This is a genomic window from Colwellia sp. 75C3 (assembly GCF_002836255.1).
GTDB lineage: Bacteria > Pseudomonadota > Gammaproteobacteria > Enterobacterales > Alteromonadaceae > Colwellia.
On the sequence record NZ_PJAU01000059.1, the window covers coordinates 403,701 to 489,883 of the forward strand.

An 86,183-nucleotide genomic window follows, 5' to 3' on the forward strand; every position below is an offset into this window, starting at 1 on the left:
AAACATACATGGAGTATTTTTTTAGGTAAAAGCTAAACATGAGTATTATTGTGAAGCGATAATTAAGCTTCAATCCCCCAACCATCGGTGTAACCAGAGAGTTGGGTCACGATTTTTTCAAACACTTCTTCTTGTGCAAGAATTGCTTCATGTGTTGGTGTCATGACAACAGTACAATCAACATCCCAAACATTAGGTGTTTGATCTGGGTGTAAGTTGCATGTTATTTCTGGCAAGTGTTCTTTTATATGTTCAACCATTGCCTGTGCTTGGTTTTCTTTCTCAAACAAATGAAAAAATACCACGTCATGTGATTGACTCAAGTCTATACCTGCTTGGTGCATTTCGGCTAATACTTGGCCTGTTTCGTCATCTGGATAGTTCATATGTGAGTAAAATTCTTATGTTATATTAATTACGTATTATAAATCGCGAAAAGCAACTTGAATAGAGCTCAGGATAAATAAATATGATTGTGAGTGTGTTTTATTTCCCAGGATACTGCATCAGCATTATATCAACAGCTTCTATTATTATTTCATTTTGTATTTTACTATTATCTTTTTGATCATATTTGAGAGGATATATACTGCGCCACACAGAGCGGTTTCTTTTAGGGTCAACTAAATCAATAATCAAACCACCCGGATAAACAACCCAATCATTATTGTCTTGTTGCCACGTATTAGCTTTTAGGCAGTGGGAGCAAAATAATACCGCTTTGTTGTAGGCTTGGTAATCTTTATGATTTCTTTTAACTATGTGATAAGTAACAATAACATCTGCATTTTCAATGTCAGTATAGACAAAGCCCTGTTCATTAAGGCTATTTTCTATCGCTATTTCAATACGATTTCGTTGTGAATGACTCAGACTTTGACTGTCAAAAAAGGTCGAGTCGCTTTGGTAAAAACTGTATGTTTTTACTTGGGGGAAATTAAAACTACTATGATAAATCACTGGATTTTTCTTTGAACTACAACCCGTTAAATTCAAGAGAAACAGACACAATAACAATAATTTTATCGGCAATGTTATAGCCGTAAGTAAGTTAGTCAACAAAGGATTATTAACACGATAGAAGTAAAACGTTAGCCTAACAACTGACTTAAGCTTTGAACAGAGAAACCTACAAAAAATCAGTAGATATATGATGACATGACTTTTAAATGTTTTTTTGAGATATAAAAAGGCAGTTTACAGGATCATTGGCAATGCGTTATAAAAGAGCCCTAATGTTATCGAACTATTCTCACAGAAAATAATAAGGATATTAAATGATTAAAAGTACCAGCAAGCAGTTATTCATTGCTACAGCACTCATTGCCATTAATTTCATCTCTTTCACCGCTCAAGCACAATCATCCGTTTGGAAAGTGAGTAAAGGCAATGATCATATTTTTATTGGTGGTACCGTACATATTTTACCGCCATCAGAATTCCCCCTACCAACAGAGTTTGATGAAGCCTATAGCAAAAGCGATAGTATCGTTTTAGAAGCTAAATTACCGGACGCGAGTGATACTAATTTTCAAATGAAAATGATGCAACAAATGGCTTATGGTAATGGCCAAACCATTAGTGATTTTATCTCAGCGAAAACGCAAAAAAATCTTAGCCACTATATTGCTTCTTTAGGCGTTAACTTAACCATGCTTGAGCACTTTAAACCGGGATTTTTGATGACTATGTTAGCGCAATTTGAAGCGCAAAAGGCGCAATTATCAGGAGAAGGCGTTGATATTTTTTACAGCAAAAAAGCGCAGCAAGATAATAAATCGATAGCCTATTTGGAAAGTGTGACATTTCAACTGAATATGATTGCTAGCATGGGCATTGGTGATGAAGAGCGTTTTATCAAGTCAAACCTTGAGCAGATGAAAGATTTTAAAACGATGTTTTTAGCGGTACTTAAAGCCTGGCGATCAGGTGATGAGCAACAACTCAATACGTTAGCCATTATGCCGATGAAAGAAGATCCTAAAACACTTAAACAATTACTTAACGATAGAAATAAAAATTGGATCCCCCATATCGAACGCATGTTTGCTAACAATGGTAAAAGTAGCGATAAAGAGTTTGTTTTAGTAGGCGTCGCGCATTTAGCGGGTGATGAAAGTGTTTTAGCGTTATTAAAAGCGAAAGGTTACCGCGTAGAAAAATTTTAACGTCAGGTGAACCTTCAGGATCCTCTGTAGTGGATTAAGATAACTAGTTGGGCAAAGTTAACCTGCTCAACTAGTGTAATCATACATTCATAGGTACGTATTAACAATTTACCAAAGACTATCTTGATTGACGTCTTTAAAGTTAAGCACTTTACCGCCAAACTCATCGGCAAAAGCTTTGGCATCAGTGGCTAAACTGAAACTGGCCAAGGTTTTTCCCATAGCGCCCGTTTTTTCAGAGCCAACAACATACCAAGCCACTTTAGCATCAATAAAGTATTTATCATCAATACTGTCACTACCCCAGGGCATTTTACTCATATCATGCACTAGAATTTGACTGACGTTACGGGTATTTTCAGGATCGAGATAGTAGCTAAACATGTCGCGAGTAGAACAAAACTTAAAGACTTTATCCCCTTGTTCCTTTCTAAATACTTCGCCTTTAGGGCCATCAAAATTGGTGATGAGCATGCCACATAAATGACATTCATCGCTGCTTTCCATAGCCACTGCTTTATGAATGACGGCCTGTTGTGCTGAATTATCTGAACATGCGGAGATAAAAATTAATGATAAAACAACAGCTAAGCTTTTAAAAATACCAGACATTACAGTGTTTTCCTTTTAAAGATAAAGATGGCAATAGTTAAGGGTAAAGCAACCCACGCAAATAAAGCGGTGAATAATTGTGCTTGTGAAAGGCTGGCGTTAATGGCAACAGCAAGTGCGCCGTTAACATCACTACTATCTAGCCCAGAAAGGTTTACCAAACGGAAAATATCCGCAGGGTTAAGCATCATTAACTGGGTTAAACCGGCTTGGCTAATACCATTTTCAACACCAACCAGTAAGGCTAATAACGCCAAATCAAAAGCTAGCGCAAATAAAAACCATGTGATTAAGGCAAAGCCTGCTGCTTTCGATTTTTCACTGACTGACAAGCTGATTAAATACGAAATAGCGGTAAAGCTTAAGCCCAGTAAAATTGCACTGAAAATGAATACCGAGAAGCTAGTTAATATTTGTATATCGCCAAGTTGAAAATACAGTAATATCGCCGAAGAGCCAAACCCAAGCAGTGTTGCTAGCGCAATAATACTGCCTTGTCCGATAAACTTACCCAGTAATAATTGGCTTTTACTTAACGGGTAGGTCAATAACAATAACAAGGTGCCACTTTCTTGTTCGCCAACAAAGCTATCGTAGCTAAGTAGCAAGGCAATGAGAGGAATAAGAAAAACAGCTAAACTGGCTAAACTGGCAACCGTTGTTGAAAGTGAAGCTACGCCAACAGCACCAGACGCTGCGGCGCCAAAGTAAGTTAGACCCAGCGATAGTAGGGCAAAGATTAGGGTAATTGAAATCAACCAACGATTTCTTAAACCATCATGAAACTCTTTATTGGCAACGGTTAATATTTGTCTCATTAGCCCTGCGCTCCCTTTTTTTGCACTGAAGGTTCATGTTTATTTTCATGTAAAGAGAGAAAGTGCTGATAAACTTGCTCTAAATTAGCGGTTTCTACCTGTAAATCATCTAAACCTTCGTGGCTTAGTAATTGTTTTAATACCTGGATTTTTTCTTGTTCAGGTACCAAAAGAGTATTGGGGCAGGTGGCCGTTAAAAAACCATTAAGTTTACTGTCATTAGCCACTGAGCCATTAAGCCCAAAAGGTTTGATAGCAACAGGTAACGCTGCCTGTTGGCGCAACTCAGCTAAAGTACCCATAGCTAATAACTCTCCTGTTGATAAAATCATCGCGCGGTCAATATGCTGCTCAACACCGGGTAAAACGTGTGAACACAAGATCACGCTAGAGCCGTTGGATTTTAGTTGATCTACGGTTTTATAAAAATCTCGGGTTGCCATAGGATCTAAACCCACCGTTGGCTCATCAAGTAATAATAATTTAGGCTCACCGATAAAGGCTTGGGCTAAACCTAAACGTTGACGCATACCTTTTGAATACGTTTTTACTTGTCGCTTCATTGCGTGGGTAATGCCCACTTGCTCAAGTAAGGCGATGGCATGTTTTTTAGCGTTTCCTCTAGCAAAACCTTTTAGTTTAGCAAAATAGGTCAATACTTCTAAACCGGTAAGTTGCTCATAAAAGCTGACATTCTCAGGTAAGTAACCGACTTTACTACGGCAGTGCCAAGCTTCTTTTGAGTCAGGCGCCATACCCATTACTTCAACCTTGCCACGACTAGGTGAAATAACCCCTAAGATAAGTTTCATCATGGTGGTTTTACCTGCGCCATTATGGCCAAATAAACCCATGACCTCACCTTGGTTCAGGTGCATAGTCACTGACTTTAACGCATCCAGTTCCGGATAGCTTTTACCGGCATTGGTTAGTGATACTAGTGGGGTAGTCATAAATTATTCCTTCAAGCTTGCGCTAGTTGATGACTGCGCAGACGGGCTTGTTGTCGAGTTACTTTTCACGTGATTTGTTGTCGCTGTAGAAGCGGCAACTGATGTCACTGCTTGCTCATTATTTGGTAAATTAGGCGCGGTCATTAACGGAAAACTGTCCTTAACACCCGGTGGTTTAAGTACCGGGAATTGCCTTTGTACCCAGCGTAAAATTAGAATGGCAGGGCTGTCCATAATCATTTTCATTTCTGGATATTGCCAAACGAGTTTGTCTATACCATCGTTTGGCTCAAAAATGGTATCACCAACGCCATCATTATCCATATCCCAGCCTAAATAATTGCTCCAGTAATTACCCTTGCCATCTTGGCTCCACTGTTGTTTTTTGTTGGAGACATACTTAACTTGGGTGGGGTTATTGATAAAGCTATTACCGAATATTTTTATGTTTTCAGAGCCCGCTGTAAGGTGAATACCTATTTCAGCGGTATCAATAATATTATGTTTTATCGTGTTGTAGCCTGAGTTATAAACAAATAAGCCTTTACCATCACGGCCAAGCACTTTGTTTTCTGGCTTAGTCCACACGTTTTTAATGTGGTTATGGCTAAAGGTTGATTCGGTAATAAAGTTCAGCAAAAAACCGTAATCTTCACTATCAGTCGTTTTATTACCGGTAATGGTTAGCCGACGAGAGCTCATCAGCGCATAACCAGCGCGAGTATTATAAGCAGTATTGTTTTTTACGGTATTATCGTAAGAATACATATAATGCACGCCATAGCGTAAATGATGCATGGTGTTTTGTTCAATGACATTATCTTGGCTGGAAATAACATAAATACCGTCACGTGTTTCATAGGTCTCATTATTAAACACATGACTATGCGTTACATTGGCTACTTGTATGCCATTGCCTCTGTCAGAGGAACGAAGTTTAATATTTCCTCTAACTTTATTATTGATAATTTTAGCTTGAGTGACATGATTCAACCAAATACCAAAACCATCACCGGACAAGGTGTTATTTTTAATGATTAAACCTATGGCTTTTTTGTTATTCACTTTGTCATGTGAATAAATACCTGAATTTTGCTCGGTTAAGTCATCACCCCAATTAATAATATTAAGATTAGCTATGGTGATATGAGAATTTTTTAATCTCAGCGCATGGCCTTTACCTTGAGCATCAATTGTTACTAACTCTGCGCCTTGCTCACCAATAAGAGAGACTCGGGTGTTAATAACAAAGTTACCTAAATACTTGCCAGCAGTTAAGGTAATAACATCGCCATCTTGGCTGTTATCTAAAGTCTGTTGTAAGTTATCACTAGTCGATAGTCGGTATTCTTGTGCTGCTAATGGTTGAGCGCAAACAATAATTATTACTAGTAATAGTACAAAGTGTTTTTTTAAGAAAAGCAAAGCGATAATTCTTTAAAAGGGTGACTTAAAGTAGCATAACATTATTAGTTGAAAAGCAATTGATCTCGAATAAACAACTTGTCGTTAACTGTGTAACATTTTCATAAATAATTAACTGATTCCAACGGTAGTGCGATCAGCTACGGAGTAAAATCATCGGAAGAAACGCTATCAAGAGTTGAGTGGCTAATTACTTGCCTCTTGAAGTAGAGCGGGTATAAATAAAAGGCATGTATAGACAAAGGTTGTACATCCATCATAAGATGTTTGAAAGGCTTCTCCGCTTTCCCCCTAGTTTTAGTTGATGATAAGGTAATAAAATTTTAATAATGAATGTATCGATAAACAGACTTTTTTGCCTTTTTATACTTTGTTGCTCGTTTCAGACTGCCGCCAAAGAAAAAATAATTTGGCTTGTGGAAGACAAAACCGAAAACCTTAATCTATTAGATCGACAATCACCAAGTAAGTCAGCCGCGACTTCTGTTGAACAACAGATTATTTTTTCCTTAGACCAGTATGAGATTGAAGTGAAGCGGGGTTCAATCAAGCGGATGAATCATGTGCTGAAAACAACCTCTAATGCATGTATTGCAAATCGCGCAAAACTTAAAGAAAGAGAAACGTATTCCTATTTTTCTTTTCCTCAAAGCTTCTATCTCACCCCCAAACTATATCGCTTTAATCAAAACACTCCCTTGTTGCCATCGCTGTTCAATCAACAAGGTGAGCTCAATTCAATTAAAGCATTATTTGATAGCCAGCCCAATGACCATATAGGTTTAGCCGATGGTGTTTCATTTGGCAGTTATTTAGATAGAGAAATTGCTCAACTCAAGAAAAGTAATATTTATTATCGAGGGGGTACTCATCGTGTTTTTGCGCTGGAATCTATGCTGTATGCAGGTCGAGTAGATTATCTATTATCGTTACCTGTTGATATGACCCCATCGTTAATTCAAGAGAAAAAGTTGGAGCAATTTAATATTGCGGGTGCACCACCTTTTGTCATTGCACATTTTAGCTGCTCAAAAACAGAGTTTGGTAAACAAGTTATCAAAGACATTAACCAGCATTTACTTACTACTTATAGCAAAGATAAGTTCGATGAAATTAATGGTCCATGGTATTCAAAGAAAGATCGAGCAGAGATACAAAGTTATCTCCAGAAACATTATTTAGACAATCAAATTGCGTTCAACAAATAAAAGATTGAACAATAAGGTGCAGAATGAAACTTATAAGCTGGATTCCGGCTTAAGTAACAACCGGAATGACGTGATATATCAGGAGTCATCATTTGCCTCTATCACTCACTATTTTTAATAACAGCCCAATATATCGTCATTCCCGAGGTCTATTAGTCGGGAATCTATTGTTTTACTCAATTAATTATACGTTCATGATTATTATTAACACTGGGTTCCGGCTTAAGTAATAATCGGAATGACGAAATGGACATTGGGAGTGACGTAACTCTATATTCCCAGCACCATTGTAGGGTGCCGCTCAAGCATAAAAAAGCCCGTGCATTCTTTATTAAAGAAAGCACAGGCTTTTGGCATATAGCTTAAGTAAAAATATAAATAACGGGAATCTAGTTCATCCCTTTATTTATTTCTTACGCTTCAACAAGCATTCTTCCGCGCATTTCCATATGTAGTGCATGGCAGAACCAGTTACAGTAATACCACTGTACGCCAGGTTTGTTGGCTATGAAGGTGATAGAAGAAGTCGCTTGAGGGCCCACTTCCATTTGTACGCCGTGGTTAGTCATACAAAATCCATGAGTTACATCTTCCACTTGGTCAAGGTTAGTAACGATTACCGTTACTTCATCACCTAACTTCACTTTAAATTCATTCATACCGTATGTCGGTGCAATAGACGTCATATAAACGCGTACTTTTTTACCATCACGAATAACTTTGTTCTGTGTGTAAACATCAACGCCGTCTTTCTTTGCTTGCGCGTGAGTTGGCGCAAAGAATGGGTCGTTACGTGGCCATATCTTAAGTGGCTTCATTTTACTGCGGTGAACCATCATACAGTCGTGCGGTTCAGCGAATGCCGGACCATCATGGACTAGTTTCATCTCATCACCAGAAATATCAATTAGCTGATCATTTTCTGGCTTAAGTGGGCCAACAGGTAAGAATCTATCTTTAGAGAACTTACAAAGCGCAATTAACCATTTACCATCTGCATCACGTGTTTCGCCTTGTGACGTATGGTTATGACCCGGTTGGTAATGAACGTCTAATTTTTGACGAATATAGTTAACCTTTTTACCGTTGTGCGCATCAATTGCGTCTTGAACATTCCATTTAGCAATTTGGCTATCAAGGAATAAGGTAGTGTACGCATTACCTTTGTTATCAAATGCAGTATGTAATGGACCTAAACCTAACTCAGGTTCAGCAACAATGGTGTCACGTGGTTTAATTTTATTAGCAAATAAATCATCTAATTTTTTAATTGAGATGATTGAAACAGTTGGGGATAACTTACCGTTAGCCACAAAGTATTCACCGTTTGGTGAAGTATTCAAACCATGTGGAGATTTTGGTACAGGAATATAACGCGTTAATTCAGAACCTTTACGGCCATCTAATACAGGTACATCATTACCGTTATAGGTTTTGAATTTACCGGCTTTTAATGCTGCTTCACAAGCAGCTAAACTAAAGATAACAACATGGTCACGTTCTGAGGTGATCATTTCACCTAAGTTCATGCCCATTTCCGAGTTGTAACAGGTAGATGCGAAATATTTACCATCGTAATCTGCATCGGTATTATCTAAGTTACCGTCTACCATTACTTGGAAAGCCATTTCCATTGTTTCAGCATTAATTACGTTGTATAGCGAACGGTAAGTACTGACATCTTCCATGCCATCTTTACCATCGTTGTTCATTGGAATTTCAAATTCACCATTACAAACAACATATTTAGTATAAGGTGCTTTTTGTACACGTAAACCATGTACTGCTTGTACGTTTGGCACGGTAAGCATCTTGTCACACTTCATAATATCGCAACGAATACGCGCTACACGAGAGTTAGCTTTATCATTGATAAATACATATTTACCATTGTAGCTACCGTCGGTCATACTCATGTGCGGGTGATGTGAATCACCAGCAAGTATATGGGCACTTTCACCCTTAATGTGTTTACTTTCGTTGGTTAAGCCCCAACCTGTCGCAGAATCAATGTTAAATACCGGTATGCGCATTAATTCACGCATTGATGGAATACCCATAATGCGAACTTCGCCTGAATGACCGCCTGACCAGAAACCGTAATATTCATCTAGTTCACCAGGATGAACAACCGGGCTGTTAGCCGCAGATTTTACTTGGGCTTGAGCTGTTGATGCAAACATTGCCGCTGTCATTGGTGCTGCGACAACACCTGCGCCAATTAGGGCACTTTTGCTAAAAAACTTACGGCGTTCTTCGCTTTCCAATGCAACATCATTAGCGTTCTTATCTAGTCCTAACTCTTCTTTACTCATTGGTATTCTCCACGTTGCTTTTAATTTAGTTAAATTTGTTAACATTATTTTTGCAGCATTCTGGCTTAGCCAACATTGACTGCTTCTATTTCAGTTTCTTTATATTTTGCTTTTTTTCTTGCTAATTTTTTTAATGGCGGACATTTTTCTTCATTAAAGTAAGTCACTTGGCAATCAAGGCAATAATGACACTCACGCATATTGATAACACCATCAGGATCAATAGCTTGAATTTCACATTCTTTAGCACAGGTTTTACAAGGTTGACCACATTCAGGGCGACGACGTAACCAGCTAAATAAACGAATGCTGTTACTGGTTGATAACGCTGCGCCTAACGGGCACAAGTAACGACAGAAGAACTTACGATTGAAAATATTAATAATGAGCAGCGCAGAGGCATACAATACAAACGGCCATTCACGATCAAATTTTAATAAGAATGTTGTTTTAAAGGGCTCTACTTCGGCAAATTGTTCGGCAAGTGACAATGACTCCATTGATAAGCCAAAAAGTGCTAATAAAATAAGATATTTAATGGCCCATAAACGCTCATGCACAGCCCAAGGCAATTCGAATTGCGGTATTTTGATGTAACGAGCAAAGATATTCATCAGCTCTTGTAATGCGCCGAATGGACATAACCAACCACAGTAAACGGCACGGCCCCATAAAATCATGGTGACCGCTGCTGCGCCCCATAAAATAAATATCACCGGATCAAGTAAGAATAAGTCCCACGAAAAGTCAGACATAAAGGCTTGTAAGAAGGTAAATACGTTAACAACAGAAAGTTGTCCACCCCAAGACCAACCAATAAACACGACTGTTATAATTAAGAATAAGTGACGGAAGTTATGCATAAACGTTGGGTGGCGAACGAGAATATCTTGGAAAAATAAGCTCATAACAACGATGATTAGTAAAATAATCAAAATAATAACTTCAGCTTCTTTCTCTTGCCATACTTGCTGCACCAGTGTTAATTCAGGCTCAGGAATAATGACTGGCGGGCGGTCTAGGTATTTATCTAACGTGTGGTAATCAGCTTTAAAACTGGTAAATATACTTTCTAACGGACCCGTTTGACGACGCACTAATAACTCTAACTGCCAATCAGAAGCGGGATTGAATTGGTGGTGTTCACGGATAATAAATATTGAGCGTTCAGTGAATGTCGGTGCTCCTGCAATATAAATATCGGGTACGCGGTTATGATCTAAATCTCTAAAAGCAAATGCATCACCATTTTGTAATATTTGAATACGATCAAAAATAGCACCACGAACATAACCTGAACCTTTAAATGAATAACCAGTACCCATTAGCATAACCGCGTGTTCCCCTTGCTTTAGTGAAGACATAATATAGTCATATTCACTATCGCCCAGTAAATTACGACCTACTGTAGGGATGTTTAATTGCGCAAAATAAATCTCGGCAAACAACTCTTGTTTTTGTTCGCTACTTGCTTCCTCAACGTGTTCTGCGTCAGTACCAACAAAGGCTTCATCAACAGTTTTTCTGTTGAGATATAATTTACGGATAGAGCCATCACCGGTAAGGGTGGTCCAATCAGATTGGATAAAAACGTCAGGATAAATGGTACCCATAGGTTGAATAACTTCTTGGCTAGCACTAATAATACCTAGCGCACGAGCAACCTTTGTTGCTGATTTTACAATGCCAACATTCATCACCATCACGGTAACGGTTGCGCCAGAAAGCCCGTCGATATGAATAACGTTGTCGGTTTTGTTACCACCCACTTTTAGGCGATCACTGACATGTAAACCATCATATTGATCGGTAAATGCATGTAGCTTACTTTCGGGAATGCCCGCTAAGATGATCGGTTCATGATGTTCTAATACTTTTGCGCCTAAATAAACGCCTTTAACATCAATCGCCACTAACATATTTACTGGTTCGCCTGAATAGGCAGGGATTCTAGCTATATCATTGGTTTCAAAAGCGTAACCTAAAACTTCTTCGCCTTCAGCACCTTGTTTGTAAACGGTCCAAACTAAGGGACCACCTTCTTTAGTTGTTTGTTTGTCACTGATTTTAGTTTGCTCGGCAAATATCTCCTTAATTAACGGCATAGGATCTTTCGGAGGGCTAACAAAAAGTGCTTGTGCTGGCATGATGACACATAAAAATAGTACCAACATCTGGATGAACGCAATTCTCAGTGTAGAGACTGTTGATTGGGGGAAACGCATTAAGCTGTTATAAAATTTACTTACTAACATGAAATCGCCAAAGTTCTGTGTTCATGCAGAGTGGCAAAAAAATAGCCAACTGCGACAATATGTCACAGTGTACGCTTGTGCTTTAAAGGCGTTATGATGTAGATCAAGCTATGTAAATAAATGTAAAGTGGCATTAATCCCTTAAATCCTTATATAAAATAGGGCTATAAGTATTGCTACGTGGCGAGTGGCTGCAAATAAAATCATTACTTTACTTCAATTGAAAAACACCATTTAATGGTGATTGAAGTACAAAAACAGCGCGTTCTATAGGTAAATTTATATGTTTTCAGTACATGGTGATTGGCGTATTTTAGTAAAAGATAATTATGTATTGCAGTGGTTTAGTGGTTGCTGGAATGAAGAAGCCGCTATTAAATATAGCCAAGAATTCCGAGAGAAAACAAAGCATTTAAATGGCACGCAGTGGGCCATTTTTTCATTTTTTGATGAATTTGAATTAGGAGTTCCTGAAATGGAATCGCACTTAATTGAACATTGTCAGAGATTTCAAGACAATGGTTGTATCAAAGACTGCCATATTTATACGCCATCGGCATGGAAAAACATGCAACTTGAGAATATTGTTCCGCAAAGCGAAGGAGCTTATGAACGACGAGTATTTGTTGAAAGAGTAGAGGCAATTGAGTGGATGAAAACGTGCGGGTTTTCTATTGAAACGAACGAGTTTTTAAATAGTTTACCTATAGTGACTGAAAGTTAGCTGCTATGTAGTAGCGCTTCACATAAAAAACCAGTCACTAGGACTGGTTTTTTATTTAGCTAATGAGTTTTATAGTATGCTACCCGTGTTATTAACTTACGGTAATACGGGCAAACTTACGTTTACCTACTTGATAAACCGCCGTGGTGCCAGCGCTAATAACTAAGCTACGTTCAGTCACTTTTTCGCCGTCAATTTTTGCAGCGCCTTGTTTTATCATTCTAAAGGCATCAGAAGTACTCGCCACTAAGCCCGCTTCTTTTAACAAGTTAGCAATAGCTATTTCGCCACCTTCAGCCGTAATTTCTAATTCAGGCATATCATCAGGTAAGGCACCTTTTTGAAAACGATTAATAAACTCTTCGTGCGCTGCTTGTGCTGCTGCTTCATCATGGAAACGTGTAATTAATTCTTTCGCTAAATCAATTTTTACATCACGTGGATTTTTACCGTTTTCAATGTCGGTTTTATAGCTTTCAATTTCTGCAAGAGGTTTGAAGCTCAATAATTCGTAATAACGCCACATCAATACATCTGAAATTGACATTATTTTACCAAACATTTCTGTAGGGCTGTCAGTGATACCGATGTAGTTACCTAATGATTTAGACATCTTTTGCACGCCGTCTAAACCTTCAAGTAATGGCATCATTAATACGGTTTGTGGACGCTGGCCTTCAGACTTTTGTAATTCACGACCCATTAATAAATTGAATTTTTGATCGGTACCACCTAGTTCAACATCAGCTTCAAGCGCGACGGAATCCCAACCTTGGACTAGTGGGTACATAAATTCATGAATAGCAATTGCTTGGCCATTAGCGTAACGTTTTTTAAAGTCATCACGTTCCATCATACGCGCAACTGTTTGGCGAGAAGCAAGTTGTAACATGCCAGCTGCGCCTAATTTATCCATCCAAGTAGAGTTAAACGCTACGGTAGTTTTAGCAGGGTCAAGAATCTTAAATACTTGCTCTTTATAAGTTTCCGCATTAGCTAAAACATCTTCTTTGGTTAATGCTTTGCGGGTAACATTTTTACCCGTAGGGTCACCAATCATACCGGTGAAATCACCAATTAAGAAAATAACTTCGTGACCAAGCTCTTGGAAAGTTCTCAGTTTATTAATGAGAACAGTATGACCAAGATGTAAATCCGGTGCTGTGGGATCAAAACCAGCTTTAATTTTAAGTGGTTTGCCCGTTTTTAATTTTGTGAGTAACTCTTCTTCTACTAATATTTCTTCAGCTCCGCGCTTTAATTCTGCGAATGCTTGGTTAAAATCGGTCATTAGGACTCCACTGAGGGGTTATATGTACTTAGTCTGTTAATAAATGATAACTACTGAGCGGTTGCACTGAAAAAGGCAAACACGGTATCGATAAGTGAGCAGCTATATTGACTAGGTAAGTGTATTTAATGGTCGAATTCTACTGCACTTTGCAGGTGGGATAAAACCTTATAATGGCTTTTTTAGTAAAGAAGTGATGATCTTGATGATAAACAGACTTATTAAAGGAGTAACTTAGAGCAATCTGACTCATTTATTGACCACTTCCATTTGGTATTAGGTAAGTTAATCGCGACTTTCTGTTTAATAATAAAAAAGGCCTAGGGAATATACCTAGGCCTTTCATGATACTTCGCTTGGATTATGAACGTAATTTAAAGCGCTCAACCAGACTTTTCATTTCATCAGACAGTTCATTCATACGAGACGCTTTTTCGGAGGTTTGGTTGGTAACGTCTAAAATTTCAGACGATGAAGTACTTATCGCCACAACATCTCGAGAAATTTCTAATGTGGTTGCAGATTGTTGTTCACAGGCTGCGGCGATTGAGGTAATCATTGCTTCAATATTTTCTGTACCCGCCATAATAGTTTCAAGTGATTCACCCGCTTTATTCGCTAACTCCACACTTTTTTCTGCTTGCTCAATACCTTGGTTGATACTGTTAATGACTGCCGAGGTATCGGTTTGAATAGCACCAATCGATTTTGCGACTTCTTGAGTTGCCTCTGTTGTTCTTGCTGCTAGTGTTCTAACTTCATCAGCAACAACGGCAAAGCCTCGGCCTTGCTCACCCGCACGAGCTGCTTCAATAGCAGCATTAAGGGCAAGTAAGTTTGTTTGCTCTGCGATGCCGTTGATTACTTGAATGACATTGCCTATTTCAGTACTCCGCTCCCCCAGTTGATTGATCATGCTTGCCGTTTCATTGACTGCCTCAGACAGCAAGTTGATACCTTGTACTGTTTGTGTCACTACTTGACCGCCGGTTGTAGCTTGCATGCCCGACTCATTTGCACTCGTCGCGGCGGTTGAACTCTGATGGGCAACTTCATTGACCGTTGCGGTCATCTCTTCAGTTGCCACGGATATAACACTGGCTTTATGGGCTTGTTCATTACAACTATTTGTCATTTCTAATGTGGCATTGAGTATTTCATTAGCAGACGTACCGACTGAATTAGAAACATTATTAATATCGTGAATTAACTCATTTAAGGAATTTGACATGTTATTCATTGCAATAGCCAAATCGCCTATTTCATCGCCACTGTTATCAACTAAAGGTGGTGAAGTAAGATCACCTTCACTTATGCTTTTGGCCACATTAAGCACGTTGTGTAAGCGACTGTTAATGCTATTGGTTAAATAGAACGAAATAAAACCAGCGGCAATAACGGCAATAATTGAAATAATAATCAGGGTAGATAGTTGATCGTTTAGTGAGGCTAATGTTTTATCGATGGCGGAAAAGGCATCAGCTTTCTCTTCTTCCGAAGATGCATCTAAAATCTCCTCTACAAGGTCAAATAATTCATGCTCCATATCATCTGCCGCTTTTAATGCCGCTGCTTTACCGGTAGGATCAAACTTTTGGAAAATTAGCTCCGCGGTTTCTTTTATATCGTTATATAAGCGGTCAATTTTTTGTAAGTTGGCTACCTCTTGAGGTTTTTGTTCGAGGGGTTTTAATTGTTCAAAATAATCACTAAAAGATTGACTATCTTTTTCAAAAGCAGTTTTCTTGCTTAAATCACCTGCGGTAAAGCTAGTGACTGAGGCTAACATGTCACCCGCTTCATCAATTAACTCTAAATAAAGTCGCACGCCGGGTAAATCATCACGTAAAGACTCGGCTAAATCCGTTGACTTTAAGGCATCGTCAAACTCCTCTTGTTTTAATTTATCAAGTAAATTTTCAAGTTCGATACCTTTATTACTTTCAAGATCTTTGATTAAGGCGAAGGCCCACTTTTCGGTTTCAGGGTTGTAGCGAGAGAATATATCTCTGTGTGCACGCGTTGCGTAACTATCAACCATGGTTTTAATTTTTGCCATTTTGTCTCGGTCTTTTTGACTGGCTGACTCTAGCGGTTTTAATTTTTGATAAAACTGTTGGAACTCTTGATAGTTACTATCAAAATTTTCTACTTCATCAATCTCACCTGTTAAATATTCTAATAAGTTAGATTGCATATCACCGACTTCATCAAGTACTTGTAAGTAAAGAATAACACCGGGAATATCATCCGTTTGTACCTCGGCTACAATCTTTTGAATGGCATTACTCTTTAGCCAAATAGTTGTAGAAATTGTGAGCATTAATAAGATAACAACACTGAAACCTGCATAGATCCGCTGTGAAATCGTAATTTTCATAAGTTAAAACCTTTTGTAGATATTCTTCTATCTCATTTCAGCTTAGTTTAATTTTTTATTTTTTCCTAAATAGGTAACTACATATTTCATCAAATATTACGATGAGTTATAGCGGTATTTATGTTGTAGTTTTGATATAGTCGGGTAATTATCTGAATTAAATATTATTTACTATTTCCCGCTATGAAATTTTCGAGTCGTACTTTGTTTAAAAAATCATTAGAAATATTCCAAAATTTACCCAAGCAACATCGCGGGATCATTATTGCCAGTAGTTGTTTTTTATTGCTCTTATTAATCATTCCTTCGAGTGAAGAAAACCTCGATGTTGAAGATATCCAAGTCGGAAAACGCATTCAAGTGGCCTTGCCAGAAGACATAATGCCAGCAGGGACGATACCGAGACAAAGTGCGTTACCGCAACGCAGTACACCTAAAGTTACTAACAATACCACAACCGAGCAACTGCCTTCGTTAGCTAAAAATCAAAGTACTCAGCAAGATGGCAGTTTAACTAGCGGTAAATTACAACGTAAAGTTAAAATCCAAGACACGAAAGAAGAACTGGCGAACTTAAGTTGGCAAACGGTTAAAGTACGTAATGGTGACTCGTTAGCCTTAATTTTAAAACGCTTAGGTTTTACCGCCCAAACTACTTATGCGGTGAGTACCGCCAAAGGTAAAGACAGTCAATTATTAAAAAGACTAAATGTTGGTGACCAATTACGTATTGCCAGCAATGATACGCAACAATTAGCTGCGCTTGAATATCCTCTTTCTAAAACTGATACCTTATTTATTAATTTAGTGGGCGATAGTTATCAATCACACCGCGAAAGTAAAGAGGTTGAAATACGTGAAAGCTTTAGCTATGGCACTATAACGTCTAGCTTTTGGAATGCTGGCGCAAGTGCGGGGTTAAATGATAGCCAGATAATTAACTTCGCTAATATGTTTGGTTGGGATATTGATTTTGCCTTGGATATTCGCGAGGGAGATAGTTTTCATGTTACTTTCGAGAAAAAATATGTCGAAGGAGAATATATTGGTACAGGTGATATTTTAGCGGCAGAAATTACCAACCAAGGTGAAGTGTTCCAAGCCATTCGTTTCACGGATGGTGAGTATTACAGCCCAGATGGCAGAAGTATGCGTAAAGCCTTTTTACGTGCTCCGGTTAATTTTAAATACATCAGTTCTAGCTTTAAGCGTAATCGTCGACACCCAGTGACAAAACGGGTGCAATCACATAATGGTATAGATTACGCGGCGAAACAAGGTACGCCAGTGGTTGCTGCAGGTAATGGTAAGGTAACCCATGCTGCTTATAGTAAATATAATGGTTATTATGTGTTTATTCAGCATGGTAATGGCATAGTGACTAAATACCTGCATTTTTATAAGCGAGCAGCCGTTAAAAAAGGTCAACGAGTAAAACAAGGACAAGTGATTGGTTACGTAGGTGCAACGGGATTAGCGGCAGGGCCACATTTACATTATGAATTTTTACTTCATGGCGTACATCGCAACCCTCGTACAGTGAAGTTACCGGTCGCAAAGCCTATTGCAAAAAAATACAAAGCGAAGTTTACTTTGTTGGCAGCCAAGCGATTAGAAGCGTTATCAGGTGCTAAAAATGCATTACTGTCGACACAAGCAAATGATATCGCCCCTAATGACTAACAAAGACAATATGATGCAAGGAAAATATTATATTGGCCTAATGTCTGGCACCAGTGCTGATGGTATTGATTTAGCGCTAGTAGACTTTACCAGTAAGAATGAAAAACCTCGTTTGGTAGCCAGTTTTTATCAAAGTTATAGTAGCGTGCTTGCCGAGAAAATCACCTCCCTTTATCAACCAGGTAATAATGAAATTGATCGTGCTTTTCATCTAGATGTTGAATTAGCGCATTTGTTTGCTCAAGCAATTAACGCCTTACTTAGCCAAGAAAACCTTAACTCTGCAGATATTATTGCCATTGGTAGCCATGGGCAAACCATCCGTCACCGTCCAAGTGCTGATAACCCATTTACCTTACAAATAGGTTGCTGCCAAACGTTAGCTACGGTGACTGGAATTCGCGTAGTTGGGCAGTTTCGCCGTAAAGATATGGCGTTAGGAGGGCAAGGCGCGCCTTTAGTCCCTATTTTCCATCAACAGCTTTTTGCTCATTCAGTCGATGCGAATTTTGTAGTTAATATCGGTGGTATTGCTAATATTACTTTTTTGCCAGAACAAGGCTCTAGCAAATCAGTATTAGGTTTTGATACTGGCCCCGGCAATGCTTTACTCGATGATTGGTTTACTAAAAATCATTCAAGCAGTAACGAAAAATTCGATAAAAGTGGTGCGTGGGCAGCAACGGGAAAAGTTAATCAAGCGCTACTGATACAATTGATGCAAGATGATTATATCAAAGCCGCCGCACCTAAAAGTACCGGAAGAGAGTACTTCCATCTTGATTGGCTTGAACAGCAATTAACTTTTTTTACAGAAAATAGTTACTCACAGCACGGTGCAATCACTGATGAAGAGCTTAACGCAGTAGACGTCCAAGCAACACTATTGGTTTTTACCGCACAAAGCATCTGTGATGCAATTAAGTCATTAACTACACAAGGTAAAGTCTACTTGTGTGGTGGTGGTGTACATAATAGCGCCCTTGTTGAAGCACTTAAAACTAGCTTGAATACATCTAACTCTGCGTTTGAAATCAATAGTATGCAAGCCTTGAATATTGATGGCGATATTCTTGAAGCGATGGCCTTTGCTTGGCTTGCTTACGCTTTTGATCATAGTTTAGTGAGTAATATGCCGGCGGTAACTGGCGCAAGTGCAAGCTGCACCTTGGGTAGTACCTACCTTCCATAAATTTTATAACATTATTGTCATAAATTAGAGTCAGTTGGCTAATTTCAGCGACTTCTTGCTTAAAACACGATAGTAATCTACTGGCAATCCATCACTTCAACACTATACTTAAACACTGAACGTTCAATAAATGAACTGATAGGTTGTACAGAACGCTAATACCGATTAGACCACTTAGTGAATTTGATTGGTATAACTCAGTACACCATTGAAGTTAGTGTCGAGGAGGGCTTATGGAATTTAAAGATATTCATATCGGTATGAAATGTGGCAGTAAAAAAGGGAGTGGTACTGTTACTTGGGTTGATGGCTCAACACATACTATTTATATGGTTGATTGTAATAATAATAATAATTTTGAAGTTAACATCAGCGATATAATTGAAGATCCACAAGCGCACAATAAAGAAGATGATTACTATTAAATAGCGCCTAAATTTATCGTTGATAAATAAATACAAACCCGTCAAATTTATATTTTGTCGGGTTTTTCATTTTCACTCCGTAAATATATTGAATCTGCCCTAGGTATTTGCCACACTGCTCCCTCTACGACAAACTTGCTTAATTACATTAGTATAATCAAGTCACTCTGTCTCAAATCAAACTCATGCTTTAAGGTCTTTTATGGATTGGTTGTCAGTGTTGCCTCCTTTGGTGGCAATTATTATTGTTATTTGGAAAAAAGAAGTCATTCTGGCCTTACTTTCCGCTGTATTTACCTCCGAGTTGTTATTGGCATCTCAACACCATAGTAATGCTATATTTCATGCTTTTATTGGCTTTATTGAACGTATTATCACTGTCGTCAGTTCTGGCGGTAATGCCCGTATTTTGATTTTCAGTTTGCTGATTGGGGCTTTGTTGGCCTATGTCAGAGACTCTGGTGGTGTTACTGCCACCGTGGAAAAGTTAGTAAATAAAGGCATTGCTAAAAATAAACGACAAGTCGGTGCGTTAACCATGTTTACTGGCATGGTTATCTTTATTGAATCAAACTTGAGTGTACTTACTGCGGGCATTTTATCTCGTGATTTATTCGATAAATTCAAAATGAGTCGTGCGCGTTTAGCGTACATTATTGACAGTACCAGTGCGCCAGTATGTATATTAGTGCTACTAAATGGTTGGGGTGCGTATGTATTAGCATTGCTTAATAACTATGAGTTAGGACAGTCTTCGGTGTCTATTTTGTGGGGTTCTGTTGCGTTTAACTTCTACGCTATTATCGCTTTGCTTATGGTGGTTTATACGGTAGTAACCGATAGAGTACACGGGCCGATGAAAGCGACCGAGTTAGCGTTGAATACGGATGGTGCAACACAAACAACTTCAACTGAACAGCATTCAACAGTTTCACCGCAAGCCGTACCACAAGAAACATTGTCACAAGCCATACTGCACGAAACCATGGTACCCGCCACTAAAGCCCGCTTTATGTTGGTGCCCTTATTAAGCATGATTTTTGGTATGTTTTTCTTTATGTACTGGAGTGGTAATGGAAACATCACCCAAGGTAGCGGTAGCAAGTCGGTGCTGTATGCGACCTGTTTAGCCTTAGCCGTGAGTTACTTTTTACTGCGTTTTTCTAAGCGTTTTGAGCATAAAGAGTTAGTTGAAATAGGTTTTAAAGGCATTGGTGAATTACTGCCTTTGGTTACGATAGTCTTATTATCACTGACCCTTGGCGCAAGTTTAAAAGAGCTAGGCACAGGTTACTTTATTGCAGGTATTGTTGGTGATTATCTCCCGCTAATCCTTGTGGTACCTATGTTGTTTTTAGCTGGTGCAGTTATTTCATTTAGTACCGGAACCTCATGGGGAACGTTCGCCATTTTAATTCCAATTGGTGTGCCATTAATTCAAGCATTAGGTTTACCGCCTTCATTGGTGATTGCTGCCATTCTTGGAGGTGGTATCTTTGGTGATCATTGTTCACCTATTTCTGATACTACCGCTGTTTCGGCCATCGCATCGGGTTGCGATTTACTTGAACATGTAAAAACCCAAATGCCTTACGCATTGTTTGGTGGCGCGGTAACACTGGTGGCTTATGTTATTGCAAGTATTGTCATGATTTAGTTCGTTCTTTTTCTTTGTCTTAGTATATAACAATGTTCTCTTTGTTGTTAAGCATGAAAATTAGTGCAGTTATCGATAGTGAGTTGTAAAGCAACTCACTATCGTGCAGATTAACTGTCTGAGATTTCTAGTTTAAGATTAACGAGAACAATAATGAAAAAATCGCTACCCCTCTTAACTTGTTTACTTTTATCCGCCTTTGCTAACACGGCATATTCTAATTCTGTCCAAGCAAAAGACCTGCCTTTTGCTATCGCCATTCATGGTGGTGCAGGTACAATTGAAAAATCTCGTTTTACGCCTGAAAAAGAAGCAGCATATCGCGCTAAGTTAACCGAGTCTGTTGAAGCCGGTTACGCTATTCTAGAAAAAGGCGGCACTAGTCTTGATGCGTTAACTGCCGCAATAAATATCCTCGAAAACTCGCCATTTTTCAATGCAGGTAAAGGCGCGGTTTATACCCATGATGAAACTCATGAGATGGATGCTTCTATTATGGAAGGAAAAAATCGTCAAGCAGGTGCCGTTGCAGGTGTTAAGCATATTGAGAACCCGATAAATTTAGCACGCTTAGTGATGGATGAATCTGTGCACGTTATGTTAAGTGGTGCCGGCGCAGAAACCTTTGCCAAAAGCCAAGGGGTTGAGTTAGTTGATAACAAACTTTTTGATACTGACCATAGATATAAATCGCTTCAGCGCGCTAAAGCCAAAATGAAAAAGGCGAAGCAAGAAAATAAAGACTACCAAGCGGCACATTCTGCACTCGATACTGAGTATAAAGTGGGAACTGTTGGCGCTGTAGCCCTTGATAAATTCGGCAATATCGCTGCAGGTACTTCTACTGGCGGCATGACAAATAAACGTTTTGGTCGTATTGGTGACTCTCCGGTTATTGGTGCAGGGACTTTTGCTGATAATAACTCGTGTGCTGTTTCGGCGACGGGTCATGGTGAATACTTCATCCGTTATAACGTAGCCGCTGATATTTGTGCCAGAGTGCAGTATCAAGGAAAGACTATTGAGCAAGCGGGTAAAGAAGTTATTCATGATGTACTTATGCCTATTGGCGGCACAGGTGGCGTGATTATTATTGATACTAAAGGCAATATTAGCTTACCTTTCAATACTAAAGGTATGTACCGAGCGAGTAAGTCTAATGGCCAAATGACCTATGTCGGCATTTTTAAAGATGATTAGCTGATCCACAAACGATCAACAGTAGATCATCAAAATGAAGTATGATCAATTTCTGCTGAACATTTACGGTAAGGCATTGGTAAGGCGATAAGATTTGTTATTATCGCCTTAATCACTCGCTAGAATCCTACCCACTTCTTTGATCTAGATCAAGTTTAACTGTCCATAGTCATTAATATCGGCTAAAATGTGCGCCATATTTTAGTTGTTTATTTGTTGTACAGGAAACTAGACCATGTCAAACCATGAAGAAGATTTTAAAGATACTAGCTCATTCATTAATTTAGCAATGATTCTTGTCGCAATTGTTGCCATGCCTTTACTACCTATGGTTATGGGTTGGTTTACGATGTTACGTTAAACGACCATTAATTATTACTGTCGAGGGGCGATCGCACCTCACAGTAATGATTTTTAACTGTACTAATCTCTGTAAAACTTACTACTTTCTATCCTTATATAATCCCTATTCATCGCTATTATCTAATGCATGACATCATTTTTTGCTACAGTGTCAGCGAATTTTCATATTTTAAACTTAGCGGTAAATTAAATGCCTGATTTAGCTATTCTTGCGGTTTTTATTCCCACATTCTTTTTTGTCTCAATAACGCCTGGCATGTGCATGACACTGGCTATGACCTTAGGTATGAGTATTGGTGTGCGTCGTACACTATGGATGATGATTGGTGAGCTCATTGGTGTCGCCATTGTTGCCATTGCTGCTGTACTTGGTGTTGCCAGTATTATGCTGAATTACCCTGATATATTTGAAGTATTGAAATGGGTCGGTGGCGCTTACTTAGCTTACATTGGTGTAAACATGTGGCGCTCAAAAGGTAAAATGGCGATAGGTGAAAATAAGCTAAGTGATGTTAGCCGTAGTTCGTTATTTACTCAGGGTTTTGTCACTGCCATTGCCAATCCAAAGGGCTGGGCTTTTATGATTTCTCTACTTCCCCCTTTTATTAGTGTTGATCGTGACGTTGCTCCTCAGTTACTAATATTACTCAGTGTTATTATGGTAACCGAATTTACTAGCATGATGGCGTACGCAGCTGGTGGTAAGAGCTTACGGATATTTTTAAGTCGTGGCGATAATGTTAAATGGATGAATCGTATTGCTGGTAGTTTGATGGTAGCTGTTGCTATTTGGCTGGCGTTTGGCTAGTTTTTTGATTTGAAGTTAGGAATTATTCTCTTAATTTCACAATAAAGTATTAATTAATAGGTTTTAAGGATGATTAAGTTGCGTAATTTTGAGTCTTTAACGGAAACCGAAAAAGAGAACGATTTTGCTATAACAGCGCATTATCCCTTTGTTAGTCTGCTTCGATTTTTTCGGCAGACTTTTATCTTATTGATAGCGGGTATTTTTTTATCAGGTTGCGACTTACTGAGTGAAGATTCTGATGATGTCACCAGTGAGAATATCTATATCTTGGCTGAATTAACAGCTAAAGGAAATTCGTCTACTTACATCAAAGTAAATCTTCATAAAAACGAAAGCTTTGGCCAACCATTAGAATTAGTTAATGGCGATAAACTGACGGTGAGCTATTTAGGTAATTCAGTTGAACTGACCAAAGACAATAATATTGTTGAAATAGACTATACCGCCAGTATTGCCAATCAAGGGCAGGGTGGAACGTATACGTTAACCTTTGATCGTCATGATGGCAGCCAAATCACTTCAACGGTGATTATGCCTGAGCCATATACGATAAATTCGCCGAGTGAACATACTGTATTTAGAGAAAATGATAATGTTGCTGTGACGTGGTCACCAGCAGTGACAGGCAATGAGCTTAGCTTCCATGGTCATCTTCGTTGTAAAACCTATGAAGATGATTTAAGTACAGAGTGGGATAATGAAAATGAGACGTGGCTAACCTCTGATGATGGTGAGTATCTGCTACCTCTTAATAAGTTAATTTCTAATTTAACGTTTGAGATTACCCTTGAAGATGAGCACTTTGATTATGCCGCACCTTGTTCATTAGACTTTGATATATCACGCACTAATCATGGTGATCTCGCAGGTAAATATGAGAGTGGTAGTCGTTTGACAGCTGTACAATACCGTCAAATTGAAAATCTTTCAGTGTGGTTGATAGCTGACTAGGAATACAGTTCGTCGCCATTATCTAAGTTAACATAACCCGCATGTATTGGTATTTACAGTAACGTAACTCGCTTTCATAACGTGATCATAATATCATAGCTGAATGCTCTCTTTTCTTATTAATTGATAGGCTAAAATACCAAATCAAGTAAGTTTGTTCCCACTCAGAGCTTGTCAGCGGTTTGAGAACAAATAGAATTTTTTATATATAGTCATTCTATATTAAGGAAATTATGTGCGGTTATCGAATTGCTGACAAACTCCCAAAGGGCGAGTATCTAATAAAAGGTAAAGACTTATATGCTGCGTTATTGATTTTGACAATAGAATAATTATTCTCTTCAATCAATACCTTGCCTCGAAGCCTTTTAATTCTCGCTGAGTGAAAAAAAACTTATTTGAATTGGTATTACTATGATTAAGTTACGTGATTTAGAATATTTAACCGCCATCGATAAACACAAACACTTTGGTAAAGCAGCTCAATCTTGCTTTGTTAGTCAGCCGACGTTAAGTGGTCAGTTGATGAAACTGGAAGAACAATTATGTTTACAGCTAGTAGAACGTCATCGCCGCAATGTTATGCTAACACCTGCTGGTGATCAGTTAGTCAAAGAAGCGCGTAAAGTATTACAAGCGGCAGGGCAGTTTGAATCTTGTGCTAAAGCCTTACTTGACCCTTTCGCCGGCGACTTACATCTAGGTTTAATTCCGACATTAGCACCGTATTTGTTGCCCCACATTATGGCAGATTTAAATACCACACTACCTAATATCAATTTCTTTCTGCATGAGAATCAAACTAAAGTATTGTTGCAGCAATTGGATGAAGGAAAATTAGACGTATTAATTTTACCTTACCTTGAAGACATGGATAAGTTTGAATCCTACCAATTGTTTGATGAGCCACTTATGCTGGCAACACCAAAAAGTCACCGACTTGCCGATAAAAAAGATTTATCACTCTCCGACTTACACGGTGAAAAAATTCTGACATTAGCTGACGGCCATTGTCTTAAAGATCAAACCATGGGTTATTGTTTCTCTGCTGGCGCTAAAGAAGACAATAGTTTTCAAGCGACAAGCTTAGAAACACTACGTCATATGGTGGCTAGTGGCATGGGCATTACCTTATTACCCGCGCTTGCTGCGCAAGGAAATTTAGCCAGTAACACGATTCATTACGGGAAATTTCAAGCGCCTGTGCCAGTGCGTGGTATTTCTTTGGTAATTAGACCTAATTACTCACGCATGCAATGTGTTAGATCCATCGTTGCAAGCGTAAGAAAGTCTCTGGCTGATATCATTAGTTAGACTTACTTTTAGTAGCTTAGGTAGTCATTAACTAAGCTAGCGTTCAATATACCCGCTCCATTTGAAAATGCTCGTTTCAGGAAGTCTGAGCGATTCATAATCAAGGCACATTTTTTTATTAAGGGTTATTTCCTTAAAAAGAAATGTAACGCTGAATATGATTTGCTCAGCCTTCCCCCAAAGGGTTGGTTTAGAAACGCTTTATGCTGCGTTATTGATTTTGAGAAGGGAGTTACCATTTTCTTCAATCAATGCCTTGCCTAAAAGTTTTTCTAATTCCAGCTGAATCATGTATTTTCAAGTGGAACGGGTATATAACGTCTCTTATAAAATGAAGGAGAGCTCTCGGGTTTTATTACTTGAGGCGTTAGCGGTTAATTGTGGTATCGAAGTTAGTGAGTGTTATAACATCACCGGCAATCATGCTATCGATATGAATGTCGCCAATTCGAACCCTTACCAGCCTTAATGTAGCGAAGCCCACAGCTGCAGTCATTTTTCTTATCTGTCGATTTTTTCCTTCACAGAGCGTGATAGAAACCCAGCTAGTTGGACCATGTCTCGCATCTCTAATTTTACGGCCACGCGTGGGAAGTTGAGGTTCACTTTCTAGTTTGACAGCTTTGCAAGGCAGGGTGAGATAAGTCGAACCATTAACTGTAATTTCAACACCATTTTGTAGTAATAACATAGCTTCAGCAGTGATGGCACCATCAACTTGCACGTAGTACTCTTTTTCTATCGTTTTACTTCTTACTTTGTAGCTAATCATACCGTCGGTCGTGAGTAATAATAAACCTTCGGAGTCGTGGTCTAATCGTCCTATTGCCATGGTTTTATCGGGAAAGTTAAAGAGCTCACCTATCAGATGTTTCTTCTTCCGTTTTTCAGGTAAAAACTGACTTAAAAAGCCATATGGCTTAAATATTTTAAAGTGCTGGTGAGTTTTCCTTGGCTCTGCGAGTTCTGTTAAACAGGTTTGGTTAGTAACCGACATGAATCATGGCCTTAAGTAAAATCTGAGTGCGAGCTAATTATACTGTTAGTCAGCGCTAGTTGCACTGAATCTACTCTATCCCCGGTGTAACGCATTTATCGTGAATGTTTATTGTTAGTACAAAGCGATTATCATTGGTCGTTTTTTATCGGATCGCTAGCTAAAATTATAGTGTGGGAATAGGTCTCATGCTTTACAGGCACTTATTTTTGCAAGGTTATAAAGGTTGTACTATAAAGGCTCTACGGCTATTGCTGACGGTGTTGTTTTTACAATATCTGCTCTCTAAGAGCACAAAGTACTAAAATTTAAGGAAAATGAATGGCATACATAAAGAGTATTGTTATTACTTTAGCTTTTTTCAGTCATATACTCAGTGCTCAGCACATAACTATTGTTACTGAGAATTTACCTCCTTTTCAAATCGTGCAAAAAAACAAAGAAATAACGGGTCTGGCAACTGAGATAGTAAAGGAGATCTTTACTAGAGCCAGTTTTAGTCACAACATTGCAGTCATTGATTGGTCAATCGCCTACAAGCAGGCGTTAGAAACAAAGGATGTTTGCATTTATTCTATGGTACGCCTGCCCTTTCGCGAGTCTCAGTTTCAATGGGTGGGTCAAATTACCAGTGCTAGTACTTCTTTTTATTCATTGCGTGAAAAAAACATTGTTTTAAGTCATTTCGATGATGCGTTCAAGTATAGAGTCGCAGTAAATGAAAACTACGCATCACATCACTTTTTGCTAAAGAAAGGTTTTAAAAAGGATAAAAATTTATATGTACTGAAAAACTACAATGCGTTGTTAAAAATGCTCGAAGTAAGGAAAGACAGCATTGACTTAGTTTTACTGAATGACGAGATCCTGATCAATAAAATTGACTCACCTAGTAAGATGAACAAATACCGTAAGCATCCAGTGATCCATGACTTTAGATTCGATTTTTACTTGGCGTGCAGTTTAAAAACTTCGACGGCTGTTGTACAGAGGTTGTCAACATCATTGCAGAGTATGAAAGCGGACAATACTCTGAAAAAATTAACACTGAAATGGCAGGCACGTTTAGTCAGTGGTCAATAGAATTAACTAATAACCCTAGCAGGTTATAGGTTTTCTCTAAGGTTTGAACTACAGCGCTATCAAAGGCAATAGCGATACACAATATCATGCAATCTGCCCAATTAGCTGCAATAGCTAATATCTTTTTTGTGGCTTGAGTTCATAAAATATCAATCTATCTTTATACCATTTCACCTACCGAATCATCTAGTGATAGCTTTTACCTATCAAGGTTATAATTACTATCGATTATACTAATTTAAGCTCTGGCTCTATTATTATCCCGTCTTCAACGAAACAGCTTTAACGTTTCAAACACAGTTACCAATAACATTTAACGGGAGTTCATCATGAACCAATCAATTATCAATACTAAATTATTACCTTTTAACGCCACTGCTTTTCACAACGGCGAATTTGTTGAATTAAGCGAAAAAGATCTTGCTGATAAATGGTCAGTAGTTTTCTTCTACCCAGCTGATTTCACTTTTGTTTGTCCTACCGAATTAGGTGACATGGCAGATCATTATGACGAATTACAAAAAATGGGTGTTGAAGTGTACTCAGTATCAACAGATACCCACTTTACTCATAAAGCATGGCACGACAATTCAGATACCATTAACAAAATCAAATACCCGATGATTGGTGACCCAACTGGCGCAATTACCCGTAACTTCGGTGTCATGATCGAAGAAGCTGGTTTAGCACTTCGTGGCACATTTGTTATTAACCCAGAGGGTGAAGTAAAGATTGCTGAAGTACATGACTTAGGTATAGGCCGAAGCGCAGCTGAGTTACTACGTAAAGTTAAAGCAGCGCAATATGTAGCAGAGCACGACGGTGAAGTTTGTCCAGCAGCATGGCAGCCAGGTGCAGAGACCCTAGCTCCATCACTAGATCTAGTAGGAAAAATCTAAGTTAAGATTAGTTAAGTTTTCCTTAGGTTTATTTAACTACCACCTACTTTTTGTTGCTCGGAAATCACATAGATAAGCCTATGCTCATTCCTCGCGCCTCAAGTAGGAGGCATTTAATTTAAGCCTAAAGTCAAACTTAGGATTACAGCAGTGAATTAACAATGTTGTTGTGATCCTTATTTAAAGCAGTTCCTTTCCCTTTTTACTTTCCGAATGAAAGCTTTTCCAGTTCTCATCAATTTTCAGCAGAGGTCATTATGTTAGACACAAATTTACAAGCACAATTAAAAGGTTATTTAGATAACTTAAAAACACCAGTCGAGCTAATCACTTTTACTGATGAAAGTCCTAAGGCAAAAGAACTTAACCAATTAGTCACTCAAATTGCTGCGTTATCACCGCTAGTCACTGCCATCGATGGCAATAACACCGAGCAAGCATCGGCCGAGCGAGTACCATCCATGTTGGTGCGTAGTGTGGCGAGTAATAGTGAAATGCGCTTTGCTGGCTTACCAATGGGGCATGAATTTACCTCGTTAGTGATGGCGTTATTACACAGTGGCTCACATCCATTAAAAATTGATGCTGAGCAAATAGAACAAGTACGTAACCTTCAAGGTGACTTTGTCTTTGAAACCTATATATCGCTAAGCTGCCAGAATTGTCCTGATGTGGTGCAAGCGTTAAATATGATGGCAGCCATTAACCCAAATATAAAACACACAATGATTGATGGTTCGTTATTTCAAACGGAAGTCTTTGATCGTGATGTCATGGCTGTACCGAGTGTTTATTTAAATGGAGAGTCATTTAGCCAAGGCCGTGTTTCATTAACGGATATTTTAAATAAAGTCGACAAAAATGCCGGCGCTCGTCAAAGTAAAGCATTAGAGAATAAAGAAACTTATGACTTTTTAGTGGTGGGTGGTGGGCCAGCTGGCGCAGCAGCAGCAATTTATGCGGCACGAAAAGGTATTAGTACTGGCTTGGTCGCAGACCGATTTGGCGGACAAGTTAGCGATACCATGGCTATTGAGAATTTTATTTCGGTCAAAGCCACTCAAGGACCCAAACTGGTTGCTAGTTTAGAAGAGCATGTTCGTGAATATGATGTTGATATCATGAACAGCAATAAAGCCAGCAAAGTGCAGCGTAATGATAAAACCGGTTTAATTGAAGTTAGTCTCGAAAATGGAGCAATGCTGAAAAGTAAATCGGTAGTGTTAGCAACAGGGGCGCGCTGGCGTGAAATGAATGTACCAGGTGAGCAAGAGTATCGCGGTAAAGGTGTTGCCTATTGTCCTCATTGTGATGGACCGTTATTTAAAGGCAAGCCGGTAGCTGTTATTGGCGGTGGTAATTCAGGTATCGAAGCGGCCATTGATTTAGCGGGTATTGTTGAGCACGTAACCGTTTTAGAATTTGCTGATACGCTGCGCGCTGATGACGTTTTAGTGAGAAAAGCTAATTCATTACCTAATGTCACTATTATTACTAATGCCCAAACAACTGAAGTACTAGGTGATGGTAAACGCGTGACTAGTTTGAGCTACATTGACCGAGCCAGTGGTGAGAATCATGCATTAGCATTAGCCGGTATTTTTGTACAAATAGGTTTGATGCCGAACAGTGAGTTTTTACAAGGTGATATCGAGTTAACTAATCGTGGTGAAATTATTGTAGGCAGTAAAGGTGAAACATCCGTTGCTGGTGTGTATGCGGCAGGTGATGTCACTGATAGCCCGTTTAAGCAAATAATCATTGCTATGGGCAGTGGCGCCAATGCCGCCTTAGGTGCTTTTGATTATCTTATTCGCCAAGATGCCTAGCAGAGGCTTGGTGGTAAGTTGATAGTAATAATGAAAAAAGTAAGCCGCTTAAAACTTAGTATTTAAGCGGCTAATCATTACTTAGTGAGTATTTATTTGGTTACTTCAAGTAAGCAGTTCGTTAATTGTTCAATATTAATGGGTTTGGCAAGGTGCTTAGTAAAACCTACCGACAGTGCTTTGTCTTTACTGCGCGTATCAACATCAGCCGTTAAGGCAAAAATAGGTAAATCAGCATATTTAGACATTGCCCTTATTTGTTGTGTCGCTTGATAACCATCTAACACTGGCATCTGACAGTCCATCAAAATGACGTCTACCGGTTCTTTTTGTAAATGATCTATAGCCAATTGACCATTCTCAACAATAACAGCATCAATGCCTAACTTAGTTAATACAATACGAATAAGCTTTTGATTAATACGGTTGTCTTCAGCCACTAAGACCTTTAAGTCTGAAAGATCCTGGCTAACAAGGTTTGACTTGTCTGCGGAAGAAGTCTTAATTGGTGCCTCTTTTTCATTGTTGTTTACTATCTGTCGAAATGAATCACTTTGGCTAGCCGAAGTTTTAGGCTTAGTCCTGGTGAGTGGTAACCAACAAGTAAATATAAAGCTAGTGCCAGCGCCTTCTTTACTTTCTATAGTGATGTCTCCAGCCATTAATAGACTAAGTCTTTTTGCAATGGTTAACCCTAAACCGGTACCACCAAAATCACGAGAAGTTGAGGTGTCGGCTTGTGTGAAAGGGTTAAAGAGCTTATCTATTTTGTCCTTTGAAATTCCAATACCGGTATCTTTTACCTTAATAGCGATATGCGCTTTATTATCTGTAACTTTAACCAAGTCTGCTGTTATTGAAACACCACCACTTTGGGTGAACTTCATCGCATTACCACATAAATTCATTAATATTTGTTCAATACGTGTTTGGTCGCCAAGAAAATTAACGGCAGTAGGGAGATTGTCCTTCAAGCGCCAAGAGAGTTCTTTATTGCTAGCCTCTGCTTCAAATAAACTATAAATACGCTGTAACACCAAGTGCATATCAAATGCTTCATTGGTGAGAAGTAACTTTTCGGATTCAATTTTTGATATATCAAGAATGTTATTTACTATATGCAGTAATAAGTCTGATGAAACATCAATATGTTGCAGATAGGATTTAATTTCATCCATATTGCTGGACACTTTAGCCAATTGAGCAAAACCAATCACTGAATTCATCGGGGTTCTTATTTCATGGCTCATATTCGCTAAAAATTGGCTTTTCGCTTTGTTGGCATAATTAGCTTCTTCCATTGCCTCATTAAGAGACTTAGTGCGTCGGCTAACTAGGCTGTTTAACTGTAACTGCCTATTATTCATCAATAAAAGCGACGTGATTATCGTAATGGCAATGACGACCAGTAATAAGAAAAATCGTAAAAAATTCTGATGTTGTTGGCGAGTCAAATAACTTTCGTTAGCAAATAAATGAATGGTCCATTTCTGTCCAGCGACATTAAAATCATGACTAAAATGCCTATTTGAATCTTTTAAAGTTGACTCATGAGTGTCGTTATGAGAAATGGCATTAGATAAGAACCACTGCTTTTTATTGTGTTCAAACACCTCATAATAAAATAAGTTTTCTTGAGAATCACTGATGGCATTACGGATCATTTTTTCCGCTAGATATACACCCGTGGCAAAACCAATTAATTTTTTATCCGTCGTTTTTTTAGCGTCAATGGTTTGTTCAAATACCGGAAAAAACAATAAAAAGGCTGGCTCTTTTTCAAATGATTGCACCAATTGAATAATAGGGGTGGCTTGTGGTTGATAATTAGCCATGATGCTATCTAAGGTCTTCTTCCGTGAAGGGTTAGAGTACACGTTAAAACCTATTGCTTTACCATTACTTTCTTCTGGGCTAATCAATTTTACATAAACCAAATCGTCGTTAATTGATAACGGCTTACCTCTGATCGCGACCTTCTTCTGATAATGTTGCGCTAATTGTGTTTCATGGCTTTGCTTTTGTGTTTGATTAATTAGAGGATTCCATGACATAGCTTTGAGTGTGTTAGAGCTTTGTGTAAGCTTATTAACAAAGTCATGAAATTGCTCACGTGAGGCATCGGGATTATTCTGAACAAAAGTTGCTAATAAGCTTAGTTGTTCAATACTAGTACTTATTTGACGGTAAATACCATTTTCTATTACGTTTGATTCTTTTGTTATCAACTCAACATCATTGCTGTTTGAGCTAGCAGTAAAAAAATTTGTCAGTAAAATGATAATAATTAACAAAGCACTCACAGCATATAAAATAATCAGCCTAGCATTACGTTGCTCCGCTTTTAATTGCTGAAAGCTAAGTAAACTAAACAGAAAAGGCACCGAAAGCAGTACCCCTAATGAGTCGCTTAACCACCAATACACTAAATTTAATTGAAAATCTTCAGCACTATAATAAGGGTTCAATAGTGTAAAAGTGCTAACACCTACCGTTGAAGAGATTAAATTAACTAAAATTCCAACAAATAAAATAAAATAGAGTGTTTTTTTGTTCTGCGATTGACTGATAGGATTACCTAACCAGTACCTGAGCAATGCACTTCCTGCCATGGCTTGCAGTCCTGCTCCGGTGGCAATAATGGCATTTTGTAGCGCGGTAACCGAGAATAATAAGTTGATGTTAAAGTTTGGAATGATTGAAAAGTTAAAAATAAATGCTGCCAGAAATACCGCAGGGAAAAAACGCCACCACCACAAATAACAACCCACTAATGCTATACCAGCAGGTAACCAGATTGGAACTATTTGGCTATGAAATGAAATCGACGATAAAAGGTGGCCAAAAATTATATAACTAGCGAAAAGGGTAAGGTACAAAGGCCAAGCTTTATTGAGTGGATATGGATTTTTCATTAAGTTAGTATCTTCCACAACAGTCCTTTGAGATTCATATTTACAATTGTAATCAACTATAAACTAAAAGTAAGTATTTACAATATGTTGAAAGATTTTGTTATGTTGCATCGATATGATTTTTAAACAGTTTTTGTCGTTGGTTAGTTTAGTGGTTTAGAGGACTTTTTTTTCGTGATTTTTGGATGTTTTTAATTACAGCAATTGATGTATTCAAGTATCAACGGCCAACATCGATTAAAGCTAGCTTAGTGTCATTAAAATAGTCAATATATTGGTATGTAAGTTGCTTGTAAAAAAGATGTCAATATATTGTGGTGTTTATTAAATGATCAATAACCTAGGCCTATATAGCGCCAATTTTAATAATTCAACGGTAAGTCAGCAAAATACTGCTGAAATACAAGCGATAGCTGAAAAGCATGCTGAAAGTAATGTTAAAAATGAAGAGCCCGCTAGTGTCGATAATAATATATATTTATCAAGCAGAGCTCAAAAAATCAATGCCATTAGCAGTGAGTTTTTTAGTGGTGCTCAGCTGACATTTGATGATGTTAGCGCGTTGAAGGAAAAACTTTACCAATTTGGGCTGATTTCAAAGGGCGATTATGCAACGTTAACTGATGTTAAAGCTGATGCTACAAGTAGCGAATCGGATGCTAAAACATCGACCACTACGTTAACTAGCTTCCTTGATGATTTCATTGGACGTTTAAATGCAGATGATAAAGATGAAAATACCGAAAATGATGATGTTGCCGCTGAAAGTGAGACAATAATAGCGTTAACGGCAGCATTAACTACCGCAAAAAAAATATTGAATAACGTTGAAGAGCAGAAACTCGACACTGATTTTAACTCAAATCTTAAAAATTCATTAGCTTTACTTAAGCAAACAATCAATGATGAATCATTTGAACAGTTAGCTTTAGATGACAAAATAGGACTAAGTAAAGTACATCAGGCACTCGAAATAGTTGATCGCCTATCGCCACAGCGGTTGAATAACGATAAGGTGAATCAGTATATTAACTTATCTTTTAGGTAGTCATTTAATAGGGCTTATGGATGGCTTAAGAAAAATAACAAAGTATTCTTAGTACACTATCACCTCCCATTAATTCCCACTGAAATTTGCATGGTAATTGGTATAATATGCATATCACTCCTCTTTTGAAGTTAGGCATTATATTGCGGTTGTTCAAATTCACCTTAGCTATATGCTTAGTCATTGCTATCACACTTAGTTCGGTATTCTATGCTCGAAACTCGGTGGTTACATCGTTAGTAAATAACTATCTGACGCAGCATAATGCCGTTTTAACATGCATTGACTTTACTCTAAATTCTGACTTGGATTTGGTCATTTCGCATTTATGCATCGACTCGCCTTATGCTGATATAGAACTGATAGATAGCCTGATAGTGTGGCGATTTGAAGCAAACAATATTGCAGTTAATAAGTTATCTGAAGCGATTTCAGCGATAAGCATTGCAGCGGTTAATGTACGAGCAAAAGCTGACTTGTCATTTCCGGAAAGTGCAATATCAGCAAAAAGCACAGTAAAACTTAGCGAGTTACCAGTCTTTATTAGAAAGCAATTTGATGATCTTGCATTACTGTCACCTCCCGTTGATATAGATATCAAAACGTTTAATTACCAGCCTTTTTCAGAGAGTCAAAATCAGTCCTACCAAGGGCGATTTTCAATGAATGCCCAACAATTAAACTTCTTCCTAGCCAACCAAAAGCAAGAGCCTATATTTTCCTTTGAACTCGTTAAAAAAGGCCAGAATATAAGCGCCAATGTGGAGACTGATTTAACTAGATTAAGATCACTGCTTATTAATCATAAAACAGCTTTTCCACCTAGTTTATCTTCGCTATTAATAGATGAAACGTGGTTTGCTACGGGTAACGTTACCAGCCAATTTAACTGGCAGAATAAAATTCTCAGTATGAAAAATCAAGTCACAGGCTTTTCTTTTGATGCATCGAAAAATTTTGCATCACTAGAGTCAGTTAAGTCAGACACAATATTCACTTGGCAAACAAACTTAACAGCCGAACACCTGCACTTTGATTTTACTAATGAGCACCATCAGGGAAGTAATCAAGAAAATAACCAAAGTAATAACATAGAGCTAGCTTTTAATTCAGTAAAATTGATTGAGTTATTAACAGCACAAGGCATTGACCAGCAGCTAATAAATCTCATCGTAGATAACGCCATCGACACTTTGACTATCAAGCCTATAGGTTCGCTAAACGTCGATTTTTCCAATGAAACCATAACCAGTGATGGCATTGATATTTTTGGTAGTAATCTGAATGAACCAATACAATTGTCGTTCAACGATTTAGCATTCAATTATTCTGATGATGTAGCTATAACCGTTAATATGCAGAAAGCTAAATTTTCGCTAGCAGGATATGCAAATATTTCCCAATTAAAGCCTTATAGCAGTCAGCAAGTAAAACTAAATGTTGTTGGTGAAATTGAGCAGCAGAGTGAAATTTGGCAGTTAACACTTGGCCAAGGAACGGTAATTGAATTGGCGCAGCTGAGCTTACCGTCAGCTAAGTCTACAGATATAACGATAAGCAAAGCACGGCCCCGGATAAAATCGTTAATCAGTCACTGGCAGGGTAATGTTGTACTTAATAAAAACGATGATGTGACTTTTGAGTTGGAGATTAGTAATCAGCTAAGCAAGCTAAGTTACCCTAATATCATACAAGTAAATGATCTTGAGTTAACAGCAGAGGTCAGTGGTGGCATTAATGATATAACCATAGCTGCCAAAGTTGTGGCTGATAACGTACCAATAGGGATCGCTCAAATAACGGGAGAGTTACGTAATCCGAGCGTGGTTATATCGGCACAAGATGTTTTACTTACCGATTTATTAGCCTTACAAGTAAAACTCCCCGTAGAGTTGAAGCTCATTGACGGCACTATAGACTATCGCTTATCTGGGCAAGTAAACAACCGTGAAGACTTAATGGCTAACTCAATGTCATTAGCAATAAAGGTGCAAGATCTTACTGGGGAGGTCGATGGTACTTGGTTACAAGAGCTTAATTGGCAACAGAATTTCACTGTAAAAGGTGGTCAGATAAAGACGCTACGTGATGGCACGTTAACATCAAATAATCTGACTATTGCCAAGATTGAAACGGCTACACCCATTCATAACTTATCAACAACAACCGCTATCGATTTTTCACAAAATACCCTAAAGCTATTGGTACATAATACGTGGGGTAACTTATTAGGCGGGCGTTTTGACATAGTAAAAGCTCAGTGGCCTTTTAATAAAGCATTACCGATAAATGTTAAGTTAACTAAAATAGATTTAGAGAAACTGCTCGAATTAGATAAAAAGCAGGGTATTGTCGTTACCGGAAAGGTCTCTGGTGAATTACCTATCTTTTATGACGGAGAGCACTTTCTTATCAAAGAAGGGGGCTTAAAAAATGTTGGTGATGGCATTATCCAAGTTTATAATAATCCCGCGGTAGAAGAATTAAAAGGCACCAGTACTGAATTAAAATTAGCATTTGATGCTTTAGAAAACTTACATTATCATCACCTCTCTTCAAAAGTATCAATGGGTGATGATGGTTACATGTTATTAGTCACAGCGATTAAAGGCAGAAACCCTGATTTAGATAATGAGGTAAATTTGAATTTAAATCTTAGCTATGATTTATTAGGTTTACTCGAATCACTCAATATCACCGAACACTTTGAGAGCAAAGTTCTTAAAGGCTTACAACACTAAGGAACATCTATGGGTAAAATACTGGCACCTTTGCTAGCTGTATTTTTATTTACGGCATGTACTCACAAAATTGAAGTGAGTGCTAAAGAGCCGATTACGATTAATTTGAATCTAAAAATTGATCATGAAATCCGAGTTAAAGTAGATAAAGAACTCGATGATATTTTCAGTGACGATAGTGATATATTTTAGGAGTAATGATGAATAAATTAATAAAAAACTCAATCAAGCACTCAATAAAAAAAGTTAGCCTAGTGCTAGTTGCCTCTACTCTGGCATTTTCGGCTTGGGCAATATCTCTTGATCAAGCTAAACAGCAAGGCCTTGTTGGTGAAATGGCTAATGGCTACTTAGGTGTCGTTGTTGCCAGTAGTGAAACCACTAGCTTAGTTGATATGGTTAACAAAAAGCGTAAAGATATTTACTTGAACTTAGCGAGAAAAAATAAAATTACTATGCAACAAGTCACCAAGTTAGCAGGTAAAAAGTCTATCGCTAAAACTCAGTCAGGACATTTAATCCAAAACACTGCGGGGCAGTGGGTTAAAAAATAAAGTTATTCTCTGCTAACGATAGTAAAGCCGCAAAGCTGGGTTAGTATTGGGGCTTTTTTGTATTTAAAATTTATCGATTAATCATTACAAGTGACTATATTTAATGGTTTATATCGGAATATTTGATGGGGAAAAATACCGTTTGAATAATAGATAGTTAATGCATGACCTCGAGGCCATATTGTTCCAACAACTGTTCTAATGTGCCCTTTTTTTGCATCTGTTCAAGTAGTTTGTTGATATAGCTGATCGAGGGGCTGCTATTTTGACGAACTAAAATGGTATGTTGATAGATTTGATCAAATTTTTTGGAGATCAGTAGTTTGTTTTTATCTTCGGGTGACTGGGAAAGATGATAATTCAAATACTCTTTTGACAATACTGCAATATCGCCACGATTATTAAGGATTAACTCAAGACTCTTTTTTTGGCTGTTAGTCTGTAAAATATTAAAATTATTTTCCAGATGTTTCTGGTCGGCATTAAAACCGGCGAATTTATAGTGATAGCCTAAAACCCCGACCATGGCTTTGTTTTTAAAATCGGAAAAAAATTCCTGCCCTCTGCCTGGTTTAGCTTGAGTTACATAAACTTCAGCACCTGTTACAAAAGTTTTCGAGACAGCGACTGGGTATTTTTCCCAACCCCAGTGTTTGCTTTCAAAGATCATCATGTCGAATTTTTCTTTTTCAAAATCACTGTAACGACGTCTAGCTGTTGTGGGTACTGCTATAAATTCATACTTCTGTTGAAGTGCATTCATCGCAGCTATCATTTGAACGGAAATGCCGGTCGTTTTATCAGTGATGAAAGCATAAGGAGGAAAATCGTATACGCCTACTTTGACAATTTCAGCAGCGAAAGCACTGGCAGAGAGTAAAGAGCTAACAAGTATGGCGTACAGTCTCATTCGCCTATATCCTCATTCCATAGCTCGGGTTTTTCCGCCATAAAGTGATTCATCATTTGTTTACATTCTGTGGAGTCGATCATTTCAATCTCAACACCTTTGGACTCAAGTAGCGCCTCTTCACCCATAAAACTTTGGTTTTCACCAATCACCACCTTGGGAATACCATAAAGTAAAATAGCGCCGGTGCACATAGAGCAAGGCGACAACGTAGTATAGATAATACTTTGGCGGTAAACACTGGCAGGTTGACGACCAGCATTTTCCAATGCGTCCATTTCACCATGTAAAGTGGGGCTTCCTGTTTGTACCCTTCGATTGTGACCACGACCAATGATTTTTCCATTATGGACCAACACGGATCCTATGGGTATACCACCTTGAGCTAAGCCTTTTTTAGCTTCATCAATCGCGGCTTGCATAAACTCATCCATCAGAACGGCCTAAAAAACATTCAAGTTAGTTCAATAGTAACAGTTTACAAAAAAAGTACAAATGGCTAAAAAGAGAGTGAAATAGTGCATTGAAGATGTTTTAGTCTAATGATTTAAATAGTAAATAGGGATAAAGTTTAGGGGGCTAATACAGCCGATGGATACTAATCCTATATCGTTGATAATATTATCTTATATGTTTAAATTTATCGAAGGTAAGGAGAATATTCGTAAAAATTGGCAGCGATTGAATCGAATCGTCAGGTCATTAATCTCAAAAAAACCGCAATACTTGCTAAGTACTGCGGTTTTTATGTTTACTATTTATCTATGGATTAAACCGCAGGTTTTAACGGGCAATATTTAATCCAGCTACACTTTAAATCGACTTATAATTTCGGTTAGCTGTTGGTTAATATCATCAACACTATTGATTTCTGCAAACACTTGTTTGCCATTTTTATCCAGCTCACCGACAATTTCACTAATGGTTGCCATGTTTTTACTGACCTCATGTGTGACATTGCTTTGTTCTTCGGCCGCCGCGGCAACTTGTGTACTTAAATTATTAATTTCCGAGACAATGCCCGTCATTTCATCCAAGCTTATTGATACTTCACCTGCCCCCGTGGCCGCTTTTTGGCAACGCTCTTTCGTTACACTCATTGAGTCAACAACCGTTTGATTACCTTTTAGTAAGCTAGCTAGTGCACTTTCAATCTCGTCAGTACTTGACTTGGTACGGCTGGCAAGATTACGTACTTCATCGGCAACTACCGCAAAACCACGGCCTTGTTCACCAGCTCGGGCTGCTTCAATAGCCGCATTAAGTGCCAATAAGTTTGTTTGATCTGCAATGCCACCAATAACACTCAAGATTGAGTTAATACCATCGGTCTTGTTACTCATTTCACTAACACTTTCTACCGAGTTATCAACGTCTGAGACCAATTCAGAGATAGTTTCTTGAGCTTGAGTTACAGTGTGCATAGAATCACGACCGGCATTATTTGCGTTGTCTGTGAGTAGTGCTACGTTTGCTATATCGCTTGCCATAGAGCCAGCCGTGGAGTTCATTTCTTCAATAGCCGTTACCACTTGTTCTGTTTCTTGAACATGTCCATCTAATATAGCTGTATTATGCTCTGATTGATCTTTTAGCGTATGGACATTGCCGTTTAGCGCAGTGGTAGCCTCTTTTATTTCTAACATCATCGATTGCAAGCTTTCTATAAAGCGGTTAACGCCATCTGCAATTTGGCCTAAATCATCATTTGAATCTACGTTTAGTCGCTGTGTTAAATCACCATTACCTTGAGAAAGCGCTGTGATTGTTTCTTTTAATACGAGGATAGGGCGATACAATATTTGTAATAAAATAAAGACCAATACCACGCTTATCAGGGTTGCTGCAAAAGTACTAACAATGGCGCTTGTTTTTGCTGTAGAAAGACTCGCATAAGCAATTTCTGTATCTAGAGCCAGCGTATAGTACCAGTATTTATCAGCGACTTTAATTTGGTGTGAGAAAAGTAAGTTATCCATGCCATCAAATTGATAATGAGTTATACCGCTTTTTTGGCTAACAGCAGCTAACGCAGCCTTTTTAAACCAAGGATAACTAGTTGCTAACTTTTTAGTTTCAACTGTTTTACTGGTCGAGGCTAATACCGTCGTGTCCTTATTAAATATTAATGCGACGGCTCCCGGAATTTCTGCTGAATCTTTAACTAATTGATTCAAGAAAGCCAATTTCATATCAACAGTAATGATACCGTTTTGTATTTGATGAACTATGCTGATCCAATAATCTATTGAATCGAAATAAGGCTCACTTATTGCTGTACCTGAGCTCCTACGAGCTAACTTGTAATAAGATTCATCTCTAACATCACCTTCAAATATGTGATTAGGCCACACCTCACTCGTTTGGTTCCAATAACCAACACCGCTTTCAAAACCAATAGCAGAGCTATTAAGGTTCATAGCAAAAGCAATGGTTTCTGTGAGTTTAACAAAATCTTCTGTAGTGCCTTCTTCTCGTTGGTTATCATAAAGTTTTGCTATTCTGGCTAAGCCTAATGCTTTTTCATTTAATTGCTTTTCAATAAGTTTGGCTTGTTGTTGAACGAACTGACTATTTTCTTTAATAATGAAAGCTGTTAATGCCTTTTCCTCTTTAACATAGGAAAAATAGCTTGTTAAAGAGACAGACAATCCAACCAATATTGTTATGGTAATAAGTAACAGATTTTTGAATCCAAATTGCATCATGATATATCTCTCTTGTTGATCACGGTAGATGATTTTACTTTACAGGTTGATATTACTTGTAATAATTTCAGTCTATTACATTTATATATTAAGTAACAACAATACACTTTTTAAGGGTATTAGGTAGTAAAAAATTAATGCATAAGCTTATTGAAAAGTATGTATGTAATTTAACCATAGGCTGTATTAATTGTTCAGGTACATTTACAAACTTTAATTGATCGACAATGCTTATTAATGATAGCTGACTTAAATGTAGTGGGGGTAGCATGAGAATATTAATAACAGGGGGTACCGGTTTAATCGGTAGACATTTTATCAATGCTTTTCAGCAACCGTATCAATTCACTGTATTAACGCGTAATGGACAAAAGGCAGAAAAGCTTTTACCAGCAGGCGTTGAATTTATCGAGCAACTGCCAGAGCAAAACTGCTTTGAGGTGATCATCAATCTTGCCGGTGAGCCTATTGTTGATAAACGTTGGACAGTTCAGCAAAAAGAAAAAATTTGTCAAAGTCGATGGCAAATAACTAAGCAAGTTGTTGCTATGATTGAGCGTGCTAAATTTAAACCTAGCTGTTTAATTAGTGGTTCAGCTATCGGTTATTATGGTGAGACAGGAAAAAATTTAACTGATGAAGATGCGCAAGTAACACATACGGGTTTTGCTCATGAATTATGTAAAAAGTGGGAAGATATTGCCTTAAAGGCTAAGGATCATTGTCGGGTTGTGTTATTACGCACTGGTGTTGTCTTGGCAAATGATGGTGGCGCACTAGCAAAAATGCGCTGGCCATTTTATTTAGGATTAGGTGGTAAGCTTGGTCATGGCCAGCAGTATATGTCTTGGATACATATCGAGGACATGATTCATGCTATTCAATTTTGCATGCTAACAGCTACCATTGAGGGGGCTATTAATTGCACTTCGCCACAGGCATCTACCAATGTCGCGTTCACCAAAGCTTTAGGGCAACAACTTAATCGCCCTACTTTATTTAGTGTACCAGAATTTATGCTTAAACTATTGATGGGGCAAGGCGCTGAGTTATTATTGATCAGTCAAAATATTTATCCGCAAAAGTTACTCATACAAGGGTTTGATTTCAATCACAGTAACCTTAAATATGCTCTTGCGGATTTACTCTAGTTTATATGACTCTCAAGCTATTTAGTCTTGTTAAAGCTACGCTCATGCACAAGTCGATAAAGTATTGGTAATACTAAAAGCGTCAGTAGCGTTGATGAGATAATACCGCCAATTACAACCGTTGCTAACGGGCGCTGCACTTCGGCGCCTGTGCCTATGTTGAGTGCCATAGGCACAAAACCTAAACCAGCGACTAATGCTGTCATCAACACCGGTCTTAGCCTAATCATGGCTCCGTCGATAATGGCAGTAAGCAACTCAGTACGTTCTTTACATAACTGCCTAATAAAGGCCAACATCACTAAGCCATTTAATACAGCCACCCCAGACAGAGCAATAAAACCGACTCCGGCAGAGATAGAAAGCGGCATATCGCGTAACCACAATGAAATCACACCACCAGTGAGTGCTAACGGAATACCAGTAAAAATGATAAGTGCATCTTTTACTGAACTAAAAGCCATGATGAGTAGTGCAAAAATTAAGGCTAGTGTCAGTGGTAATACAATCGCTAAACGTTGACTGGCAGACTCCAGTTGCTCAAAGGTACCGCCATATTCTAACCAATATCCTGCAGGTATCTCAACTTCGCTATTTATTTTGGCTTTGACTTCGTTAACAAAACTACCCAGATCTTTACCACGAACATTAGCAGTTACTACTATGCGCCTTTTGCCATTCTCTCTGCTTATTTGGTTGGGTGCTGGCGCAATATCAAGCGTGGCAACTTCAGATAAAGGGATATAACCACCTGAAGTTAAGGCGATAGGCAGCTCAGCTAATTTATTAACATCACGCCTGATCGTTTCGGGTAATCGAACCACTATATTAAAGCGACGGTCACCTTCAAAAATGAGTCCTGCATTTTCTCCACCGATAGCGGTAGCAACAGTATCTTGTAACTCAGCGACGGTTAAACCATAACGAGCCAGTGCGACTCTTTTAGGTTTAATTGACAGCATGGGTAAACCAGTGACTTGCTCAACTTGAATATCATTGGCACCTTCAACTTGCTCAAGCACTTCTCGAATCGCATTGGCCGATGTTAATAGTTGTTGCAGGTCATCACCGATGACTTTAATACCTAAATCGGCTCTTACGCCAGAAATTAACTCATTAAAGCGCATTTCAATGGGTTGAGTTAATTCAAAATTATTACCGGGTAGCTTTGCTACTTTTGCCATAATGTCAGCGGCTAATTCACTATGGCTCAAGCTAGCGTCTGGCCATTCATTACGTGGTTTTAACATAATAAAAGTATCGGCCACGTTCGGTGGCATAGGATCATTGGCAATCTCCGGTGTACCTATTTTTGAGAATACATTGAGTACTTGTGGAAATTGGTTAACGCTTTGTTCAAGTAATTTCTGCATTTCAACTGCTTGCTCTATCCCTGTGCCTGGAATACGAATTGCTTGTAATAAAATATCTTCTTCGTTAAGTTGAGGGATAAACTCTGAGCCTAAGGTTGTTGCTAACCAAGCGCACAATATGACTAATAATGTAGCCAATGAAAGCACTAACCAACGTAGCTTCATGGCGAGAAGTAACATCGGCTTATAAATTGATTTACTGACTTTTATCACGGCACTTTCTTTGTCACTAATATCGCCGGTCATAAACAAGGCAATAGCCGCAGGTACTAAAGTCACCGAAAAGACTAAAGCGGATAACAAAGCAATAACGACAGTCGCTGCCATTGGCTGGAACATTTTGCCTTCAACACCGGTTAATGAAAACAGTGGGATATACACCACGGTAATAATGATCACACCAAATAAACTGGGTCTTATCACTTCATTAGTAGCTTGAAAAACCACATGCAGTCGATCTTTTAATGCCAATCTAGCACCTTTTTGACGTTGTGACTCTGCCAGGCGGCGGGTGGCATTTTCCACAATAATTACTGCGCCATCGACAATTAAACCAAAATCTAATGCACCTAAGCTCATTAAGTTTGCTGATACGCCTGCTTGTACCATGCCTGTTATTGTCGCGAGCATAGTTAACGGAATTACTGCCGCGGTAATTAACGCCGCTCTAACATTACCTAACAATAGTAATAGCACCACTATCACCAATAAAGCACCTTCAACGAGGTTCTTTTGCACGGTAGCAATGGCTTTATCAACTAAGGTGGTTCTATCATAAACAGCGGTGACATTAATGCCTTGAGGTAAAGAACTTTGTACTTGTGCAAGCTTTTCAGCCACAGCGAGTGATACTTCTCGGGCATTTTCACCCACTAGCATCATGGCAGCACCTAGCACTGTTTCTTTACCTGAATGGGTCGCTGCGCCGGTACGTAAGGCCTTACCAATGGCGACTTCAGCAATATCGCTGACTTTAATGGGTGAATGGTTGATGTTTTTAATAACCACCTGCTCAATATCGGCAATGGTCTTAAGTTGTCCTGGCGATCTAACCGTCAGTTGTTGACCATTACTTTCAATATAACCAGCACCACGGTTACTGTTATTAGCGGCTAATGCCGTGTGAATATCGGTGAAAGAAATGCCATATTCAAGCATTTTTCTAGGTGATGGAGTGATGTGATATTGCTTATCAAAACCGCCTATAGTGTTTATTTCGGTAACACCTTTTACTAAGGCGAGTTGCGGCTTTATGATCCAATCCTGTATTTCCCTAAGGGCTGTTGCATCATATTGACTACCATTCTCTTGTCTTGCATCAGCATTGGCATCAAGGGTATACATGAATATTTCGCCCAGACCCGTTGAAACGGGACCCATTTCTGGTGATAAACCGGCAGGAAGTTTGCCCTTTATGGCATTAAGTCGCTCATTGATTAAGCTGCGGGCGAAATATAAATCAGTACCTTCATTAAAAACAACGGTGACTTGTGACAAACCATAACGTGACAATGAACGGGTGTACGATAAGTTTGGCAAACCCGTTAAGGCTGTTTCAACCGTGTAGGTAATGCGTTGTTCGGTTTCTAAAGGAGAATACCCATCCGCACGGGTATTGATCTGAACCTGTACATTAGTGATATCAGGTACGGCATCAATAGGTAATTTCTGATAACTCCAATAACCTAGCCCCATTACCACTAGGGTTAAGGTGATTATTAGCCAGCGTTTGGCAATTGAGAAACGTAAAAGTGATTCAATCATAATTATTTCCTAGTGGTGATGTTCAGCACTAGATTTCTCCAGTTCGGCTTTGAGTAAATAACTGTTTTTCACAGCATAGATCTCGTTTTTCTTTAACCCGGACAATACTTGTGAAAATTGACCATCGCTAAGGCCTAAACTAATAACGCGTACTTCAAAGCCTTGTTCATTTTTAACGAATATTACTTGTTTACCTTCCATTACTTGAATGGCGCTGTTATCAATAATAAGAGGCACTGCTAACTTGTTAATAACAACCGACCCGACCAGTAAACTACCGATAGACCACTTACTCTGACTATTATCAAGGGCTACTCTGGCGATACTAAAAGGACTATCATTTCGGCTAGGTAAAATCTGGCTGATCACTGAATCAGTCACTTGATTTTCCATACTGATGCGTACTGATTGGCCTATCGCTATTTTTGATTGTTGTGTCGCAAATACTTGTAATTCAAGCCATAACTTTTGGTGGTCTTCAATAGTAAGTAATACCTGTTCATTGGCTAACTCGCCTGGGTTAGCATTACGTTGAGTAATTACCCCTGAAATAGCAGAGTGGATGCTATAGCGCATTAAACTATTATTTGATTCGATTTCAGCAATAAGCTGACCTTTTTCTACCTTATCGCCGACATTTGCACTAAGTAGCGTAATAATACCGGGAAAACGTGCACGGACTTGACTCACTGCACTTGGCTCAGTTGTTGATGTTCCATATAAGGTAAGACGCTGTTTTATTTCACCAGATGTTGCTGTTAACGAAGTAATATCAACGGTTTTTATCATCTCGGCTGAAATAGCTATATGGCCTTCTTCGCTATGTTCATCGCCGTGTTCCTCACCATGATCGTTAGTGTGCTCATCTTTATGTTCAGTTTCATCACCATGTTCGATGGCCTTGTTGGTAGCTATAGAGCTATTTTCTTTTACTGCGACACGGCTGTCTGAATGTTTATCTACTTGGGAAGTCGCATTACTCGTTAAGGAGAAAGGCAGGATAAATATCAAGGTACTTATTAATATACCGTGCTTTATATTTTGAGCTAAAAAGGGACTGTTCATTAAATTATCCTTGGGTAAAACGATTATTTTCATATGAGGCATGTTGTGAAGCAGGTAAGGGCTCGGCAATAAGTTGTTCTATGTCAGCACCAAAACGCAAAGCGGCTGATGCCGATTTAATTAACGCTCGCTTTGCAATCAGTAACTCTTGTCTCGCGCTTAAATAATCAAGATAACTATATAAACCACGCTGATAGGCAATTTGCGTTTCTGCTAGTGCTTCTTCAAGTAGAGGAATAATGGTATTTCTTAAACTATTAGCGGTATAAATTGCCTGTTTTCTACTGGAGTAGGCTTGTTGTAATTGGCTATGTAAATTAAGTAATGCGGTGATTTTTCTTGCTTGTACTTCATCTCGCTCAGCTTGTGCGGTAATAATAGCGCCGCTATTATTCGTTGAGCTAAACAGCGGTATACTAAAACCTGCAACCAATGCGGTATCACCTATATCTTGTAATTGTTTTACCCCAAGAGTCCATTGTATATCGGCACTTGACTGACTTTTTGCTAAACGTAATTGCGCGTTTTTGAGTCGCTCTTCACTGGCAAAGGCGAGTAGTGCAGGATTTTGTTTTACTTTGGCATAGAGTTGGTCAAAAGCGACATCGGCTGAGAAGTAATATAAATCACCAGCAACCTTGTTAAAATCGACCAAACTTTCATTCCATAATAAGGCTAAAGAAAGCTTAGAATAAGAAAATTTCTGCTGCTTTGCTGATAAGCCTAAGCGGGCATTACCAACGGCGGCCAAGGCACGTTTTATTTCGGCTTTTGGCGTTGAGCCTGCTTTAGCACGTTTTTCAACTGCAACTAAAGTCTCTTCCGCCAATTGTGTTGCTTCATTTGCTAAGCTCAAATTGGCTTGGGCGGTAAGTACATCAATATAGCGACGTGTTACTTCAGCTAATAGACTTAAGGCGGTAATTTTACGTTCAGCGGATAACTGCGCACTTCTATGACTACCCATATCACGACGTGCGGCACGCTTGTCGCCCATTTCAATGACTGACGATAAAGACACAGTGAACTCTGCACCATCAAAACCTTTTAACTGACCACTACCGGCAAAATTTTCTGCTTCAAAAGCTAACTGATAAGCTGGCGCTAAAGCCTGAGTTTGTTGCTGGCCATCAAGTGAAACTTGACGTAGTGAGAACACTTTTAAAGCGGGATTTTTAGCTAGCGTTCGTTTAATAGCAGTGGCTAAAGTCAGCGTGTTTAGCTGTTTAACCTCTTTCGCTAGGGTATTTGGACTTAGTAGTAATACGGTTAAACAGATAACTAGTTGGTTTGTTAAACGAGGTACTCTCCAGGCTGGAGAGCGACGTAATAACATACGATAATTAAACAAAGGCATGATCTTTCCTAATATTCACTAAAATTATTTACATTACTAACTTGCTAGAGAGTAACAAATTACTGATATTTCCAGCTACCGGTAGCAGATGGTTATCGTTATAATGGCAGCATGATAAACCTTCCAGTTACGGTAAGGTCAAGTGTTTTGAACAAATGTATAAAAATGATATAAAGGCTCACATGAAAGTTAATATGAAAATAAGCCAATTAGCTAAAGAAAGTGGAATTGCCAGTAAGACCATACGTTATTATGAAGATATTGGCTTATTGCCCACGGCTCATCGAAAGGATAATGGTTATCGAGAATATCGCACGAGTGATATTGAGCGCTTGGTGTTTATTAGGCGTTGTCGAGAGTTAAAAATACCATTAGATCAAATTAAGACACTGATAGCCGTGCAAGTAGATCAAAAGTCATCTTGTCAGGAAGTTGATGCCTTGATTGAACAACAGTTGGATAAAGTAAGAAAAACGATTGCTGAATTGACCTTGTTAGAGCAGACACTGCATGCCTTAGCTACGTCGTGTCCAAATGATAAGGTAGGTGATTGTCAGATATTAAAGAATTTACAGCAAGAGCAAGTAAATTAATTAGTGCGAGTACCCAAGACGAATACCCAAGATAAGTATCCAAACTATACAGCAAATGTTGACGCTGCATTGCCAATATATTAAAAACTGAGATAGATAGTAACTAAAAGCATTTACCAAAGGGTAAATGCTTTTAGTTTAAAAATGACATTATTTTTTAGCTTCTTTAGCTTTAGCTAGTTGGGCACGTAAACCTGCCATGCCTTGTAAGTTCGATTGCTCTACATGTTCAACAGTTTTTTTCTTTGCTGCACCCAATTCCCAATTTAAATCATCTTGCGGTAATTCATGTAAGAATCGACTCGCTTCAGTACGAGACAATTCACCAAACTGTCTGCGCTCTCTCGCGTAAGTGAATATTAACTCACGCTGAGCACGAGTAATACCAACATAAGCAAGGCGACGCTCTTCTTCAACACTGCCTTCATCAATACTGGTTTGGTGAGGTAATAAACCTTCTTCCATACCAATTAAGAATACATAAGGAAATTCTAGCCCTTTAGAAGCGTGCAGTGTCATCAACTGAACTTGATCGTTACTGTCTTCCTCTTCATTGCGCTCCATCATATCGCGCAAAGTTAAGCGTGTAACAATTTGCGGCAAGGTCATCGGCTCTTCGTCATCACCACCTTCAAGCATTTGGGTAACCCAGCTGAAGAGCTCGGTAACATTTTTCATACGCATCTCGGCCGCTTTAGCGCTCATCGAGGTATCGTATAGGTAGTCTTCGTAATTAATTTGTCGGATCATAGAACGTAATACTGCAGCGGTATCACCGCGTTCAGCCTGATCACCAATATCAACGACCCATTGGGTGAATGCTTGCATCTTCATTAGGCTGCGACCTGTTAAGGTTTGTTCTAAGCCAAGTTCAAAACTAGCAGCAAACATACTAATTTGGCGCATGTTAGCGTAAGTGCCTAATTTTTCTAAGGTAGCAGGGCCTAATTCACGCTTAGGTACATTAACAATACGCAAGAAAGCATTATCATCATCAGGGTTAACGAGTACACGTAAATAGGCCATCACATCTTTTATTTCAGGACGTGAGAAAAATGAAGTACCACCACTGATTTTATAAGGTATACGGTTTTGCATCAGGGCTTTTTCAAGCAAACGAGATTGATGATTACCACGATATAGAACAGCGTAATCTTTATATTGGCTGCGGTTCATAAAGCGATGACCAATCAACTCGCCAATAACACGCTCAATTTCATTCTCTTCATTTTTTGCTTGTATCACTCTTAACTCTACGCCGTAGGCAAGTTCACTAAATAACGCTTTGTCATAAACATGGGGGTTATTGGCGATCAGTACATTGGCACATTTTAATATACGACCACTAGAGCGATAATTCTGCTCAAGTTTAATCAATTTGAGATCGGGAAAGTCTTTACCAAGCAGTATTAAATTCTCTGGTTTAGCGCCACGCCATGAATAAATAGACTGATCATCATCGCCTACGACGGTTAAGCGACCGCGATCGCCGGCAATATTTTTTACTAATTCGTACTGGCTAGCATTAGTATCTTGGTACTCATCCACTAATAAATAACGAATTTTGTTCTGCCAACGTTCACGTACTTCAGGATAGTTTTTCATTAACAGCGTAGGGATAAGAATAAGATCATCAAAGTCTAAGGCGTTATAGGCTTTCATATGTTTATGATAGCGCTGATAAAATTCTGCATACTCACTGCTATCAGCATCATTGGCTGCTTTGATGGCATCATCAGGCAAGAATAAGTCATTTTTCCAATTGGATATTTTACTTTGTAGTCTACTTAGTAAATCTTTATCACCATCAAGTTCATCAATGGTTAATTCTTTCAGTAATGCGAGGGAGTCTTGGTCATCAAATAAGGTAAAGCCAGGTTTATAACCTAAGGTTTTAATTTCACGACGGACAATATCAAGACCTAACGAGTGAAAGGTTGAAACCGTTAAACCACGGGTAAGTTCACGGCCAAGCATTTTTTGAATACGCTCTTTCATTTCACGTGCCGCTTTATTGGTAAAGGTTACCGCGGCAATATTACGTGCTTTGTAATCACATTTTTGAATGAGGTAAGCTATTTTTTGACAAATAACACCTGTTTTACCTGAGCCGGCGCCTGCCAATACTAGGCATGGACCAGTCACAAATTTTACCGCTTCATTTTGTCCAGGATTTAGTTTCATTACTTTTTCGCTGTTATATTCGAATAAACTTTCGTGTGGTAGATTTTACCTGTTTTTAGTCATGTGCAAAACAGTTACAATGATATCAAATGCAAATCGATGAGAAATTATGATGATTAATGCCAAAAAAATTGAAGAAATTGCCAAGCAAGTAACAGATTCTATTCCACCTAGCCTGAAAAATATGGCCAGTGATTTTGAAGATAAAGCTAAATCTGTTTTGCAAAGTAAATTATCGCAGCTAGATGTGGTGACACGCGAAGAATTTGATGTGCAAACACAAGTATTGATCAAAACACGTTCTAAAATAACTGAACTTGAAGCTAAACTAGCTGAGCTAGAAGAAAAAATAGCATCAAGTTAATATAAGTTAACAACCCATTATTCATACAATACCAAGGACGAGAATATTCCATGTCAGCTGCTAAAGTCGCCTTAACGTCAGGCCCCTCGAAAATCACCTGTTTCAAAGCTTATGATATCCGCGGAAAATTAGGCGAACAATTAAATACTGATGTCGCTTATCGCGTCGGTCGCGCCTTTGCTCAACATACCCAAGCAAAAACCGTGGTAGTGGGGGGGGATATTCGTTTAACCAGTGCAGAGTTAAAAAAAGCGTTAGCTGAAGGTTTAATGGCTGGTGGCACTAACGTTATTGATTTAGGTTTAGCAGGCACAGAACACATTTACTTTGCGACCAGTCACTTACAATGTGATGGTGGCATTGTTGTTACTGCAAGCCATAATCCTATTGATTACAATGGTATGAAGTTGGTACGTGAAAATTCAAAACCTATTAGTGGTGATACAGGTCTTTTTGATATTCAAGCACTTGCTGAGAAAAATGATTTTGTCGATGTTGAAACGGTAGGTACGTTAACAACAGTTGATATTACTAAGCCTTATACTGAGCACTTATTAACGTATATAGATGATAAAAACATCACTCCGTTAAAGTTAGTGGTGAATGCTGGCAATGGTACCGCAGGTCCAGCGCTTGATGCTATCGAAAGTGCCTTTAATGCTTTAAATGTTCCGGTTGAATTTATTAAAGTACATCATGAGCCCGATGGTAGTTTTCCTAACGGTATTCCAAACCCATTACTTATCGAAAATCGTGCCGCAACCCGTGATGCAGTCATTAAACACGGTGCTGATATGGGCATTGCCTGGGATGGCGACTTTGATCGTTGTTTCTTATTCGATGAGAACGGAGAGTTTATTGAAGGCTATTATATTGTTGGCTTATTAGCTGAAAACTTTTTAAATAAAATTGAAGGCAGTAAAGCTGAAGCAAAAATTATTCATGATCCACGGCTAACTTGGAATACTATTGATATTGCCGAGAAAGCAGGTGGTCAAGCCATTCAAAGTAAAACTGGTCACGCGTTTATTAAAGAACGTATGCGTAGTGAAGATGCTATTTATGGCGGTGAAATGAGTGCTCATCATTATTTCCGTGATTTCTTTTATTGCGATAGCGGCATGATCCCTTGGTTGTTAATAGCAGAGCTTGTTTGTTTACGTAAACAGCCACTCTCTAGTTTAGTGAAAGAGCGTATAGCGGCTTACCCATCTTCAGGTGAAATTAATAATACTATTGCCGACCCTAAAGCAGCCATTGCCCGGGTTTTCTCTTTTTATCAAGAACAAGCACAAGTGATTGATAAAACAGACGGTATTAGCATGGAATTTGGTAATTGGCGCTTTAACTTACGTAGCAGTAATACAGAACCTGTAGTTCGCTTAAATGTTGAATCTAAAGCTGATGTGACATTAATGCAGGAAAAAACAGCGCAAGTATTAGCTTTGTTACTTACAGAGTAACTGGCTGAGTTGTCTTCTTTTATGGTTGATAGAGAAAAACTTTCGTACTTCAAACTCTGTTAGAACGACTAAATAATTTTTCATTATTTATAGCAAACCAATGAAAGGCAAGAACCAATATTCAGTATTGCTATGTGATATTGAAGCTATTTTGGTCGATAAAGAAAGTGGGAATATCAGGTAAACATAGCTGGTTGTCATTAATAACCAGCCGATGCAATCCTCATTCACATTAAGAACAGTGGCGTTGAAGTAATTACCATGCCCCATTTGTACCTAGCTGGCATTGTGATTGCAAATAGACTATTAACGATATCGATAATTAGGCTGACGTTCTCATTTTAGTAACAAACTATGAATGTTATGGTCATTTAAACGTAGCGAGTCTCTTACTTAATAGACAGGTATAAATAAGCCGATTAGCTTTACTGTTAATAGGCTTGGTTTTTTGTTAGTTTTAAGCCAATAGGTATAACTAGTTTACAAATGCAATACCTTTAGGTATTCACTTAATAATAACAGCAAAGGAAATTCTGCATGAAATTCGTAAAAGCTTCTCTCTATTTAAGTATCGCTCTGGCATTGACTGCCTGTAGTGAGCAAGTCTCTGTTGAATCTCATCTGACAAATGCAAAAAGCTATCTGAGCCAAAATAAAGTCAATGAAAGTATTATAGAATTAAAAAATGCTATTAGAGCCGATAGCAAAAATGGAGAGGTTCGTTTTCTGTTAGGTCAGATCTATTTAAATTTAGGAGATGGTGCCGCGGCAGTAAAAGAACTTGAGCGAGCTCATCAGTATAATTATGCGGTAAACAAAGTACTGCCTTTACTTGCTCGAGCATACATATTAACGGATAGTGATGTTGATTTGTTGGCATTAAGTACAGCAGCCAAGAAACTTGCTGCTGAAGAGCATAGCCAATATTTAGCCTATCAAACACTCGCAGCGTTACGTAGTGAACAACCTGAATTGGCACTACAAAGTGTTGAGTTGGCACAGTCGATTGCTCAGCAAAGTCTTTATAGCATGCTTGCTTCGGCGTACTTTCAGTTATCAGAAAATAAATATGATGAAGTTAAAACATTAATTTCACGGATTTTAACCATCGATGCCAAGCAAGTAGATGCGCTAATGCTACAAGGGCAAGTATCGATGGTAACTAAAGATTATCAGCAAGCAGCACTTAGTTTCCAAGAATATTTAAACCTACAACCTCGCTCCGGCATTGTGCAATTACTGTTAGCTGATGCATTACTTAAGTCAGGGCAAGATGAAGAAGCTGAAAAGTATGCTGATGCTATATTAGCCCAAATAGATAGCCAACCTTTTGCACATTACATTAAAGCCATGGTTGCTTTTAATGCCAAAGATTTTGATAAAGCCAGTGAGCATGCTGAAATGGCCTTATCAGCGAATTTTAATCAGTTTAATTTAAAACTAGTCGCTGGTGCGAGTGCCTTTTATTTGAAAAATTGGCAGCAGAGCCATCGTCATTTAACTTCAGTCGTTAAATACTTGCCTAAAGACCATCAAGCTAGACGTATGTTGGCTGTCACTCAACTTGAGTTGGGGTTAATTGATGAGATAAGTGCGACTATTGGTGATTTTGAAGGGAGCCAAGCTGATGATGGCCAATTTTTATCTTCATTAAGTTATAAGTTATTAGAGCTTGGGGCAACAGCTGAAGCAAAGAAATTACTTGAGATGAATGAAGACGCTAGCTCAAATAATGCAGGGGATAATGCTAGAAAAGGTATTTTAAAGTTAATGATGAATGATCCTTCTGGCATTCAGGACTTACAAGATGCAGTTAAACTCGATCCTAAATTTATCGAAGCCGAATTGGCGTTAGCTTATGCTGCGATCCAAAACAACGATATTGAAAAAGCACGAGAAATAGCGAATAAATGGCAACAAAAGTACCCCGAAAAGTCTGGCGGTTATAGCTTGATGGCAAGTATTGCTATTAAAGAGAAAAAATATACCGCAGCTGAAGATTCATTAAAACAGAGCTTAGCATTAGAGCCAGACAATCTTTTTGCATTAATGGAGCAACTAAGGTTAGCTCGCCAGCAAAAAAACACAGCATTAAGTCAGCAACGTATCGATTACTTAATTACACGGGCACCCAATAATAATAAAGTACTAAGACATTACTTTGGTGTTTACCGTAATGAAATGGCGTTAGGAAAGCTGCAGGCGGCCTATAAAACAGATAAAACTGATATCAAAAAAGCGATATTGGTTGCTGAAGCTATGGTGAGTTTAGAGCAATATAAAGAAGCAGAAAGTTTACTTGTTAACTTCACGCAAACCCCAAAATTGCCAAAACGTTACTGGCAATTAATGGTGTATAACTATAAAAAACAAAATGACGGTAAAAAAATTCAATCGACGTTAGAGCAGTGGTTAAAAGCAAGTCCATACCATATAGAACCAGTGGTGCTGTTAGCAGACCTACATGCTAATACAGGTAATAATGAACGTGCGTTGAATGTAGTAAAACGAGGTTTAGATTATCATCAAGATAATTTGGTATTACAGTTGGTGAAAATGCAGTTATTACTTAACAGTAAACAAATTACTCCCGCTAAAAATCTGTATAAAACATTAGCCGTTACCAATATTAATACAGCCTTAAAAGAAGGGCTACTTGGAAGAATTTTATTATTAGAAGAAAAATTTACTCAAGCCATACCTAAATTAACTAAGTTATATCAAGTTTATCCGAGTAGTCAAAATGCAGTGTATTTGGCGGGTGCTTATATAGGTAATGAAGAAGCGACTAAAGCCGCTAAAGTACTAGAGCATCATTTAACTATTGATCCAAATGAAAACCGGATTAAAACGATGCTAGCGGGAATTTATTTAGAAAATGACAACAATAAAGCGATAACGGTTTATGATGATGTTGTTAAAAAACAACCAAAAAATGTTATTGCTCATAATAATTTGGCTTGGTTGTATTTAGAGCAAGAAAAAATAGATAAAGCCTTGATACACGCAAAAGAAGCTTATTCCTTAGCACCTAAAATCCCTAATGTTGCTGATACTTACGGTAAAGTATTACTTAAATCAGGTGATAATCGAGGGGCGTTAAAGTATGCCGCTAAAGCGTTTGATTTATCGAAAGGGAAAGATGTTGATATTGAACTTAATTATATTGAAGCACTCATTGTTAACAGCCGAGTAAATGAAGCAAAGGAACTATTAAAGCAAACGTCCCCAAAAACAGATGAACAATCTAAGAAAAAGGCCGAGTTACAAGCACAATTATAAAGACATTTAGATATACCAAAAGCGACTGTGAGAGCAGTCGCTTTGTTTATTTTGCTAAAAACATTCGTCAACCTAGCGACAACAATTTACCTTAGTTTCAGGTGAATAGCTCAAAATTTCATTAAAGGACTTCTCATGAATAAAATAATTATAACATCTGCAATAACGCTAGCACTGAGCTTAAGTGCTTGTAGCGAACAAAAAACAGCAGAGCAATTAATTGCCAGCGCTAATCTATATAGCCAGCAAGGAAAATTTTCTAACGCCATTATAGATTATAAAAATGCCGTGCGTTTAGCACCACAAAGTGCTGAAGCGCGTCTAGGGTTAGGTCAGACATACCTTAATCAAGGTAACTATATTAGTGCTGAAAAAGAATTAGATAGAGCGGTAGAGCTTGGAATCAGCTATGCACAAGCAGCAACACTGTTAGCACAGGTAAAAACTCGGCTAGATAAGTTCGAAGAAGTTGAGCAATTAGTTAAGTTAAGTGAGGAGCTAAACGATAATGACTATCTTACCGTTTTAAGTTATGCCGGCATGGCTATGCTTGCTAATGGTCAAGTAGCTAAAGCCCAAGATTATTTTTCCCAAGCTGCCGCCATTTTACCTGAGAGTGCTTACAGTAAACTTTCGCAGGTTTATCTTATTTATATTGAGAGAGATTTTGCACAAGGATTGCCGATCATAAATAACTTGTTAACAGAGCAGGGTACATTTTCCGAAGCATCTTTGTTACAAGGTTACTTACATTTTGCGCTAACTGATTATGAACAAGCTATTGGTTCATTTACACAGTATTTAGCTAGTTATCCGCTTGATCATAACATTCGCTTCTTCTTAGCCGATAGCCAGATCAAAGCAGGTAAATACGAACAAGCGACTGTAATCACAGATTCTTTACTGAAACTGTTCAAAGACTCCCCCTTAGCTTTACAATTTAAAGCACAGCTTGAATATCAGAATAAAAATTATAGTGAAGCAAGAAATTATGCCAATAAGGCGATACATCAGGATGAAGACGCGGTTATTGTGAGACTTATTTCAGGTGTTAGTTCATATCATTTAAATGATATTGAACAAGCCTATACCCACCTGAGAGCAATCGATAAATATTTGCCAAATACTCATCCGGTAAAAAAAATATTAAACGTTGCTAAACTTAAGCTTGGTTATTATGCTGAGACGGCAGAAAGCCTATCTGAGCTACAAGAGTTAACGCCTGATGATGTGAACTTGCTCGCAGCGACCACCGCCAATTTAATAAGTATTGGCGAGCTAGATAGTGCTTTAGCATTAATAGATAAATCTAAACAATTACCGAGAAATAGTAAAATTCCATCAACAGAAGCAGAGGTAATTCAACAAAACGAACAACGAGTAGACAATGAGTTAGCATTAGCTATCGAGTATTTGAAACAGGACGAAAATACTAAAGCCCAGCAAATAGCAGACGAACTTAAATCAGCGCTTGAAAGCAAATACTTAGGTTTATTATTGCAAGGTATTATTTACGTTAAACATAATGACCAAGCGAAAGCTGCGCAAAATTTTGAGCAAGTTTTGTTATTAAAACCAGAGAATATTGCTAGTTTGTTCAATTTGGGCTTATTGAAACAAAAGAATAATCAGCACCAAGCAGCGTTAGCATTTTATAAGCGAGTACTTGCTATTTCTAATGTTCACTTAGGTACGTTAAAAAATCTTATATCGCTTGCTAATAATGAAAAAATGGTAAAAGACGTGATTGAGCTTTTATCGGCTCATGAATACCAAGATAGCTTAAAATTGACTATTGCACTTGCGCAAAGTTTGCGGATAAATAATAAAATCGCTGAATCTATAATTGTGTTAGAACAAATATCAACAGAGGTAAAGTTAACCTCATCTTATTATATGGTACTAGGAGATAGTTATTTACAAAAACAAGACGTTATGAAATCGAACATAGCTTATTCTCAGGGACTGATAATCGAACCTCAGAGTTTACTGCTCAATGTACGCTATATAGGTACATTAAGTAGTCTAAAAAAATACCCTCAGGCATTAGTGCAAGCACGTAAGGCATATAGTTACTATAAAGAGAGCGACAGAATTTCTGTTCTACTTACTTATCTTGAAGCCAAAAATAATAATGTTATTCAGGCCAAAGAGATGTTAGCCAAATTAAAAAACAAACAAGTTTCGCATCATCTATTAGACATGGTAACAGGTGAAATAGCGCTGTATGAAAAAAAATATCAAGAAGCTGTTGATGCCTTTTCTTCAGCTTATGAGCTAAAGGCTGATCAGATTAACCTGATAAGTCTTGCTCGTGCACTTAAACTGTCAGGGCAAGCTAATGAAGCTGAAAAACTACTAGAGAAGTTCATTGAAAAGCACCCCGAAAATGAGCAAGTACGTTTACTTTTGGTTAGTTTGTATAGTGAGAAAGATCACACTAAAAAAATAATTCAGTATCTATCGTTATCTAAATCTTCTCCAGGTAAAGCGTTAATATTTAATAATCTTGCCTGGTTTCAATACAAAGCAGGGCAAGTCAAGGCAGCACTAAAAAATATTGAGAAAGCGAAAAAATTGCAAGGTGATAGTTTAGCGATACAAGAATCATACGGTGTGATATTAATTGCTAATGATGAGTTTACTAAAGGCATATTAGCGCTTGAAAATGCGTTGAACAGGGGGTCTGTTAGTACAGAGGTAAAGGAAAAAATAGCTGAAGCTATGGCGCTTGTTAAGCGAAGAGAAAATGAAAAAAAGCAGTAACTATATATTTGTAATCTTGTGTCAGTAAATTTTACAGATTAAAAATACGAAATACCGAGCCCTAGTTAAGTTTCTGTATTGTAACGATTTATTGATGTTGGCACACTTAATGCTTTACAAGGGTTAAGATAGCTTGTTGGCCAAGATGATTAAATGTTAATAAGCATGAAATCAGGAATGATATAACTACACATAAGGGTAAAGGATATAATGAATAACTTTAAAACAATAATAGCGGCTTCTGTCATTGCTTTAGCAAGTACAACTGTTTCTGCTGATGAAATCACTGCTGGTGGCATTTCATGGGATGAAACTGAACGTAATAATGGCGTTGCGGCAGGATTTACTTTTCAAGAGTGGTTTACAAATACTACAACAGGTAACACTGTTCTAGCTGCAGTTGGTACTGAATTAGTAGGTGTTGGTGAGTTTAATGGTTTCTTTGAATCTCGTGGAGTAGGTTATACTTTTAACCCTACTGTCTGTAACTTTTGTGAATTAACATTCTCATTTGGTGGACTTGTTGTGGAATCTGTATCTTCTGCTGGCGTAGTTTACGATACAACTAATGCTTTTTTAAACGTATATATGGATAAGGATCATAACACTCCTTATGTTGACATCCTTGGTAACAATGCCCTAGAAATTGGTAACTTTAGTAACGGAACTGCTGCTTCAAATACTGCGTATACTCAGGTTATTGAAGCAACTGATGGCGATCTTTGGGCATCATTTGATATTGATAGCTATGGTAAGTTAGGTGGTGATGTTTTTACTACAATGGAGTTAAGTGTTACTGGTGGTTCAGCCGCTGCTGAATTAGATTACAACAACGACCCGTTATTTGACGTATCTGATATTGTTATGACTAAATCAGCGATTAGAGGAGCTTTGGATTTGTATACTACGCAATCTAATGGTCAATTCTTTAATAAAGTACCAGAGCCTACTTCAATCGCTCTTTTCGGTTTAGCTCTTATGGGTTTAGCTGGCGCAGCACGTCGTAAAGCTTAATATTGCTTATGACTTAAAACTTCAATGATTTAACTATCAATTAAGTTTTAAAATAAAAACCTCCAAATGGAGGTTTTTTTATGCCTGAAATATATGAAGTTAAATCTGAGTAGATATTGTGGAGTATGTTATTAATCGACTTAGTAATAATGAATGGCTGAGGCAATGATTAAAATTAACATGGCGATGTAGGGAACTCAGCGATTTACAACTTATCGTCATCTTCGAGGTATCTGATCGAAGATCCAGCTGTTTGATTCCCATAAGACATTTCGGGAATGACATTAATACCAATTCCGATAAGTTTCTGATCTTGTTGTACGAAGTAAAAATATTTCAGGGCAAGGCGCTTGATTGACCAATAGCTGGCTATTGGGATTGAAAGCAACGCCGTCATGGAGAATTTTAGCCAGTACAAGTGGTCAATAATTTAACGGAATTGGTATAACTATTTGTTATCATCATCACCTACAAAAAAGCCCCTATTTAACTTAGTTAAACAGGGGCTATTTACAGGACTCAAAAATCGAAAGCTTACTTAATCTTAGCGTAATAAGTCGCTAAATTAGCCACGTCAGCTTCAGAAAGACCTGCAGCCATCGCTGACATTACAGGATCTTTACGGTTGCCAGATATAAAATCTTTAAGTTGCTTAGCAAGGTAAGCTTCTTTTTGACCTGCTAAGTTAGGGTACATAGGTATAGCAGAAATACCAGCGGCACCATGACAAGCTGCACACATTGCTGACTTTGTTTTACCTGCGGCTGCATCGCCAGCAAACACAGGAGATGCCATCATAACCGTTGCTGTTGCAACAGCAAGTATAAGTTTATTCATAGTTTCACTCTCTTTGATTTAAAGGTTTTGTAACCAGATAAAATGCAAGCATGATAGTTGAGTTACAAAGATAAATTATCTGTTTCGAGTATATGAAAATTATTGTAACTTGTCGTTGATTTTTTTATCAAAACTTCTGATTAACATCAAGCTTTAGTCGTATAATTAACTATATTCTACCAGAAAATAAAACTGAACATTATGAGCGCTTTACCAACCTTACAAAGTCTTGAATCGTTGACGTATCATGCCGATCACTTGAACGTGAAATTTAAAATCGACTGGTATCAAGAAGATATTAATGAATTAATTGTCCTACTATTTTTATCCATTGAACCTATTGTAATACAGGACAAAATCATTGGCGCTGATCGAGAGAACATTCGCTTTAATTGGCATGATGGTTATTTTGTCTTGAATTTCGATTATTATAGTCAATCATGTTGGATTGAAGGGCAAGATAGTGCAAGTACACAAGAGTTAGCGACTCTTCACTTGGCAATAACAAAAAAATGAACCTCAACGACAAACCGATTGATAACATTTTAGTCAGTGCCTGCTTTTTAGGTAAGCGTGTCCGTTATAATGGCATAGTACAAACGCTTGAGAGTAAGTTATTGCAACAATGGCAAAAGCAGGGACGGTTATTTTCTATATGTCCTGAAGTTATCTCGGGCTTACCTGTCCCAAGGCCGCCGGCAGAAATAAACCAAATAACAAACAAAGTTATTACCATTGAATTTGTTGATGTCACTCAGCAGTTTACTAACGGAGCTAAGCAGGCATTACATTTATGTCAGCGGCAAAATATTCAGTTTGCGCTATTAAAAGAATCAAGCCCCTCATGCGGTAGTAATACTATTTATGATGGAACTTTTTCTCAAAAAAAGATTACCGGTGAAGGCTTAACCACTCAGATTTTACGTCAGCATGGCATAAAAGTATTCAGCGAAGACTCAATAGAAGAATTAGCTGAGTTAATAAACTCTAGTGATCCGACCAGTTAGTATGCATAATGAATTACATGATTTTAAAATTTAAATTAAAGAAGATAATTCAATGGCCAATAAATTCAGTACCATCATTAGCAAAGTTAACAAAACACCAAGGTTCATACGATCATTTTTATTAACGAAACTATTTTCCAGTAAAGTCAAATTTGCTGGCACCACAGGTATTGTAATTAAGGAAATTACTCCCCAAAAAACAAAGTTATGCTTAGCGAATAAAAAGGCAGTGCAAAATCACATTGGTGGTATCCATGCAATTGCCGCAGCCGTGTTAGCTGAGTCTGCCACAGGTATAGTTTTTGGTATGAATGTTCCTGATTCAAAGCTACCTCTTCTTAAGTCTATGCAGGTAAATTATCAACGACGTATGCAAGGTGGATTAACTGCGGTTTCTCGGTTATCAGATGAGCAGATTGCACTCATTTCTCAAGAAGAAAAAGGCAGTATTTTCGTACCTGTAACGATAGAGGATGAATCAGGGCAAGCACCTATAGAATGCCAGATGGAATGGGCATGGGTAAGTAAAAAAAGAACTAAGTAAAGCGCGATCCTTAATGCCTTGAGAGGCGATATGGTATAAAATATGGTTCAAGGGAATTGGACTATGTAGATAAGATATGAGCACAAATAAATCGGGTGAAAACGGTAACAATTTACTTGCTAAGCAAGCTATTGAAATCGAGAGTACAGCAGCACCATTTTATCAATACTTTACTGTATATCTTATTGCTATATTCTTGGTTGTTGTTGTTGCATTATCTTCAGCATTACTGATTTTTTCTCAGCAATCTACCTCTTCTCAAGCGCTAATAACTGACCATCTAGTACCGCTGCAAACGCAGTTTATTCAGCAAACTTATTTGATTAATACCAATAAGCTCATTGATGGCATTTTGAAAAATGGCAATGCCTCTGAATTGATTACCTTACAACATACACTCTCATTACAAAGTAAAAAGTTATCGTTACTAAAATCAGAGCATAAAAACATTTATCAGCAGTGGTTTACTACTAATAATCTTGCTACCAATTTAATTACTCGTATTGAGTCAAGCCAAACAAGAAATGATCTGTTGAAAAATAGAGCATTAATTCAACTTGATACCTTACTTGATGCTATAAAAATTCAATTAAATAATTCACAAAGAAGTCCTAGTCAAGTCGAACTATTATCTAAAGTAGAAAGAAAAACCACCAATATAGTGGTCATGCTAAAGCGCTTAAGTTTGCAAACGCCACTTACTACTTTCGAACAGCTAGATGATCAAATAAATTCAATGTTTAGTGCCGATTATGCTAAACAACTGGCTCATTTACAGAATGAAAGTCTGGCTATAGCCGATATTGTCAGAGACTTTATTCGTTTTGAAGACCTTATATTAAAACGTGGCTTATTAGTTAAGTGGCAAGCTCACTTAACTTTGATGGATGATTACCAACAACAGCTTGTTGTTCAACAACAACAATTACATAGTATTCTTGACTCTACATCCGGCAGTAATCAAGCGGAAAATCCTTTAATTAATGACAATATAGCCACTAATGAACGAGCCTTATCCGTAATCCAATTACCCCTATGGATATTTATTATTTTTGCTTTAGCATTAAGCTTCGTAACAGGGTTACTTTGGTTAATTAGAGCTCGACTCAAGTCGGCTAGTCAGTCAGCTACTCGCTTTATTGACCGTGTTTTAGATGGTGAACAGGTGCCTCTACTAGCGAAGAATAAGGCTAGTTTTTTACACCTTGAACAAGCTGATTTTTATAGTCATGAGTCCGAACAGATAGCTAATAAAATACAAGAACTTAAGAGTAGCAGTTATAGTGAATTAGAGTACCTTGCGCTTAAGGATGACAATGAAAACATTGAAAAACAAATAGTTAAAGGTAACTCGAATCAAGAAAAATTAAAACTTGAAGTGGAGTTGCTCGAGTTTAATGCTATGGAAAAATATAAATCACAATTATTACTTGAACAGGAACGTTGCAAAGAGCTTCATTTAGCCGCTATAAAGCAGTTAGTCTTATTAGGACGTAGTGCGGTTACAACGGCCAATATCTGTGATGAAAATGGTGCTAATACAGAAGATAATTATTTGTATCATGCCCACCTTCAAGGTCGTAATTTGGTGAGAAAACTAAGGCAAGCGAGTTGTTATCGATACTTGCAAAGTAATGATGCCGTACTGACATTAAGTGATGTAAATCTTGTTAGCCAAATACAGGCTATTTTACTTAATTTACGCAATAGACTATTCACCTGTAAAAATACCGTGTTGGTGAGTATTGATGAAAAAATCCTTACGGAAGTAAACCTAGATACAGAATTATTTTCTGAAATGTTTGGGGTGTATATCAGGCTACTATTATCGCAGCAGACAGGTGGGCAATTAGCGCTAAACTTACACTTGGTTGATAAAAATGATGGTCAACAAAAAATATGTTTTAGTGGCCACGTAGGAGGCAAAGAAAAAATAGTACAACTGCCACAAGCACTGCAAGGTTTTAATGATGAGAGTGCCGAGAAAAGTGAGCTTGGCGATTATTTTATTACTTTATTACAATATCAGCATGGCGGTGATGTTAGTGCTAAATTGACCGATAAAGGTTACGATTTTAGTTTTACTTTACCTTTAGCGGTTACTCGTAATCAGCAAGAAAAAAGCTATCCAATGCAGTCATTTCCTGGGTATTTAACTGAAATTGAAAATGTCTGTGTCAAATTAGCCGCTAAGTACTTAGCTATGCCAATAGAGGTATTACTTGCAGTAAAATCACCTGAACAATATCAACGTTTACAACAATTATTGCAAGGTATGGGCTTACAAGTTACCTTTGTCAACTGCGAACGTATGTTAGATAAAAATTGGAAAAGTGGTCGCTTCTCCGTGTTGATTACAGAAATAGACTGCCAGCCTTTCTGTTCTTTTATGATTGATGAGGGGGATAAACCCTCTGATAAAAAGGGCGTAGTTCGAGCAGTATTTAGCTTGGTAGGCTTAACAGCTATTACTACGAAATCAAATGCTTATTCTGACTGGATTGTAGAAGAGTTAAATGCTCAGGGTGCTGTAAGTGAATTAATAATCGCAATGCAACCATGGCTAAAAGAGCAAAACAGTGTCAGCGTACCCTCTGAAAAAGTAGTAAAGTCTAATGCAAGTAAAGAGAGTATTCATGGGGAAGCATTAGCCGTTTATTCACCAGGAAGTTTTAACTTTGAGCGTTATATAAAACATCAAGGTTCTGCCGAATTAGCTATTTTTATGCTCGAGGAGTATACCACTGAGAATATATGCTTGGTGGAAAAATTAAGTCATGCATTTGGCAGTGATGATACTACAAAAGCGAATGCGGCTATCCAAGCGTTATTGATTAACAGTAAGATACTTGCAGCAGATGACTTAATACAACTATGCCAGTACTGGCAAACGTTGCTAGCTACTCAAGGGTTAAATAATAGTGAAAAAGTACAAATTAGTTTATTGAGTAAAACCAAAAAAGCGGTACAAGAAATTAACCAACATGCAGATAGCATAGCGTAGTATAAGGAGTACCTTGAGTAATTATAATCGCAATAACCAAGTAAAGTTAACAGAAAGTCCCTGTGTACGTAATTGTTGTTTAGATGGTGATGATCTTTGTCTGGGCTGTTTTCGTCACATTGATGAAATAGTCGCTTGGCGAAGTTACTCTACTGAAGAAAAACTGAAAATAGCTAGCTTATGTCAACAAAGACGAGAGCATAACAAGAATAAACCCAATGGCTAGTAATGTGTAACTAAGACCTACTTCAATAGCTTTTCTCTACTATAAATTTTGTCAATTGATTCTATAATCGAATGTAATAAAGGACTTTTCGTGATTAATAAGAAAACACTCAAATCAATACTCGCTTTCACCGAGAATCAAAACCCCGCACCTAGTTTTATTGTTATTTATATCTTTACTTGGTTTTTTTGGCACAATCAGCTATTTAGTTATTTTATCAATGCTCAAGGCGATTTTTTAACGAAACTAACAACCTCTTTGACATCCCTTGAAGAAAACCAATACCTTGTTGTTTTCCTGTTAACTTGCATCGTTTTTCTTGGTCGTTTGATGATTAATTATTTTAGTTTTAAATCTAGAGAGCTATTAAACTCAGCGGATGATGATTTTGTTAATGATCGAGACGATCAAAAATTTGCTCAAAATTCTGATATTGCAAATATTATGGCTGCTTTGACAAAAACTAAGCAACAATTGGTGGATAGTAAAGAAAGAGAAAAAAAAGTTATCGCAGAAAAAAACGATGCGATAAAAAAACTATTGAGCCTTCAACATGAGTTAGATGAAGCGAGAGCTGATATTGATATACTAAATGCAGTAAAAGTTATTTGATACTTTTACTTTAAGCACTTTAAATAGGTATAGGTTAGGCATCTCGAGTAAGGCCTTTCTCAACGGAACGGATCAAGCGTAGAGTTAACCGATGATTTTTCGCTTGCTCTGCTGCAACTTGCTCGGTGAGCATTTTTTTGTTGTTCTGCTGCGCGAGTGCCCAGTTAACATGCTCAATAACAAGCTCACTTGCTTCAGATAGTTTTTCGGTTAATGCTGTGACAATATTATCGCTATAGGGGGCATTACCTAATGCCACGGCAATATTACGTAGCCAACTTTGAAAACCAATACGTCTTATCGGAGAGCCTTGTAAAGTATTGAGAAAATAATCTTCTGACCAAGCAAACAATTCTAGTAAGCTAATATCATCAAGGTTATTTCTCGCTTGAAAATCATCAACAAGACTGAGTTTAGCGTACTTATTCCAAGGACAAATTAATTGACAATCATCACAACCATAAATACGATTACCCATTAAAGGCCGTAACTCTTCAGGTATAGCATCGGGTGATTCAATAGTGAAATAAGAAATGCAACGCCGGGCATCAACAGTATACGGTTCAACTATCGCCTTAGTGGGACAGATTTTAATGCAGGCTACACAAGTGCCGCAGTCGTTAACCTTAGTTTGTGTTTCAATAACTTTGATCGCATTAGCACTATATTCATTACTACTAACGGGTAGAGGAATATCAACAAATAGCTCACCCAGAAAAAACCAAGAACCCGCTTCTTTATTGATCAATAAAGTATGCTTACCTGCCCAACCTAGTCCCGCTTTTTCTGCTAACGGTCTTTCCATTACCGGTGCTGAATCAACAAAGGGCCGACAATTAAAATCACTGCAATGTTCTGCTATTTTTTTTCCTAATTGCTGTAAGCGTTTACGCATTAATTTATGATAATCACGGCCAAGCGCATATCGGCTGATATACGCTTTGTTTTTATCTTTTAGGATACTAGAAAATTGAGCATTTTGTGGCAGGTAATCTAAACGTACGCTAATGACTCGAATAGTACCGGGTACTAATTCTGCAGGTCGAGCACGCATTAATCCATGGCGTGCCATGTAATCCATATTGCCGTGGTAGTTATTCGCTAACCATTTATCTAACACACTTTCATGAGCTGATAAGTCTATATCACTGATGCCTAAATCAGAAAAACCTAATTCTTTTCCCCAGCATTTAATTTTTTCTGCCAATTCTTGATAGTTGATAAGGGACATTGTCATAAAAATATAGTCAGCTCAGGGGTGTTTGTTGAATATTTGATGGGTCTATACCATCACATACCGGTAAGTTTATCATAAAAGCTCGCTGTGGCATCGGAGTATAGTGCTATTGGAACCTTAGAATTGGTGTGAATGTTACGCGAAGTCAAAGCATGTTAATATTTTCACAGATGCAGATTTCTATTGTAATGAACTAACATTGCAATAATCGTACTTTTATAGTTATACCATTTCAAAATGAACACTTACTTAGTTCAATGGGTATTAAATTATTGTTAATAAATTGGCAGGTTTCGGTGATGGAATAAGTGGCATTATGTGCGCTTTGATATAGTAAAGGATTATATTTATTAGGCAACATGCTTGCCAGCATATATTCATGGCGCTACAGCTGATATTATAGCCAATAAGAATGGTCAATGTGACTTGATAGTGAGTATATACCATGCATTAGTTGCTGAGGATGCTCAGTCATTAACATCGTAACGTAGTCGAAAGAAGTATATAAAATTAAAATGAAGCAATTAGAATATTTTTTACCTGATGAAGCAGCCACTATTGCTATTGGTTCAGGCTTGGCAGAAGTACTTAAAAACGCACCAGTTCAGCAAACATTAGTGGTGTATCTTAATGGTGATTTAGGTGCAGGTAAAACAACACTTACTCGAGGGTTTGTTAGAGGAATGGGACATGTAGGTAATGTAAAAAGCCCTACGTATACTTTGGTTGAACCGTATGAATTAGCTGAGTGGCGAATATTTCATTTTGATTTATATCGTCTTGCTGACGCCGAAGAATTAGAATATATGGGCATTAGAGATTATTTTAATAGTGACTGTTGCTGCTTTATTGAATGGCCAGAAAAAGGCACGGGCCTATTGGCTAAAGCAGATTTAATCATTAATATAGCTTACCAAGATGAACAAAGAATCATCGAGCTGCAAGCAGAATCTGTTCATGGCGAACAAGTGATGACAGAACTTGCACAAATTATAAAGTTATAAAAAATTGGGGTAGTTAGATGTATTGGAGAATTCTCCTCACGTTAGCAAAGCTACGTGCGCTAAGTTTGCTATGTGTTATTGTTTTATCAAGTTTATTTTCGATAAGTACCTTTGCTGCTAATAGCATTGATGGTATTCGTGTTTGGCCAGCGCCAGAAAATACGCGAATCGTTTTTGATGTTAAAGAAAAGCCAGATTATAAATACTTTACCCTTAGTAAACCAAATCGATTGGTCATTGATTTTTCCAATACAACCAATGCCGTAGCATTAAAAAACCTTGCCGATAACGACCCACGGGTAAAGCTTTTTCGTTCAAGCGTGAAAAAGGGTAAAACCCGCTTGGTGTTAGAATTATCCAAGTCTTATCAACTTACCGTTTTTCCGCTAGCACCCGCGGGGCAATATGGTCACCGTTTGGTGATCGATCTTTACGATAAAGCCAGCAGTAAAGAACGTACCTCTAAACCTAAACAAAGTACTGGTGATATCATCATTGGCATAGATGCCGGTCATGGCGGGGAAGATCCAGGCTCAATAGGTGGCAAAGGCACTTATGAAAAGCGCGTCACCTTAGCGATAGCAAAAAAATTACAAAAGTTGATTAATAAAGAAAAAGGTATGAAAGCCGTCATGATACGTACGGGTGATTACCATGTTGATTTGAATCGCCGTACTAGTTTGGCTCGAGAAAAAAATGTTGATTTCTTTGTCTCAGTTCATGCAGATGCTTTTAGTACACCTGTGCCCAGTGGGGCTTCAGTATGGGTTGTTACGAAACGTAGAGCAGAATCTGAGTTGTCCAGATGGTTAGTTAATAGAGAGAAAAAGTCAGAACTTCTTGGTGGCGGCGGCGGTGTAATTAAAAATACTTCAGATAGCCATTTAGCACTAGCCTTAGCCGATATGAGTAAAGAACATTCTCTTGCTGTCAGTTTTGGTGTTGCGAATAACGTAATCAAAGAAATGAAAAAAATAACCAAAATGCATAAAAAGACGCCACAAAATGGTAATTTTGCTGTGTTAAAATCATCAGATATCCCGTCAATTTTAGTGGAAACTGGTTTTATTTCAAACCACAGAGAAGAGAAGAATTTAACTTGGTCTAAGCATCAGCAACGTTTAGCCAATGCCATTCATCAGGGCATTAAAAGCCATTTCTTAGCTCACCCTTTAACTGGGTCTTATTTTGCTTCGGTTGGATATAAGAAACATAAGGTACGTAGTGGGGAGTCACTCTCTGTGCTGGCAAAACGTTACAATACGTCTATGACTAAGCTAAAGTCCATAAACAATCTTAAATCTAATTCTTTACGAATTGGTCAAACCTTAAAAATTCCCCGTACCGGATAAGTTCCTATGACTATAGCTATATTGCCTGCACGTTTGGCTAACCAAATTGCTGCAGGTGAAGTGGTCGAACGCCCTGCATCTGTTATTAAAGAACTGATTGAAAATAGTATAGATGCGGGTGCAACATCAATTCATATTGATGTTGATAAAGGTGGCATCAAAAAGATAAAAATCACTGATAATGGTCATGGCATAGTTAAAGATGAATTAACCTTGGCATTAAGCCGTCATGCAACCAGCAAAATTAAAAATTTGAGTGACTTAGAAGCTATTGATAGCTTAGGTTTTCGTGGTGAAGCATTAGCTAGTATTAGCTCGGTTTCCCGATTAACGTTAACATCTAAACCAAAAGACCAAGCAACAGCTTGGCAGGCTATAGCCGAAGGTCGGGATATGTCAGTGAACATAAAACCGGCAGCTCATCCCGATGGCACAAGTATTGAAGTACTCGATTTATTTTTCAATACACCGGCTCGACGAAAGTTCTTACGTACCGAAAAAACCGAATTTAATCATATTGATGAAGTAGTACGACGGATTGCGCTTGCTCATTTTGAAGTAAGTTTTACCCTTACTCATAACGGTAACAATGTTCGACAGTATCGTATGGCGAGTACTCATGCGCAATGTACTAAACGTGTTGCGATGATTTGTGGTGCTAAATTTATTGAACATGCCGTTGAAGTAGATTGCCCGCATGACAATATGACGCTGTCGGGTTGGTTAGCTAAACCAAGTTTCTCACGTAGTCAAAATGATCTCTGTTATAGCTATGTAAATGGCAGGATGATGCGTGATAAGTTAATTAATCATGCTATTCGTCAAGCATATGCCGATTTACTACCACCAGATACCTATCCAGCCTTTGTACTTTTTTTACAGCTTGACCATAGAGAGGTGGATGTAAATGTTCATCCATCAAAACATGAAGTGCGTTTTCATCAAAGTCGTTATGTGCATGATTTTATCTATTCAGTTTGTCATAAAGCGTTGACGTCAGCATTAGCAGGGGAAGAGCTATTTAATACAGCTGAGAGTGATCTTACCCTAGTACCTGAACAATCTTATTCCGCAGTAAGTGGGGGGCAAGCAAACCATTCTGTAACCAATTCAGGAAATGTCAGCCCTTCAACAGTGAATTACCCACGAGCTGATTATGTGAGGCCTTTGCAACATGTTAGTGATGCGAGTCGTCGTCAGTCAGGTTATGGTGGTAATGGTCAAAAAACACAGTCGAATGAGGTTCCGCTAGTTGCAGCAAGTAACTATCAAGCTTTAATGACTCCGCATACTGAAGTGATTTCTAGTGACTCAGCGCAGGTTCTTACACAAGAGCATGAAGTTATAGCGCTGCAGAGCTCCGCTACCCCAAGCTTTCTTTTAAGCGTTTACCAGCCAGGATATGCTCTTTATGCAGCGGAAAGCGGTGTCAGAGTTTTATCACTCTTTAAATTAGCGAAAAATACCTACGGTAAACTTGTTGAGCAGAGCTGGAAAAATAAAGATCACTTATCAGAGGGCTCAACAGAACGCTTGGTCAGCCAACCACTGTTATTGCCGGTAATGTTAAGTCTGTCTGAAGAGCAACAACAAATCGCAGTAGCAGAGCAAGAGTTACTCGCTAAAGCCGGTATCGTGTTTGTTGAACAGAGTAAGAATAAAATACAAATTAGGCAATTTCCGGCGTTATTGCGTGAGCAAGATGTAAGCAACGCGTTTATAACCATGCTTGATGAACTTATCAAAAGCTTAAGTCTAAAAAGTGGCGAGTCGCTTTGTGAAACGGATATTCATTATAGTATCGGTTTAGCGATGGTTTTAGCTCAATATGATGAAACACAGGCTGATATTTTGTTAAAACTGTCAAAAAAATTGTTTAATGAACAACTTAGTCAGCAATTACTCTTGAATTCTCTCCCTCTTGACCTTACATCACATATTAAGAAGTTACTTTAGTCATCCTAAATAAGAGTTAAGTATTCGTGTCAGTTCAAAGCATCACAGAATCAAGTCAGCCACCTGTTATTTGTTTAATGGGGCCAACCGCTTCGGGTAAAACCGCTTTGGCGATGGCACTGCAAGAGGCATTACCTTGCGATATAGTCAGTGTTGACTCTGCGCTTATTTATCGTGATATGGATATTGGTACAGCCAAACCTACAGCAGCGGAGTTGGCTCAATACCCTCATAGACTTATCAATTTACGCGATGCTAGTGAAAGTTATTCAGCAGCAGACTTTTGCCATGATGCTTTAGCCCAAATTGCTGAAATCCGAAGTAATAACCGCATTCCATTGTTGGTCGGCGGTACTATGATGTACTTTAAAAGCTTAATTGAAGGTATTTCACCTTTACCAACAGCAAATGCTGAAATACGGAAAGCAATTGAGAGTGAAGCATTAGCACAAGGCTGGCAAAATATGCATGATCAGCTAGCTGTGATAGATCCTGTTTCAGCAGAGCGAATACACCCAAATGATCCTCAGCGTATTACTCGAGCCTTAGAAGTGCACAGGTTGACGGGTAACACTTTGACACAATTGACCCAAATAAAAGGTGCTAAGCTCGCCGGCAATGTTCTACAATTAGCTATAGCTCCCAAAGAGCGCAGTACTCTGCATGAGCGAATAGAAATGCGCTTTGAGCAAATGATAGCATTGGGTTTTGAGCAAGAAGTGATTAAATTAAAATCACGTAATTACTTACACCAAGACTTACCATCTATTCGCTGTGTTGGCTACAGACAAATGTGGCAATACCTTGACGGTGAATTTGACCACGATGAAATGATTTTTCGTGGTGTTTGTGCCACGAGACAATTAGCGAAAAGACAGCTAACTTGGTTAAGGAATTGGCCTGATTTACATTGGCTGACAACAGATGATAAAACCAATTTAGCCCAAGTATTATCACTGCTTGACGCAAAGAATTAAAGGTCAAGCAAATATAAAGCAATAGTTTAAAATTGATGTATAATTAATTCGTTAGCTATTTAATACAACGTTTTGTTGTGTTGTTTTCATAGTAAATTTTCAGATACTTTGTTACTGAGTTTAAAGTGAACCAGTAACGTTTAATAATAATAAAAGGGACCATATAATGGCAAAAGGTCAGTCTTTACAAGACCCATTTTTAAATGCGTTACGTCGTGATCGCATTCCAGTTGCAATATATTTAGTTAACGGTATTAAGTTACAAGGACAAGTAGAATCGTTCGACCAGTTTGTTATTCTCCTTAAAAATACGGTTAGTCAGATGGTATATAAGCACGCAATATCTACTGTTGTACCTTCACGTGCTGTTAATACCGCACCTGTACCTAACTCGGACGATCAATCTTCGGATGATTAAAGCTTTTTATCTTTCTTTGAGTACTATTGATTATAGTACTGGGATTTAACGCTATTGTTTGAACGTTATCAAGCGGGTGAACAAGCTGTACTTGTTCATTTAGACTTTCCAGATGAAAGCAGTAGAGAAGACCTTAACGAATTTAAAATGTTAGTGTCTTCTGCCGGTGTTCAAGCATTAACCGTTGTCACTGGTAAACGAAGTTCTCCTCACCCTCGATTTTTTGTCGGCTCAGGGAAAGCAGAAGAAATTCGTGATGCTGTTCATCTTGTTGGTGCTAATGTCGTTCTGTTTAATCATAGTTTAACGCCATCACAAGAAAAGAATATTGAAGCATTATGTGAATGTCGTGTAGTTGATCGCACCACCTTAATTCTCGATATCTTTGCGCAACGTGCTAGAACTCATGAAGGTAAGTTACAAGTTGAATTAGCACAATTACGTCATATGAGTAGTCGTTTAATTCGAGGTTGGACTCACTTAGAAAGACAAAAAGGTGGCATCGGCCTTAGAGGGCCTGGTGAAACACAGCTTGAAACCGATAGACGTTTATTACGTGACCGTATGGTTAATATTCGTAAGCGTTTAAGTAAAGTTGAAGTACAAAGACAGCAGGGACGAAGAGCGAGAACTCGAGCAGAGTTGCCGACTTTATCTTTAGTGGGTTACACCAATGCGGGTAAATCAACACTGTTTAATACCTTAACACAAGCGGAAGTGTATGCCGCGGATCAGCTTTTTGCGACGTTAGACCCAACGTTAAGAAAAATTGATTTATTCGGAGTCGGTCGTGTTATTTTAGCTGATACGGTAGGATTTATTCGTCACTTACCGCATGATTTGGTTGCTGCGTTTAAAGCGACGCTAACTGAAACTCGCGAAGCTGAATTGTTATTGCATGTGGTTGATATTTCAGATGACAGGCGTAGCGAAAATATCGAACAAGTAGAACACGTACTTAAAGAGATTGAAGCAAATGACGTACCTCAGTTAATTATCTGTAATAAAATTGATAACTTAGATGATATTGAACCGCGAATAGATAGAGACGATCAAGGGATGCCAATTCGTGTATGGCTATCTGCACAAGCAAATATAGGTACTGAATTATTATTTACTGCACTAGCCGAACGGCTAGATATACAAGTGGTAAATCACCATTTGAGTATCCCGCCAAATGCTGGGAAATTACGTGGTGAGTTGTATAAGTTAAATTGCGTTACCAGCGAGGTTTTTGATGAACAAGGTCACTGTCACCTTGAAGTTAATATGCCATCGCGAGAATGGGAAAGGTTAATTGCAAATAAGTACAGTGAGTTAGCTGATTATATTATAGAAAATGGATCAATGAATTAGTCCTATTGGATTAAACATTAAATGAATTTTAATTGTAAGGGCGTTAATTTTATTTTCGCCAACTTTAGTGGAGAACAATATGGCTTGGAACGAACCGGGGAATAATGAAAAAGACCCCTGGAAAAACAAAGGTGGCAAGAATCAAGGGCCACCAGATCTAGATGAACTTCTAAATGATCTTGGTAAAAAAGTTACCGGTATCTTTGGTGGTAAAACCACTAAAGGTGGTTCTGGATCAGGTAAAAGCTTTTCTAATATTGGACTATCTATCCTTCTTGTTGTTGCGTCTGTGGTTTATGCCTTTAGTGGTTTTTACACTATTAAAGAAGCTGAACAGGGCATAGTACTAAAGTTTGGAGAATATTCAGGTACTGTTGAACCAGGTATTAACTGGAAATGGACCTTTATAGATCGCATTATCCCAGTTGATATGCAAAGTACGCGTAATATGCCTTCATCAGGTTTTATGTTAACCAAAGATGAAAATGTTGTGCGTGTTGAAATGGAAATTCAGTATCGCGTAGTTGATGCTCGTAATTACGTTTTTAGTGTTACCGATGCAGATGATAGTTTAAATCAATCACTTGATAGTGCACTTCGTTATGTTGTCGGACATGCTGATATGGATGATATCTTAACTAGCGGTCGTGAGTCTATTCGTCAGTCGGTTTGGGAAGAGTTAGATAAAATCATCGCTCCTTATAACTTAGGGTTAATTATTGTCGATGTTAACTTTAAAGATGCTCGTCCACCAAATGAAGTGAAAGATGCTTTTGATGATGCGATTTCAGCACAAGAAGATGAAGTACGTTTTTTACGTGAAGCGGAAGCGTATGCTCGAGGCATAGAGCCACGTGCTCGTGGTCGTGCTAAGCGTATGGAACAAGAGGCAATTGCTTATAAAAGTCGAATCGTCTTAGACGCGCAAGGTGAAGTAGCTCGTTTTGAGAAAATTTTACCTGAGTATCAAGCAGCTCCAAAAGTAACACGTGAACGTTTATACATTGCTACCATGGAAAAAGTATATGGCAATACTAGTAAAGTTATGATTGATGTTGAAGGGGGTAATAATATGATGTATTTACCTTTAGATAAAATAATTCAGCAACAAAATACGAGCAATCGTAGTAGTAAATCTAACTATGCACCAGTAAATGAGCCTAATGTAAATACATCACCTACTTCATCATCAGATCGCTCTGATAGATTTAGTAATGGGAGTAACTAAGAAATGAAGAATTTTTCCATTGCTATATTATCGTTACTTCTCATTTTAGCGGTATCGTCAGTTTTTGTTATTTACGAAGGCCAACGTGGCATCGTATTTCAATTCTCAAAAATTAAGCGTGATAGTGCGACTGATGAAATGATGGTATTTGAACCAGGTTTACATTTCAAAATTCCATTTATTGAGACAGTACGTAAATTAGATGCACGTATTCAAACATTAGATGAACCAGCCGATCGATTTGTTACTTCAGAGAAAAAAGATTTAATGGTCGATTCGTTTGTAAAATGGCGCATTGTTGATTTCTCTACTTATTACCTGCGTACTGCCGGCTCTGTAGATAACGCTCGTCAATTATTAAAACAAAAAGTTAATAATGGTCTGCGTACTGAATTTGGTAATCGCACCATTAAAGAGATTGTTTCAGGTGATCGTGACGCGATAATGAGTAAAGCGCTAGAAAGTGCTGCGAGTAGTCGTGAAGATCTTGGTATAGAAGTCGTTGATGTCCGTATTAAAGCGATTAACTTACCTACTGAGATAAGTCAGTCTATTTATGAGCGTATGCGTGCTGAACGTACGGCTGTAGCTAAAGAGCATAGATCACAAGGTCAAGAGCAAGCTGAGATTATCCGCGCTACTATTGATGCAAAAGTGACAGTAATGTTAGCTGAAGCACAAAAGAACTCTTTCACAGTACGTGGTGAAGGCGATGCTCTGGCAGCAAAAGTGTATTCTGATGCTTATACTAAAGATGCAGAGTTTTATAGTTTCTACCGTAGTTTAGAAGCGTATGAAAAAAGTTTTAGCAGTAAAAACGATATCATGGTTGTTAAGCCGGATAGCGAATTCTTCCGTTTTTTAAAAGACGGTAGTGCAGCTAAAAAATAGTAATCATTGATATATTGATTATTAATAAAAGCCAGCATATTTGCTGGCTTTTTTATGCCTAAATAATAAGGGTATATAACTGATTAAAGTCATTATCAAGTGAACACTATGAAACATATATTTATGTTTATTTCTGTTATATTCACAGAGATAAACACTAAAATCTAGCCAATCAAGTGGAAGTACTAATATTGCGGAAACTTAAATCTAAAAAAGGTAAAAACATGACAATAAGAAAATACGTAATCGCTGTGATCGCATCATTGCCAATGGCCGCAACATTAATGGCAGCACCAGCACCATTAGTTTCAATAAAGACTCAGGATGATTTCTTTAATAATATAAGTAAGCACTGTGGTAAGTCATATGAAGGCAAAGTAACCGTTGATAATGCTGAAGGGGGAAGCTTTGCTAATAAAAAATTAATTATGCATGTACGTAGATGTACAGACAGTGAATTACAAGTGCCTTTCCATGTAGGTGATGACGCATCACGTACTTGGATTATCACTAAAACAGGCTCAGGTTTGTCACTGAAACATGATCATCGTACAAAAGATGGCAACAACGATGAATCAACCATGTATGGTGGTCATACTAATGATGCAGGTTGGGCAGAGATGCAATCTTTCCCAGCAGATCAATACTCTAAAGAGCTTTTTGTTGATCAAGGTATACCACAGTCAGTTGGTAATACGTGGCAAATGTATATCTACCCAGAAAAATTTACCTACCGTTTGATCCGTCAAGGTAGAGAATTTCGAGTTGATTTTGATTTAACAAAGCCAATTAGTGCACCAGTTACTCCTTGGGGCTATGAATGATTTTGCTGCTAACTTGTTAACTTACTTAGTTATTTTAAAAGCAGCTTAAAAAGCTGCTTTTTTAACTTGGACTATATTTAATTATTTGGTAAAATCCCCGCCTAATTTTCTTATGAAATAGTAAAACATGGGCAAAAATGTAGTTGTTCTCGGCACTCAATGGGGTGACGAAGGTAAAGGTAAGATCGTAGACTTACTAACCGATAAAGCTAAATATGTAGTTCGTTATCAAGGCGGTCACAATGCTGGCCATACTTTAGTGATCGACGGTGAAAAAACCGTTCTACATCTTATTCCATCTGGCGTATTACGTGATAATGTAAAATGTCTAATTGGTAACGGTGTAGTGTTATGTCCTAAAGCTTTAATGACAGAAATTACCATGTTAGAAGCCAAGGGCGTTCCAGTACGCGAACGTTTACTTATTAGTGATGCATGTCCACTAATCCTGCCTTATCATAATGCCTTAGATGCAGCACGTGAAGTTGCGCGCGGTAATAAAGCAATTGGTACTACAGGTCGTGGTATTGGTCCAGCATATGAAGATAAAGTTGCACGACGTGGTTTACGTGTCGGCGATTTATTCTGTGCAGAAACATTTGCTGCTAAACTCAAAGAAATTGTTGAATACCATAATTTCTCATTGGTTAACTACTATAAAGTTGAGCCAGTGAGTTATGAAGAAATTTTAGCTGATGCATTAGCTATCGCTGATACCATCAAAAAGATGACTGCTGATATTTCTGAAATATTGGATCAAGCCCGTAAAAAAGGTGAGTCAATCATGTTTGAAGGTGCTCAAGGTACTTTACTTGATATTGACCATGGAACTTACCCTTACGTAACTTCTTCAAATACTACTGCTGGTGGTGTTGCTACCGGTTGTGGTGTTGGCCCTCGTCATTTAGATTACATCTTAGGTATTACCAAAGCTTACACTACACGTGTTGGTTCAGGTCCTTTCCCAACGGAATTGGATGATGAAGTTGGTAATCACTTAGGTACTGTAGGTCACGAGTTTGGCGCAACTACAGGGCGTGAGCGTCGTTGTGGTTGGTTTGATGCGGTTGCAATGCATCGTGCAATTCAAGTAAATAGTGTAACAGGTTTCTGTTTAACTAAGCTTGATGTACTTGATGGCTTGGAAACATTAAAGATCTGTACTGGTTACAAAACTCAAGCAGGTGATATTATCACTGTACCGCCTACGGCTGCTGAAGGTTATGAAAAAATCACACCAGTATATGAAGAGCTGCCGGGTTGGAGTGAAGTTACTGTTGGAGCTACATCAGTTGATGCTTTACCTAAGAACGCACTTGCTTATATCAAGCGTATTGAAGAAATTACCGGGATACCAGTAGACATTATCTCTACCGGTCCAGATCGTGTTGAAACGATTATTAAAGTAAACCCTTTCCTTTAGGGCTACTTTACCTACCTTTATCTAATATAGAAAAGGTAGGGTAATTATTGAATAATAAAGTCCAGCCAAGTGCTGGACTTTTTTTTGGAAAATTTTTAATTATTTTGTTGTAGATTTTAAGTGATCGGATGTCTAGATTAATTCATTTCTACTTTCATAACCCTACATGTAAGGCTTTGCGTTAGTTAATATGTTTTAAAGGCGCTTAAGGCTGTTTCCTCTTACCTACGTGGTGTTTCTACTTGAATAGTTAATTGAATATAACCAATATTTATCAAATTGATATGTTTTTATCGTATGTTATAGTCTCATTAGTTACAGCTTACATAGCGGTTATATAGTAAAACAGGGTTGTATTGCTCTATCACTATGAAATACCATATAAGTAAGTAAAACTCGTGTTAATAATCACTATAATAATAAAAAACAAACATGGCTATACTTTCATTAACAACAAAACTAACACTATTAATAACGCATTAGGAATTCTCATGACAGATCTACGCCAGCAAGCTTTAGATTACCACTCCCTACCTACACCGGGTAAGATTAGTGTTGCATTGACAACATCAGCTGAAACAAGTTATGACTTGTCACTCGCCTACAGCCCAGGTGTTGCTGAGCCTTGTCGAGAGATCGCAAAGAATCCAGACGACGTTTATAAATATACCGCTAAAGGAAACACGGTAGCGGTAATCACCAACGGTACTGCAGTATTAGGCTTAGGTAATTTAGGTCCAATGGCTTCAAAACCTGTTATGGAAGGCAAGTCGTTATTATTCAAACGCTTCGCCAATATTGATTCTTTCGATATCGAAGTAAAGCATAAAACGGTTGAAGAGTTTGTTAATACTGTAGCGAACATTGCTGATAGTTTTGGTGGCATTAATCTAGAAGATATTAAAGCGCCTGAATGTTTTGCTATCGAAAAAGCTTTGATTGAACGTTGCAAAATTCCTGTTTTTCATGATGATCAACATGGCACTGCCATAGTGACTGCTGCTGGCATGATGAATGCTTTAGATATTCAGGGTAAAGATATCAAACAAGCTAACATAGTATGTCTAGGTGCAGGTGCTGCAGCGATAGCTTGTATGGAATTATTGATTAAGTGTGGAGCACAGCGAGAAAAAATTTACATGCTCGATACTAAAGGCGTGGTACATACACGTCGTGATGACCTTAATGAATATAAGAAGCTATTTGCTAACAATACTGATAAAAGAACATTAGATGATGCTATTGAAGGCGCTGATGTTTTTGTTGGCGTTTCAGGTCCAGATCTTCTATCGCAAAAGCAAGTAAAAGCGATGGCAGCTAAGCCTATTATTTTTGCTTGCTCGAATCCAGATCCTGAAATTAAGCCTGAGCTTGCGCTTGCTGCTCGTGATGACTTAATTATGGCTACGGGGCGTTCTGATTACCCTAATCAAGTGAATAATGTTTTATGTTTCCCGTTTATTTTCCGTGGTGCATTAGATGTACGTGCTCGTACCATTAACGATGCAATGAAGATCGCAGCAGTACATGCTATTAGAGCACTTGCAAAAGAACCGGTGCCGGCAGAAGTACTTAAAGCAAGCGGTGAGAAAGCCCTTACCTTTGGTAAAGACTACATTATCCCTAAGCCTATGGATCCTCGTTTGTGTGCTGCTGTTGCTACAGCTGTTGCACAAGCAGCGGTAGATTCTGGTGTTGCTGCGTTAGAAATGCCAGAAAATTACATGGCTTAGTGATTCTTGGCTAACTTATGAGTGGGTGATATTCACTTAACATCTATTAGCCTTTGATTACTTTGACAACAATACAAATAAAGGTCATGGTATGAAAATTACCTGGCCTTTTTTATTGGACAATTATTATGACAAAAACCTTAACATTATCTTTAATACTTAGTGGTATGCTTTCACTGGCTTTAACCGGCTGTTCGCAAGCGAATAATGAACAACATCAAGTACAAGAGAAACAAAAAGCAGGAGATAGCCAAGTGACAAATGAACAAAAGCAAGCTTGGCAAGAAGTTACCGTAAAGTATTATGACTTTGAAGGAGGCTTCTATGGTTTGACTACTAAGGCCGGAGATAAACTGCTACCAATGAACCTTGCTAAACAATATCAATTACCTGGTACTGTACTTAAAGTAAAAGGTCAGTTCATTAAAGACATGATGACAATTCAACAATGGGGACAGCCATTTAAAATTGCCACCGTTGAATTGATTAAATTAGGTACGGCTGAAAAAAGTAATAAAGGGGCTGAGTACTAAGGTTATTTACAATTGAGTGGCTGTTTTAATAAGGTTAACTGGCTAACACCTTCAACAAAAGTAATTTGATACAAAGTTTGGAACTCTTTTTCACCCAATTCAGTAACATCTACATCGCTTAATAATTGAGTAAGTTGCGGTGTAGTATTACTATGACCAACAATTAGCGCATTTTCTTTGCGCTGCTTTAAATGCAAAGAAAACTGTTCGAGCTGTTTAGGGTTGTAATTCTTGATGGCAATTTTTTGCTTCTTAGATAAAGGTGCCGCTGTCGACATCGTCCTTTGATAACTCGTACTATAAATAGACTCTATATTTGCAGTGCTTAGTAAGGTTGCTAACTGCTGAGCTCTTTTCTTACCACATTGTGTTAATGCTGGGTTTTTACTCTTCATTTGTTTCTCTGCATGTCGCACAAGGTAAAGGGTAAAATTATCATTCGCTAAACAAGGTTGTAGCAGTAACGCACTAATTATAAATAGACTCAACTTTATCATTGTGTATTATTCCTCAAATAAGAGATATTGCTAGAGTAATAAGTTTTCACAATTACTCTAGCTAATGAACGTTTAAGTTATTATTAAAATAAACGATTTAAACCGTTTAAGGCAGCTACACGGAATGCTTCGGCCATAGTCGGGTAATTGAACGTTGTTTCCACAAAATACTCGATAGTATTGCCCCCGTTCTTTTGTTGCATGATCGCTTGACCGATATGAATAATTTCAGCTGCATTTTCACCAAAACAATGAATACCTAAAATTTCTTTCGTCTCGCGATGAAAGAGAATCTTTAAAGAGCCAACCAAGTTATTAGAAATTTGTGCTCGTGCAAGATGCTTAAATTGCGCTCGACCGACTTCATAAGGGATCTTAGCCTCTGTCAGCTCTTGCTCAGTTTTACCAACAGAGCTAATTTCAGGAATAGTGTATATACCGGTAGGTATATCAACAATTAACTTAGCTTTGCTACTGCTATCAACCATGGCTAAAGCGGCAATTCGACCTTGATCAAAAGCTGCACTAGCCAAGCTTGGGTAACCAATAACATCACCAACTGCAAAAATATTGTCTACTTCTGTTTGGTAGCAATCATTTACTTTTAACTGACCACGGCCATCTGCCTTTATACCTGCAGCAGCAAGGTTCAAATCTGCGGTATTACCAGTACGACCGTTGGCAAAGAGCAAACAGTCGGCACGCATTTTCTTACCTGACTTTAAATGTACAATAACAGCATCGTCATTGGCTTCAACGCGTTCAATCTCTTCACCGTGTCTTATAACAACACCGCTATTCCATAAGTGATAGCTCAGTGAGTCAGACATTTCTGCATCTAAGAAAGATAATAAACGTTCTCGTGTATTAATTAAGTCAACTTTTACCCCAAGGCCTCTAAATATAGAAGCGTATTCGCTACCAATAACACCCGCACCGTAAATGATGACATGCCTAGGAGCGTGCTTAAGAGTTAATATACTATCGGAGTCATAAACGCGAGAGTGATTAAAATCAATATCATCTGGTCGGTAAGGCCGAGATCCTGTAGCAATAACTATTTGTTTAGCAGTAATTTTATCTACTGAACCATCAGGATGTATTATGCGGATAGTATTGGCATCAACAAAAGAAGCCTCGCCTTGAATATGTTCAACACGGTTACGGTTATAAAAGCCACTCCGCAAATTGACTTGTTTCCGAATTACCGCCGAGGCATGGCTTAAGATATCTTGAAAGGTAAGTTGCTTTACCTGATCGTTTTGATTAAACAATGGATTAGAGTTGTATTCAATTAAACGACTTACTGATTGACGTAATGCTTTTGATGGAATGGTACCCCAATGAGTACACCCGCCACCAACTTGATGGTAACGTTCAATAATGGCAACTTTCTTTTGGCGCTTGGCAAGGTTCATTGCCGCACCTTCTCCACCTGGACCTGTGCCTATGATAATAACGTCATAATCAAAACTCGTTTCTACGCTTTTAGTTGTTTTTGATTTAGCCAACAGTAAGTCCTCATGTTATTTAATATAAAAAATATAGCAGTATTTTATCAGAACTAAAACTGACAATATTGAGCTAATTCAGTATTATGACAATAATACTGAATTTTATCTGATAAAGAGCCCTTTAGATGAGTGGTGTAAGAGCACAGCAAAAAGAAAAGACCCGTCGTCAGATAATTAACGCTGCTTTAAATCAACTCAGTGCTGAGCGTAGTTTCTCTAATTTAAGTTTACGTGAGGTTGCTAAAGAAGCAGGGTTAGCGCCGACATCTTTTTATCGCCATTTTTCTGATATGGATGAATTAGGTTTAACTTTAGTTGATGAAGCAGGTTTAACACTTAGGCAGTTAATGCGCCAAGCAAGACAGCGTATAGCCAAAGGGGGCTCTGTTATTCAAATATCAGTACAGACCTTTATGGAGTTAATTGAAAGTAACGGTAATATTTTTAGACTGCTACTACGTGAGCGTTCGGGAACGTCTGCAGCTTTCCGCGCTGCAGTTATTCGAGAGATCCGTTATTTTACTATGGAGCTTTGCGACTATCTGCAAAAAGCGAATCAACTTGAAGCTGACGTTGCTTATATGCAAGCTAATGCAGCAGTAACGATTGTTTTTAGTGCTGGCTCTGATGCGCTTGATATAGAAGATAAAGTAGAGCGTGATCAACTAGTCCAACAAACAATTCAGCAATTACGCTTTATTGCTCGTGGTGCTCTTGAACTTAGCAATCGTCGCAAAGCATCTAGAAAATCTCGGTAGTTTATTTTCTTGTTAGTATGACACCGGTTTCCACATGGTCGGTGTAAGGGAATTGATCAAAGAGCGCAAAATTATCAATTTTATGCGTTTCTACTAGTAACGCTAAATTTTCTTTTAGAGTCTCAGGGTTACACGAAATATAAATAATTTTATTAAAGCGTCTAACTAACTCAACACTGTCTATATCCAACCCAGCACGAGGTGGATCTACTAATACGGTATCGTAGTTATATGCCGTTAAATCGAAATCTTCTAATCGCCTGAACTTTCGTTCGCCATTCATGGCTTGGCTAAATTCTTCACTCGACATACGCACAATATCAATATTATCAATACCATTTTCACTTATGTTAATTTGTGCGGAGCGAACGGAAGTTTTAGATATCTCTGTACCGAGTACGCGATCAAAGTTTTCAGCAAGTGCAATACTAAAGTTACCATTACCACAGTAGAGCTCAATCAGATCACCGCCAGCATCTACTGTTGCTTGTTGAGCCCATAAAAGCATTTGCTCATTAACACCAGCATTGGGTTGAGTAAAACTATTTTCAACTTGCTGATAAATGTATGTCTTGTTGCCCACTTGCAAAGATTCCATCACATAATCTTTATTGACTATAATTTTCTGCTTCTTTGCTCGACCAATTATATCTACCGGAACTATTGTTGATAGTTGAACTTTTAGCTTTTCAGCTTCAATTTGCCAATTCTCTTCCAAAGGTTTGTGGTACAACATGCTTATCAACAACTCACCACTTAATGTAGATAGGAAGTCGACTTGAAAAAGTTTAAAACGCAATTCACGATGATCTTTAATTGCAATGAGTAAAGCTTTCATTGCTTTGTTGATTATTTCACTCGCTACAGGGAAGTCATCGACTCTAAATTTTTGCTTAGTCTTACTATCAAACATTATGTAATAAAGATCATCACCGTCATGCCAAATTCTAAACTCTGCTCTTTGGCGGTAATTTAAAGGGACCGACGGATATAAATCCGCAAGGGGTAGGTCAAAATCACTAAATAACTTAGCCATATTTTGTTGTTTCTTTGATAATTGCGCATCGTAATTATCGGGATGAATGTGACTAAACATAAAAATGCCTTGTATTAATAAATAGAGATAGGAATAACAGCGCGAATTTTACTACCCACTTAGCTTTTGTCTAGTTCTTAATCCGCTAATTAGTAAATAAACAAAGAATAGCTAGTTATACTTTAAATGTAGATAAAGCAGAACAACTGGAAGAGATAAATTTAGTGTAATGGTAAGTGCTTGGAATATTATTGTTCATGATATTCAGTAATAACTTTCAAAGAGATTAGAACCAGTAAGATATTTTATACAGTTTTGATTTCTTGTAAAAGAATGCAGAACAGCTATTAACACTAGAGAACAAAAAACATCGGAATTTCTCAAGTTCCTATTACTTCTTATTCTACCGAGAAGTTTTAACCGTTTTTAATAATTAAGTTTCCTCATTGTAATATCTAACGGTAATTAGATTTAAAGAAATAAAAAAGGCCGCTATTAGATAGCGGCCTTTGTTTTAGAATTTATAGCTTTACTCGTCTAGATTACTATCTTCAGTTCGCTCAGGGCGATCTTTTGCTTCTCTTACTTTTAATGTACGCTGTTGAAATTCTGTATCATTCAATGCAGCGATAGCTTTATCTAAATCATCAGCTGCCATCTCAACAAAACCGAAACCTCGACGTTTCCCTGTATGTTTATCTTTCATTAAACGAACAGAGTGTACCGAACCATGTTCAGAGAAAAGCTCTCGAACTGAAGTTTCATTTGCTCTATAAGGTAAGTTACCTACATAGAGGGTTCTAACATCTTCATCTGAAGCACTGGTTTCGCTGGCTGAAGATGAACGTGTACTAGCTGATGGATTCCCAGCAAGTAAAGGTGCGAGAAATGCACTAACAAAGACCAAACTGGCGACAAGGACAGAACTAGCCGATTCAGTAAAGGTTACGACAATATAAGCGATGATGGTAAAAACAACAGCCATGATGACTGTTTGTAACGTTGGAGACTTCATATAAAGATACCTAATTATTATTTTAATAAACTAATTTAACTGCTTGAATATATGTAAATAGCAATTCGTATGTTACGCAGCTTTTTATAATGTGCAACTATCAAGTGCAAAATTTATGCAATTAATCTCATATTAAAGAACAATTATTAATAATACCGACTAGAATAGTTGTTTAAACGACCGCCTTGCCTTTTAAGTGAACGAACAGTTGAATAAGTATGGTTTTAAGTTGAAAAGGTATTGACCAAAGCAAGAAACTCTTTACAATGCGCTCCAGTTCCAAGGGGTTCACGCAAAATGAATCATCAACGGACTGTTTTGATATGTTATCTAACCTAATATTTGGTAGATAACATAAGTTAACGTGTTGTTTTAAATGTTTCTCGAAATACTTTA

The 86,183-nt window shown here is 38.0% G+C and carries 72 protein-coding genes (1 of these 72 only partly in view); 46 read left to right on the forward strand and 26 right to left on the reverse strand.

The window, feature by feature from the left end; genetic code table 11:
• From CXF85_RS19070 to CXF85_RS19080, 3 genes are all read right to left on the reverse strand, one after another.
• Positions 1–10, reverse strand: partial view of a lysophospholipid acyltransferase family protein gene (locus CXF85_RS19070; protein WP_232771264.1) — the 5' portion only. Its footprint begins 617 nt before the window's first position; the window shows 10 of its 627 coding nt (coding positions 1–10); it begins with the start codon at positions 8–10; the stop codon falls past the left edge of the window.
• Between the two features lie 52 nt (positions 11–62).
• The gene (locus CXF85_RS19075; RefSeq protein ID WP_101230216.1) at positions 63–386 is read right to left on the reverse strand and encodes a ribonuclease E inhibitor RraB; all 324 of its coding nucleotides are present in this window, start codon (positions 384–386) and stop codon (positions 63–65) included.
• A gap of 100 nt (positions 387–486) precedes the next feature.
• Positions 487–960 (reverse strand): DUF4136 domain-containing protein, encoded by a 474-nt coding sequence (locus CXF85_RS19080; RefSeq protein ID WP_232771265.1) that lies wholly within the window; start codon positions 958–960, stop codon positions 487–489.
• A 317-nt stretch (positions 961–1,277) separates the two neighbouring features.
• Between CXF85_RS19080 and CXF85_RS19085 the strand changes: the two genes are divergently transcribed.
• The gene (locus CXF85_RS19085) at positions 1,278–2,168 is read left to right on the forward strand and encodes a TraB/GumN family protein (RefSeq protein WP_101230218.1); all 891 of its coding nucleotides are present in this window, start codon (positions 1,278–1,280) and stop codon (positions 2,166–2,168) included.
• A 108-nt stretch (positions 2,169–2,276) separates the two neighbouring features.
• Here the strand turns inward: CXF85_RS19085 and CXF85_RS19090 are convergent, their stop codons facing one another.
• Genes CXF85_RS19090 through CXF85_RS19105 form a run of 4 tightly spaced genes read right to left on the reverse strand, consistent with a single transcriptional unit; the run spans position 2,277 to position 5,976 of the window.
• The gene (locus CXF85_RS19090; protein ID WP_101230219.1) at positions 2,277–2,780 is read right to left on the reverse strand and encodes a nitrous oxide reductase accessory protein NosL; all 504 of its coding nucleotides are present in this window, start codon (positions 2,778–2,780) and stop codon (positions 2,277–2,279) included.
• Entirely contained in the window at positions 2,780–3,598 is an 819-nt protein-coding gene (locus tag CXF85_RS19095; protein ID WP_101230220.1) for an ABC transporter permease, read from the reverse strand. The genes CXF85_RS19090 and CXF85_RS19095 overlap by 1 nt, the downstream gene beginning before the upstream one ends.
• A complete protein-coding gene (locus CXF85_RS19100; RefSeq protein ID WP_101230221.1) occupies positions 3,598–4,551 on the reverse strand; it encodes an ABC transporter ATP-binding protein in 954 nt (317 codons plus the stop codon). Before CXF85_RS19100 ends, CXF85_RS19095 begins: the two co-directional genes overlap by 1 nt.
• A gap of 3 nt (positions 4,552–4,554) precedes the next feature.
• Positions 4,555–5,976 (reverse strand): nitrous oxide reductase family maturation protein NosD, encoded by a 1,422-nt coding sequence (locus CXF85_RS19105; protein ID WP_101230222.1) that lies wholly within the window; start codon positions 5,974–5,976, stop codon positions 4,555–4,557.
• A 416-nt stretch (positions 5,977–6,392) separates the two neighbouring features.
• On the opposite strand from CXF85_RS19105, the gene CXF85_RS19110 reads away from it, so the two are divergent.
• Entirely contained in the window at positions 6,393–7,184 is a 792-nt protein-coding gene (locus CXF85_RS19110) for a hypothetical protein (RefSeq protein ID WP_101230223.1), read from the forward strand.
• 413 nt (positions 7,185–7,597) lie between these two features.
• Here the strand turns inward: CXF85_RS19110 and nosZ are convergent, their stop codons facing one another.
• Entirely contained in the window at positions 7,598–9,499 is a 1,902-nt protein-coding gene (nosZ, locus tag CXF85_RS19115; protein ID WP_101230224.1) for a TAT-dependent nitrous-oxide reductase, read from the reverse strand.
• A 65-nt stretch (positions 9,500–9,564) separates the two neighbouring features.
• The gene (nosR, locus tag CXF85_RS19120; protein WP_101230299.1) at positions 9,565–11,724 is read right to left on the reverse strand and encodes a transcriptional regulator NosR; all 2,160 of its coding nucleotides are present in this window, start codon (positions 11,722–11,724) and stop codon (positions 9,565–9,567) included.
• Positions 11,725–12,037: 313 nt separating this feature from the next.
• On the opposite strand from nosR, the gene CXF85_RS19125 reads away from it, so the two are divergent.
• Positions 12,038–12,478, forward strand: coding sequence for a hypothetical protein (locus tag CXF85_RS19125; RefSeq protein WP_101230225.1), 441 nt, complete (start codon positions 12,038–12,040; stop codon positions 12,476–12,478).
• Between the two features lie 91 nt (positions 12,479–12,569).
• Here CXF85_RS19125 and tyrS read toward each other — a convergent pair whose 3' ends face one another.
• Positions 12,570–13,769 (reverse strand): tyrosine--tRNA ligase, encoded by a 1,200-nt coding sequence (gene tyrS / locus CXF85_RS19130; RefSeq protein ID WP_101230226.1) that lies wholly within the window; start codon positions 13,767–13,769, stop codon positions 12,570–12,572.
• Between the two features lie 361 nt (positions 13,770–14,130).
• A complete protein-coding gene (locus CXF85_RS19135; protein WP_101230227.1) occupies positions 14,131–16,149 on the reverse strand; it encodes a methyl-accepting chemotaxis protein in 2,019 nt (672 codons plus the stop codon).
• A gap of 183 nt (positions 16,150–16,332) precedes the next feature.
• On the opposite strand from CXF85_RS19135, the gene CXF85_RS19140 reads away from it, so the two are divergent.
• From CXF85_RS19140 to oxyR, 9 genes are all read left to right on the forward strand, one after another.
• Entirely contained in the window at positions 16,333–17,832 is a 1,500-nt protein-coding gene (locus CXF85_RS19140; protein WP_101230228.1) for a peptidoglycan DD-metalloendopeptidase family protein, read from the forward strand.
• 13 nt (positions 17,833–17,845) lie between these two features.
• Positions 17,846–19,024, forward strand: coding sequence for an anhydro-N-acetylmuramic acid kinase (locus CXF85_RS19145; RefSeq protein ID WP_101230300.1), 1,179 nt, complete (start codon positions 17,846–17,848; stop codon positions 19,022–19,024).
• Between the two features lie 233 nt (positions 19,025–19,257).
• A complete protein-coding gene (locus CXF85_RS19150) occupies positions 19,258–19,449 on the forward strand; it encodes a hypothetical protein (protein WP_101230229.1) in 192 nt (63 codons plus the stop codon).
• Between the two features lie 202 nt (positions 19,450–19,651).
• A complete protein-coding gene (locus CXF85_RS19155; RefSeq protein WP_101230230.1) occupies positions 19,652–21,106 on the forward strand; it encodes a Na+/H+ antiporter NhaC family protein in 1,455 nt (484 codons plus the stop codon).
• Between the two features lie 153 nt (positions 21,107–21,259).
• The gene (locus CXF85_RS19160) at positions 21,260–22,306 is read left to right on the forward strand and encodes an isoaspartyl peptidase/L-asparaginase family protein (protein WP_101230231.1); all 1,047 of its coding nucleotides are present in this window, start codon (positions 21,260–21,262) and stop codon (positions 22,304–22,306) included.
• A 235-nt stretch (positions 22,307–22,541) separates the two neighbouring features.
• Positions 22,542–22,667 carry a hypothetical protein gene (locus CXF85_RS23340; RefSeq protein ID WP_269801201.1) on the forward strand — a complete coding sequence of 42 codons (126 nt, stop codon included), beginning with the start codon at positions 22,542–22,544 and terminating at the stop codon, positions 22,665–22,667.
• Between the two features lie 192 nt (positions 22,668–22,859).
• Entirely contained in the window at positions 22,860–23,477 is a 618-nt protein-coding gene (locus tag CXF85_RS19165; RefSeq protein ID WP_101230232.1) for a LysE family translocator, read from the forward strand.
• 78 nt (positions 23,478–23,555) lie between these two features.
• Entirely contained in the window at positions 23,556–24,431 is an 876-nt protein-coding gene (locus CXF85_RS19170; RefSeq protein ID WP_157829138.1) for a hypothetical protein, read from the forward strand.
• Positions 24,432–24,845: 414 nt separating this feature from the next.
• Positions 24,846–25,745: a DNA-binding transcriptional regulator OxyR gene (gene oxyR, locus CXF85_RS19175; RefSeq protein ID WP_101230234.1), complete on the forward strand. Its 900-nt coding sequence runs from the start codon at positions 24,846–24,848 to the stop codon at positions 25,743–25,745.
• A gap of 367 nt (positions 25,746–26,112) precedes the next feature.
• On the opposite strand, the gene CXF85_RS19185 is transcribed toward oxyR, so the two are convergent.
• On the reverse strand, positions 26,113–26,742 hold the full coding sequence (locus CXF85_RS19185) for a pseudouridine synthase (RefSeq protein WP_101230235.1): 630 nt from the start codon (positions 26,740–26,742) through the stop codon (positions 26,113–26,115).
• Between the two features lie 321 nt (positions 26,743–27,063).
• Here CXF85_RS19185 and CXF85_RS19190 point away from each other — a divergent pair, with 321 nt between their 5' ends.
• The 3 genes from CXF85_RS19190 to ahpF all read left to right on the forward strand — a co-directional run bounded on the left by CXF85_RS19190 (position 27,064) and on the right by ahpF (position 30,553).
• On the forward strand, positions 27,064–27,825 hold the full coding sequence (locus CXF85_RS19190; protein ID WP_101230236.1) for a substrate-binding periplasmic protein: 762 nt from the start codon (positions 27,064–27,066) through the stop codon (positions 27,823–27,825).
• Positions 27,826–28,154: 329 nt separating this feature from the next.
• Positions 28,155–28,724 carry an alkyl hydroperoxide reductase subunit C gene (gene ahpC / locus CXF85_RS19195; RefSeq protein ID WP_101230237.1) on the forward strand — a complete coding sequence of 190 codons (570 nt, stop codon included), beginning with the start codon at positions 28,155–28,157 and terminating at the stop codon, positions 28,722–28,724.
• A 257-nt stretch (positions 28,725–28,981) separates the two neighbouring features.
• The gene (gene ahpF, locus CXF85_RS19200) at positions 28,982–30,553 is read left to right on the forward strand and encodes an alkyl hydroperoxide reductase subunit F (protein WP_101230238.1); all 1,572 of its coding nucleotides are present in this window, start codon (positions 28,982–28,984) and stop codon (positions 30,551–30,553) included.
• A gap of 92 nt (positions 30,554–30,645) precedes the next feature.
• On the opposite strand, the gene CXF85_RS19205 is transcribed toward ahpF, so the two are convergent.
• The gene (locus CXF85_RS19205) at positions 30,646–33,486 is read right to left on the reverse strand and encodes a CHASE domain-containing protein (RefSeq protein WP_101230239.1); all 2,841 of its coding nucleotides are present in this window, start codon (positions 33,484–33,486) and stop codon (positions 30,646–30,648) included.
• A gap of 310 nt (positions 33,487–33,796) precedes the next feature.
• Here CXF85_RS19205 and CXF85_RS19210 point away from each other — a divergent pair, with 310 nt between their 5' ends.
• From CXF85_RS19210 to CXF85_RS19225, 4 genes are all read left to right on the forward strand, one after another.
• A complete protein-coding gene (locus tag CXF85_RS19210; protein ID WP_101230240.1) occupies positions 33,797–34,516 on the forward strand; it encodes a hypothetical protein in 720 nt (239 codons plus the stop codon).
• A gap of 143 nt (positions 34,517–34,659) precedes the next feature.
• Positions 34,660–37,257 (forward strand): intermembrane phospholipid transport protein YdbH family protein, encoded by a 2,598-nt coding sequence (locus tag CXF85_RS19215; RefSeq protein ID WP_101230301.1) that lies wholly within the window; start codon positions 34,660–34,662, stop codon positions 37,255–37,257.
• A gap of 9 nt (positions 37,258–37,266) precedes the next feature.
• The gene (locus tag CXF85_RS19220; protein WP_101230241.1) at positions 37,267–37,449 is read left to right on the forward strand and encodes a YnbE family lipoprotein; all 183 of its coding nucleotides are present in this window, start codon (positions 37,267–37,269) and stop codon (positions 37,447–37,449) included.
• A gap of 8 nt (positions 37,450–37,457) precedes the next feature.
• The gene (locus CXF85_RS19225) at positions 37,458–37,811 is read left to right on the forward strand and encodes a YdbL family protein (RefSeq protein ID WP_101230242.1); all 354 of its coding nucleotides are present in this window, start codon (positions 37,458–37,460) and stop codon (positions 37,809–37,811) included.
• A gap of 157 nt (positions 37,812–37,968) precedes the next feature.
• On the opposite strand, the gene CXF85_RS19230 is transcribed toward CXF85_RS19225, so the two are convergent.
• From CXF85_RS19230 to CXF85_RS19240, 3 genes are all read right to left on the reverse strand, one after another.
• Positions 37,969–38,721, reverse strand: coding sequence for a substrate-binding periplasmic protein (locus CXF85_RS19230; RefSeq protein WP_101230243.1), 753 nt, complete (start codon positions 38,719–38,721; stop codon positions 37,969–37,971).
• Positions 38,718–39,155: a nucleoside deaminase gene (locus CXF85_RS19235; protein WP_101230244.1), complete on the reverse strand. Its 438-nt coding sequence runs from the start codon at positions 39,153–39,155 to the stop codon at positions 38,718–38,720. The genes CXF85_RS19230 and CXF85_RS19235 overlap by 4 nt, the downstream gene beginning before the upstream one ends.
• Positions 39,156–39,527: 372 nt before the next feature.
• Positions 39,528–41,429, reverse strand: a complete 1,902-nt coding sequence (locus tag CXF85_RS19240) for a methyl-accepting chemotaxis protein (RefSeq protein WP_101230245.1) — start codon at positions 41,427–41,429, stop codon at positions 39,528–39,530.
• 269 nt (positions 41,430–41,698) lie between these two features.
• Here CXF85_RS19240 and CXF85_RS19245 point away from each other — a divergent pair, with 269 nt between their 5' ends.
• Positions 41,699–42,580 (forward strand): TIGR01777 family oxidoreductase, encoded by an 882-nt coding sequence (locus CXF85_RS19245; protein WP_101230246.1) that lies wholly within the window; start codon positions 41,699–41,701, stop codon positions 42,578–42,580.
• A 17-nt stretch (positions 42,581–42,597) separates the two neighbouring features.
• Here CXF85_RS19245 and CXF85_RS19250 read toward each other — a convergent pair whose 3' ends face one another.
• Genes CXF85_RS19250 through CXF85_RS19260 form a run of 3 tightly spaced genes read right to left on the reverse strand, consistent with a single transcriptional unit; the run spans position 42,598 to position 48,139 of the window.
• Entirely contained in the window at positions 42,598–45,717 is a 3,120-nt protein-coding gene (locus tag CXF85_RS19250; protein ID WP_101230247.1) for an efflux RND transporter permease subunit, read from the reverse strand.
• A gap of 9 nt (positions 45,718–45,726) precedes the next feature.
• Positions 45,727–46,782 (reverse strand): efflux RND transporter periplasmic adaptor subunit, encoded by a 1,056-nt coding sequence (locus CXF85_RS19255; RefSeq protein ID WP_101230248.1) that lies wholly within the window; start codon positions 46,780–46,782, stop codon positions 45,727–45,729.
• A 4-nt stretch (positions 46,783–46,786) separates the two neighbouring features.
• Positions 46,787–48,139 carry a TolC family protein gene (locus tag CXF85_RS19260; protein ID WP_232771266.1) on the reverse strand — a complete coding sequence of 451 codons (1,353 nt, stop codon included), beginning with the start codon at positions 48,137–48,139 and terminating at the stop codon, positions 46,787–46,789.
• A 182-nt stretch (positions 48,140–48,321) separates the two neighbouring features.
• Between CXF85_RS19260 and CXF85_RS19265 the strand changes: the two genes are divergently transcribed.
• Positions 48,322–48,732 (forward strand): MerR family transcriptional regulator, encoded by a 411-nt coding sequence (locus tag CXF85_RS19265; RefSeq protein ID WP_232771267.1) that lies wholly within the window; start codon positions 48,322–48,324, stop codon positions 48,730–48,732.
• A 150-nt stretch (positions 48,733–48,882) separates the two neighbouring features.
• On the opposite strand, the gene rep is transcribed toward CXF85_RS19265, so the two are convergent.
• A complete protein-coding gene (gene rep / locus CXF85_RS19270) occupies positions 48,883–50,916 on the reverse strand; it encodes a DNA helicase Rep (RefSeq protein ID WP_101230249.1) in 2,034 nt (677 codons plus the stop codon).
• Positions 50,917–51,028: 112 nt separating this feature from the next.
• Between rep and ubiK the strand changes: the two genes are divergently transcribed.
• The 5 genes from ubiK (at position 51,029) to CXF85_RS19295 (ending at position 59,805) form a co-directional block, all read left to right on the forward strand.
• On the forward strand, positions 51,029–51,280 hold the full coding sequence (gene ubiK / locus CXF85_RS19275) for a ubiquinone biosynthesis accessory factor UbiK (protein WP_101230250.1): 252 nt from the start codon (positions 51,029–51,031) through the stop codon (positions 51,278–51,280).
• Between the two features lie 50 nt (positions 51,281–51,330).
• Entirely contained in the window at positions 51,331–52,743 is a 1,413-nt protein-coding gene (locus tag CXF85_RS19280) for a phosphomannomutase CpsG (protein ID WP_101230251.1), read from the forward strand.
• 537 nt (positions 52,744–53,280) lie between these two features.
• On the forward strand, positions 53,281–56,025 hold the full coding sequence (gene prsT / locus CXF85_RS19285) for an XrtA/PEP-CTERM system TPR-repeat protein PrsT (protein WP_101230252.1): 2,745 nt from the start codon (positions 53,281–53,283) through the stop codon (positions 56,023–56,025).
• Between the two features lie 135 nt (positions 56,026–56,160).
• On the forward strand, positions 56,161–58,791 hold the full coding sequence (gene prsT, locus CXF85_RS19290) for an XrtA/PEP-CTERM system TPR-repeat protein PrsT (RefSeq protein WP_101230253.1): 2,631 nt from the start codon (positions 56,161–56,163) through the stop codon (positions 58,789–58,791).
• 210 nt (positions 58,792–59,001) lie between these two features.
• Positions 59,002–59,805 carry a PEP-CTERM sorting domain-containing protein gene (locus tag CXF85_RS19295; protein WP_101230254.1) on the forward strand — a complete coding sequence of 268 codons (804 nt, stop codon included), beginning with the start codon at positions 59,002–59,004 and terminating at the stop codon, positions 59,803–59,805.
• A 534-nt stretch (positions 59,806–60,339) separates the two neighbouring features.
• Here CXF85_RS19295 and CXF85_RS19300 read toward each other — a convergent pair.
• A complete protein-coding gene (locus tag CXF85_RS19300; RefSeq protein WP_101230255.1) occupies positions 60,340–60,642 on the reverse strand; it encodes a c-type cytochrome in 303 nt (100 codons plus the stop codon).
• A gap of 201 nt (positions 60,643–60,843) precedes the next feature.
• Here CXF85_RS19300 and CXF85_RS19305 point away from each other — a divergent pair, with 201 nt between their 5' ends.
• The 6 genes from CXF85_RS19305 (at position 60,844) to CXF85_RS19330 (ending at position 66,035) form a co-directional block, all read left to right on the forward strand.
• Positions 60,844–61,158, forward strand: coding sequence for a DUF3630 family protein (locus CXF85_RS19305; RefSeq protein WP_101230256.1), 315 nt, complete (start codon positions 60,844–60,846; stop codon positions 61,156–61,158).
• Positions 61,155–61,649 carry a DUF523 domain-containing protein gene (locus tag CXF85_RS19310; RefSeq protein WP_101230257.1) on the forward strand — a complete coding sequence of 165 codons (495 nt, stop codon included), beginning with the start codon at positions 61,155–61,157 and terminating at the stop codon, positions 61,647–61,649. The genes CXF85_RS19305 and CXF85_RS19310 overlap by 4 nt, the downstream gene beginning before the upstream one ends.
• A gap of 52 nt (positions 61,650–61,701) precedes the next feature.
• Positions 61,702–62,193 carry a DUF4442 domain-containing protein gene (locus tag CXF85_RS19315; protein ID WP_101230258.1) on the forward strand — a complete coding sequence of 164 codons (492 nt, stop codon included), beginning with the start codon at positions 61,702–61,704 and terminating at the stop codon, positions 62,191–62,193.
• A 76-nt stretch (positions 62,194–62,269) separates the two neighbouring features.
• Positions 62,270–65,197 carry a hypothetical protein gene (locus CXF85_RS19320; protein ID WP_101230259.1) on the forward strand — a complete coding sequence of 976 codons (2,928 nt, stop codon included), beginning with the start codon at positions 62,270–62,272 and terminating at the stop codon, positions 65,195–65,197.
• A 13-nt stretch (positions 65,198–65,210) separates the two neighbouring features.
• Positions 65,211–65,423, forward strand: coding sequence for a DUF1289 domain-containing protein (locus CXF85_RS19325; RefSeq protein WP_101230260.1), 213 nt, complete (start codon positions 65,211–65,213; stop codon positions 65,421–65,423).
• A 90-nt stretch (positions 65,424–65,513) separates the two neighbouring features.
• Positions 65,514–66,035 carry a hypothetical protein gene (locus CXF85_RS19330; RefSeq protein WP_232771268.1) on the forward strand — a complete coding sequence of 174 codons (522 nt, stop codon included), beginning with the start codon at positions 65,514–65,516 and terminating at the stop codon, positions 66,033–66,035.
• A 34-nt stretch (positions 66,036–66,069) separates the two neighbouring features.
• On the opposite strand, the gene queG is transcribed toward CXF85_RS19330, so the two are convergent.
• Positions 66,070–67,272 carry a tRNA epoxyqueuosine(34) reductase QueG gene (queG, locus tag CXF85_RS19335; protein ID WP_101230261.1) on the reverse strand — a complete coding sequence of 401 codons (1,203 nt, stop codon included), beginning with the start codon at positions 67,270–67,272 and terminating at the stop codon, positions 66,070–66,072.
• A gap of 363 nt (positions 67,273–67,635) precedes the next feature.
• On the opposite strand from queG, the gene CXF85_RS23345 reads away from it, so the two are divergent.
• The 13 genes from CXF85_RS23345 (at position 67,636) to CXF85_RS19395 (ending at position 80,967) form a co-directional block, all read left to right on the forward strand.
• Positions 67,636–67,758, forward strand: coding sequence for a hypothetical protein (locus CXF85_RS23345; protein WP_269801202.1), 123 nt, complete (start codon positions 67,636–67,638; stop codon positions 67,756–67,758).
• A 29-nt stretch (positions 67,759–67,787) separates the two neighbouring features.
• Positions 67,788–68,276: a tRNA (adenosine(37)-N6)-threonylcarbamoyltransferase complex ATPase subunit type 1 TsaE gene (tsaE, locus tag CXF85_RS19340; RefSeq protein WP_101230262.1), complete on the forward strand. Its 489-nt coding sequence runs from the start codon at positions 67,788–67,790 to the stop codon at positions 68,274–68,276.
• A gap of 17 nt (positions 68,277–68,293) precedes the next feature.
• Positions 68,294–69,628 (forward strand): N-acetylmuramoyl-L-alanine amidase, encoded by a 1,335-nt coding sequence (locus CXF85_RS19345; RefSeq protein ID WP_101230263.1) that lies wholly within the window; start codon positions 68,294–68,296, stop codon positions 69,626–69,628.
• A 6-nt stretch (positions 69,629–69,634) separates the two neighbouring features.
• Positions 69,635–71,584, forward strand: coding sequence for a DNA mismatch repair endonuclease MutL (gene mutL / locus CXF85_RS19350; RefSeq protein ID WP_101230264.1), 1,950 nt, complete (start codon positions 69,635–69,637; stop codon positions 71,582–71,584).
• Positions 71,585–71,625: 41 nt separating this feature from the next.
• Positions 71,626–72,561, forward strand: coding sequence for a tRNA (adenosine(37)-N6)-dimethylallyltransferase MiaA (gene miaA, locus CXF85_RS19355; RefSeq protein WP_198555715.1), 936 nt, complete (start codon positions 71,626–71,628; stop codon positions 72,559–72,561).
• Between the two features lie 166 nt (positions 72,562–72,727).
• Entirely contained in the window at positions 72,728–72,979 is a 252-nt protein-coding gene (gene hfq, locus CXF85_RS19360; RefSeq protein ID WP_101230266.1) for an RNA chaperone Hfq, read from the forward strand.
• Positions 72,980–73,033: 54 nt separating this feature from the next.
• Complete coding sequence (gene hflX / locus CXF85_RS19365) at positions 73,034–74,335, forward strand: ribosome rescue GTPase HflX (RefSeq protein ID WP_101230267.1); 1,302 nt, start codon at positions 73,034–73,036, stop codon at positions 74,333–74,335.
• Between the two features lie 79 nt (positions 74,336–74,414).
• Positions 74,415–75,563, forward strand: coding sequence for an FtsH protease activity modulator HflK (gene hflK, locus CXF85_RS19370; RefSeq protein ID WP_101230268.1), 1,149 nt, complete (start codon positions 74,415–74,417; stop codon positions 75,561–75,563).
• 3 nt (positions 75,564–75,566) lie between these two features.
• A complete protein-coding gene (hflC, locus tag CXF85_RS19375) occupies positions 75,567–76,454 on the forward strand; it encodes a protease modulator HflC (protein WP_101230269.1) in 888 nt (295 codons plus the stop codon).
• Between the two features lie 269 nt (positions 76,455–76,723).
• Positions 76,724–77,278: a hypothetical protein gene (locus CXF85_RS19380; RefSeq protein WP_101230305.1), complete on the forward strand. Its 555-nt coding sequence runs from the start codon at positions 76,724–76,726 to the stop codon at positions 77,276–77,278.
• Between the two features lie 127 nt (positions 77,279–77,405).
• Positions 77,406–78,701 carry an adenylosuccinate synthase gene (locus tag CXF85_RS19385; protein WP_101230270.1) on the forward strand — a complete coding sequence of 432 codons (1,296 nt, stop codon included), beginning with the start codon at positions 77,406–77,408 and terminating at the stop codon, positions 78,699–78,701.
• Between the two features lie 491 nt (positions 78,702–79,192).
• Positions 79,193–80,434, forward strand: a complete 1,242-nt coding sequence (locus CXF85_RS19390; RefSeq protein WP_101230271.1) for a malic enzyme-like NAD(P)-binding protein — start codon at positions 79,193–79,195, stop codon at positions 80,432–80,434.
• 128 nt (positions 80,435–80,562) lie between these two features.
• Positions 80,563–80,967, forward strand: coding sequence for a hypothetical protein (locus CXF85_RS19395; protein ID WP_101230272.1), 405 nt, complete (start codon positions 80,563–80,565; stop codon positions 80,965–80,967).
• 2 nt (positions 80,968–80,969) lie between these two features.
• Here CXF85_RS19395 and CXF85_RS19400 read toward each other — a convergent pair whose 3' ends face one another.
• Positions 80,970–81,464, reverse strand: coding sequence for a SixA phosphatase family protein (locus tag CXF85_RS19400; protein ID WP_101230273.1), 495 nt, complete (start codon positions 81,462–81,464; stop codon positions 80,970–80,972).
• Positions 81,465–81,547: 83 nt separating this feature from the next.
• Positions 81,548–82,975, reverse strand: a complete 1,428-nt coding sequence (gene sthA, locus CXF85_RS19405; protein WP_101230274.1) for a Si-specific NAD(P)(+) transhydrogenase — start codon at positions 82,973–82,975, stop codon at positions 81,548–81,550.
• 128 nt (positions 82,976–83,103) lie between these two features.
• Here sthA and fabR point away from each other — a divergent pair, with 128 nt between their 5' ends.
• Positions 83,104–83,736: an HTH-type transcriptional repressor FabR gene (gene fabR / locus CXF85_RS19410; RefSeq protein ID WP_101230275.1), complete on the forward strand. Its 633-nt coding sequence runs from the start codon at positions 83,104–83,106 to the stop codon at positions 83,734–83,736.
• Position 83,737: 1 nt separating this feature from the next.
• On the opposite strand, the gene trmA is transcribed toward fabR, so the two are convergent.
• Together trmA and CXF85_RS19420 are read right to left on the reverse strand one after the other, a co-directional pair.
• Positions 83,738–84,832 (reverse strand): tRNA (uridine(54)-C5)-methyltransferase TrmA, encoded by a 1,095-nt coding sequence (gene trmA, locus CXF85_RS19415; protein ID WP_101230276.1) that lies wholly within the window; start codon positions 84,830–84,832, stop codon positions 83,738–83,740.
• A 469-nt stretch (positions 84,833–85,301) separates the two neighbouring features.
• On the reverse strand, positions 85,302–85,787 hold the full coding sequence (locus tag CXF85_RS19420; protein ID WP_101230277.1) for an RNA recognition motif domain-containing protein: 486 nt from the start codon (positions 85,785–85,787) through the stop codon (positions 85,302–85,304).
• Positions 85,788–86,183 lie beyond the last annotated feature (396 nt).

Bases quoted from the DNA above. Each gene is read 5' to 3' on its own strand.
- CXF85_RS19075 (WP_101230216.1), bottom strand. From the start codon at position 386: ATGAACTATCCAGATGACGAAACAGGCCAAGTATTAGCCGAAATGCAC.
- CXF85_RS19085 (WP_101230218.1), top strand. From the start codon at position 1,278: ATGATTAAAAGTACCAGCAAGCAGTTATTCATTGCTACAGCACTCATT.
- CXF85_RS19090 (WP_101230219.1), bottom strand. From the start codon at position 2,780: ATGTCTGGTATTTTTAAAAGCTTAGCTGTTGTTTTATCATTAATTTTT.
- CXF85_RS19095 (WP_101230220.1), bottom strand. From the start codon at position 3,598: ATGAGACAAATATTAACCGTTGCCAATAAAGAGTTTCATGATGGTTTA.
- CXF85_RS19100 (WP_101230221.1), bottom strand. From the start codon at position 4,551: ATGACTACCCCACTAGTATCACTAACCAATGCCGGTAAAAGCTATCCG.
- nosZ (WP_101230224.1), bottom strand. From the start codon at position 9,499: ATGAGTAAAGAAGAGTTAGGACTAGATAAGAACGCTAATGATGTTGCA.
- nosR (WP_101230299.1), bottom strand. From the start codon at position 11,724: ATGCGTTTCCCCCAATCAACAGTCTCTACACTGAGAATTGCGTTCATC.
- CXF85_RS19125 (WP_101230225.1), top strand. From the start codon at position 12,038: ATGTTTTCAGTACATGGTGATTGGCGTATTTTAGTAAAAGATAATTAT.
- tyrS (WP_101230226.1), bottom strand. From the start codon at position 13,769: ATGACCGATTTTAACCAAGCATTCGCAGAATTAAAGCGCGGAGCTGAA.
- CXF85_RS19135 (WP_101230227.1), bottom strand. From the start codon at position 16,149: ATGAAAATTACGATTTCACAGCGGATCTATGCAGGTTTCAGTGTTGTT.
- CXF85_RS19140 (WP_101230228.1), top strand. From the start codon at position 16,333: ATGAAATTTTCGAGTCGTACTTTGTTTAAAAAATCATTAGAAATATTC.
- CXF85_RS19145 (WP_101230300.1), top strand. From the start codon at position 17,846: ATGCAAGGAAAATATTATATTGGCCTAATGTCTGGCACCAGTGCTGAT.
- CXF85_RS19150 (WP_101230229.1), top strand. From the start codon at position 19,258: ATGGAATTTAAAGATATTCATATCGGTATGAAATGTGGCAGTAAAAAA.
- CXF85_RS19155 (WP_101230230.1), top strand. From the start codon at position 19,652: ATGGATTGGTTGTCAGTGTTGCCTCCTTTGGTGGCAATTATTATTGTT.
- CXF85_RS19160 (WP_101230231.1), top strand. From the start codon at position 21,260: ATGAAAAAATCGCTACCCCTCTTAACTTGTTTACTTTTATCCGCCTTT.
- CXF85_RS23340 (WP_269801201.1), top strand. From the start codon at position 22,542: ATGTCAAACCATGAAGAAGATTTTAAAGATACTAGCTCATTCATTAAT.
- CXF85_RS19165 (WP_101230232.1), top strand. From the start codon at position 22,860: ATGCCTGATTTAGCTATTCTTGCGGTTTTTATTCCCACATTCTTTTTT.
- oxyR (WP_101230234.1), top strand. From the start codon at position 24,846: ATGATTAAGTTACGTGATTTAGAATATTTAACCGCCATCGATAAACAC.
- CXF85_RS19185 (WP_101230235.1), bottom strand. From the start codon at position 26,742: ATGTCGGTTACTAACCAAACCTGTTTAACAGAACTCGCAGAGCCAAGG.
- CXF85_RS19190 (WP_101230236.1), top strand. From the start codon at position 27,064: ATGGCATACATAAAGAGTATTGTTATTACTTTAGCTTTTTTCAGTCAT.
- ahpC (WP_101230237.1), top strand. From the start codon at position 28,155: ATGAACCAATCAATTATCAATACTAAATTATTACCTTTTAACGCCACT.
- ahpF (WP_101230238.1), top strand. From the start codon at position 28,982: ATGTTAGACACAAATTTACAAGCACAATTAAAAGGTTATTTAGATAAC.
- CXF85_RS19210 (WP_101230240.1), top strand. From the start codon at position 33,797: ATGATCAATAACCTAGGCCTATATAGCGCCAATTTTAATAATTCAACG.
- CXF85_RS19220 (WP_101230241.1), top strand. From the start codon at position 37,267: ATGGGTAAAATACTGGCACCTTTGCTAGCTGTATTTTTATTTACGGCA.
- CXF85_RS19225 (WP_101230242.1), top strand. From the start codon at position 37,458: ATGAATAAATTAATAAAAAACTCAATCAAGCACTCAATAAAAAAAGTT.
- CXF85_RS19230 (WP_101230243.1), bottom strand. From the start codon at position 38,721: ATGAGACTGTACGCCATACTTGTTAGCTCTTTACTCTCTGCCAGTGCT.
- CXF85_RS19235 (WP_101230244.1), bottom strand. From the start codon at position 39,155: ATGGATGAGTTTATGCAAGCCGCGATTGATGAAGCTAAAAAAGGCTTA.
- CXF85_RS19240 (WP_101230245.1), bottom strand. From the start codon at position 41,429: ATGATGCAATTTGGATTCAAAAATCTGTTACTTATTACCATAACAATA.
- CXF85_RS19245 (WP_101230246.1), top strand. From the start codon at position 41,699: ATGAGAATATTAATAACAGGGGGTACCGGTTTAATCGGTAGACATTTT.
- CXF85_RS19250 (WP_101230247.1), bottom strand. From the start codon at position 45,717: ATGATTGAATCACTTTTACGTTTCTCAATTGCCAAACGCTGGCTAATA.
- CXF85_RS19255 (WP_101230248.1), bottom strand. From the start codon at position 46,782: ATGAACAGTCCCTTTTTAGCTCAAAATATAAAGCACGGTATATTAATA.
- CXF85_RS19260 (WP_232771266.1), bottom strand. From the start codon at position 48,139: ATGCCTTTGTTTAATTATCGTATGTTATTACGTCGCTCTCCAGCCTGG.
- CXF85_RS19265 (WP_232771267.1), top strand. From the start codon at position 48,322: ATGAAAGTTAATATGAAAATAAGCCAATTAGCTAAAGAAAGTGGAATT.
- rep (WP_101230249.1), bottom strand. From the start codon at position 50,916: ATGAAACTAAATCCTGGACAAAATGAAGCGGTAAAATTTGTGACTGGT.
- ubiK (WP_101230250.1), top strand. From the start codon at position 51,029: ATGATTAATGCCAAAAAAATTGAAGAAATTGCCAAGCAAGTAACAGAT.
- CXF85_RS19280 (WP_101230251.1), top strand. From the start codon at position 51,331: ATGTCAGCTGCTAAAGTCGCCTTAACGTCAGGCCCCTCGAAAATCACC.
- prsT (WP_101230252.1), top strand. From the start codon at position 53,281: ATGAAATTCGTAAAAGCTTCTCTCTATTTAAGTATCGCTCTGGCATTG.
- prsT (WP_101230253.1), top strand. From the start codon at position 56,161: ATGAATAAAATAATTATAACATCTGCAATAACGCTAGCACTGAGCTTA.
- CXF85_RS19295 (WP_101230254.1), top strand. From the start codon at position 59,002: ATGAATAACTTTAAAACAATAATAGCGGCTTCTGTCATTGCTTTAGCA.
- CXF85_RS19300 (WP_101230255.1), bottom strand. From the start codon at position 60,642: ATGAATAAACTTATACTTGCTGTTGCAACAGCAACGGTTATGATGGCA.
- CXF85_RS19305 (WP_101230256.1), top strand. From the start codon at position 60,844: ATGAGCGCTTTACCAACCTTACAAAGTCTTGAATCGTTGACGTATCAT.
- CXF85_RS19310 (WP_101230257.1), top strand. From the start codon at position 61,155: ATGAACCTCAACGACAAACCGATTGATAACATTTTAGTCAGTGCCTGC.
- CXF85_RS19315 (WP_101230258.1), top strand. From the start codon at position 61,702: ATGGCCAATAAATTCAGTACCATCATTAGCAAAGTTAACAAAACACCA.
- CXF85_RS19320 (WP_101230259.1), top strand. From the start codon at position 62,270: ATGAGCACAAATAAATCGGGTGAAAACGGTAACAATTTACTTGCTAAG.
- queG (WP_101230261.1), bottom strand. From the start codon at position 67,272: ATGACAATGTCCCTTATCAACTATCAAGAATTGGCAGAAAAAATTAAA.
- tsaE (WP_101230262.1), top strand. From the start codon at position 67,788: ATGAAGCAATTAGAATATTTTTTACCTGATGAAGCAGCCACTATTGCT.
- CXF85_RS19345 (WP_101230263.1), top strand. From the start codon at position 68,294: ATGTATTGGAGAATTCTCCTCACGTTAGCAAAGCTACGTGCGCTAAGT.
- mutL (WP_101230264.1), top strand. From the start codon at position 69,635: ATGACTATAGCTATATTGCCTGCACGTTTGGCTAACCAAATTGCTGCA.
- hfq (WP_101230266.1), top strand. From the start codon at position 72,728: ATGGCAAAAGGTCAGTCTTTACAAGACCCATTTTTAAATGCGTTACGT.
- hflK (WP_101230268.1), top strand. From the start codon at position 74,415: ATGGCTTGGAACGAACCGGGGAATAATGAAAAAGACCCCTGGAAAAAC.
- hflC (WP_101230269.1), top strand. From the start codon at position 75,567: ATGAAGAATTTTTCCATTGCTATATTATCGTTACTTCTCATTTTAGCG.
- CXF85_RS19380 (WP_101230305.1), top strand. From the start codon at position 76,724: ATGGCCGCAACATTAATGGCAGCACCAGCACCATTAGTTTCAATAAAG.
- CXF85_RS19385 (WP_101230270.1), top strand. From the start codon at position 77,406: ATGGGCAAAAATGTAGTTGTTCTCGGCACTCAATGGGGTGACGAAGGT.
- CXF85_RS19390 (WP_101230271.1), top strand. From the start codon at position 79,193: ATGACAGATCTACGCCAGCAAGCTTTAGATTACCACTCCCTACCTACA.
- CXF85_RS19395 (WP_101230272.1), top strand. From the start codon at position 80,563: ATGACAAAAACCTTAACATTATCTTTAATACTTAGTGGTATGCTTTCA.
- CXF85_RS19400 (WP_101230273.1), bottom strand. From the start codon at position 81,464: ATGATAAAGTTGAGTCTATTTATAATTAGTGCGTTACTGCTACAACCT.
- fabR (WP_101230275.1), top strand. From the start codon at position 83,104: ATGAGTGGTGTAAGAGCACAGCAAAAAGAAAAGACCCGTCGTCAGATA.
- trmA (WP_101230276.1), bottom strand. From the start codon at position 84,832: ATGTTTAGTCACATTCATCCCGATAATTACGATGCGCAATTATCAAAG.
- CXF85_RS19420 (WP_101230277.1), bottom strand. From the start codon at position 85,787: ATGAAGTCTCCAACGTTACAAACAGTCATCATGGCTGTTGTTTTTACC.